This is a genomic window from Bradyrhizobium sp. UNPF46, assembly GCF_006658625.1.
Taxonomy (GTDB): domain Bacteria; phylum Pseudomonadota; class Alphaproteobacteria; order Rhizobiales; family Xanthobacteraceae; genus Bradyrhizobium; species Bradyrhizobium nitroreducens.
In genome coordinates, this window is sequence record NZ_LFJB01000023.1 from 1 (window position 1) to 85,082 (window position 85,082).

Consider the following 85,082-nt stretch of genomic DNA (forward strand, 5'->3'; position numbering starts at 1 on the left):
GGCGTCGCGCTCGGCCTTGGCCACCGCCTGAACCTTGAACTCCTCGACCGCGCCGGCCATCTCGCCGATCTCGTCCTTGCGCCCCAAGCCCGGCAGCACCACGTCGAAATTGCCCGAGGCCAGCTCGCGCATCGCCTTGCACATCGCGATCATCGGACGCGAAATGCCGGTGCCGAGCAGGAAGGCGAGAACCGCACCAAGCAAGGTACCGCCAATGGCCAGCATCAGAACCAACTGCTCGGTCTTGCCGATCGTCGCTTCCGATTCGGAATCCAGCCGCTGCTGCTCGGCGACGAGATCCGCCTTCATGGCGGTCGCTCCTTGCAGGATCGCACCCGCCGAACCGCTCATCTCGGTGACGAGCTCGTCGACCAGCTTGGCATTGGCGATCAGCTTCTCCAACGCTTCGCGATAGGCGCCGAGGATGGCCTTGGCGTCCTTCAGGCCGGCGACGATCTTGTCGTCCATGGAATAGACCGCGCCGAGCGAGTTCTCGACGAATTTCAGCCGTGCCAGCGCGCTGCTCGCGATCGCCTGATCGGACGTCAGCACGAAATTGGTGGCCGCGGCGCTCGCGGTTTGGAACTGGGCGTTGACCTGCTTGGTGCCGAATTCGATTGCCTGCGCCTCGGAATCGGAGGCGTTGTTGCCGATGTCGTCGAGCTTGTACTTGAGGAGATTGGCTTGGCGCTGCAGCTGGTTCTGCACCAGCAACGTGCTGTCACGCTTGGCCTGGAGAACCTTGGCGAAGGTCGCGGAGAAATTCGAGAATTCCTTGGCGAGCTTGTCGAGACTCTCCTTCCGCGCCGGCGACTTGGCGCTCTTGACGGCCTGGTCGATGGCATTCTTCAGGTTGGCCTCGGCATCAAGTGCCGCCTTGGCGTCATCTTCCTTGCCGGTAACGACGAAATATTTGGCGGCCGAACGATAGCCGAGCAGCTCGCGGTCGATATTGCGGGCGAGGTCGGCCTCCGACACGCTGCTGCGGTAGGACCCGACCCCGGCCGAGACCCGCTCGAAGCCGAAATAGGAGAACGCCATGCTGCCGGCGGAGATCGCCAGCACCGCGGCAAAGCCGAGGATGATCTTGGCGCGGAACCTGAGAGCGGGAAATATTGTGCGCTTAGACGGCGACGCGTTACGCCCGGACATTCCCAACCCCCGATGTCAATTCTTGCATGTGCGGCTCGGCCCGGGAGCAGCCCCTCCCGGACCGGCGATGAAAATTAGGGCAGAAAGGTCAAGGGGCGGTAAATTCGTGCAGCGCGCACCCTTTGGTGCGGACCACACGTTCCGCGGATTGTCCGCAATGTTGCGACCAGACGAAAAAGACCATATTCTCTGGACACTTGTCAGGCACTTGGCATCAGACCAAGCGGGTCCTAGAGGGAGAGACGGAGTGGGGCAAACCGACTTTCGGTTTGGCGGTGCGTCTGGCGTTGCCGTCGCGAAGTCGAAGGCCGCGGGGGCCGAGCAAGCCGTCGCCGACCTCGCCGCTCAGCTTCCGTCCGACGAGCTGGCGCTCGTTCTGCTCTTCGTCTCCCCGAGCTACGATCCGCACCAATTCATCGCCGAGATCAGCCGCCAATTCGACGGGATCCCGGTCTGCGGTTGCACCACCGCCGGCGAGCTGGCTCCCGACGGCTGGGACGAGAACAGCGTCGTCGCGCTCGCTTTCTGCAGCGCCGATTTCTCCGCCGTGGTCCGCCCGATTCTCAATCTCGACAGCTTTCACGTCGAGGACGGCCGCAGGATCAGCGCCGAGGCCCGGCAGGAATTGCTGCGGGTGTCCTCCCAGGTCGAGCGCGGAAATCCGTTCGGCCTGGTCCTGATCGACGGCCTGTGCCGCCGGGAAGAAGCGGTGATGTCCGCGCTCTATGCCTCGCTGGACGACATCCCCATCGTCGGCGGCTCCGCGGGCGACGGGATGCGGTTCGAGCGGACCTGGGTGTTCCTCGACGGCAAGGCGCACACCAACGCCGCTCTCCTTATCCTCCTGAGCACGTCGCTGCCGTTCCGGGTCTTCAAGTGTGACAATTTCGAACCGCGGGCCCAGAAGATGGTGGTCACCGAGGCCGACATCGAGAATCGAACCGTCAGGGAGCTGAACGCCGAGCCTGCCGCCCAGGAATATTCCCGCGTCGTCGGGATCATGGACGCCAAGCTCGATCCGTTCTCCTTCGCCTCGCATCCCGTTCTGGTCCGCGTCGGCGGCTCCTACTATGCCCGCTCGATCCAGCGCGTCGAGCCGGACGGGTCGCTGCACTTCTTTTGCGCGATCGACGAAGGCATGGTGCTGACGGCGGCGACATCGCGCAGCCTCGTCGGCACGACGCGCGCGGCCTTCGCGGAGACGCGCGAGCAGATCGGCGACGTCTCGCTCTATATCGGTTTCGAGTGCCTGCTGCGCCGGCTCGACGCCGAGCAGCACCAGCTCGCCCGCGACATGTCCGAGCTCTACCGGCAGAATCGCGTGGTCGGCTTTCATACCTACGGCGAGCAATTCGGCTCGATGCATGTGAACCAGACCTTCACGGGCGTCGCCATCGGCAGGCGTCCGTCGTGACCGAGCTGTGGCAGGACCCCGACACGGTCGAGCAGCTGCAGCGGGAAACCGTGAAGCTGAGGAAGATCAATGCCGCGCTGATGTCCCGGGTCGAGCGCTCGATGGACCAGCAGCTCAACGCCTTCTCGCTGTTCGAGACCGCCATCGCGCTCGACCGACAGGTCCGGGACCGGACCCACCAGCTGCGCGAAGCCCTGCATTCGATCGAACGCGCCAACGAGGGTCTATATCGCGCCAAGCAGCAGGCCGAGGCTGCAAGCTCGCTCAAATCGTCCGTTCTGATCTCCGTCACCCACGACCTGCTGCAACCGCTGAACGCCGCGCGGCTCACGCTCTCTGCGCTGGCGGAGATGATGGAAACGCAGGAGTCGGGCCTGCTGGTCGACCAGGTCGATCGCTCGCTGGTGACGCTGGAGGATCTGCTGCGGTCGCTCTTGGAGATCGCCAAGCTCGACGCCGGCGCGCTCAGGCCCGACGTGCGTCCGTTGGCGCTGGCGCCGCTGTTCGAGCAGCTTCGCGACGAATTCGCGCCGATCGCGGCGCGGCAAGGCCTGTCCTTGCGCATCCGCAACTCGCCGCTCGCGGTGGCGTCGGACGCGATGATGCTCCGGCGCATCCTGCAAAATCTGCTCGCCAATGCCATCCGCTACACCCGCAGCGGTGGCGTCGTGATGGGGTGCAGGCGCCGCAACGACCGCGTCTGCGTCCAGGTTTCCGATACCGGACCAGGAATTGCGCAGGCGCAGCAGGAAGCGATCTTTCGCGAGTTTCAGCGCGGCGAAGCCAGCGCGACCGACCAGGCCGGGTTCGGGCTCGGTCTCTCCATCGTTCGCCGCTTCGCGACGGTGCTCGGTCATGAGGTCCAACTGTCCTCGCAGGTCGGCAAGGGATCGACCTTCGTCCTGGAGCTCGAGCCGGCCGATCCCGCCGAGGTCAGCGACGAGGTGCACGAGACCAAGCTCAGCGAATGTCGATATGGCGGCCTCGAAGGCGCCAAGATCCTGCTGGTCGAGAACGACCCGTCCGGCTCCGAGGCCATGGCCGCCCTGCTGGAAGGCTGGGGCTGCGACGTCGCGACCACGCCATCGGCGGCCGACGCGCTGCTGCGCCTCAGCGAGCTGGGCGGCGCGCCCGATGCCGTCATCGCCGATCTTCATCTCGATCACGGCGAGAGCGGATTGTCGGCGATTGCCGACATCCGCCAGCATCTGAAGCTCGACGTGCCCGCGATGATCATCACCGCCGACTACTCCGAGAAGGCCGCCAAGCAGGCGAGCCTGTCCGGCCTCGAAGTGCTGAAGAAGCCGGTCAAGCCCGCCGAGATGCGCGCACTGCTGTCGTTCCTGCTGACGTGACGGACATCTATTCCGACTGTGCGCGATCGTGCTTCGCCCGGCTCTCGTCGCTTGCCAGCGTCGCAAAATCGATCTTCGACATCTCGACGATCGCCTTGGTGCGGCTCACCACGTTCAGCTTGCGCAGGATGTCCGAGACATGGACCTTCACGGTCGTCTCGGAAATCTTCAGCTCATAGGCGATCTGCTTGTTCTGGAGGCCGCGCTTGAGCATGTCGAGGACACGCAATTGCTGCGGCGTCAGATCATGCAGCCGCTTCAGCAAATCATGGGCGGGACTTGGGGCGCGCTGCGGCCGGAGTGCACGATAGGCATCGGGAAGACAGACGAGCCCCTGCAGCGCCTCGCCGATCGACTGGGCGAGCTCCTGCTTGGACGAGGATTTGAAGATGTAACCGGCCACACCGAGCGACAAGGCGCTCGAGATGATCCTGGAATCCTGATGTCCCGACACGATGACGACCGGAACCTTCGGAAAGGCCTTGCGGATGCGCACGATGCCCGAAAGGCCGGTCGTGCCCGGCATCGACAGATCGAGCAGGAGAAGATCGAGCTCGGCGCCCGCGGACAGCTGCTCGAGCGCACCGTCGACCGAAATCGCCTGCAGGATCTCGGCCCCGGGCGCCACCATTTGCAGCGCGCCTTCGAGTGCCTCGCGGAACAACGGATGGTCTTCGACAATCAGAAATCGCGTCACGCGTCAGCCATTTCCAAATCGTTGCCGGACTTCGAGCTTCAGATAAGCATGGATCAGCCGGCGCGCGCCGGCTTGATCGAGGTCAACAACGGCGAGGCCGATCATTGCGGCCTCCCGCGATCGACCCTCGCATAGGCGCGGTTCCTGGGATCGGGCAGGTCCATCTTGCCGATCTCGATGATCGCCTTGTTTCGGCTGAACAGCCCGAGCTTGCGCAGGATCTCGGTGATGTGCGCCTTGACCGTGGATTCGGCGAGCTGCAGCTCCTGCGCGATCTGCCGGTTCGGATAGCCGCGGCGCAGCAGGTCCAGAACCCTGAGCTGCTGCGGCGTGAGCTCGCGGAGCTTGACCTCGAGGGCCTTGCTGGTCTCGGCTTTCCGCCGCTGCGGCGTTGCCACGAAATCTCGCGGCACCGACACCGATCCGGACAGCACGCCCTCGATCGACTGAGCCAGCTCGCGCTTCGACGTCGATTTCGGCAGATAGCCGGCCGCACCGAGCGCCAGCGCCTCGCGGACCACGTGCTGGTCTTCCTCGCTCGAGACGATGGCGACCGGCAAGCGCGGATAGGTCTCGCGCAAGCGCAGGAAGCCGGAGAAGCCGGTCGCATCCGGCAGCGACAGATCGAGCAGCGCGAGGTCGATCCCCTGCTCGGCCGACAGGATGTCCAGCGCGTCCTCGATCGACATCGCCTCCAGGATACGAGCCTCCGGCAAAGCCAGCCGCACTGCATTGCCCAGCGCTTCGCGAAACAGCGGATGATCGTCGATGATCAGGAAGCTGGCCATGGCGCCTTCCAAAAGATCCACCGCACGCGCGGCAGCAGCGCATCGCTCCTGGGCCGGTTCGGCGTCGGAAGGATGCCGGATGGACCCTACCACATCTTCCCGATCCCGTCCGGTCAAGACCGTTCAGTCGTTCGATTCGACCTGGACGCTCAGCAGGAAGGAATAGATGCTGGCGAACTGGTCGTCGGTGAAGACCTCCTTCCAGGACGGCATGCCCTTGGCGGGACGCCCCTCATGCACGGTCTTCCAGAACGTATCGCGCATGTCGTCGCCATAACGGTGTCGCAGCAGCCGAAGGTCGATCTTCCGCTCGCTCTGAATGGCGTCGGGGCCGTGGCAATGCGCACAGGTTCCGTTGAAGATTTCCTTGCCCGCTCCGGCAACTTCCGCATTCGGCGCGGCCGCATCGCCCTTGGTCTCGGTCGCCACCACATTTGCGACCTGCGCCACACCCGGCCCAGGACCGGTCCCGGTCGTGGTTGCCGCCGGCACGGCTTCAATCGCGCCGAAGCGAACCGGCTGTCCGGCCGGCAAGCCGTATTTCACCGCAAGATCGGCGATCGTGCGCCGAAGCGTCGGCAGGATCGCATCGACCCGATCGCGCAGCTCGCTCGATCCCTTCGCGAAGCCGATCGCGGCATCCCATGACAGGCCCTCGCCTTCGGTCAGCCGGATCTGATAGCGATCGCCATAGGCTGTCATGTTCAGCCAGCCGGCGACAGGTCCCCAGATGAAGGCGACGTCCGCCCTGCCCTGGTCGAGCACCTGCATCGCCTCCTCGGGCGACAGCACCGTCACCTTCTGGATGTCGTCACGGGTCGCCAGAAGGTTTTGCGGCGTAGAGGCGTACTGGACGGCCACGCGCTTGCCCCGGAGATCGTCCACGCCGCCGATCGCCTGCCCCTTCGCCGCAACCAGGGCATAACCCTCCCTTGCAAACGCGCTGGAGAAGATCACGGCCGGCCCCATGAAGTCCTCCGAGCGCGGCAAGCCGATCATGGCATCGCATTGCTTGCCGAGCAGCGTGACCCGCACGGTCCGCTTGCCGAAATAGGATTTGTACCAGTCGTAGGTGATCGGCTGGCCGAGCGCCTGCGCCAGCGCCTGGCCGATCTCGACATAAAAGCCCGGCTGCGACGGATTATCGCTCGAGAAAGGCAGGTTGGTCGGATCGGCGCACAGGCGGAACGGCTTGGCCTCGTCGGCATGGACGGCGGCAACCGATGCAATCACCGCGGACGCGGCGAGCCATGCAAGTCGTCCCGCGATGTTGCGATGTCGGCGCTTGCCGTTACCTGGATTAATCGGACGCATCCTCATCTCCGGGATCTGGGAATGGTTGGACCAGGCGTTGCGGCCCAGGATCTGGCTGGTGCCGCCGCGCAATGTCGAGAAAGCACGCGCGTATCCCGTCTCCTTCGGGATACGCGCGCGAGTGGTCACTGGACGGAGAACACGAAGAGCGAACCGCCCTCGGGGGCTGCGGCCGTCATCTTCTTTCCAACCTCGCCCAGGAACGCGGGCAATGCTGCCGTGCGGCCGACGACGATGGCGACGTATTGCTTGCCGTCGACACTGTAGGTCACCGGGCCTGCGCCGATGCCGGAGCCGAGATTCTTGCTCCAGAGCACCTTGCCGGACTTCGCATCGATGGCGCGGAAGTCGCCGTGAATGTTGCCGGCAAACACGAGGCCACCACCGGTGGTCAGCGTGCCGCCGTTGAACGGCAGGTCTTCCTTGATCGACCAGACCTTCTTCTGCGCCACCGGATCCCAGGCCACGAGCTCGCCGAGAAAGCCGCCGGGACCTTCCTTGGTCGGGAACTCGGCGCCGAGATAGAATACGCCACGCTTGTAGGCGACGTCGGAGACCGACCAGTCCATGCAGACGTTATTCGAAGGGATGTAGACGAGGCCGGTCTGCGGGTTGAACGACATCGGCTGCCAGTTCTTGCCGCCGATCAGGTTCGGGCAGATGTCCTTGGCGGGATGGTTCGGCCCCGGACGCTTGTCCGGATCCTCTTCCGCACGCATCGTGTTGACGTCCCACTTCTTGGCCCAGTTCGAGAAGACGTATTTCTCCGCCGAGAGCACCTTGCCGGTCTCACGGTTGGCGACGAAGAAGTAGCCGTTGCGATCCGCCTTCATTAGCGTCGGCACGGTGCCGCCGCCGATCTTCAGGTCCGCGAGCACGGCCTCGTTGACGCCGTCATAGTCCCAGGCATCGGCCGGCGTGGTCTGGATGTGCCATTTGATCTTGCCGGTGTTGGGATCGAGCGCGAGGGTCGAAGCCGTGTAGAGATTGGTCAGCTTGCCGAAATTACCGTCGCCGGTCGAACGCACGCCGGTGTTCCACGGACCTGGATTGCTGGTGCCCCAATAGACCGTGTCGGTCTTGGCATCGTAGGAGCCGACCAGCCAGGCCGCACCGCCGCCATGCTGTGCGGAATCGCCCTTCCAGGTGTCGCCGCCGGGCTCGTCCGGGCTGGGAACGGTGAAGGTCTGCCACAACTGCTTGCCGGTATTGATGTCGAAGGCCTGGAGCGAGCCGCGCACGCCGTACTCGCCGCCGCCGAAACCGGTGATGACCTTGTCGCGCACGACCAGCGGAGGCGAGGTGATGACCGAGCCCTGCTTGTAGTCGACGACCTTCGTCGTCCAGAGCGACTTGCCGGTCGCGGCATCGAGCGCCGTCAGCTTGCCGTCGAGACGGCCGACGAAGATCTTTCCATCCGCGTAGGAGACGCCGCGGTTGTTCACGTCGCAGCAGGCAAATTGCAGCACGTCCTCGGGAATCTCGGGCTCCCAGGTCCACTTGCGGACACCGGTCGCGGCATCGAGCGCGTAGACATATTTCGGCCCCCAGGAGCTCGACACGTACAGCGTGTTGCCGATGACGATCGGCGATGATTCGTTCGAGCGCAACGAGGCCAGCGAGAACGAATAGGCGAGCGTCAGCTTGCCGGCGTTCTCGGTATTGATCTGCTTCAGCGGGCTGTAGCGCGTATTGCCGTAATCGTGGCCGGCGACGGCCCACTGATTCTGGTCGGATTGCGCCTTGATCAGCGAGTCGTTGGCGCGAACGCCCGACGTGACGGCGGCGAGCATCGCAATCATCGAGATGCCAGCCAAGAATCCCTTCGTTCCAAAGGTCATGTATTCCCTCCACGATGTTGTTGTGCACGCCACGTTGGGCGTCGAAGCGCGTTGCGCCGTGATGCGCAGTTCGTCTGCGAGCCATCGTTCGAAATTACAGCATCGCCGTTTCGCGCTTAGTATAGGCGGAAGGTAGTAGTGCAAATCATTGGCGGCTTTCGCCACTCATCTCGTTGTCGCGACTTGCGCCTTACCCCTATTTTTAAAGCTCGAAACGCGCCATCGGATTGAGGCGGCATCGCCGCATCGGTCACGATGATGGCGCTACCACCGCTGCAAGATTCTCGAAGAAGCTCGCGGCAAGTTTTCGCGATGTCGAGTCGATCAACCGCGCGCCGAGCTGTGCGAGCTTGCCGCCGATCTGCGCGTCGGCCTCGTAGTGCAGGATGGTGACGTCGGGCGATTCATCTTCCAGCCTGACCTTCGCGCCGCCCTTGGCGAAGCCCGCGACGCCGCCGGCGCCTTCGCCGATGATGCGATAGCCGTTGGGCGCATCGATATCGGCCAGCGTCACCTTGCCGCTGAAGGTCGCCTTCACCGGGCCGACCTTCAGCACCACCGTCGCCGTCATCTCCGTCGGCGAGGCCATCTCGAGCGATTGGCAGCCGGGAATGCAGCGCCTGAGAATCTCGGGATCGTTGAGCGCGGCCCATACCTTGGCTTTCGACGCCGGAATGCGCTGGCTGTCGTTCATCTGCATCGCTTCCACCCTCCGTTGTGTTTGTTCAGCGCGGATAGGGCGGCACGCGCCGTCGATCAATCGCCAGGAAGTAGGAGGCGGGCCGCTGCGGCCGCGAGCGCTGCGGCCGCAATGCCCGGCCCCGGGCACGCTCGCAGCGAAATCAATGACTTAGCGTTTCGCCGCATACTACCAAGATCGCGATTACAAAGCCGCGGACCCATGCTCCTATCCAGGCCAAGGAACAAGACATCCGAGGAGGACAACGTGCGACAGGGCTGAACTCGCGCTCGAGCGGCCGCACGCGGCGTCGACGATGCGACGTTCCGGACGCGATGCCTGAATTTTCAAGACCTGCGTTCCAGCCGCGCCATGCTTTGGCGACGGCCCGGAGCATCGTGATCGATTCGCGCGCCGAGACGGCCGCCCCGATGACCTTTCCATGACGCGAGGTCACCAAAATGCCAGTTGCAAAGTTCCGTTGCGCTGTCTCTAATTAGAAGCAATCAAAATCACTTGGGAGGACGTCACGTGTCTACAGTCAAACTGACGGTGAACGGCAAGGCCGTTGCTGTCGACGTCGAGGACCGCACGCTGCTGGTCCAGCTGCTGCGCGATCACCTCAATCTCACCGGCACCCATGTCGGCTGTGACACCAGCCAGTGCGGCGCCTGTGTCGTGCACATGGACGGCCGTGCGGTGAAATCCTGCACCATGCTGGCGGGCCAGGCCGACGGCGCCAGCATCACCACCATCGAGGGCATTGCGAAGGGCGACGAGCTGCACCCGATGCAGGCCGCCTTCCGCGACAATCACGGCCTTCAGTGCGGCTATTGCACGCCGGGCATGATCATGTCGGCGATCGACATCGTGCAACGCCACGGCGGCCAGCTCGACGAGGCCACCGTCCGCACCGAGCTCGAAGGCAATATCTGCCGCTGCACCGGCTACCACAACATCGTCAAAGCCGTGCTGGATGCGGCCGGCCGCATGAAGGTCTCGCAGGCGGCCGAGTAAACCGGCGCGCCTCGATAGAACAAATCACCGCTGCCGCTCTCGAAGGAAAGCGCAGCCACAAAATTTCCGGTCGGGAGGACCAGACATGGGTGTTGAAGGCATCGGCGCACGCGTCGTGCGCAAGGAAGACAAGCGTTTCATTACCGGCAAGGGCCGCTACGTCGACGACATCAAGCTGACGGGCATGACCCATGCCCATTTCATCCGCAGCCCCCACGCCCACGCCAAGGTCAAGGGGATCGACTCCTCCGCCGCGCTGAAGATGCCGGGTGTGGTCGCGGTGCTCACGGGCCAGCAGATCGTCGACGACAAGGTCGGCAACCTCATTTGCGGCTGGGCCATCACCTCCAAGGACGGCAGCCCGATGAAGATGGGCGCATGGCCCGCAATGGCGCCGGAGACGGTGCGCTTCGTCGGACAGGCCGTCGCGGTCGTGATCGCAGAGAGCAAGAATCTGGCGCGCGACGCCGCGGAAGCGGTCGTTGTCAATTACGAAGAGCTTCCCGCAGTCGCCGACGTTCACGCCGCGATCAAACCAGGCGCGCCGCAGCTGCATCCCGAAGCGCCCGGCAACCAGGTCTATGACTGGGTGATCGGCGACGAGGGCGCCACCGATGCCGCCTTCGCCAAGGCCGCCAACGTCGTCAAGCTCGACGTCACCAACAACCGCCTTGCTCCGAATGCGATGGAGCCGCGCGCGGCGATCGCCGATTACGACGCGGCGGAGGAGCATTTCACGCTCTACACGACCTCGCAGAACCCGCACGTCGCCCGTCTCGTGCTGTCGGCGTTCTACAACATCGCCCCCGAGCACAAGCTGCGCGTGATCGCCCCCGACGTCGGCGGCGGCTTCGGCTCCAAGATCTTCATCTATCCGGAGGAGATGGTGGCGCTATGGGCCTCCAAGAAGGTCGGCCGTCCCGTGAAATGGACCGGTGACCGCACCGAGGCGTTCCTCACCGACGCGCATGGCCGCGACCATGTGACCCATGCCGAGATGGCGTTCGACGCCAACAACAAGATCACCGGCCTCAAGGTGAAGACCTACGCCAATTTCGGCGCCTACATGTCGCTGTTCTCGTCGTCAGTGCCGACCTATCTCTACGCGACACTGCTGTCGGGCCAGTACAACATCCCGGCGATCCACGCCGAAGTGGTCGGCGTCTACACCAACACGACGCCGGTCGACGCCTATCGCGGCGCGGGCCGCCCCGAGGCGAGCTATCTCATCGAACGTCTGATGGAGACGGCGGCGCGGCAGCTCAAGGTCGATCCGGCTCAGCTGCGGCGGACCAACTTCATCACCACGTTCCCGCACCAGACGCCCGTGATCATGGCCTATGACACCGGCGACTTCAACGCCTCGCTCGATGCGGCGATGAAGGCGATCGACTATGCCGGCTTCCCCGCCCGCAAGGCCAAGGCGAAAGCCGACGGCAAGCTGCGCGGCATCGGCGTGTCCTGCTACATCGAGGCCTGCGGCATCGCGCCGTCCAAGGCGGTCGGCAGCCTGGGCGCCGGCGTCGGCCTGTGGGAATCGGCCGAGGTGCGCGTCAATCCGGTCGGCACCATCGAGATCCTCACGGGCTCGCACAGCCACGGCCAGGGTCACGAGACCACGTTCTGCCAGCTCGTCGCCGAACGTCTCGGCGTTCCCATCAGCCAGGTCTCGATCGTCCATGGCGACACCGACAAGGTGCAGTTCGGCATGGGCACCTACGGCTCGCGCTCGGCGGCCGTCGGCCTCACCGCGATCCTGAAGGCGATGGAGAAGATGGAAGCGAAGGCCAAGAAGATCGCGGCGCATGCGCTGGAAGCTTCCGAAGCCGACATCGTCATCGAGAACGGCGAGTTCAAGGTGACGGGCACCGACAAGGCGATCGCCCTGCCGATGGTCGCGCTCGCGGCCTATACCGCGCACAATCTGCCTGACGGGATGGAGCCGGGCCTGAAGGAGAGCGCCTTCTACGATCCGACCAACTTCACCTTCCCGGCCGGCACCTATATCTGCGAGCTCGAGGTCGATCCCGGCACCGGCAAGACAAGCTTCGTCAACTTCGTCGCGGCCGACGATTTCGGCCGGCTGATCAACCCGATGATCGTCGAGGGCCAGGTCCATGGCGGCCTGGTTCAAGGCATCGGGCAGGCGCTGCTCGAGCACGCCATCTACGATGCCAACGGCCAGCCGGTCACGGCCTCGTTCATGGACTACGCCATGCCGCGCGCCGACGATGTGCCCTCGTTCAACCTCTCCCACACCACGACGCTGTGCCCGGGCAATCCCCTGGGCATCAAGGGTTGCGGTGAGGCCGGCGCGATCGGCGCCTCGGCGGCCGTGATCAACGCGATCACGGATGCGATCGGCAAGAACAATCTGGAAATGCCCGCAACCCCCGATCGGGTGTGGCGCACGATCCACGCAGGCTAACACCTCATCACCGTCATTCCGGGGCGACGCGCAGCGTCGAACCCGGAATCTGGAGCCACGAATTCAACCTCGAGATTCCGGGTCTGCGCCAACAGGCGCATCCCGGAATGACAGAGAATAGATTTCAGGAGCAACCAAGATGTACCAGACCACCTATCATCGCGCCTCCTCGGTCGACGAGGCCGTCAGCCTGTTCGGCAAGAGCAGCGAGGCGAAGTTCCTGGCCGGCGGCCAGACGCTGCTGCCCGTGATGAAGCAGCGCCTCGCCAGCCCCTCCGACGTCATCGACCTCGGCAAGATCAAGGAGCTGCAGGGCGTCGAATTGTCGGGCGACACGCTGACCATCAAGGCCGCCACGACCTACTACGACATCATGACGAATGCCGATGTGAAGAAGGCGATTCCCGCGATCGCCCATCTCACCTCGGTGCTCGGCGACCCCGCGGTGCGCTATCGCGGCACGATCGGCGGCTCGATCGCCAACAACGATCCTGCAGCGGACTTCCCCGCCGCGTTGCTCGCACTTGGTGCCACCGTGAAGACCAACAAGCGGTCGATCTCCGCCGAGGACTTTTTCCAGGGCCTGTTCACCACGGCGCTCGAGGACGGCGAGATCATCACCGCCGTGTCGTTCCCGGTGCCGGCGAAAGCAGGCTACGAAAAGATGCGGCATCCGGCATCACGCTTTGCGCTGACCGGCGTGTTCGTCGCCCAGGCCAAGTCGGGCGAGGTGCGCGTCGCAGCCACCGGCGCCTCGCAATCCGGTGTGATGCGGGTTCCTGCGATCGAGGCCGCGCTGAAGGCGAACTGGTCGCCGGCGGCGGTCGATGGCGTCAGCATTTCCGCGAGTGGATTGCTGGCCGACATCCACGGCACTGCGGAATATCGCGCCAATCTCATCAAGGTAATGGCGCAGCGCGCGGTGGCCGCTGCAGGCTGATCTCGCCGCCAGCGTCTCGACACAAATTTTCTGCGGCGCGCACTTCAGTGCGCGCCGTTTTATTTTTGGCCATGCGGCATGAAAACCGCTTGCCTCGCAGGCGTGAAGGCGAGAAAAGTTAATCAGCCGATTAACTCGCTCCAAAGAAGAACGTCAGCAGCGATTGCGGAATCATCGGCATTCGCCCGCGACCCGAGGAAACAACAACGTGCTCGATAAATCAGCCCCCTCCACGTCCGTCCGCGCCTCCGGCCCGCTCTCGGGCTTCCGCATCGTCGAATTCGCCGGCATCGGGCCCGGCCCGTTCGCCTGCATGATGCTGGCGGATATGGGCGCAGACGTCGTCACGCTCGACCGTGTCGGCGCGAAGAAGAGCATGAAGTCGGTGGCGGGCCGCGGCCGCAAGGTGATCGAGCTCGATCTCAAGGACAAGGCGGCGATCGCGCAAGTGCTGGACCTGCTCGCCAGCGCCGATGCGCTGGTCGAAGGCTTTCGTCCCGGCGTGATGGAGCGGCTGGGCCTCGGGCCGGACGTCGTGCTCGCGCGCAGTCCCAAGCTGGTCTACGGCCGCATGACGGGCTGGGGCCAGGAAGGCCCGCTGGCGAATGCCGCCGGCCACGACATCAATTACATCTCCATCACCGGGGCGCTCGCTGCGATCGGCACGAAGGAAGCGCCGGTGCCGCCGCTCAACCTGGTCGGTGATTTCGGCGGCGGCGCGCTCTATCTCGTCGTCGGCGTGCTCGCAGCGCTGCTGGAAGCGCAAAGGTCCGGCAAGGGCCAGGTCGTCGACGCCGCGATGTGCGACGGCGCGGCGTCACTGATGTCGTTCTTCTTCGACATGACCACGCTGGGACGCTGGACCGAGGGGCGTAACCAGAACTTCCTCGACGGCGGCGCGCATTTCTACGGCGTCTATGAATGCGCCTGCGGGCACTTCGTCTCGATCGGCTCGATCGAACCGCAATTCTACGCGCTGCTGCGCGAGCATGCGGGCCTGACAGATGCCGATTTCGACGCGCAGATGAACCCCAAGGCCTGGCCGGCGCTGAAGGAGAAGCTGAAGGCGGTGTTCAAGAGCAAGACGCGCGAGGATTGGTGCAAGATCATGGAAGGCACCGACATCTGCTTCGCGCCGGTGCTGACCATGTCGGAAGCGACGAAGCATCCGCACATGGTCGCGCGCAACGTGTTCATCGAACGCCATGGCGTGAAGCAGCCCGCACCGGCGCCACGGTTCTCGCGCACGCCGTCAACGGTGCGCGAGCCGGAGGGCGCGGAGATCGGCGCGGTGATGCAGGCGTGGGCGGGGCGTTAGCCCCTCTGCTGTCGCCTAACTCTCCGCTGTCGTCCCGGACAAGCGAGCGTAGCGAGCGCAACAACCTATGCCGCATCCACCTTCAACACTCCGCGGCGGATCTGATCCTCCTCGATCGATTCGAACAGGGCCTTGAAATTGCCCTCGCCAAAACCGTCGTCGCCCTTGCGCTGGATGAACTCGAAGAAGATCGGACCGATCGCGTTGGCCGAGAAGATCTGCAGCAGCACCTTGGTCTGGCCGCCTTCGACGACGCCTTCGCCGTCGATCAGGATGCCGTTCTTTCGTAGCCTCGCCAGATCCTCCCCATGCTTGGGCAGCCGCGCGTCGACCTTCTCGAAATAGGTGTCGGGCGGCGACGGCATGAACGGCAGGCCGGCCTCGCGCAGGCCTTCGATGGTGCGGTAGATGTCGCGGCAGCCGCAGGCGATGTGCTGGATGCCCTCGCCGCGATAGGTCTTCAGATATTCCTCGATCTGGCCGGCATCGCCGGCGTCCTCGTTGATCGGAATCCGGATCTTGCCGTCGGGGCTGGTCAGCGCGCGCGAGAACAGGCCGGAGGCGCGGCCCTCGATGTCGAAGAAGCGGATCTGGCGGAAATTGAAGATCCTTTCGTAGAAGCCGGTCCAGACATCCATGCGGCCGCGATGGACGTTGTGGGTGAGATGGTCGAGATAGAACAGGCCGGCGCCGGCAGGCTTGGGATCGCGCGCGCCGAGCCATTCGTACTCCGCATCATAGGCCGAGCCTTTGGCCCCGTAGCGATCGACGAAATATAGCAGGCTGCCGCCGATGCCCTTGATCGCGGGCACATCGAGCGTCTTCTGCGCGGATGACGCTTCCGCAGGTTCCGCGCCGAGCGAAATCGCGCGGTCATAAGCCGCCTTGGCATCGACGACGCGGAATGCCATCGACGGCGCACAGGGGCCGTGCGCGGCGACGAACTCGTAACCGTGGGTGCCGGGCTCCTCGTTGACGAGGTAGTTGATGTCGCCCTGGCGATAGACCGTGATCTTCTTGGTCCTGTGGCGCGCGACCGGCGCATAACCCATCAGCTTGAACAGCGCGTGCAGCTCTTCCGGATGGGGATGCGCGTATTCCACGAACTCGAACCCGTCGGTGCCCATCGGATTGTCGGCGCTGACAGTGGCCGGCGGTGCATCGTGCGGAAACGGTCCCATGGTGTTCTCCCGAATGGTTGCTGGAAGGAATTGTCCTTCATGGGAAGCGCAAGAGGCGTGCAAAGAGGATGGCTTCCAGCTATCCTATGCACGATCCGTGCATGATATGGACAAATAACGCATGACTTCAGTCGACGCCTTCGACCTCAAGATCCTCGGCGCGCTCCAGGACGATGGCCGCCTCACCAACCAGGAGCTTGCCGAACTCGCAGGCCTGTCGGCCTCGCAATGCTCGCGCCGGAGGATGCGGCTGGAGGAAGAGAAGGTGATATCGGGCTATCACGCCGATCTCTCCAGCGAGGCGCTGGGCTTCGGCGTGATCGCCTTCATCCAGGTGGGGCTTGCGACCCATTCGCCTGACAATTCCAAACGCTTCCGCGCACTGGTGAACCGCATCGACGAGATTCAGGAGGCCTATTCGCTGACGGGCGATGCCGACTACGTGCTGAAGGCCGTGCTGCGTGATCTCAAGGGCCTCTCCAACCTCGTCAACGACGTCCTGATGCCGCACCAGAGCGTTGCGCATGTACGCTCCTCGATCGTGCTGGACAGGTTGAAGGAAAGCTCGCGATTGCCGCTGAAGGAGATCAAGCCCGGCTGAAATCGAGGGAACTAAGTCATTCGCGCTGGCTCCGCGATCTGCGATGATCGCAGCCCCATGTGCGGAGATTTAACATGGCCCTCCAGCTTCGACCGAACTGCGAATATTGCGATTGCGACCTGCTGCCGGATGCAACCAACGCGCGGATATGTTCCTACGAGTGCACGTTCTGTGCGGACTGCGTCGAGACAAAGCTCTTCAATGTCTGCCCGAACTGCGGCGGTGGCTTTGCGCCGCGCCCGATCAGGCCGACTCGGGAATGGCGGCCGGGCGTGTGCACCAGCAAGCAGACGCCGTCCGACCAGCGGGTGCATCTGAAATACAGCGTGGAGGATGTCGCCGCGCATTGCGCGCGGATCCGCGACGTGCCGCCGGAGATGCGGTGATTTAGCCGGTCATTCCGGGGCGATGCGCAGCATCGAACCCGGAATCTCGAGGTTCTCTGGTGCGCAAGCGCGCACCATAGTTCGCGCTACGCGCGCCCCGGAACGACTGGATCTCGCTCCGCCGCCAGAATGGTTCCCTCGACCTCGCCGAAGCCGACGCGATAGCCGTTGCCCTGGCACCAGCCGCGCATGACGAGACTGTCGCCGTCCTCCAGGAACGAGCGCCTGGCGCCGCCGGGCAATTCGACCGGCTCGGTACCGTTCCAGCTGATCTCGAGCAGGCTGCCGCGCTGGTTCTTCTCCGGCCCGGAGATGGTGCCGCTGCCGAGGAGATCGCCGACATTCATGGCGCAGCCGGAGGAGGCGTGGTGCATCAATTGCTGCACCGAAGACCAGTACATGTATTTGAAACTGGTGCGGCTGATGCTGGTCGGCGCGTTGGCCCCGGCCGCGCGCAAGGACACGTCCAGCTCGACATCGTAGTTCTGCGGCTTGGTCTGCTTGAGATAGTCCAGCGGCACCGGCTGCTGCTCCGGCCCCTTCAGGCGGAACGGCTCCAGCGCCTCGCGCGTCACCACCCACGGACTGATCGAGGTCGCAAACGCCTTGGCCAGGAACGGGCCGAGCGGCACATATTCCCATTGCTGGATGTCGCGCGCGCTCCAGTCGTTGAGGAGCACGAAGCCGAAGATCATCTCCTCGGCCTGACTCTCCGTGAGCATGCCGCCCATCGGGGAGGACTGGCCGATCACGACGCCCATCTCCAGCTCGAAATCGAGCCGCTTGCACGGGCCGAAGCTCGGCAGCTCGACATTCGGCGGCTTGAGCTGCCCGCGCGGGCGCTTCACCTTGGTGCCCGACACCACCACCGTGGAGGCGCGGCCGTTATAGGCGATCGGCATATGCAGCCAGTTCGGCTGCAGCGCATTGTCCTTGCCGCGGAACATGACGCCGACATTGGTGGCGTGCTCCTTCGACGAGTAGAAATCGGTATAGCCGGAGACGGCGAACGGCATATGCAGCCTTGCTTCACGCATCGGCACGAGCGCTCGGCTGCGCAGCTCTTCATTGTCGCGCAGCTCGGGATGATCCACACGCAGGATCTCGCTGATCCGCGCCCGCGTCTTCGTCCAGACCTTTGGCCCCAGCGCCATGAACGGATTGAGCGATGGCGTCGCGAACACACCAAGCGGTCCGACATCGAGCCGCGAGTCTTGCTCAAGCTCCCAGAGATCGAGCACGTAGTCGCCGATTGCCACGCCAACGCGAGGCGTCGGATTGGACGCAGTGGAGAACACGCCATAGGGCAGGTTCTGGATCGGGAAGTCGGAGGAAGGATCGACTTCGATGAAGGAGCGGAGGCTGGGGTCGTTGGGGTGAGCTGTCACTTTCGGCTCGATTCTTTCTTCCTTCTCCCCTTGTGGGAGAAGGTGGCGCGAAGCGCCGGATGAGGGGTATCTATCCGCGGGACCGGATGAGAGAGGGGTACTTGCGGAGACAGACCCCTCACCCGTCCCGCCGCTGCGCGGCGAGCCACCCTCTCCCACAAGGGGAGAGGGGAAGAATACTACGGCCGGTTCGGATCGAACCGCTTCTCGAGTCCCTTCCAGCAATCCGCGTAATCATCCTGCAATGTCGATGCGTTCGCCGCATGCGCCGTAACGCGCTGCGGGTAGCGGGTCTCGAACATGAAGGCCATGGTGCCGGTCAGCTTCACCGGCTTCAATTCGCCGTTGCTGGCATGCTCGAACGCGTCGCGATCGGGGCCGTGCGGCAGCATGCAATTGTGCAGGCTCATGCCGCCGGGGACGAACCCCTGCGGCTTGGCGTCGTAGACGCCATAGATCAGGCCCATGAACTCGCTCATGATGTTCATGTGGTACCAGGGCGGACGGAAAGTGTTGTCGGCCACCATCCAGCGCTCGGGGAAGATGACGAAATCGATGTTCGCGGTGCCCGCGGTCTCCGATGGCGAGGTCAGCACGGTGAAGATCGAGGGATCGGGATGGTCGAAGCCGATCGCGCCGACAGGCGAGAAGGTGCGCAGATCGTATTTGTACGGCGCGTAATTGCCGTGCCAGGCGACCACGTCGATCGGCGAATGCGGCAAGGTCGTCTTGAACAGCGACCCGCCCCATTTCACGAACAGCTCGGTCGGCGTGTCCTTGTCCTCGTAATGCGCGACGGGCGTGAGGAAGTCGCGCGCGTTGGCGAGGCAATTGGCGCCGATCGGACCGCGCTCCGGCAGCGTGAAGGCGCCGCCGTAATTCTCGCAGAGATAGCCACGCGCCGGCCCGTTCGGGATCTCGACGCGGAACTTGACGCCGCGCGGGATCACCACGATCTCGCCGGGCTCGGCATCGATGCGGCCGAACTCGGTGACGAGACGCAGATTGCCCTGCTGCAGCACGAACATCAGCTCGCCGTCGGCATTGTAGAAATGCTGGTCCACCATCGACTTGGTGATGAGATAGACATGCGCGGCCATGCCGGCTTGGGTGTTGACGTCACCCGCCGTCGTCATGGTCTGCACGCCCTGCACGAAGGTGACGTCATCCTTCGGCAGCGGCGTCGGATCCCAGCGCATCTGCGCGATCGGCAAATCATATTCGTGGCACGGCGCCGAGCGCCACAGGCCGGCATCGGCCTTCTCGAAGCGGCCGGAGTGCCTCACCGAGGGGCGGATGCGGTAGAGCCAGGAGCGCTCATTGGTGCCGCGCGGCGCGGTGAAGGGCGAGCCGGACAATTGCTCGGCATAGAGCCCGTAGGCGCAGCGCTGCGGAGAGTTGCGCCCGATCGGCAGCGCACCCGGCAGCGCCTCGGTCTCAAAGCTGTTGCCGAAGCCGGACATGTAGCCCGGCGTCACCTGGGCCGAGCTGCGGACGATCTGGTCGGGCGAGGTGTTGATGTTCATGACTATCCTCCTCCTTGCAAGTTCGCCCACATCTCCTGGTCGCGCTTGTCGGTCCAGATCACGGGGTCGTCGATCCCGGACGCTTCGTCATAGGCGCGCGACACGTTGAACGGCAGGCAGTGCTCGTAGATAGCGAAGCTGGAGAATTTCGGATCCATCACCTCGCGCGTCGCCGCCATCGTCTCCTTCAGCGTGCGCCCCTTGGCGACCGAAATCTCGGCGGCGCCATAGAGCGAGGTGACGAAGTCGCGCGTCATCGCAATGGCCTCGCGCACCGTGGCGGTACCCTTCAGCGCATCGCCGCGCCCCGGCGCGATCGCCTTGGGATTGAAGTTGCGGATCTCGGTCAGCGTCATCGGCCATTCGCGCAAATGCGCATCGCCGCAATAGCAGGCCGAGTGATATTCGATGAGGTCGCCGGAGAACATCACTTCCGCATCCGGCACCCAGGCGACGATGTCGCCGGAGGTGTGGCCCGCCCCGAGCTGCATCAGGCGCACCTCGCGCTTGCCGAGATAGATCGACATCTCGCCTTCGAAGGTCAGTGTCGGCCAGGTCAGGCCGGGAATGCTGGCTGCATCCTGGAACAGCCGGGGGAAGCGGCCATATTCGGAATCCCAATCCTGCTTGCCGCGCTCCTCGATCAGCCGATAGGTCTCCTGCGAGGCGACGATGCCTTGCGCCTTGTAGGCGGAGGCCCCGAGCACGCGCACCGCATGATAGTGCGACAGCACGACATATTTGATCGGCTTGTCGGTGACGGCGCGCACGCGCTCGATCACCTTGTTCGCCATCGCCGGCGTCGCCTGCGCGTCGAACACCAGGCAGCCGTCGTCGCCGACGATCACGGCCGTGTTCGGATCGCCCTCGGCGGTGAAGGCGTAGAGATCGGTGCCGATCTCGGAGAAGGTGATCTTCTTCTCGGCGAGATCGCCGGTGGATGCGAAGTTCTTCGCCATCAATTCGTCCTTTGAGCTGTGCTTCAGGTTGTTGGGCTATTGTTGTTGCTGTTGCTGCTGCTGGCCGTCGATCATGCGGCGCCTGGCGAGCCCGATCGCCTCACGCAGCACGTCGATATCGCCGATATGGTTGGCGAGGATCAGCACCAGCGCCGCGTCGAAATCCGCGCTCTGCTCCTCGGTGAGGCCGCGATGCGCTTCGACGATGGCACGAAAGGCGTCGTCAGGTCGCGCGAAATTGGAGCTGGTGGACAACGGCATGCAAATCCTCGGTTCAAGCCTTCTTTTGGTTCAGGCCTTCAGTTCAGGCCTTGTGCGCGCGACAGCGCCGCAGCGATGGCTTCGCGCGTCGGATGGCGGAAGCGCGCCGCGACATAGCCGTCGGGCCTCAGCAGATAGGCCGTGCCGGGCTCGGCATCATAACGTTGAGCGACAAGGCCCGAGGGATCGGCAAATCCGCTCCCGCCGATCCGAATATTCCTGACGCCATCCGGCGGATCGAGCGCGGCGCCATTGCTGAACGACAGCAGGGTGAAGTCCGTTCCATCCTTGCGGAAGGCATCCGTCAAGTAGCTCTGCTCGGCAATCGGGGCATCGAGCATGGAGCAGCCGGGAGGCGGACCGCCGCGCCAGGAATCTGCATCGCGCGATGACAGCTGCGAGTCATAGCTGCACGGCACCGACAGCCGGCCGCCATTGACCATGCGCTTGCCGAACTCGGTTTCCTTGGCGAGCGACAGCACCGCCTTGCGCAGCCGCGCTTCCTGATGCGAGTTCGGCGCCATGAAATCGGTCGAGCGGGTGGATTCGCGGATGTTCTCGTCGGCCGCCATGCTGCGCTCGGTGTGGTAGCTCTCCAGCAGGCTCGCGGGCGAAGTGCCGCGCAGCACGCGGTCGAGCTTCCAGGACAGGTTTTCGGCATCCTCGAGCCCGGAATTGGCACCGCGCGCCCCGAACGGCGAGACCTGATGCGCGGAATCGCCGGCAAAGATCACGCGGCCATGGATGAAGCGATCCATCCGCCGGCACTGGAATTTGTAGAGCGAGATCCACTCGAACTCGAACTCGTCGTGACCGAGCATGCGCGCGATCCGCGGCCGCACGTTTTCCGGCTTCTTCTCCACGACAGGATCAGCGTAACGGTTGAGCTGGAGGTCGATGCGCCAGACGTCGTCGGGCTGCCGGTGCAGCAGCGCCGAACGTCCCGCATGGAACGGCGGATCGAACCAGAACCAGCGCTCGGTCGGGAATTCCGCGGTCATCTTGACGTCGGCGATCAGGAACTGGTCCTCGAACACCTGGCCGGCAAACTCCGCCCCGACCATCTGCCGCAGCGAGGAGCGCGCGCCGTCGCAGGCGATCACATATTGCGCGTGCAGGCGATAGGCGCCGTCCGGCGTCTCGATCGTCAGCGCGACGCAATCGTTGCGCTGCTCCAGCGCCGTCACCTTGTTGCGCCAGCGCAGGTCGACCGCGGGCAGATCCTGGATGCGATCGACCAGATAGGCCTCGGCGTAATATTGCTGGAGGTTGATGAAGGCGGGCCGCTTGTGGCCGTCCTCGGGCAGCAGGTTGAACTGGTAGAGCAGGGACTCCCCGTGGAAGATCCGGCCGACGCTCCACACCACGCCCTTGGCGACCATGCGGTCGCCGACGCCGAGCCGGTCCCAATATTCCAGCGACCGCTTCGAGAAGCAGATCGCGCGGGAGCCCTCGCCAATGCGGTCGGCGTCATCCAGAAGGACGACGCGCTGGCCGCGCTGGGCGAGATCGATCGCGAGCGACAGCCCGACCGGGCCGGCGCCGACAATTACGACCGGATGCTCGGCCGGGCTTTGGCTGGCGCGGTCCTGATCGGGATGGCGGCGATAGCCGAACTGGGCTTTGGCCTGATGTGTCTTGACCGGAAGTGTCTTGGCCTGCGCCATACTCGAACCTCGGCTATGGTCAGGAGAGCACGGATCTGCTAGATAGTCTCACGTGCAACTATTTTGGACCGGAGCCGGCCGGCCGTCAACTGGAATTCGGAGCGCCCCTTGGCAAGGACATCCAGCGACACCGCACTGAAGACGCGCGAGGCCGATGAGGCCTCGGTGCGGATAAAGGCTCGGCTCGACCTGTTCAAGTTCGTGCCGTTCCGTCTCAACCGGCTCGCAGCAGAAGTCAGTTCCGCGCTCTCGGTCGAATATCAGGAACGGCATGGTCTCGATATTCCAGCCTGGCGCGTAATCGCAACGCTCGGGTTCCGCAACGATGCCTGCAGCGCGCAGTACATCGCGCAATGCACCCGCACGCACAAATCCACCATCAGCCGCGCGGTGACAATGTTGCTCCACGAGGATCTGATCGAGCGGGTCGAGAACGAAGCCGACCGCCGCGAATTCCGCCTGCAACTGACGACGAAGGGCCGCGCGCTCTACGAAGAGCTATTCCCGCAATTGCTGCGGCGGGAGGACGAGATCCTCGCCTGCCTCTCCGCGCAGGAGCGCAAGCAGCTCTCGGCGCTGCTCGGCAAGATCGAGGAGAGCCTCGATCTGATCCAGACCAGCAAGGAAGCGGACGCCAAGCAGGCGTATTAGGGCGCAGGCTGGTCGTCGATGGCTTGATCGGAGTCTCGCGCCTGGGCGCGACTGTCTTCCGGAGTCGTCGAGACATTCGTGGCGCCGGCTTCCTCCTCCGCTGATGGCGACGGTGATTGGGACTGATCTTCGGCTCGGTTACCCCTGAAACGGCGATGCAGTTTCTCACCCTGATCGAAAATGATGTTGAGCAGCCATCCTGCGATTGGTCGCGCGATGGCACGAAACGGCCTGGCGATGATGAAACCGCCTTTGACATTCTCGATCGGGAACGCCAATGCGTTGACCAGGGTATCGGCGGTAACATACCGATAATTTTCCGCCAGATGTTCGGTGTTCATCAGCATCTGGATGGCAGGCCTGTCGTTCTGACCTTCGACCAGGATCATCGCGGAAAATTTATCGTCCGAGCCGGTTAGCGCATTGGCCTCAGCCGTTGGGACAGGATGCAAGCGCACCACGCCGGCTTCGGTTTGCTGGCGGTAGTGCACGGCCAGCGTAAGCTCGCCCATCTGCACCGCGGCGAGCAGCGTATTGAGATAATCGGCGTTAAGCTCCGGCTTCTCGAAACTGACGCCCGGGACCATTTCGATGATATCGAGAATGCGGCCCAGATCAGCGGCGGCTGCAGCACGGTTGGCAAGACTCGCGGCCAGGTCGGCAATTGCCCCGGAAACTTTCGAGAAACGCTCGCTGACGCCCTTCATGGCGTCAGCGGCAAGGTCTTTGAGTTTTGAAAGCACGCCCAACACCTCAGTGAATGTCAGGCACAACCTAGGAATGACGTATGAATACGTCAATCAGCGTGCGCGCATCGCCCGCGCGTGACGACATCGTCACGTCGCAAACGACCGCGACGGCGGCAGATGCAGCGCCCAGGCGTCGACCTTGTCGCTGGCGCGCGGATAGATCTCCGTCACGATCGGATCGTGGCCGGGGATGAAGCGATCGGGATGGCCGGCGAGACGCTCGATCGTCTCCCAGCCCTGCGCCATGTCGCCGACATTGTAGACGATCGGGAACGGGCTCTTGCGCTGCAGATTGGCGTAGTAATGCGCGGCATCGGATGCCAGCACCACCGGTCCGCGCACGGTCTCGACCTTGACCACCTGCAGGCCGTCGGAATGGCCGCCGACACGGTGCACGGTGACGCCGGGCGCGACCTCGCCGTCGCCGGAATGGAAGGTGACGCGCTCGCCATAGACATGGCGCACCATCTGCGTGACGTGCTCGACCGTGAACGGATGACGCAACAGGCCGTTGCACATGCAGCGGCCGGTCGCATAGGCCATCTCGCGCTCCTGCAGATGGAAGCGCGCATTCGGGAAGCGATCGAGATTGCCGGCGTGGTCGTAATGCAGATGCGTCACGATGATATCGCGGATCTTCGACGCCGCGACGCCGAAGCGCTCCAGCGCATCGACCGGATTAAGCGTCAGCTTGCGCGCCCGCGCGCTCGCCTCCTCGGCATTGAAGCCGGTGTCGACCAGGATGTCGCGGCCGCCCCCGCGGATCAGCCAGACGAAATAGTCGAGATCCTGCGCCGCGCTGTCATGCGGATCGGGCGCCAGGAAGTTCATGCTGGGGGTGCGCGGCGACATCGTCGCATAGCGCAGGGCGTAGATCTCGTAGGCGTTTCCCATGTTTCTTGACTTTGCTTTTCTGAGTGGACGTTCCGGGACGAGCCTGCGCACCAAGCCATCATCGGCAGCAAAGGTCAAACGCCGCGCAGTGCGACGGAGACGGCCCTTCAATGTGAGACCCATCACATTTTGATCGCCGTGGTCGCCCTAACATGTTGCCGATAGGATCGAGCCGGATCGCGTCGAGCACAACCATGACCCCCCGTTTATTCCCCTTGCGGCGCGCCGAGGCGTTGCGGTCAATCGTCGCGATAACGCCGAATCTCCAAGCGGTTGACGCCCCCCGCCCTCGGTTTGATAATGAGGTAAGCGTAAGTTAAGGTCGCCGCGGCGCAAGCTGGAACGGCGCCTTTTTGGCTGGACCGCGCTGATTATGAAAATTCGCTTCTTTTTTCTTCTGCCCTTGCTCATCTCGCTCGTCCCGACAGCGCCATCGCTGGCGGCCGGTGACCGCTTTGCGCTGGTGATCGGCAATGCAAAATATCCCGATGCGGATGCCCCGCTGAAGGAACCGATCAATGACGCGCGCGACGTCGCCGACGAGCTGAAGCGCGACGGCTTTGCGGTCGAGATCGGCGAGAATCTGACCGGCGACGGCATGCGCCGCGCCTTCGACAAGCTCTACGGCAAGATCAAGCCCGGATCGGTGGCGCTGGTGTTCTTCAGCGGCTTCGGCATCCAGTCGGCGCGCCAGAGCTACATGCTGCCGATCGATGCGCAGATCTGGACGGAATCCGACGTCCGCCGCGACGGTTTCAGCCTCGAGACCGTGCTCGGCGAGCTCAACACCCGCGGCGCCGGCGTCAAGATCGCGCTGATCGATGCCAGCAGGCGCAATCCGTTCGAGCGCCGGTTCCGCAGCTTCTCGGCCGGCCTGACCCCGGTCATCGCGCCGAACGGCACGCTGGTGATGTATTCGGCGGCGCTGGCCTCGGTGGTCTCCGACGCCGGCGGCGACCACAGCCTGTTCGTCCAGGAGCTTCTGAAGGAAATCCGCGTCCCCGATCTGATGGCCGAGGAGACGCTGAACCGGACCAAGATGGGCGTCACCCGCGCCTCGCGCGGCGAGCAGGTGCCGTGGATATCCTCTTCACTGGCCGAAGATTTCTCGTTCAGCCCGGGCGCCGTCGGATCGCGTCCGGCACCAGCCACGCCGCCTGCGCCACCCGCACCGCCGCCGGTCGTTGCCAACAACCCGCCGCCCGCGCCGCCGACACCGCCTCCGCCGCCGAAGCCGGCCGACACTGCTGCGGCCCCGGCGCCAGCACCTGCTCCTCCGCCTGCACCCGCACCGGCTCCCTCGCCGAAACCGCAGGTCGAGGCAGCCCTGCCTCCGCCTCCGCCACCCCTGCCGGTAAAACCGATCGAGACCGCTCCGGGGCCGAGCCCGGACAGCGGGCCGAGTGCCGCGGCCCTGGCTGACGACCCGACGATCAAGAGCCTGACCTCCAAGATTGCGGCCAATCCGGACGACGTGAACGCGCTGTACCGGCGCGGCCAGGTCTATGCCAGCAAGGGCGCCTACAATCTCGCCATCAAGGATTTCGACGACACGCTCCGGATCAATTCGAAGGATGTCGAGGCGCTGAACAACCGCTGCTGGACCCGCACCGTGGTCGGCGACCTCCAGGGCGCGCTGAAGGATTGCAACGAGGCGCTGCGGCTGCGGCCGAACTTCGTCGATGCGCTGGACAGCCGCGGCCTCGTCAACCTCAAATCGGGCGCGGTCAAGAATGCCATCGCCGATTTCGACGCTGCCCTGAAGATCAACCCGCGCCTGACCTCCTCGCTCTACGGACGCGGCCTCGCCAAGCAGCGCAACGGCTCCGCCCAGGAAGGGGCGCTCGATATCGCCAATGCCAAGGCGATGGATCCGAACATCGTTCAGGAATTCGCAAGCTACGGAGTACGCTAGTATTTTTTTCGATTGAGGCAGGCGCCGCCTCGAACCTTGACGGCCCAGGAAAGACTAACAAACGGATGCCGCAGGCGGCCTTCTCCGGAAGGCCCATTGCAGGAATTTTCGAACCGCGCGAGCTGGCTGCGCAGGAGGGACTGGCTATGAAATCGGCTGCAAAGGGACTTACCGCGATCCTGTCCATCGTCACGCTGAGCGTTGCTCTTGGCGCCGCCCTGTCGCTGCCGACCTCGCCCGCATTCGCCGGCGATGACGGCAACAGCAAGAACGTCACCGAGGATGAGATCGTTCGAGCCCTGGCGCCGGCGCCGAAGAAGCCCCTGACCCGCGGCCTCTCGATCGCCCCGCAGGCCGATCCCGCGCCCAACGCGGCGGAGACCAAGCTGATCCAGTCGGTGCGCGGCCGCTCGACGCGTTCGCTGTCGTCGACCGAGCGCGAGGAAATCGCGTCAGTCGCCAAGGACAAGCCGAACATCGATCTCGAAATCACCTTCGACTACAACTCGGCCAACATCAGCGCCAAATCGATGCCCTCCGTGCAGGCGCTCGGCCGTGCGCTGACCAGTCCCGACCTCAAGGGCTCGACCTTCGTGGTCGCCGGCCACACCGACGCCGCCGGCGGCGAGGCCTACAATCAGGATCTGTCGGAGCGCCGCGCGGATTCGATCAAGCGTTACCTCGTCGAAAAGTACAGCATCGCGGCGACCGACCTCGTCACCGTCGGCTACGGCAAGAGCAAGCTGAAGGACCCGAGCCAGCCGATGGCGGAGGCCAACCGCCGCGTGCAGGTCGTCAATATGGAAAACAAGACCACCGCATCGAAGTAAGCACGACGCAATCCCTTGGAATGACCAGTCGTGATGTGGTGTAAAGTCTCGCTTGCAAAGCGCGTCCCGCAGCCTTGCGGGACGCCGCTTTGTTTCAGGGAAACGCTTTTCATGGGCCGCGCGCGGATGGCCGTGAGCCAGGCCAGGATGATCCGGCGATGAATCTCTCCGAATATCTCAAGCCTGCCGGAACCGTGGTGTTCGTCGTCGCGCTCGGCGTCGGCTATTACCTGTTCGAGCATCGCAAGCGCCCCGAGCCGAAGGAGACGCAAAGCGAGGCGCTCGTCATCGTGACGAAGTCGACCAACGCCTGCTTCTCCGACCTCGTGCGCGTCACCGGCTTCTTCGTGCCACGCCGCGAGGCCGTGGTCATCGCCGACCAGGAAGGCTCCAAGGTCACCGATCTCCTGGTCACCGAAGGCGCCGTCGTTGCCGACAATCAGGAGCTGGCGCGCCTGACCGCGCCGCCGCAGATCCCGGGCCAGCCGCAACGCCCCGGTCCGCAAGGCCCGATCTCGCTGAAGGCACCTGCGCCGGGCCTCGTCACTGAAGTCCGTACCATCGTCGGCGCGCCGGCATCCCCGCAGGCCGGCCCGATGTTCCGCATCGCCGTCAACAACGAGATCGAGCTCGATGCCCAGGTGCCGGCGGTGCACATGCCCAAGCTCAGCGCCGGCGCCACCGTGCGCATCAGCCGCGACGACGCGCCCGACCTGATCGGCCGTGTCAGGCTGGTTGCGCCCGAGATCGACCGCGCCACTCAGCTCGGCCGCGTCCGCATCAGCGTCACCAACAATCCGTCGCTCAAGGTCGGCGTGTTCGCCCGCGCCTCGATCGACGCCAAGCGAAGCTGCGGCGTCTCGATCCCCAAGACCGCGATCGACCATCTCACCATTCAGGTCGTCAAGGGCAACACGATCGAGACGCGCAAGGTGCGGGTCGGACTGTCGTCCGACAGCGCCACGGAAATCCTGGAAGGTCTCGACGTCGGCGAAATCGTCGTGGCCGACGCCGGCTCTTCACTCCATGACGGCGACCAGATCAAGACCATGTTCGCCGATGAACTCGATCGCACGCGGGTACGCTGATGGCTCTCAATATCTCGGCTTGGTCGATCCGCAATCCGCTGCCGTCGGTCGTCTTCTCGATCATCCTCCTGGTTCTCGGCTGGGTCTCCTTCACCAAGCTCGCGGTGACGCGGCTGCCGTCGGCCGACATTCCCGTAATCTCGGTCGTGGTCTCGCAATTCGGTGCGGCGCCCGCCGAACTCGAATCGCAGGTCACCAAGACGGTCGAAGACGCGGTTTCCGGCGTCGAGGGCGTGCGGCACATCACCTCGCAGATCACCGACGGCGTGTCGGTGACCACGATCCAGTTCGCGCTGGAGACCAACACCGACCGCGCCCTCAACGACGTCAAGGACGCGGTGACGCGCGTGCGCTCCAACCTGCCGCAGAACGTCACCGAGCCGCTGATCCAGCGCGTCGACGTGATCGGCCTGCCGATCGTCACCTATGCCGCGATCTCGCCCGGCAAGACGCCGGAGCAGCTCTCCTACTTCGTCGACGACGTGGTCAAGCGCGCCCTGCAAGGCGTGCGCGGCGTCGCCCAGGTCGAGCGCATCGGCGGTGTCGAGCGCGAGATCCTGGTCTCGCTCGATCCCGATCGACTGCAGGCGATGGGCCTGACTGCCGTCAATGTCAGCCAGAGCCTGCGCGGCACCAATGTCGACGTCGCTGGCGGCCGCGCCGAGATCGGCAAGAACGATCAGGCGATCCGCACGCTCGCCGGCGCCAAGACGCTGGGCGACCTCGCCGGCACCATGATCCCGCTGTTCGGCGGCGGTGAGGTCCGGCTCGACGATCTCGGCACCGTCACCGACACCATCGCCGACCGCCGCACCTTCGCCCGCTTCAACGGCGAGCCCATCGTCGCACTCGGCATCAAGCGCTCCAAGGGCGCCAGCGACGTGAAGGTGGCCGAGGCCGTGCAGAAGCGGGTCGACGCGCTCAAGGCCGCCTATCCCGACGTCGACCTCAAGGTGATCGACACCTCGGTCGAATACACCAACGGCAATTACCACGCGGCGATCTCGACCCTGTTCGAAGGCGCCATCCTCGCCGTCGTCATCGTGCTCTTGTTCCTGCGAGACCTGCGCGCCACCATCATCGCCGCGATCTCGCTGCCGCTGTCGATCTTCCCGGCGTTCTGGGCGATGGACCTGCTCGGCTTCTCGCTGAACCTCGTCAGCTTCCTCGCGATCACGCTGTCGACAGGCATCCTGGTCGACGACGCCATCGTCGAGATCGAGAACATCGTCCGGCACATGAACATGGGCAAATCGCCCTATCGTGCCGCGCTCGAGGCCGCCGACGAGATCGGCCTCGCGGTGATCGCGATCTCGCTGACCATCATCGCGATCTTCGCTCCCGCGAGCTTCATGTCGGGCATTGCCGGACAGTTCTTCAAGCAGTTCGGCATCACCGTCTCGGTGCAGGTGTTCTTCTCGCTGCTCGCGGCGCGCTTCGTCACGCCGGTGCTGGCCGCCTACTTCCTCAAGCACGGCAATCACGAGGAGCCGCCGCCCGGGCGCATCTTGCGGTCCTATCACCGCATCGTGGCCTGGTCGGTGAGACACTATTTCATCACGGTGCTGATCGGCTTCGGCGTGTTCGCGGCCTCGATCTGGAGCATCACGCTGCTGCCGCAGGGCTTCCTGCCGGCGCAGGACAGCGCACGGTCGCTGCTGGCGCTCGAGCTGCCGCCGGGCACGCAGCTCGCCTACACCGAAAAGGTCACCGAGGACATCGTCGCGCGCCTGCGCAAGCGATCCGAGGTGAAGAGCATCTTCGTCGACGGCGGGCGCGTCCCGCCCGGGACCCAGGAAGTCCGGCGCGCCTCGCTGATCATCAATTACACGCCCAAGGATGCCCGCGACATCACCCAGCGCGAGCTCGAATTCTCGATCAGCCAGGAATTGGAGAACATCCCCGACATCCGCTTCTGGTTCCTCGACGAGAACGGCCTGCGCGCCATCTCGCTGGTGGTGACCGGCGTCGACGCCAACATCGTCAACAATTTCGCGAGCGAGCTCGCGACGCAGATGAAGCGGATTCCCACGATCTCCAACGTGATCTCGGAGACCACGCTGGAACGGCCCGAGCTGCGCGTCGAACCGCGCGCGGATCTCGCCGCGCGGCTCGGCGTCTCGACCGAAAGCCTGTCGCAGACCATCCGCGTCGCCACCATCGGCGACGTCGGACCCGCGCTCGCCAAGTTCGACGTCGGCGACCGACTGGTGCCGATCCGCGTGCAGCTCGAGGATGCCGCGCGCGGCAATCTGAAGACGCTGGAGCAGCTGCGCGTGCCGCTCGGCGAGCACGGCGAAAAGGGCGGCGTGCCGCTCTCGGTCATCGCCGACGTCAAGCTCGACCAGGGTCCGACCAGCATCAACCGCTACGACCGCGAGCGGCAGGCGACCGTGGCCGCCGACCTCGTCGGCTCCGCCGCGCTCGGCGACGCCACCAAGAAGATCTACGACCTGCCGGTGATGAAGAGCCGGCCGAAGGGCGTGAAGGTCTCGCCCTCCGGCGACGCCGAAAGCCTGAACGAGCTGTCCGACGGCTTCGCCACCGCGATCACCGCTGGTCTGATGATGGTCTACGCGGTGCTGGTGCTGCTGTTCGGCACCTTCCTGCAGCCGATCACCATCCTGTTCTCGCTGCCGCTCTCGATCGGCGGCGCGATCGCGGCCCTGCTCCTCACCGGCAAGCAGCTCACCACGCCGGTGTGGATCGGCATCTTGATGCTGATGGGCATCGTCACCAAGAACGCGATCATGCTGGTGGAATTTGCGATCGAGGCCATCCACGCCGGCAAGCCGCGCGACGAAGCCATGATCGACGCCGGCATGAAGCGCGCCCGCCCGATCGTGATGACCACGATCGCCATGGCCGCGGGCATGATGCCGAGCGCGCTCGCGGTCGGCGCCGGCGGCGAATTCCGCTCGCCGATGGCGCTCGCGGTGATCGGCGGCCTGATCTTCTCGACCATCCTGTCGCTGGTGTTCGTGCCCGCGATGTTCATGGTGATGGACGATCTCGGCGCCCTGATCTGGCGCTTCGCCAAGCGGCTGATCGTGCACAGCGAGGATGCGGAGACGGGTGGTCATCACGACGCCGCACCGGCCGAAGCAGGGCCGGCGCCAAGGAATATCGTGCATCCTGCGGCGGAGTAGGACTGAGGCCTACTCGTTCCGCGCGATCGCCGTCAGCTTGGTCATGTTCCTGAGCAGGATGCGGCCGCGCTGCAGGTCGAGGATCGCTTCCTTGCGCCAGGCCTGGAGCTGGCGGTTGACGCTCTCGCGGGCGGCGCCGACGAAGATGCCGAGCTGTTCCTGCGAGATGTGGACCTCGGAGCCGAAATCGGCAGCGAGCGCGCAGAGCCGCCGCGCGAGGCGCACCGGCAGCGGCTGCAGCATGGATTCCTCCATGCGCTCGCTCTGCCAGCGGATGCGCTGGCACAGCAGGGCGATGATCTTGATCGCGACCTTCGGCTCGCGTTCGAGGAAGCTGAGAAAGTCTTCGCGCCGCAGCACGAACAATTCGCTGGCCTCGCCCGCGGTCGCATCCGCGGTGCGGTTCTGGCCGTCCAGTACCGCGACTTCGCCGAACAGGTCGCCCGGTCCCATGAAATTCAGCGTCAGCCGGCTGCCGTCGGACGCGCCGGTCTCGATGCGGACCTGGCCGCGGCGCACGCCGAACAGCGCGTCTCCGGGATCGCCCTTCTGGAACAGCACCTCGCCATTCCCCAGATGCTGGGTGTGGCAGAGATTGGACAGCCGCTGGAGCTCGTCCGTACCGAGATCCGCGAACATTGCGTTCATCTTCAGAATGACCGCAAATTCGGCCTGCTTGCTCATTTCAATGTCCTTGTGAACGTCCTGGTCAGTCTTGTTGGGAAATCGCTTGAAACCATCATCGTCACGATCGCGTAAAACCGCGCCGGGGAAGTGTGTCATAAGTCACATAACTTTGCAGCACCCCCTGACTATTTTTACGCGCTTGGAGCCCCTTCCCGTCCGGGGATAAACTCAAGGCGTGAGGGATGGTGCAAAGGACGGTATTCTGCGGGATTCGACGCCGATTGTCCGTCGTTGGAAAGTCGACATGAGAGCAGTGAAATTCGCCGGCGCGGCTTTGGCCGTTGTCATCATCTTGATCGCCGTCGTTCTGTCGGTCGGGATTCCATCGGGCTTCCTGAGCTCGACGATCGCCTCGCGCGTCGAGAGTGCGACCGGCTATCGCCTGGCGATCGACGGCACCACGAAGATCAGCCTGTGGCCGACGCTCAATGTCACCCTCAACGATCTCACGCTGTCGGACCCGAAGGACCGCAGCGGCATCACGCGCCTGACGATCGACAGCGTGCAGGCCGACATGTCGCTTTCCAGCGTGTGGTCGGGCCGCCCAAAGGTCAGTGAGCTCGTCGTCACCCATCCCGTGCTCTACCAGCCGCTGCTGCGTGAACGCCTGCCGAATGCGAGCACCTCGTCGAAGCCGCCCATCGCGCTGGACGCCGATGCCGCAACCATCGACCGCGTCAGGATCAACGACGGCGAAGTCGCATTCTCCCGCCTGCGCGATCGGGTCGAGGGCCGCATCAGCGCCATCAACGCCGACGCGGTCGTCGGCCGCGACCGCAAGGTCAATGTCACCGGCACCGCGCGTGTCGGCGACCACCCGACCAAGTTCGACATCAAGGCGGCCACGCCGGCTGCGCCAGGCGATCGGCCGACGATCCCGGTGGATTTCGCCATCGACATGCCCGATGTGCTGAAGTCGCAGCTCACCGGTCATGCCGAGATGCGGCTGAGCGGCGACGTCGTGATGATCAACGGCGTGAACGGCCGGCTCGGCGACGGCGCGTTCAACGGCTGGGCTTCGGTCGACATTGCGAGCAAGCCTCTGGTCAAGCTCGACCTCGACTTCCAGCGGCTGGCTGTACCGCTGGCGAAAACGCCGGCGGGCGTCGCCGGGCAACCCTGGAGCGATGCGGCGATCGACGTGTCCGGGCTCAATTACGTCGATGCGCAAATCAGGATCTCGGCGAACGAGGCCGTGATCGGCGACGCCCGCATCGCGCCGCTGGCGCTCGATGCCAAGCTCGCGGGCGGCGTGCTGAAGGCCGGCACGGCCAATCTCGGCGCCTATGGCGGCCAGGTCTCGGGCGAAGTGATCCTGGACGCGACCACGGGCGCGCCGAGCTTTGCCATGCATTCCGACCTCGTCGGCGTGCGCGCGCTGCCGCTGCTGCAGGGGCTCGCCGAATTCGACCGCATCGACGGCAAGCTGCAGGCCAAGCTCGCGCTGCGCAGCGCCGGCACCAGCCAGCGCGCGCTGATGGCGAACATGCAGGGCACCGCGTTCGTCAATTTCCAGGACGGTGCCATCCGCGGCATCAATGTCGCCCAGATGATCCGCTCGCTGACATCGGGCACGCTGTCCGGCTGGCAGGACAACCAGAGCCCCAGCCAGGAGCAAAGCACCGACCTGTCGCAGCTCTCGGCCTCGTTCCGCATCGACAAGGGGCAGGCGGTGACGACCGATCTCAATCTGATCGGGCCGCTGGTGCGCGTCACCGGCGCCGGCACCATCGCGCTCGACACCAAGATGATGGGTTTTCGCGTCGAGCCCAAGCTGGTGATGACCACCGAAGGCCAGGGCCGCACCAACGAGCCGGTCGGCTTCGGTATTCCCGTGATGATCCAGGGCTCCTGGTCGCAGCCGAAGATCTACCCCGATATGGCCGGCATGCTGGACAATCCGGATGCCGCCTATGCCAAGCTGCGCGAGATGGGCAAGGGCCTGTTCGGCCCCGACGGTGCCGGGCTCGGCAACATTCTGGGAAGTTTGGGTCTCGGCAGCACCGCCGCGCCGGGCGGCGGCAATGCGGCCGGCAACGCCAATCCGCAGGCCCAGCAGCCGGGGCAGAACAATCTGCTCGGCGGCCCCTTGGGCGAGGCGCTCGGCAATTTGATCCAGCAGGGCCTGTCCAATGGCGCCGCAAGCAGCACCGGCGCCGCGCCAGGCAGCGGCCGCAGCCGCAGCCTGCCGGCAACCCCCTCCACGCCGGCACCCCAGGCTTCGCCCGCGGCCCCGTCCCTGGACGACCCGCCGGTCGCGCAGCAGGACAGTCAGCCAATGAACGACGTGCTGCGGCAACTTTTCAACCGGTAATGGGCGGACGGGCGGACTGAACTCCACGGCAATCCCCTTACATCAGCTTCCCCGCCCGCGGCTTCCTCCGAACGGATGAGGCGGCGGCAATTCACGCCCCTTCCACCCGCCCAGGCGTCCAAGCGTCCAAGCATCCAAGCGTCCACAGGGGGTAAACCACACCGGCCGGTCCTTCGGCCGCGCGGCGGTCCCTTGGCCCAAATTGTGATAGAACAGCTCCGCGAGGGCCCACGGCCCGCAGCGCCGGCGTCGATGGCGGCGCGAGAGGATCGGGATGGCAGGAGCGAACGACAAGACACGGTTTCTGCGCGAGGGCCTGTTCGCCAAGTACGTCGTCTCCCTCGTCGGCCTCGTCGTGTTCGTCCTCGCCGTCAACGGCGCGATGGAGACCTGGATCTCCTACCGCGCCACAAGGACCCAGCTGACCGACGGCCTGGAAGACAAGGCGCAGGCCGCCGCCCGGCGGATCGAGCAGTCGATCTCCGAGCTCGACCGCCAGATCAGCTGGGTGACGCGGGCAAGCCAGGACACACTCGAAAAGCGCCGCGCCGACTATGCCTCGCTGCTGCACCAGGTCTCGGTCGTCAACCAGCTGTTCCAGCTCAACGGCGAGGGCCGCGAGGTGCTGCGCGTCTCGCGCCAGTCGACCACGACCGGCAGCAATGCCGACCTCTCCCGCGACGCACGTTTCACCGAGACCGTCGCCCGCGGCGTCAGCTACGCGCCGGCCTGGTTCGCCGACCGGACGCCGCTGATGTCGATCTCGGTGGCGCATTCCGGCTTCAATGCCGGCGTCACCGTGGCCGAGATCGATCTCAGCTTCCTCTCCGACTTCCTGTCCGACGCCCAGGTCGGCAAGGCCGCCTTCGCCTATGTGGTCGATCCGCGCGGCCGCGTGCTGGCGACCTCGTCGAAAGGGCCTGAGGTCGGCAAGGATCTGTCGAAGCTGCCGCAGGTCGCGGCCGCGATCGCGCCTGGCCGCGAGCCCGACACATCGGGCACCGACTTCAACGGCCAGTCGGTGATGAGCGCCGCGAGCACCGTGCCGAAGCTCGGCTGGAGCGTGCTGTTCGAGCAGCCGACCACGCAGGCCCTGATGCCGATCCGCGACCAGCTGGTGCGCATCGCGCTGCTGATCGGGATGGGCCTGATGGTCGCGATCCTCGCCGGCACGCTGCTCGCCCGCCGCATGATCATCCCGATCACCGCGCTGCGCGACGGCGCGCACAGGCTCGGCGAAGGCGATTTCAGCCATCGCATCGACGTGCACACGTCGGACGAGCTGGAAGACCTCGCCAGCCAGTTCAACCGCATGGCCGGCCAGATCCAGGAGACCTATTCCAACCTGGAGAGCAAGGTCGAGGAGCGCACGCGCGACCTGGCGCAGTCGATCAACGAGCTGAAGGTGCTGGAAGAGGTCGGCCGCGCCGTCGCCTCCTCGCTCGATCTCAACGCCGTGCTGCCGACCATCGCCGCGCGCGCGATCGAGATCACCCATGCCGATGCGGTGCTGATCTACGGCTTCGATGCCGAACGGCGCCGCTTCGACCTGGTCGAGGCCGGCGGCATCGACAGATCCGCCGACGGCGCCCATGTCACCATCGACGAGGGCGAGAACATCCTGAGCGATGCCGCCCGCAGCGGCGAGCCGATCGCGCTTGCCGATCTCGATCAGGCCGCCGAGCAGCCGCTGCGCGAGGTCGCCATCGCCGCCGGCTTCCATTCGGTGCTGGTGGTGCCGCTGATCGACCAGCAGGGCACGCTCGGCGCGCTGGTGGTGCTGCGCCGCGCCGGCGGCGAGTTCGCGCCCAGCATCATCGGCCTGATGCGCACCTTCGCCAACCAGGCCGTGCTGGCGATGCGCAATGCGCGCCTGTTCACCGAGGTCGACGCCAAGGGCCGCGAGCTGGAGGCGGCGAACGAGACCGTGCGCGCCCAGGCCGACAAGCTGCGGATGCAGACCGAGCAGCTCAAGGACTGGAACAAGTCGCTGGAGGAGCGGGTCAAGACCCAGCTCGGCGAGATCGAGCGCATCCGCAAGCTCGAGCGTTTCCTGGCGCCGCAGGTGGCGCAGCTGATCGCCTCCTCCGACAGCCCGGAAGGGCTGCTCACCAGCCAGCGCCGCGAGGTCACCGTGGTGTTCTGCGATCTGCGCGGCTTCACCGCGTTCACGGAAGCGACCGAGCCGGAAGAGGCGATGAACGTGCTGCGCGAATATCACGCAGCCCTCGGCGAGCTGATCTTCAAGTACGAGGGCACGCTCGACAAATATGCCGGCGACGGCGTGATGATCCTGTTCAACGCGCCGATCCAGTTCGAGGACCACACAAGACGCGCCGTGAAGATGGCGGTGGAGATGCGCGAGACCATCGGCCCGCTGACCGAGCGCTGGCGCAACCGCGGCCACAGCCTCGGCTTCGGCATCGGCATCGCGCTCGGCTATGCCACGCTCGGCCAGGTCGGCTTCGAGCAGCGGCTGGAATATGCCGCGATCGGCAGCGTCACCAATCTCGCCTCGCGCCTCTGCGGCGAGGCCAAGCCGAACCAGATCGTGGTGAGCCGCCGCGTCTACGGCATGGTCGAGCCCTGGGTCGAAGCCCGCGCCCTCGACGATCTCCAGCTCAAGGGTTTTAATCACCCCGTGCTGGCGATGGAGATTTTGAGCTGGCGCGAGGAGGTCGAGAACGTGGTGGATGCGTCGGTGGTGCGGCGAAGGGGCTAGCGTCCGCGACGATGCCGTAGCCCGGATGGAGCCGAACGAAATCCGGGTTCGTGCCACAAGCGATCGCGGCCCCGGATTGCGCTCCGCTCCATCCGGGCTACCGGCCCTTGTATCCCTTACAAACAGCCTGTCGCGATCCCGCGGCACATGGCGCCCGGGTTTTGCTTGGGTTTCGGCACCCTTCGAAGTGGAAGGGCGCAGGGAAGACCGGGCACCGGCTGGCACCCGCAAGACCCCTGTGCATGAGTGCGTGATAGTCGCTCACAGGGGAGAAACAGGTGCGACCGGATGCCCGGCCTTCCCTGCGCGATGGTTGAAACGGCTTATGTCGCGCTCTCGCCGGTGAGACGATTCTCTGTTGCCACCGTCGCCTTGCGGCTTTCATCGGATGCGATGTCCGGTCGGACACGCGCACCGCCGCAAGACTTGACGCCAGAAATTCGGGCGTCACGACCACACGATTTTGCCGTACGCAAGCCACGCCGTCGTACACGCGCCCGCTGATCGCTCACGGGGGACTACCCCGCCCTGCGACAGCATCTGGCGCCAACGCTGCTCGCGTCCACCGCCCCTCACCCCACGAACCCTGACGATCGCGATCCGTCCCTTACCATGGGATGAGTTGGAGCGGATCATAGGGTGTGTCGCGGTTCGGGTAAAGAGAATTTTTGATTATTCGAAGAGATGACAAGCGAACGGCAGGAGGAAACTTGCAAGAACCTCTTGTTTCCGGCCCAAGGGCGGACATTCTGCGCAAATGTAGAAAACAACCCCATGCGCAGTAGACCGGGCCAGCGAGATCAATGGGTTACGAGAGGCGCTTGGGAACCACAGGTCAACGTGGCAGGTTTTCGCGCGGACTGTCACCCTGGTCCTTGGTCTGCGCAGTGGTCGCACTTCCACCGGCAGCAACGATTTCGATTTCGTCACCCTCCTCGAGCGCGAGACGATCGATCAGGTCCTGGGGAAGAACCACAGCCAGGTCGTCATCCCATTTGGAAACCTTCATCGCAGCCTCCGCTGGGAGCAATCCTATGGTCGGGGTGTGTGCTGCTTCTCTGCGTCGAGGCGCTCGATGTCTTCCTTGAGGAGGGTGTTCACAAGGTGGCTCAGCGAGGTGCCTTGGGTCTCGGCGAGGTCCGAGAGATAGGTCAGAACCTCGGGCTCCAGGTGGACCGGCGGCACGAGGTGAGCGTCTTTGCGGAAAAACTTGCCGCGCGCTGCGGTCGAGAAATCGTATTCGTCCTTCATCGGATCACCGATCAACCTTCATAAGACCTGATCTCGCGGCGGCTCGGGTAGCGCGCCGAGATGATGCGGATCGCAGCCCGGTCCGCTGCGTAGGGGCCGCGAAGAGAAATCAATCATTGCTTCCTCGCAGAGGTTAGCAATAAGCCTTTCCGTAAGAAATTCCCAGCAGTCTCGTCAGATAGAGCGGTTGTGGCCCAGGCCGAACAACTCGTCTTTGCCAAGCTTCGCCCTGTGTTCTTACGTTCCGCCGTTCGCCGGAACGACAGGGGAGAGTGAGGGACGGCGTCGCCAACAATCTCCTTCTCCCCCGAACCCCATCCACGTTCCCCGCGACTAACCCTCGCCTCAACGGCGAGGCGGTTTCGTTGGGAGAGCCCCCGTGGCGTTTGCTTTGCCTTCGCGTGCTTATGATCTGCAGATGCTGGACCGTCCCGCCGACCGGGCGCGCGACCAGGGCTGGGTGTTCGGGCTGCCGCCGGGCATTAGAAGCGAGCAATGGCCGCTTGATCCCGTCACAGGTTATCCGCTGATGCACGGTTTTACGCTGCTGCTGCCGGAAGATTACCGCGTGCATGGCGAGGACATCGTCGCTTTGTCGTTCTTTGCCACCGCGCCCGATCACAATGACGGCGGTGCGCCCGATGATCCTGAAGTCCGCGAGGCCGTGCTGGCGATCCCAGCGCATCCGCGGCTGTCGCGCATGACCGACATTCTCGACTACGAATATGCCGCGCTGCTGCTGACGCGCGCCGAATATGACGGCCCGTTCGCGGCGCCGCCGGCGCCGCTTGCGCTGGCGAGCGCCGATCGGCCGCGCTGGCTCGATGTCGGCGGTGCCAGCGCCTTTTTCGAGGCCGCCGCGCCTTACGCCAGGAAGATGTTTGCCGCTCCGCCGCGCGCCGATCTCGGCGAGACCCGCGCGATTGGCATGACGGCGCGCGCTGATGATCCCAATGCCGGCAAGGGTCCGCAGGACGAGCACGGCCGCGAAAATCCGCCGACCGGCTATCAGCCGTATTACTATTATGTCGGCGGCAAACCGGGCCGCGACAATTTCCGCCTGCACGACTGGGCCAAGGACCACGCCCACAACCATCTCGGCGGCACCATGCGGCCGTGCCAGGCGGTGCCCGAGATGAGCCCGTTCTACGTCGAGTTCGAGGAATATTTCGGCGGCTACAATTTCGGCGGCGGCAACGCGCAGCTCGACTTCAAGGACATGACGTTCGACTGGGCGTGCGGGTGAGGCGATCGCGGCGAGCGTGCGACATCCGCCGACGCTCAACCTGAAAATAGCAAAAAAATCGATTTTCGATTTTCTGTTGACCACACCGCGCCGCCTTGCGATCATCGGCCGATGGGTCCGCTTCAGTTCGACATGTCCGGGAGCCCCGGCGACGGTCCGCGCAGCCTGACGTCGGCGCTGCATGAGCGGCTGCGCGCCGATATCCTGGCGACGCGGCTGCTGCCGGGCCAGAAGCTGCATATCGCGGGCCTCGCCAAGCAGTTCTCGGTCAGCCTTGCCGCCGTGCGCGAGGCGCTGTCGCGCCTGGTCGCCGACGGCCTGGTGCAGGCCTCGGACCAGCGCGGTTTTCGCGTCAGCCCGGTGTCGCTCGCCGACCTCGCCGACGTCACCCAGACCCGGATCGACATCGAGGGGCTGGCGCTGCGCCGCTCGATCGAGCGGGGCGATGACACCTGGCTCGCCGCGGTGAAGGCGAGCTGGACCGATCTGAAAGCCGTCCCCTATCGCTACCCCGACGATCCCACCGTGCATTACGAGGAATGGGTGATCCGTCACCGCATCTTCCACCGTGCGCTGGTCAACGCCTGCGGCTCGCCCTGGCTGCTCGGCTTCCGCGACGTGCTGCACGAGCAGAGCGAGAGATATCGGCGCCTGTCGATCCGCCGCGAGGTCGGCGGCAAGCCGCGCGACGTCGAGGCCGAGCATGCGGCGATCGTCGCGGCCGTGACGAAGCGCGACGCCGATGCGGCAGTTCGCGCATTGTCAAAGCACTTCGGCACCACCAAGGCGTTCGTCGAGCTCGCCGCCTCGCGCATTGCGGAGGTGAGCCGCACGACCTGACGATCCCCAATTCGGCCTACAAAAAAAGACAAACCGGGAGGAAACAATGAAGATCAATCGCCGTCACGCGTGCCTGTCGCTCGTCGCCGCCGCAATCCTGGCCGGCCCCGCGAGCGCCGCCGAGACCATCCGCGTCGGCCTGCCCACCAAGACATACTGGCCGACGACGATCGCCGAGACGGCCGTGCGGCAGAAACTGTTCGAGAAGGAAGGCATTCAGGCCGAGCTGACGATCTATCGCAGCGGTGCCGAGACCTTCGAGGGCATGGCCGCGGGCGCGGCCGACATCATCCTCGATCCGCCGTCGCTGGTCTCGGCCGGACGCAAGAAGGGCATGATGTCGCGCATCGTCGCCAACGCGGCGATGGGCAATTTCGGCTGGCAGCTGATGGTGCCGGCCAAATCGACCCTCGACGTCAAGGACCTCAACGGCAAGAAGGTGGCGATCACCGCGGCGGGCTCAGGCTCGGACCTGCTGGCGCTGTGGACCATCCAGGACAAGAAGATCGATTTCACGCGCGTGCCCGTCGGCGGCGGCGGCCTGGTGCCCAATCTCCTGGCGGGTAACGTCGAGGCCGCCGTGGTCTATTCGCCGCTGAGCTTCCAGATCTCCAAATCCGGCGAAGCCAAGACCATCCTCGACTATTCGACCGCGGTGCCGCCGAACCTCACCGCGGGCTGGATCGTGCTCGACAAGCTCGCGGAGGCGAAGCCCCAGCTGGTGCAGAAGGCCGTGAACGCGCTTTATGGCGCGGTCGCGTTCATGCGCGCCAACCGCGACGTCACCGTCAAGCTGATCGCCGAGCTCTACGAAATGCCGCCGGAGATCGCCGGCCTCGAATACGACAACACCATCATGAAGCTCGAGACCAGCGGCGACATGGGCGCGGCGAACGTGAATGCCGCCGTACAGCTCTCGCTCGATCTCGCCAAGCTCGGCGGGCTCAAGGACATCGTGCCGGCCGAGGACGTGATCTCGACCAAGTTCAAGCCGGTCCCGACCAAGTAGCCGGCGATGCCAAGTTCGCTTGCCATCAACCTGGCGCGGATCGCGATCATCGTCGCGATCCTGGCGCTGTGGGAGGTGCTGTCACGCACCGGCATCGTCAATCCGCGCCTGTTGCCGTCGGCATCCGACACGTTCGCGACGCTCGGTGACCTCCTGCGGCGCGCGGCGGTGCAGAAGGACCTGATGGTCACCGCGACCGAGGTGCTGACGGCGTTCGCGCTGGCGGTACCCTTCGGCGCGCTGATCGGCTTCCTGGTCGCGGAGAACCGCTACTTCGCCGACGTCGCCAAGCCGCTGCTGTTCTTCGCCTTCAGCATCCCGAAATCGATCTTCCTGCCGATGTTCATCCTGGTGTTCGGCGTCGGCTTCGCCCAGAAGGTCGGCTTCGGCTTCTTCTCCACCATCTTCATCGTGATCATGTCGACCACGACGGCGGTGGAATCGGTCAAGGTCGAGCATCTCACGGTGGCGCGCTCCTATGGCGCCACGCCATGGCAGACCGCGTTCCGGGTCTATCTGCCGAGCATGCTGCCGGTGCTGCTGGAGGCGCTCAGAATCTCCATGATCTTCAACCTCACCGGCGTGATCCTCGCCGAGATGTACGCCTCGCGCGACGGCATCGGCCACCAGATCGCGACCTGGGGCGAGAATTTCCAGATGAAGCAGCTTCTCGCCGGCGTCGTGATGGTCGCCGCGATCGCCATGACCTTCAACGAACTTGTCAGATGGGTGGAAACGCGATGCAGCCATTGGCGAACGTGACCCCGTTGAAACCCGCCGCGCGCGCCGGCGCGATCGAGGTGAAGAATGTCGGCCAGGTGTTCAAGACCCGGTCGCAGGACGTCGTCGCGCTGGAGGACGTCTCGCTCGAGGTCAAGCCGGGCCGCTTCGTCGTGCTGGTCGGCCCCAGCGGCTGCGGCAAGTCGACGCTCCTGATGATGATGGCGGGCCTGCGCCAGCAGACCGCGGGCACCATCACCATCAGCGGTGCGCCGATCCTGCAGCCCGATCCTGACAGAGTCGGCGTGGTGTTCCAGGAGGCGAGCCTGTTTCCCTGGCTGACCGCCGAGGACAATGTGGAGTTTCCGCTGGCGCTGCGCGGCGTGCCGAAGGCCGAGCGCCGCGCCAAGGCGCAGGATGCGCTGAAGCTGGTCGGGCTCGACGGCTTTGGCAGGCGCCACCCGCACGAGCTCTCCGGCGGCATGAAGCAGCGCGTCTCGATCGCGCGCGGCCTTGTTCAGGACCCGCCGGTGCTGCTGATGGACGAGCCGTTCGCGGCGCTCGACGAGCAGACGCGCATGACCATGGGCGACGAGCTGCTGCGGATCTGGGCGGCGACCGGCAAGACCGTCGTCTTCGTCACGCACAGCCTCACGGAAGCGGTCTATCTCGCCGACGAGGTGATCGTGATGTCGGCGCGGCCCGGCCGCATCGTCGACCACCTTCAGGTCCAGCTGCCGCGGCCCCGCACTTACGAGATGCTCAGCGGCGATGCGTTCGGCAGCCTGCGCGACCGCATCTGGCGGCACATCCGCAAATCGGCGTGAGACGATCATGAGCGCGAGGATGAGTGCCAGGATCAGCGCAAAGACGCTGCGATATCTGATCGTGATCGGCCTGATCGCGTTGTGGGAAGGGCTGCCGCGTGCCGGGCTCATTCCCGAGCTGTTCCTGCCTTCGCTGTCGTCCACGCTGGTCGCCGGATGGACCGATGCGGCTGAATACGGTCATGCGCTCGCGGTCACGCTCTACGAGGTCGTGGTCTCCATGGCATTCGCCTGCGGCGGCGGCATCCTGCTCGGCGCGATCGTCGGCAGCCTGCCGCGGCCGCGAATCCTGATCATGCCGATGGTGTCGAGCCTCTATGCGGTGCCGCTCGTGATCCTCTATCCCGTCTTCACCGTGTGGCTCGGCATCGGCTCGGAGTCCAAGATCGCGTTCGCCTCGATCTACGGTTTCCTGCCGACGATGCTCGCGACCGCGGCCGGCATCCAGACCATCGATCCGCAGCTGCTGCTCGCCGCCCGCAGCATGGGCGCGACGCTGAGCCAGCGGCTGGTCCGCGTCATCATCCCCGCCGCGATCCCGACGGTGCTGTCGGGCCTGCGCGTCGGCGGCGCGCTTGTCATCGTCGGCGTGGTGGTCTCGGAGATGCTGATCTCCTCGGCCGGCATCGGCTATCTGATCTCGCGCTACCGCACCATCCTCGACAGCCCGCACGTGTTCGCGGGCGTGCTGCTGGTGCTGTTCCTCGCCATCGGCTTCAACGCCGTGATCCGCTGGATCGAGCGCAGGGCCGCGATCTGGCAGACCGGCACCCGCGCCGGCCAGGCCAATGACGAGATCGCGACGGGCGCGATACAGCCGGCGACCTGAGGTAGCTGCGTGTACGACCTGACCCTGACATTCGACAACGGCCCCGACCCTGAGGTGACGCCGCGCGTGCTCGACATCCTGGCCGCGCGCGGAATCAAGACCACCTTCTTCGTCATCGGCGAGAAGCTTGCCGATCCCGCGCGGCGCGTGCTTGCGGAGCGCGCGCATGGCGAGGGGCACTGGATCGGCAATCACACCTTTACGCACAGCATCCCGCTTGGCGAGCAGTCCGGGCGCGACACCGCAGAGAATGAGATCGGCCGCACCCAGCATGCGATCGGCGATCTCGCCCATCCGCAGCGCTGGTTCCGGCCGTTCGGTGGCGGCGGCAATCTCGACAAGCGGCTGCTCAAGCCGTCCGTGGTCGATCATCTCACGCGCGAAAGGCACAGCTGCGTGCTGTGGAATTCCATTCCGCGCGACTGGGACGACCCCGACGGCTGGACCGAGCGCGCGCTTCATCAGTGCAGCCGGCAGCCCTGGACGCTGATGGTGCTGCACGATCTGCCGACCGGCGCGATGGCGCATCTGGAGCGCTTCCTCGACCGCGCAGAAGCGGCCGGCGCCCGCTTCCGCCAGGACTTCCCGCCCCAATGCGTTCCGATCCGGGGCGGCGAGATCACGCTTCCCATCGACGACTATGTTTCCTCCATCGAAGAGAGTGTTTGACCCATGAAAGTCGCAAGCTTCACCATTTCGGGCACCGCGAGCTATGGCATCGTCACCGACAAGGGTGTCATCGATGCCGGCAAGCGCCTGAAGGCCATTCCGACGCTGAAAGCGCTGCTTGCGAAAGGCTCGCTCGACGAGTTGAAGAAGCTCGCCGGCGAGAAGCCCGACTATGCGCTTCAGGACGTCGCGCTGCTGCCGACCATTCCCGATCCCGACAAGATCTTCTGCATCGGCGTCAACTACGCCACGCATCTCGCCGAAAGCGGCCATCCGACGCCCGCGCATCCCATGATCTTCACCCGCTTCGCCAACAGCCAGGTCGGCCATGGCCAGCCGATGATCCGGCCGCTGGAATCCGAGCGCTTCGACTATGAGGGCGAGATGGCCGTCATCATCGGCAAGGCCGGCCGCCGCATCTCGCGCGAGGCCGCGCTCGGCCATGTCGCCGGCTACGCCTGCTACAATGACGGCAGCATCCGCGACTGGCAGCGCCACACCTCGCAATTCGCGCCGGGCAAGAATTTTGCCGGCACCGGCGGTTTCGGGCCGTGGATGGTCACCACCGACGAACTGACCGACGTCGCCGCGCAGACGCTGATCACCCGGCTCAACGGCGTCGAGGTGCAGAAGGCACCGATCTCCGACCTCGTCTTCGACGTGCCCGCCCTGATCGCCTATTGCTCGACCTTCACCGAATTGGTGCCCGGCGACGTGATCGTGACCGGGACGACCGGCGGCGTCGGCGCCTATCGCACGCCGCCGCTGTGGATGAAGGGCGGCGACACCGTCGAGATCGAGATCTCCGGCATCGGCATCCTCAGCAATCCCGTCAAGGACGAGGGTTCAGTCGCGGCAACGCGCGCCGCCTGAACCGTCGCACTGAACAAGAACAAGAAGGACACCCCCATGCCCATGCCAACGCACCTGCTGCCGACCACCGTGGTCGGCAGCTATCCGCAGCCGGAATGGCTGGTGAACCGCGCCATGCTGTCGAAGGTGGTGCCGCGCACCCGCCTGCACGACATGTGGCGCCTGCCCGCGGAGCACCTGGAGGAAGCCCAGGACGATGCCACGATCGTGGCCATCCGCGACATGGAGCGCGCCGGCATCGACATCGTGACCGACGGCGAGATCCGCCGCGAGAGCTATTCCAATCGCTTTGCCACCGCGCTCGACGGCATCGACGGCGACAATCCCGCGATGATCGTGGCACGCACCGGCAACACGCAAACGCCGGTGCCGCGCGTCGTCGGCCCCGTGAAGCGCAAGGGTCCGGTCGAGCTGCATGACATGCAGTTCCTGCGCAAGAACACCGACCGCGCGGCAAAGATCACCCTGCCCGGCCCGTTCACGATGAGCCAGCAGGCCAAGAACGAGTATTACAGGGACGAGGAAGAGCTGGCGATGGCGCTGGCCGAGGCCGTCAATGCCGAGGCGCTCGACCTGCAGAAGGCCGGAGCGGACGTGATCCAGCTCGACGAGCCCTGGGTGCGCAACAATCCCGAGCTCGCCAAGCGCTATGCCGTCAAGGCGATCAACCGCGCGCTGCAGGGCATCACGGTGCCGACCGTGGTGCATCTCTGCTTCGGCTATGCCGCTGTCGTGCCCGGCTCGAACAAGCCGGCCGGCTATTCCTTCCTGGCCGAGCTCGACGACACCATCGCCGACCAGATCTCGATCGAGGCGGCGCAGCCGAAGCTCGACCTTGGCGTGCTCAAGGATCTGTCGTCGAAGAAGATCATGCTCGGCGTGCTCGACCTTGCGGACCCCGCGATCGAGAGCGTCGATACCGTCGCCGACCGCATTCGCAACGGCCTCAAGCACGTGGCGCCCGATCGTCTGATTCCCGCGCCCGATTGCGGCATGAAATACATGCCGCGCACGACGGCGTTCGGGAAGCTGAAGGCGATGTGCGACGCCGCGGCGAAGGTCAGGCGGGAGATCGGCTAACGGCTCTCACGCAAACCGGCCTCACGCCCCGCGCTTCGGCCCGATCGCCTCGAAGCCGGCCTTCTGCTCGTCGCTCAGATCCGCCTCGAAATCATCGAGCGCGTCGGTGACGCCGTTCACGGCAGCAAGCATCGTCTCCAGCCGTGCCTTTGCGGCGGTGAGGCGCGCTTGCGGTGTCGCGGCAGGCTGTGACGGGCAGGCGCTGAGCGTTTGCATGGTGCGTAGCGTGGTGTCCTGAAGCACCTCGAAGCGGGCGCGGGCGACCTCGTCGAGGCGGAGCGTCGTGGCGATGTCGCCTGCGGGCCATTGCTGCTGCACGAGCTGCTCGTATTGACGCTGCAGCTTCTCGTCATAGCGGGGATCGCTGTCGGCATCGCAGACGCTCGACGCCGGCGCGTCCTTGCTCGCATCCTTGCTCGTGTCCTTGCGCTGCATCGACGCAAGCACGGCGCGGCGGTCCTTGCCGAGCGCCTCGAGCCTTGCCTTCTGGTCGTCGTCGAGCAGATCGGTGAACTTCGCCAGCGGCGCCGCGACCGCGTCGATGGCCTTGATCATGGCGTCTAACCGCTCGCGCATCAGGCCGAGGCGCTCCGCGGCCGTGGCGGGCACCTGCGCCGGGCAGGCCGCGCGAATGATTTCGCGCGCCCCGCTCCAGGCGGATGCAAGCTCGTCCAGCGCAGTACGCTGCAATTCGTTCGGCGCGACGGCAGCAGCGATGCGTTCGACCGGCAGGCCGCCGGTGTCGCTGGCATCGCAAAGAGTCTCGGCCGCCGGAATCCGCCGCGCGCGCCGGCCCGCCGGCACGGCGTAGGCCGCGAGCTCGGTCACCGCATAGGGCGCGAAGATCGCCGCATAGATATCGCCATAACCGTAGAGCGAGAGGCTGGTCGCATCGCCGAGGATCACGGCCGCGGTGAGATCGTCATGCGCGAACGGCCAGAACACCGGACCGACCCAGCCATAGCTGCCGTCGGGATGGCGCCACCAGCCTTGCGGGCGGCGGCCGCCGCGCCAGCCCACGAGCGCAGCTTGCGCCGTCAGTGCCGCGCGCAGGACGTAGGGGTTGGCAAATTGGGGGCGCTCGGCCCCGCGCGGGTCCTGTGATCGCAATGCGGCGGAGCGGTAGCGGCCGCCCCGCACCGCCATGCGGGAATGGCGCAGGCGCGACAGGCCGATCATGTGGCCGACGGCGAAACGTGCGACGCCGAGGGGACCGCCGCGGAAGCCAAACTGCGCCTCGGCCTTCACCGGCAGCAGCACCGCTGCAATCATGATCGTCGCGCCGGCCAGCGCCAGTTTCATGCGTCCCGACATGACCGCTGACCTGACCAAATCGGCCTCCTCCCGGCTGCCCACGCGCGCACTGCGTCGCATCGGGATGACTCGCGGGGGAACCAATTGTTCCCGGGGAATACAGGGCAAAGCGTCGCGGGTGACGGCCGAGTTCATCCCGCTCCCGGGAGAAGGAGAGGAAAAAAGACCGTCCTCACTCCGTCTTCTGCGGCATCACGAACGTCTGGCCGGGATAGATCAGGTTGGGGTTGTGGATCTTGTCGCGGTTGGCGTTGAAGATCACGGCGTAGCGGGCGCCGTCGCCATAGGCGAGGCGGCTGAGTGCCCACAGGCTGTCGCCGCGGGAGATCACCCGGCTACCGCCAGCTTCCGCCGGTGCGGTGGGGAGCAATTCGGCCGGCGAGGCCGATGCAACCGTCGTGGCGGCAGGCGCCCGCGCCATGACCCTGGGTTTCGGCGTGCCGACGAATTTCGGCCGGGCAGCCAGCCTCTCGGGCACCGACGCCAGACGCGGCGACGGCAGGGCGGCCACGACATCCGCTTTATCGTCGACCTTCTCGGCCTGCTTCGGCTGTTGCCCGGTCTCTTGCTTGGTCTCTTGCTTGGTCTCTTGCTTGGTCTCTTGCCTCGCGACCGGTGCCGGACGCGCGGGCGGCGGCGCCGCTTCGGCGATGGTCACCGGCATGGTCCGGCTGGACTGCGTGACCGTGCCGTCCGGCGCCTTGGCCCGCAGCGTCAGTTCATAGGACCCGGCGGGAAGCTGCGGCGGGGTCATCACGAACTGCCCCGCGGCGTCGGCAACCACGGTATCCAGCGGCTTGCCGTCGCGCAGCAGCTCGACCTTGGAGCCCGGCGCAGCCTGACCCGCAATCACCGCGGCCTCGCCGTGATCGTCGACACGGGCAACATCGAAACGCGGACCGGCAACCGCAGCCGGCGGCTTGGCCGGCGCGAGATCGGGCAGCGCCGCGGCCTGCTTCTCAGTCTCGGCCAACGCGCTCACCTTCGGCTCGGCGGCCGGCGCAGGTGCCGGCGGCGCGCGGAGCGCGAGCTGCGGCTGGTCCGGTTTGGACTCTGCCGGTTTCGGCTCGGCCTTGAGCTCGGCCTTGGCCTCCCCCTTGGCCTCGACCTTGGCTTCAGCCTTGGCCTCGCCTTTGGGTTCGGCCTTGGTCTCGGGCCCGGCGGCGACGGTCTTGGTCCCGTCCGGCAGCAGGCGGCGCAGCTCGGTCGGGCCGATCACCAGCACCGTGCCGACCAGTGCGAGCAGGCAAAGAGCAATGAAGGCCTTGGATGCGGTCATCATCGGAAAAGAACCTTGGGTGGCAAATCAACCGAGGCCGGCAAAGTGCGCCGATTTGGCTGCGGCAGCAAGACGGCCGATGGGATGATGGCGCCGTTCCCGCACCATCGGAGATGAACCGGCGCCACCCCACGGGCGTCAAATCACGCGAGGCCGCACCGCCGCATTTTTTAAGGAATTTCCCATGACCCCATTTCGCCGTCCCGCCCCAAGTCTGACCCTTGGGAGTCTGACCCTTAAGCGTCTGACTCTTGGGCTGGCGCTTGCCCTGACGCTCGCCGCTTCCCCCGCGCTCGCCGCCTCCGGCCCGCCGCCGGGCTTCGTCCTCACCGACAATGCCGAGCTCGCATTCACCTCGCCTGATGGTGCCACCAAGCTCGAACAATACATGAAGGACAGCGAAGACCTTTTCGAAGTCAAATGGCAGGTCTGGGCGCGCCGTGGCGACCAGATGACGGAGCTGAAGCCGGAGCAGGGCTATGGCGCCGGCTTCCGCTTCACCAGCGATTCGCAATGGCTGGTGCGGATGCAGAAGACCGGTTCGGGCTCGCAGGACCTGTTTCTCTATCACTTCGAGAACGGCGCCTTCGTCAACGCGACGCAGAAGTCGCTCAGCGACCTCGCCTGGGCCTATTTCCACAGCCGGCCCGACACTGGGAACATGAAGCTCGACTACCACATCTCCGCCAATCTGATGAAGGGCACCGAGGATGCCTATCGCTGGCTCGGCGTCGACTGGCCGAACAACCGCTACCTCGTGATCTCGCTGTCGGGCGCGATGGACAAGCATCCGAAGAACGTCGCCGTGAAGGGGCTGGGCGACTGGAAATGCCGCTATGACCTCAAGACCGGCAAGTTCGACGTCCCCGCGATGTTCGCCAAGGGCAATGCGGAGGCGTTGAAATGGGAGATCAAGCGGTGAGGACGGCTTCGTAGTTGGTCTCAAGGGTGGGCAAAGCGTAGCGCGCCCACCACCTCTATCCATCGAGACAGAGGGTGGGCACGGCCGCTGGGACGGAACCAACCCTCTGATTTTGTTTCGGTTCATCTTTCCCTAACCTTCAATGGTAACGGGGTCTTGTCGGTTTTGCCGCATCTTGCATCCCACGGGAGGGCTGGATGGGCACATCGATCCGATGGACCGCGCGCATGCGCGCGTTGCTCCGTCGCTGGCGGGGAGCGCCACTGACATGGCTGATCGTCGGCGGCTTCGTGCTGATGGCCGCAACCGCCGTCGGCACCGCGCTCACCGTCGACCGCTTCCGGCAGAATGCGATCGAGAGCGGCCGCGACAGCCTTGAAAATTCGGTGCGCCTGCTGGCCCGGCATTTCGACCGCGAGTTCGAGGATTTCGCGGTGCTCCAGAAGAGCATCATCACCGAGCTCGAGAGCCATGACTTCGAAGGACATGGCATCGAATCCGCCGAAATCTTCCGCAGCGAGATGGGCACGCTGGCGATGCACGAGGTGCTGCGTGCGAAAGCCAGCGGCTGGTCCGACGTTGCCGGCGCCAATCTGTTCGATTCCAGGGGCATGCTGATCAACTCGTCGCGGCGTTGGCCGGTCGCCGACATCTCGGTCGCCGACCGCGGCTATTTCAACCGCCTCAAGGACGATCCTGTCGCGCAGGAAGAGGTGGAGGTCGTGCCGGGGCGGTTCGGCAGCGGACCGGCGATCGTATTCGCCCGCCGCGTGTCAGGTCCGCACGGCGAATTCCTCGGGCTGGTCTCACGCGCGATCACGCCCGAGCAGCTCGAATCCTTCTTTGCCTCGACCGGGCTCGGCGAGGATTCCTCGGTCGCGATGTATCATCAGAACGGCCAGTTGCTGGCGCGCATCCCGCATGTCGACGCGATGATCGGGCAGAATTTTCGCAAGGGCACGCCGGGGCAGATGGAGGTGTTTCAGCGCACCGTCGTCTCCACGCAGCTCGTGAGCCCGGTCGACGGCAAGGACCGCATCGTCGCCTCGCGCCTGCTGACGGGCGAACCGCTGGTCGTGATCGCGACCAAGTCGCTGGACGCGGCGCTCGCGACCTGGCGCACCCAGACGAAATTCTTCGTCACCGTCGCCGTGCTGTCGATCGGCCTTCTGGTGCTCACGCTGTTCCTGATCTTCCGCCAGGTGACGCGCCGGCTCTCGTTCGAGAAGCAGCGGCTCGACACCGCGATGAACACGATGACGCAAGGGCTCCTGATGTTCGATCAGGACGAGCGGCTGATCGTCTGCAGCCGGCGTTACATCGAGATGTATGGCCTGTCCGCCGAATTGGTGAAGCCCGGCGTCCATTTCCGCGACGTGATCCGGCATCGTCACGACACCGGCTCCTTCCACGGCGACGTCGAATCCTATTGCGACGACATCCTCAGCAATGTCGGGCGCTTCCAGAACACCATCGTGGAGACCGCCGACGGCCGCCTGATCGAGATCAAGAACCAGCCCGGCGCCGCCGGCGGCTGGCTCGCCACCCACGAGGACGTCACCGCGCGCATCCGCGCCGACGAGCGCATCGCGCATATGGCGCATTACGACGCGCTGACCGACCTGCCCAACCGCGTGCTGATGCGCGGGCATCTGGAGCGGCGCGTTGCCGATCTCGGCGAGGGCAAGCCGTTCGCCATCCTCTATATCGACGTCGACGAGTTCAAGGGCGTCAACGATTCGCTCGGACACGAGGTCGGCGACGAGCTGCTGCGCCAGGTGGCGAACCGCCTGCGCGCCTGCGTGTCCGGCAACGACCTCGTCGCGCGGCTCGGAGGCGACGAGTTCGCCATCGTCAAGGCCGGCACGCGCGATCCGGCCGAGCTGACGGCGCTGGCGGAGAACATTCTCAAGGCGTTGCGCATGCCGGTGGATTGCAAGGGCCAGGACATCCCGACCGATGTCAGCATCGGCATCGCGATCGCGCCCGACCATGGCGACAATCCCGACGACCTGCTCAAGCGCGCCGATCTGGCGATGTACGCGGCGAAGTCGGAAGGGCGCCGCACCTGCCGGGTCTTCGCGCCCGAATACGACGCCAAGGCGAAGGAGCGCCGCCAGCTCGAGCTCGATCTGCGGCAGGCGCTGGCTCGCGGCGAGTTCGAGGTGCACTACCAGCCGCTGGTCGATCTCAAGGCCAATGTCGTCACCGGCTGCGAGGCGCTGCTGCGCTGGCGTCACCCCGAGCGCGGCATGGTTTCGCCCGCCGACTTCATTCCGGTCGCGGAAGACACCGGCCTGATCGGCGAGATCGGCGAATGGGTGCTGAAGCAGGCCTGCAGCGAGGCCGCATCATGGCCCGGCCAGATTCACATCGCCGTCAACGTCTCGCCGGTGCAGTTCCGCTCGCGGACGCTGGCGCTCAAGGTCGCGGCTGCCCTCGCGGAATCGGGGCTGGCGCCGGGACGGCTGGAGCTCGAGATCACCGAGACCGTCTTGATCCGCGACGACGAGGAGGCGCTGACGATCCTGCAGCAGCTGCGCGAGCTCGGCGTACGCATCGCGCTCGACGATTTCGGCACCGGCTATTCGTCGCTGAGCTATCTGCACCGCTTCCCGTTCGACAAGATCAAGATCGACCGCAGCTTCATCAGCGATATCGGCGAGCCCGAGGATTCCTCGCCGATCGTGCAGGCCGTGGTGCACATGGCCGCGGCCCGCCACATGGCGACGACCGCCGAAGGCGTCGAGACTGAGGCCCAGCGCGGGGTGCTGCGCCAGCTCGGCTGCAGCCAGATGCAGGGCTGGCTGTTCAGCCCGGCGGTGCCGGCGGCGAAACTGAAGCAATTGCTGGCGGCGCAGGCGGCGGCCTGAGGCGCGTCCTTCAGCCCGTGGCCTTGATCATGCGGAAGGCCTCGTCGAGCAGATGCGGCGTGTGCTTTCCGGGCGAGAGCCTGCAGGCGCGATCGAAATAATCCTGAAGCGCCGGTCTGAACGAGGGATGCGCCGCATTGCCGATGATGCTTGCGGCGCGCTGCTTGGGCGAGAGGCCGCGCAGATCGGCGAGGCCCTGCTCCGTCACGATGATCTGCACGTCATGCTCGGTGTGATCGACATGCGTGACCATCGGCACGATGGCCGAGATCGATCCGCCCTTCGCGGTCGATGGTGTCATGAAGATCGAGAGATAGGCGTTGCGGGAAAAATCGCCGGAGCCGCCGATGCCGTTCATGATGGCGGTGCCGCGAATGTGGGTCGAGTTGACGTTGCCGTAGATGTCGGCCTCGATCAGGCCGTTCATGGCGATGACGCCGAGCCGCCGGATGACCTCCGGATGGTTCGAGATCTCCTGCGTGCGCAGCACGATCTTGTGCTTCAGCCTGTCGATCTCGCTGTTGAACTGCCTGGTCGCGGCTGCGCTGAGCGACAGCGCGGTGGCGGACGCGAGCATCATGCGGTCCGAGCGCAGCAGGTTCAGCATGCCGTCCTGCAGCACCTCGGTGTAGGCGGTCAGCCGGCCGAAGGGGCCGTCCTCGAGGCCCGCCATCACGGCATTGGCGACGTTGCCGACCCCGGACTGGATCGGCAGCAGTTCCGGCGGCAGCCGGCCGCGGCGAACCTCATGGCTGAAAAAATCGAGAACATGGCCGGCGATGGCCTTTGACGTCGCGTCGGGTTGGGTGAAGGTCGTGTCGCGATCGGGAGCATTGGTCTCGACCACGGCAATCACCTTGTTCGGATCGCAGCGAAACGCGGTGTCGCCGATCCTGTCGCCGGGCGAGACGATGGGGATGGGCTTGCGGTGCGGCGGCAGCCTCGTGCCGTAGTAGATGTCGTGCATGCCGTGCAGGGCCGTGCTCACGCCGGAATTGACCTCGAGGATGATGCGGTCGGCCTGATCCAGCCAGGTCTTGTTGTTGCCGACGGAGGCCGAGGGCACCAGAGTGCCGTCCGGCAGGATGGCGGTGACCTCGATCAGCGCGACGTCGAGATGTCCGAGAAAGCCGAACCAGGCGAACTGCGCGACATGGCTGAGATGAATGTCGATGTAGTCCATCGCGCCGGCATTGATGCGCTCACGCGTGACGGGATCGGATTGATAGGGCAGGCGCAACTCGATGCCGTTGACCTTGGCGAGCGCGCCATCCAGCTCGGGCGCGGTCGAAGCGCCGGTCCACACGCCGATCCGAAGCTGGTCGCCGCGTGCATGCGCCTGCTCGATCCGGCGCGCCAGGGCCATCGGAACGGCCTTCGGATGTCCCGACCCGGTGAAGCCGCTCATGCCGACATTCGCACCGTGTGGCACCAGCGTCGCGGCCTCGTCAGCTGACATGATTTTCGAACGGAACGCCGGCGACGAGATTCGCGAATGATCGATGGACACTTCAACCTCACAGATTGCGCGAATTCTCCATGAAACGGGCTGTCCCTGCATGATCTAGGTCAAGCGCGCGGCGGCGCATTGGACGCTGGCGGCGATGCAGCGATCCGGCACGGGCGGGGAGGACGAGGTCCGGAAACGGAGGCGAATCCAGACCGGACCTCGGACCGCGAACCTCACGGTGAGGCGAAGCCGCGATCGGGCAACCAACGTCTCAACGGAGACGATGGTTCACATCGGCCGTCTGGCAGCCTGCACTTCGACAAATTCGGAGTCGGGGTGGCTGACGATGGTGGCGACCCAGATGCCGCTGACGATCAGCGACCAGGCGGTGTCCCAATAGATCCAAAACACGAGCCAGCCTCCGTTTTCATCTCGCGCCCGCAGGACCGGGGTAACGGCACAGCGATCTGGCCGTTCCCGACGCGAGGCGCGGCACGACCGCGCGGCGAAGCGCTATTTTGGTTTGGTCGGCGGCGAGGCGTGATCGGTTTGGCCGGTGTGGCGCTTTGCCACGACGTCCTCGTCGCGCTCGCCCTGCTGCGGGCGCGGCGGCGACTTCGGCAGGCCGGCCTGGCCGCCATGCTTGCCACCCATGTCGGGCTTGCCTTCGAGATCGTTTTCGCGGGGCATGCGGGTTCAATGCGCTGGCGCGGCTTTGGTTCGCATGATGCCCGCCAAATTCGGGCCGGCCCGCATCGGCCCTCCCGCACCGCGGCGGTGCGGAAGCCTTCAGCGGCAACCGATGCAATTTCGGCATCGATCGATCCCAATTGGAATTTGGTGCGGCGGAGCACCGCCCGCTATCCTTGCCCGCAAAACGACAATGCCGCGACGCGGCCTTCAGGAGGAGCCCATGTCGAGACCGAGCCGACGCATCGCATCCAGCGCGCCACGCGCTGCGATCGCCACCACCCTGTTCGCTGTCCTCACTCTCATTTCTGGAGTCCGTGCCGGCATGGCCGAGACCTACGCCTATGTCGGCAACGCCGACAGCAACGACATCAGCGTGTTCAAGATGACCGAGAGCGGCGAGATGACGCCCGTGCAGACGGCCGCCTTCAAGGGCGTCGAGAAGCCCGGCTCCTCGACGCCGCTCGCGATCACGCCCGACCACCGCGTGCTGATTGCCGGTGTCCGCTCGCAGCCATACCTCGCGGTGAGCTTCGCGATCGATCCCAAGACCGGCCAGCTCAGCCCTATCGGCAACGGACCGCTGGCCGACAGCATGGCCAATATCGCCGTCGACCGCAGCGGCAGGTTCCTGTTCAGCGCCTCCTATGGCGGCAACAAGGTCGCGCTGAATCCGCTTGGCGCAAACGGCGTCGCCGGCGAGCCGAAGCAGGTGGTTCCGACCGGGCTGAATGCCCACGCCTTCCTGCCCTCGCCCGACAACCGCTTCGTGTTCGCGACCAATCTCGGCTCCGATCAGGTGCTGGCCTTCGCGTTCGATGCCGCGGCCGGCACGCTGACGCCGAGCGATCCGCCGGCCCACAAGGTGCCGGAGAAATCGGGACCGCGGCACTTCGTGTTCCACCCCAATGGCAAGTTCGTCTATCTCGTCCACGAGCTGAACGGCGACGTCGCGGCGTTCACCTACGAGGCCAGGAGCGGCGCCTGGGACGAGATCCAGCGCACCACCGCGCTGCCGGAAGGCTTCTCAGGAAAGGACCCTGATAAGAAACCCTGGGCCGCCGACATCCATATCACCCCGGACGGCCGCTTCCTCTACGCCTCCGAGCGGACCACCAACACGCTCACCGCCTACAAGGTGGACGGATCAAGCGGCAGGCTGACCACGATCGGCAGCGTGCCGACCGAGAAGCAGCCGCGCGGCTTCCACATCGACCCCTCCGGCCGCTACCTCGCCGCGGTCGGCGAGCTCTCCGACAGCATGACGGTCTACGCGATCGACCAGGGCAGCGGCGCGCTGTCCAAGCTGAAATCCTACCCCACCGGCAAGAAGCCGAACTGGGTGGAGTTTCTGAACCTGCCGTGAGGGGGCCGACCTACGTAAACATCCGTAATTCCCGAAAGCGCGCCGTGCCGTCATATGAGGGTCATGGACCGTCAGATCGTCTTCAAATGTCCCCAGACGGGAATGAACGTGCAGCATCGGCTTGGCGAGGAGCCGGCCGGGCACACGCACATTTCCGTATCCTGTCCCGCCTGCACGCGCCTGCATTTGATTGATCGGGCCACCGGCAAGCTGCTGGGCGAACGCCGCGGCTGACGGACAGATTACGGCCGCGCCGCAACCTGCGCAGTGACGTCCTCGACGTGGTGCAGCAGGTAAGCCAGATGGCCCGTCGTGTCGTGGATCGGCGAATTGATCGGCTGCCAATGGCGCTCGACGAAGGTACCGTCGGGATTCCGGATGTCGTAGCGCTGGATTGCCATGGCATGCGCCCGCCCGGTTTCGCCGACGATCCTCAGGCTGCTGTAGAGATTGCTGACGCCATCGGCGAGCGGATCGTCAGGATTGTCAGGGAATATCTCGAACAGCGACCGGCCGACGATTTCGGCCCGGTCGGTCAAGGTTGCGGTTGCGTAGGCATCGTTGATGTCGATGATCACCAGGCCCGGCCCCGGGTCCAGCAGCATATAGGGATGCGGTGAGGCATCGAACTCGGGCTGGAATTGCCGCCGGATCGTGTCGGCGTCGCCGTGCTGCCGCCTGCGCTGTTCGAGCGGCGTCGCGTCGGCCCCTGACGCCACCGAATTCAGCAGCGCCAGCTGCCGCTTCGCTGATGCCAGCAGGGGGCGCACGGTGTTCTGCACCGTCGGATCGGCCGTTTCATGCAGCAGCCGCTCGAAATGAACGATATTCTGCTCGCAGACGAACCGTTGCATCCCGCTTCAACCCGGAGCTGTGCGGTCGCGATACCGCGTCTTCCTGACCTTACTCCCATACAGGGGGATCTGGGTGATGAGAAGACCGTGAGAGTCCGCACTTTGGGAGTAGAGCTGGCTGCGGCACCCCACCAATGAGAAGCGAACCTGTCGCTCAATCCCGCGACTAATCAAAGACTTGTCATCAAGGACTTGTCGTCAAGGACTTGCCGCGACGGCCCGCGGCCGCGTGGCCTGCTTTTTTGGGGGCGACGCCGCCGTAGTCCGCGCCCCCGCCATCTGCTATCGATTGGAAGCATAGCCCCCGTGGAATTTCCGATGCGTCATTTGCCCCGTGCCGTCGTTCGTAGCCTGTATCCCGCGGCCGTAGCCGGCCTGCTGGTCCTTGGTCAGTCTCCGGCCAGAGCCGCCGATGACGAGGCGCCCAAGGGGCCGGCGGTCACGGTGCTGAAAGTCGCAAAGTCCTGCTTCTCCGACATCGTCGAGGCCACCGGCACGATCATCGCGCGCGAGGAGACCTCGGTACGGCCCGAACGTCCCGGCCTCAAGGTCACGGACGTGCTGGCGGAAGCCGGCGACACCACCACCGCCGGCCAGGTGCTGGCGCGACTGGCGCTCCCCGAGGGCGGTACGCTGCAGGTCACCGCGCCCGTGGCGGGCGTGATCGCGACGTCGACGGCGCAGATCGGCAATTTCGCCTCGGCCAAGGGCGAGGCGCTGTTCACGATCGTGGCGCGCAGCGAATACGATCTCGTCGGCCTCGTGGCCACCACCGATGTGCGCAAGCTCGCCGTCAACCAGCCCGCGACGGTGCGGATCGCAGGTAGCGGCGACGTCGAGGGCAAGGTCCGCCGCATCGGCCCGACCATCGAGCCCAACATCCAGCAAGGCATGGTCTATATCGGCATCTCCTCGCAAAAGCGGCTACTGCTGAAGGCGAGCGGGCGTGCGCTGATCAAGACCGGACAGAGCTGCAACGTCGCGGTGCCGCTGACGGCGGTGCAATATTCCTCGGCCGGCACCGTGGTCCAGGTGATCCGCCGCAACCGCGTCGAGACCAAGCGTGTCGAGGTCGGCTTGATGTCGGGCGGCAATATCGAGGTCCGCGAGGGCCTCAACGACGGCGATGTCGTCGTCGCCCGCGCCGGTGCGCTCTTGCGTGAAGGCGATCCGGTGCGTCCGGTGATGGCCGCGGAAGCGGCGAAGTAAAAAGTGGAGAAGCGGGATGCTTCACCCTCCCCTGGAGGGGGAGGGTCGCTTCGCATGCAGCGTAGCGAAATGCGAAGCGGGGTGGGGTGACAGTCCATCCATTGAAGCGGTGCCCGAGTGAAGAGATCACCCCGCTCGCGCTTCGCGCGATCAACCTCCCCTCCAGGGGAGGGTAAGAAGACCTAGCCGCCGGCTTCGCCGAAATGGACGTCTTCGAGCAGCGAGGAGGAGACGGTCGGGACCTGATCGCCTTCGCTGGCACGGGAGATGGCGACGCGGGTCTTGTTGAAGACGCTTTCGGCGCTGCCCTTTGCATTGAGGTTGTTCAGGAACTCGCTGACCAGCACGCTGTGCTCGCCCTTGCCGTCGTCGACGACCTTGCCGGGCGAGGCGGAGGAGAGGATCAGCGCATTTTCGGACGCGCTGATCGGCGCGAGGCCATGGCTGTAGGAGCGGAAGCGGCGCTCGTAGGGGTTGCGGCGCGAGGCGTCGACGACGACGAGCTTGGCCTTGGCGCCCTGCTCCTTCATCATGTCGAGCACGCCGTCGATCGAGACGCCCTGGCGGCGGACGTCGCTTTCCTTCCAGATCACGGCATCGACCGGCAGCATGTAGCTCTCGCGACCGGCCTGCACGCCGTAGCCGCCGAAGAACAGCATGACGACGGTGTCGCGCTTGATCCGGGACTTCAGGCGGGCCACGGCGCGGACCATGTCGTCCTTGGTCGCGTCTTCCACCATATCGACGTCAAAACCGTTCTTGCGCAGGGACGAGGACAGCGCGCGGGCGTCGTTGATCGACTGCGTCAGCGGCGCGCTGGCGTCGGGATAATGTCCATTGCCGATGACCAGCGCCAGGCGCGAGCTCTGGCCGATCGAACCGGTGATCTGGTCGGTCGAGACGGCCTTGGCGGCATCGATCGCCCGCATGTTGAGAGCAGCATGGGCGCCGATCACCAGCGAGACCGTGCCGATCATGGCCGCGGCCAACGCGATGGTGCGTCGGGAAAGGTCGAGCTGCTTTAGATTCATCTCGGTTCGTTTCCTGTGCCAAAGACCAGCCAAGCACGCGCACACTGTTTGAGTAGCGCGATAGCGTCTTTAGGTTTGAGGGATTGGCCGGGGATGTGCCCCCGAATTGCGCGCAATTTGCGGCGCCGCACCAAACAAACCTTTAACCGGATATAGGGCGCCCGGCAATAGATTGCCCAAAATTTGAGCTAAGATATTGAATATGTTTGCTAATTCTCCCGATCAGATTTCTGGATTTGGCCACGTGTCCGTAGCCTTGCGGGGCTGATTATGCAGCTCTCGTGCCGGCTTTTTCCGTGACCTCCATCACATTTGTATTTCCTGCGAATCCGGGTAGCCTTTTCAACGACTTGCAGGGGGTGGCGCGGGGCTGGGAGCGCGCTGGCCGGCCCCCGGCCAGAACCCGCCAAAGTCCCGCGACCAGGTATTTCATGAGCTTTCAATATTTTGCCGGCGCCGCCTGCCGGGCGCTGCTGGCGCCGAAGGACGGCCCTTCGCTTTACGATGTCTGCGATCCCGTATTGTCTGCCACCACCAGCGGCGATCCGCATCTGGCCAAGTTCTACAAGACCGCGCTCGGCAATCCCGCACTGCGGGTGCTGTTGCGGCGGGCTGGACTGCCCGAGCTGCGTGACGAGGCCCGGCTGACGGCGCTGCGCGCGGCGCTGGTTCGCGCCCGCGACGAGGCCGAGCCCGATTGGGGGACGGTCGGCCAGCCGGTCGCCGATCTCGTCGACGGCATCGCGCTCGACCATCCCAAGCCGCCGCCGGCGATATTCATCAGCTCGGCGCCGCCGCAGGCGCAGATCGACGGCGTGATCCGCGACTGCGCGCAGCATCTGCTCGGCTCGTACCGCCGAAACGGCTTTCTGCCGACCTATGCCGCCTTCAACCTGATCGGCGATCCGGATTTCCGCGGCCGCGAGCTGATCATGGCGCTCACGGGCCTCAACGCCCGGGGCTACAAGAACTCCTCGCTGCTGTTCAACCTCGCCCGCGTCTTCATCGCGCGCTCGAAGGCCGCCGCCGTCGTCAATCCGCCGTGGCGCGGGATTGCCGAGCCGATGTGGGAGCCGGTGCAGATCCGTCACCGCTCGGCCTATTACGACGCGTTCTTCATCGAAGCGCTGCTGAGCTATGGCGAGACCGGGCTCGCCTCACCGGCCGACAAGGTTGCAGCGGAGCGCGCCATCGCCGACATGGTGGATTTCTGCGTCAACATCAGCCGCGAGGAGGTCGAGGGCATCGACGGCGCGCGCTTCAACGTCGTCACTGCGCTGGCGCCCGCGCCGCATCCGCGCTTCTCGCGCTTCTTCGCGCAGATCAAGCAGGACCTCGGCTTCGGCATCTACGTGCCGGATTGCGACACCACGGCCTGCTCGATCTCCGCGGCGACGCAGGCCGGCTGCCTTGATGCGATCATCGACCAGCCGCTGCTGGATTTCTACGCCGGCTACCAGGTGCGCGCCGGCGTCAACGAGCCGCGCGTGACCGTCCCGCTCAACGACAACATCGACTACGAGGGCGGCGTCGCGACCTGGATCGACAACCTCAGGGGCGAGCGTCCCTACGGCAACGATCTCGATCCGACGCTCAATCTCGACATTCTCGAGGTCAGCTTCCGCAACCTTTCGCGCTGGAAAGTTCTGGAGACGCCGTCGCGGCTCGCCACGGTGCATCGCATCATCGGTTTCCAGAAGCGGCTGGCCGCGAGCGGCGCCTTCGCCAATCCGCGCTCGCACATCTATTACCTGCCGGAACTCTACAGCGCCTATTTCGGCCGCTGCTATGCCGCCTTCCTGGCGCTGCCGCTGGCGGCGCAGGCCGCGGTCGACCCTGGCGGCGATTTCGACTTCATCCGCCATCGCGTGCTGTCCTACGTCAAAGGCGAGCTGATGGCCGCGGAGATGAACGTATTCGACGCGGCGCTGGCGCTGATCGCGCTCGGCCATCTCGGGGCCGACCCGCGCGCCTTCGCGCCGGCGCTGAACGTGATCGTCGCCAGCCTCGGCGAGGGCGGCCGCCGCGGTCCGTTCCGCGCCTATGAGTGGAACAAGATGAAGACGCCGACGCGGATCCTGGTGGGCGGGCCGGAGGTGACCTCGGCCTTCGTGCTGATGGGATTGGCGATCGCGAAGCGGGCGATGGCGCGGGGGTGATGTGTCCTCTTACCCTCCCCTGGAGGGGGAGGGTCGATCGCGCGTAGCGCGAGCGGGGTGGGGTGACGGTCTCTCCACGACGAACTGTGCCCGTGTTGAGAGATCACCCCACCCCGTCACGCAATCTCGCTTCGCTCGATCGCATGCCGACCCTCCCCCTCCAGGGGAGGGTGAGAGAGAGCCGCAATGACGGGAAGTTGAAAGCCCATCTGTCGGACATAAGCTGGCCCGGCGGCCAAAAGCCGACCACAATTGCGCGGCTTATCGATCGTTTCATCACACGCGGACCGGCATGTTGCGAAAATTCCTGATTGCGCTGTCTCTCCTCGCTCTCCCCTCGCTCGCCCACGCGGCCGACATCACCGGCACGGCTAAGGTTCGCTCCGGCGATGCCGTCGTGATCGGCAATACACGGGTCCGGCTCGGTGGCATCGACGCGCCCGCGGTCGATCAGCTCTGCCTCAACAACAAGACCGAGCGCTGGACCTGCGGTATCGCGGCGCGCGACGAGCTCGCCAAATACGCCGACGGCAAGAACTGGGTCTGCCACGCCCGCTCGATCGACCGGCGCGGCCGCACCGTGGCGCGTTGCGAGGTCGGCGGCGAGGACATCCAGAAATGGCTGGTGCGCAGCGGCTGGGCGCTGGCCTACACCCGGGTGTCCCACGATTACGAAGCAGACGAAAAGGCCGCGCGTGAGGCGAAAGCCGGGATGTGGCAGGGCGCCTTCATCGCGCCCTGGGACTGGCGCGTCCGCAACAAGAAGACGCAGATCCTGGGCGCGACCAGGCCGCCTGACGGCGCGCATGCGGTGCTGCTCGCCTCGGCCTCGGGGCCGGTCGCGCCCTCCCCGGACTGCACCATCAAGGGCAACGTCAACAGCGCCGGCGAATGCATCTATCACCAGCCGACCAGCCGCTGGTACACCCAGATCAAGATGAAGATCAGCAAGGGCACCCGCTGGTTCTGCTCGGTGGAAGAGGCGGAGGCCGCCGGCTGCCGCGAGACCAAGCGATAACCAGACCTGCGTTTTGGACGCTTTTCCAAGGCCCCCGCCCCGCGTAAAACCATTGTCACAGCCACCCACCGATTTGTTCTCTGGCAATAAGGACCGACAGCAATGACCGTTCGCGCGGGCCGGGAGTTTCTGGCCATCCCCGGGCCCACCACGATGCCCGACGAGGTGCTGCGGGCGATGCATCGTCCGGCGATCGACATCTACTCCAAGGAGATGCTCGACCTCACCGAAAGCCTGCTCGGCGACATCTCGAAACTGTTCGCGACCAAGGGCAAGTCCTACATCTACATCGCCAACGGCCACGGCGCCTGGGAAGCGGCGCTCAGCAACGTGCTGTCGCGCGGCGACAAGGTGCTGGTGCTGGAGAGCGGGCGCTTCGCGATCGGCTGGGGCAATGCGGCGGCGCTGATGGGCGCCGAGGTCGAGGTGCTCAAGGGCGACTGGCGCCGCGCGGTGCGGCCGCACGAGGTCGAGGAGCGCCTGCGCCGCGACAAGGAGCACACCATCAAGGCCGTCGTCGTGGTCCAGGTCGACACCGCTTCGGGCGTGCAGAACGACATCGAGGCGATCGGCAAGGCGATCAAGGCGAGCGGCCATCCCGCGCTGTACATGGTCGACACAGTGGCCTCGCTCGGCTGCATGAAGTTCGAGATGGACAAATGGGGCATCGACGTCGCGATGTCCGGCTCGCAGAAGGGCCTGATGACGCCGCCCGGCCTCGGCTTCGTCGCCGCCAATGCGCGCGCACTCGAGGTGCACAAGAAGGCCAACATGTCGACGCCCTATTGGAGCTGGAGCGAGCGCGAGGGCACCGAGAATTACCGCAAATATGCCGGCACCGCGCCGGTGCATCTGTTGTTCGCGCTGCGCAAGGCGATCGACATGCTGCACGAGGAAGGCCTCGAGAACGCCTTCCGCCGCCACAGCCTGCTGGGCGAAGCCGCGCGCCGCGCGGTTTCCGTCTGGGCCGAGGGCCAGGTGCTCGGCTTCAACGTCGCCGAGGCCAACGAGCGCTCCAACACCGTGACCACGGTGACCATGAGCAACGGCCACGACCCCGCCGTGCTGCAGCGCTACTGCAAGGACAAATGCGGCGTCGTGCTCGGCACCGGCATCGGCGACCTCTCGGGCCAGGCTTTCCGCATCGCCCATATGGGCCACGTGAACGCCCCGATGCTGCTCGGCACGCTCGGGGTGATCGAGGTCGGCCTGAACGCGCTGAAGATCCCGCACGGCAAGGGCGGGCTGGAAGCGGCGGTGTCGTATCTCGGGGACGAGGTGGCGGCGTAGGAGTCACAAACTCCGCCATCGCTCTTCCTTCTCCCCTTGTGGGAGAAGGTGGCGCGAAGCACCGGATGAGGGGTTCTCTCCACAATCCATACTACAAGATGGACTCGCGGAGAGAACCCCTCACCCGTCTCGCCGCTTCGCGGCGAGCCACCCTCTCCCACAAGGGGAGAGGGGAAGATCAGTGCTCGACGCGATACGCCTCGACCTGCGCCTTCAGCTCATCCAGCGACGCAGTCGGCTTGCCGGGATCAACCCGATACTCCCCGCTCGCCAGCCATCTCAGCACCATCGCGTCCACCACCGGCGAATGGTGGATGACGTCGCCGTAATTGTTCAGATCGTGCGTCACCTGCTTGATCGCGCGGAAATCGTGCAGGCGGACGTTGGGAAGCTGCGTCAGGCGCTGGGCAATCACCGCCGTGAGATCGGTGACGATCTTCAACGTCTCCGGCGAGGCATCGCGCATCGCGACGAATTGCAGGATCGAATAGGGCGGGAAATAGACGTCGAAGGTCACGCCGGGATGGCGTGCGATCAGGCCGACGGCATCCTGCTCGAAATGCCGGATCATGGCATCATAGCCGTAGCCTTCGCCGAGGAAGCGGCTGCGCACGGGACTGGTGATGTAGGCGAAGGCGGCCAGCGTCTTCTTCGCATTGTAGTCGCGCGCGAGATCGAAATTCCGCGGCAGCGCGTAGATGTCGTCCACATCCGACAGCGCGAACTTCACCGGGAGATAAGGCGCCGCCCGGGTCAGCGGCTGACGCAATGGCGGAACCGAGCGCAGCAGCGCGAACAGGGATTCCTTGGCCATCGCCGCGCTGAACAGATAGGAGGCGATGCCCTTCGCCGTCCTGCGATAGAGATCGACGGACAGATAGGGATCCGTCTCGATGTCGGCGGCATCGACGAAGATGAAATCGTCCATCGCCCAGATCACGCGCCGCGCGCCGCGCTCGATCGCCTGCTCCAGCACGAAACCTTGCTGGCGCGAATTGGAGCCGGTCATCGCCAGCTTGAGCGAATGCACGCCGAGCGCGCGGTCGATGTCGCTCTGGCGGAAATGAATCGCGAGCGAGGTGCCCATGAAGGCGGTGTCGAACGACTGGCTGCGGATCAGTCCGGCATTCTGCACGCGCGTGTCATCGGAATAGAACGCCGGAAGCCGCGAGGCGCGGAACAGCTGCAAGGGATCGACGGCATAGATGAGCAAAGCCGCGCCCAGCACGCACGCGATGCTGGCGAGCAGAAGGCGCCTCAGTTGTGTGAACGCCCCGCGCATCAGAACCTGAAATAGATGAATTCGCTGTGGCTCTGGATACCGAGCAGCCCGAATGCGAGCACCAGGGACGCGCCATAGAAGAACAGCGGCCGCATGTACCCGGCGCGCAGGGCTTCGCCGACCCTGCGGTTGTCGTGGTCATATCCCATGATCGCTTGCGTATTCGGCGCCAGCCACACCAGCGCGGCATACACCGCGATGAGGACGAGGGCCGCGATCTCCTCGCGGCCGAAGACGATGTTCGAAGGGTCGGCCATGGCGTGGAGCACCCGCAGCGCCCATTCCACACTCGCGGCACGGAAAAACACCCAGGCGACGACGACGGCGAGGAAGGTCAGCACGGCGCCGGCAATACGGGCCGGGCGTGCCAACAACGGCGGAACATCAGGCGCGAGCGCATTGAAGGCGTGATTGGCGCAGAGATAGGCGCCGTGCAGCGCGCCCCAGATGACAAAAGTCCAGGCCGCGCCGTGCCAGAGCCCGCCGAGCAGCATCGTGATCATCAGATTGACGTAGCGGAGCGCGCGGCCGCGCCTGTTGCCGCCGAGCGGGATGTAGAGATAGTCGCGCAGGAATTGCGACAGGGTCATGTGCCAGCGCCGCCAGAAATCGACGATGCTGGTGGCCTTGTAAGGTGAGTTGAAGTTGACCGGCAGGAAGATGCCGAACATCAGCGAGATCCCGATCGCCATGTCGGAATAGCCGGAGAAGTCGAAATAGAGCTGGAACGTGTAGGCGAGCGCACCACACCAGGCTTGATCGAAGCTCGGCGAGCGCGCCTCGAAGGCGAGCGCGACCAGCGGCTGGATGCCGTCGGCAAGGCAGGTCTTCTTGAACAGGCCGACCGCGAAGATGATCACGCCGCACAACATCAGATGCCCGTCCGGCCGCTTGCTCTCCTCCCGTTCGAATTGCGGGATCATGTCCTTGTGGTGAAGGATGGGTCCGGCAATCAGATGCGGGAAATAGATCACGAACAGCGCGTAATGCGGCAGCGCATAGGCCGCGACCTGGCCGCGATACGCGTCGACCAGGAACGCGATCTGCGTGAAGGTGTAGAAGGAGATGCCGACCGGCAGCAGGATGTGGACCGCGGCATGCGTGCCGAACAGCGCGTTGAGATTTTCGGTGACGAAGCCGGCATATTTGAAGATGCCGAGCACGACGAGATCGCCGGCGACGCCGAGCGCGAGCACCGCCTTTCGTTGTGAGGGCCTGAGCTTCGCCACGATCAGGAGACGGCCGACGCCGTAGTTGAAGGCGATCGAGAGCAGCAGCAGGGCCACGAACTGCCAGCTGCCGATGGCGTAGAAGGCGAGCGAAGCCAGCGCCAGCCAGATCACCGGTGTCAGGTTGCTGCGCCGCCCGAGCCAGAAATAGCCCGCCAGCACGAGGGGCAGGAACAGCAGGATGAACGGGTAGGAATTGAACAGCATCAGGCTGGACCGGCGGCGGGGATATGGAGCCTAAAGCACACAAGGGGCTGATCAACAACCCGGCGACTTGGCGCAGCGGCGCTGGCAATTCGCGGAAACAGGACGATATAAGGCAGTGCATCTGCTCCCTCGCCCCGCTTGCGGGGAGAGGGTCGGGGTGAGGGGGAGCCTCCCCAAGGACGGCGATAGTTGGATTCGCGGAGAGTCCCCCTCACCCGGATTGCATCTTCGATGCAATCCGGCCTCTCCCCGCAAGCGGGGAGAGGCGAAGAGCCGCGACGCACGGACATGAACGAGGACCGAGTGACCCAAGCCAAAAACCCTTCCCAGCCCCCCGTCGCCCCGCGCCGGCCGCATTCCTTCACGCGGCACGGCATCACCGTGACCGACGATTATGCCTGGCTGAAGGACGAGAAGTGGCAGGAGGTGCTGCGGGATCCCGGTGTGCTCGACCCCGACATCCGCAAATATCTGGATGAGGAGAACGTCTACACCGAGAGCCTGCTCGGCCATACCGCGGCCTTGCAGAAGACACTGGTGCGCGAGATGCGCGGACGGATCAAGGAGGACGATTCCAGCGTGCCGTCGCCCGACGGGCCCTTCGCCTATTTCCGCAGATTCCGCGAGGGCGGCCAGCACGAGCTGTTCGGCCGCATGCCGCGCGGTGGCGGCGACGGTGAGATCGTGCTCGACGGCGACGCGCTCGCCAAGGACCACAAATATTTCAAGTTCGGCGGCAGCCGGCATTCGAACGATCACAGGCTGCACGCCTGGAGTGCCGACACCAAGGGCTCCGAATATTTCTCGATCCGCGTGCGTGACTGGGCGACGGGGATGGATCTCGACGATCTCGTCGAGGAGACCGACGGCGGCGTGGTCTGGGCTGCGGATGCGAAGTCCTTCTTCTATGTGCGCCTCGACGACAACCACCGGCCGATGCAGGTGTGGCGGCACAGGCTCGGCACCAGCCAGGCCGACGACACGCTGGTCTATGAAGAGCAGGATTCCGGCTGGTTCACCCATCTGCACGAGAGCACCAGCGGCCGCTTCTGCGTGATCGCGGGCGGCGATCACGAGACGAGCGAGCAGCGGCTGATCGATCTCGCCAACCCGGACGCGCCGCCACGCCTGGTCGCCGCGCGCGAGGAAGGCGTGCAATATTCGCTGGCCGACCGCGGCGATCAGCTCTTCATCCTCACCAATGCCGATGATGCCATCGACTTCAAGATCGTCACCGCGCCGCTGGCCTCGCCCGAGCGCAAGAACTGGCGCGACCTGATCCCGTATCGTCCCGGCATCTACATCATCGACCTCGATCTCTATGCGGGACACCTGGTGCGGCTGGAGCGCGCCAATGCGCTGCCGTCGATCGTGATCCGCGATCTCGTCTCGAACGAGGAGCACGCCATCGCCTTCGACGAGGCCGCCTATTCGCTGGATACGATGGGCTCCTACGAGTTCGAGACGACGACGCTGCGCTTTGCCTATTCGTCGATGACGACGCCGTCGGAAGTCTACGATTACGATATGGTCAAGCGCACGCGCACCCTGCGCAAGCGCCAGGAAATTCCGTCGGGCCACAACGCAGCCGACTACGTCACCACGCGCATCATGGCGAAGGCGCAGGACGGCGCCGAGGTGCCGGTCTCGATCCTCTACCGCCGTGGCCTGACGCTCGACGGCACCGCGCCGCTGCTGCTCTACGGCTATGGCTCCTACGGCATGGCGATGCCGGCCTCGTTCAACGCCAACCGCCTGTCGCTGGTCGATCGCGGCTTCGTCTACGCCATCGCCCATATCCGTGGCGGCGCCGACAAGGGCTGGGGCTGGTATCTCGACGGCAAGCGCGAGAAGAAGACCAACTCGTTCGACGACTTTGCGGCCAGCGCCCGCGCGCTGATCGCGGCGAAATACACCAGCGCCAAGCGCATCGTCGGCCATGGCGGCTCGGCCGGCGGCATGCTGATGGGCGCGGTTGCCAACCGCGCCGGCGAATTGTTCGCAGGCATCGTTGCCGAGGTGCCGTTCGTCGACGTGCTCAACACCATGCTCGACGACACCCTGCCGCTGACGCCGCCGGAATGGCCGGAATGGGGCAACCCGATCGAAAGCGAGAAGGATTTTCGCACCATCCTGTCCTACTCGCCCTACGACAATGTCGCGGCGAAGGAGTATCCGGCGATCCTCGCCATGGGCGGCCTGACCGATCCGCGCGTCACTTACTGGGAGCCCGCCAAATGGATCGCGCGCCTGCGCGCCACCATGACCGGCGGCGGCCCGGTTCTCCTGCGTACCAACATGGGCGCCGGCCATGGCGGCGCGTCGGGGCGATTTGATCGGCTCGACGAAGTCGCGATCGTCTACGCGTTCGCGCTGTGGGCGGCGGGGATGGCGGAGGCCGGGGTTTAACCCCAGCCAAGATGGAGCGAGCATGCGACGTTACATCAAGCGGGATTTTCCGACTTCGAACGTCCGCCGCTTGCTCGAGCCTGGCCCCGTCGTCCTTGTGAGTTCGGCCCACAAGGACGAGACCAACATCATGGCGATGGGCTGGCACATGATGATGGAGTTCTCGCCGGCGCTGGTGGCCTGCATCATCTCGAGCGCGAACCACAGTTTCGACCTGATCCGCGGCAGCCGTCAATGCGTGATCAACATCCCGACCGTCGACCTCGCGACGACGGTCGTGAAGATTGGCAACAGCTCCGGACGCGACATCGACAAGTTCGGCGAATTCGGCCTGACTCGCAAGCCTGGCACGCATGTGCGCGCGCCACTGATCGACGAGTGCTACGCCAATTTCGAATGTCAGCTCGTCGATGCCAGTCAGCTGAACAAGTACAACATGTTCGTCTTCGAAGTGGTCAAGGCGCACGTGGCAACGACGCCCAAATTTCCGAAGACCATTCACTATCGCGGCGACGGCGAGTTCATGATCTCCGGCGCAGAGACGCGCAAGTACCGGAAGCTGTTCCGGCCCGAAATGCTGTGATCTCGGCGCGTCTTACCGGCCGTTCTTCTTCCGCCATTCCGCGAAATCGGTCAGCGTCTGCGGATCGGTGGCGGGATAGAGGCCGAAGATGCCGCGGCCCTTGCCGACTTCCTCGGTGACGAAGTCCTCGAAGGCAGTCATCTCGAAGGTTTCGCTCGCGATCTCGTCGGCGAGATGGGCGGGGATCACGATGACGCCATCGGCATCACCCAGGATGACGTCGCCGGGAAACACCGGCGCATCGCCGCAGCCGATGGGGACGTTGATCTCGATCGCCTGGTGCAGCGTGAGGTTGGTCGGTGCGCTCGGGCGATGATGGTAGGCGGGGATGCCGAGCCTGGCGATCTCGGCGGAATCGCGAAAGCCGCCGTCGGTGACGACGCCGGCAACGCCGCGCTTCATCAGCCGCGTCACCAGGATCGCGCCGGCCGAGGCCGCGCGCGCGTCCTTGCGGCTGTCCATCACCAGCACGGCACCCACCGGGCAATCCTCCACCGCCTTGCGCTGCGGATGCGAGCGATCCTTGAACACGTCGATGGTGTTGAGGTCCTCGCGCGCCGGCATGTAGCGCAGCGTGAAGGCCTCGCCGACCATGGTCGGCTGGTCAGGACCGACGGGATGCACGTCCTGGATCATCTGGATGCGCAGGCCGCGCTTGAACAGCGCGGTGGCGACCGTGGCGGTGGAGACGGATTTGAGCTTGTTGCGGGTGGCGTCGCTGAGTTTGGGCATGGTCTATCCTCTTGTCATTCCGGGGCGCCGCGCAGCGGCGAGCTATGGTGCGCAATTGCGCACCAGAGAATCCATCGGCCGCATACACCGCGGTGAAATGGGTTCCGGGTTCGCGCTTCGCGCACCCCGGAACGACGGTCAGTAAATCGACGGCTCGCCGATCGGCGCGCCGAAATCGGTCTCGAGGAAGTCGAAATCGCAGCCGTCATTGGCCTGCTTGATGTGTTTCGTGAACATCCAGCCATAGCCGCGCTCGAAGCGGCGCTCGGGCTGCTTCCAGGCGGCGCGGCGCTTTGCGAGCTCGGCTTCGGGGACGTCGAGATTGATGGTGCGGGCGGCGACGTCGAGCGTGATGCGGTCGCCGTTCTGCACCAGCGCCAGCGGGCCGCCGATGTAGGATTCCGGCGAAACGTGCAGGATGCAGGCGCCGTAGCTGGTGCCGCTCATGCGCGCGTCCGAGATGCGCACCATGTCGCGCACGCCCTGCTTCACGAGCTTGGTCGGGATCGGCAGCATGCCCCATTCCGGCATGCCCGGGCCGCCCTGCGGCCCCGCATTGCGCAGGATGAGGATGTGGTCCTCGGTGACGTCGAGATTGGGATCGTCGACCGCCTTCTTCATCGCGGGATAATCGTCGAACACCAGCGCAGGTCCGGTGTGCTTGAGGAAGCGCGGCGCACAGGCCGAGGGCTTTATGACGCAGCCGTCGGGCGCGAGATTGCCCTTGAGCACGGCGAGCGCGCCCTCCTTGTAGATGGGATCGTCCATGCCGCGGATCACGTCGGCATTGTAGACCTCGGCGCCCTCGATGTTCTCGCCCAGCGTCTTGCCGGTGACGGTGACGCAATCGAGATGCAGATGCGGCTTGATCTGCCCCATCAGCGCCGGCAGGCCGCCGGCGTAGAAGAAGTCCTCCATCAGATAGGCATCGCCGCTCGGACGGACGTTGGCGATCACTGGCACCTTGCGGCTCGCGATCTCGAAATCGTCGAGGCCGATGTCCTGGCCGGCGCGGCGAGCCTGTGCAATCAGATGGATAATGGCGTTGGTTGAGCAGCCCATTGCCATCGCGACCGCGATCGCATTCTCGAAGGCTTTCCGGGTCTGGATCGCCTTCGGCGTCAGATCTTCCCACACCATCTCGACGATGCGGCGGCCGCATTCACTGGACATGCGGATGTGGTTGGCGTCGGCGGCGGGAATCGAGGAGGCGCCCGGCAGCGTCATCCCGATGGCTTCCGCGATCGCCGTCATGGTCGAGGCCGTGCCCATGGTCATGCAGGTGCCGTAGCTGCGGGCGATGCCGGCTTCGATGTCGAGCCAGTCCTTCTCCGAGATCTTCCCGGCGCGGCGCTCGTCCCAATATTTCCAGCCGTCGGAGCCGGAGCCGAGCGTCCTGCCCTTCCAGTTGCCGCGCAGCATCGGGCCCGCCGGCAGATAGATCGCAGGAATGTTCATCGAGGTCGCACCCAGCAGCAGCGCCGGCGTGGTCTTGTCGCAGCCGCCCATCAGCACCACCCCGTCGACGGGATGGCTGCGCAGCAATTCCTCGGCGTCCATCGCCAGCAGATTGCGATAGAGCATGGTGGTCGGCTTCAAGAGCGATTCCGACAGCGACAGCGCCGGCAGCTCCAGCGGCAAGCCGCCGGCCATCAGGATGCCGCGCTTGACGTCGTCGACGCGCGACTTGAAGTGCATATGGCAGGGTTGCGCGTCCGACCAGGTGTTGAGGATCGCGATGATCGGGCGGTCCTTCCACTCCTCCGGCGCGTAGCCCATCTGCATGGTGCGGGAGCGGTGGCCGAACGAGCGGAGATCGTCGGGCGCGAACCAGCGCGCGCTGCGGAGCTGGTCGGGTGTTTTCTTCTTGGTCACGATTGAGTGCCCCATTTTTGGACGGTATTCCGCTCGATGGCGCGGAAGATCAGGTTCTCGACAAAGAGCCCGATGATAATCACCGTCAAGAGGCCTGCGAAGACCGCAGGTATGTCGAGGAGGTTGCGGTTCTCGAAGATGAACCAGCCGAGCCCGCCCTGCCCCGAGGACACGCCGAACACCAGCTCGGCCGCGATCAGCGTGCGCCAGGCAAAGGCCCAGCCGATCTTGAGACCGGTGAGGATCGAGCCGAAGGCGGCCGGGATGAGGATTTTGGCGACGTAAGGCAAGCCGCTCAGACCGTAATTGCGGCCGACCATGCGCAGCGTGTTCGACACGCTCTTGAAGCCGGAATGGGTGTTGAGCGCGACCGGCCACAGCACGGAGTGAATCAGCACGAAGACGAGGCTGCCGTTGCCGAGGCCGAACCAGATCAGCGCCAGCGGCAGCAGCGCGATCGCCGGCAGCGGATTGAACATCGCCGTCACGGTCTCCAGGAAATCGGTGCCGATCCGGGTGGAGATGGCGAGAATGGTGAAGATCGCAGCGAGCGCGATGCCGGCGGAATAGCCCATGAACAGGACCTTCAGCGAGGTCCAGGCCCGCATCGGAATGGTACCGTCCTTGACGCGGTCGAACAGCGTCACCGCGGTATCGTGCAGCGTCGGGAACAGCAGCGGATTGTCGAGAGTGACGCCGTAAGCTTCCCAGACCGCTGCCAGGAACAGGATGATGACCGACTTGCGGACGAAGCCGTCGTTCCACAGCATTTCAGGCACGCTGAGCTTGCGCTCGACCTCGCCTGCACCGATGGCGGCGGCCGACTCGGTCCGCAGCAATATCCTGGCTTCGCCCATGGCAGGCTCCTCAATGCGCGGTGGCTTCGGCGGCGAACAGGAGATCGTGGATCTCCTTCTCCAGCCGGCCGGCGCTGCCGTCTTCGCTTCCGACCTTGTCGACGTCGATGACCTCGGCCTTGACCCGACCGGGATGCGGCGACAGCAGCAGGATGCGATTGCCGATGCGGATCGCCTCGGCAATCGAATGGGTCACGAACAGCACGGTGAACTTGGTCTCGCTCCAGAGCTGGAGCAATTCGTCCTGGCAGGTCCGGCGCGTCAGCGCGTCCAGCGCGGCGAACGGCTCGTCCATCAAGAGGATGTCCGGCTCCATCGCCATGCCGCGCGCGATCGCGACGCGTTGCTTCATGCCGCCGGAGAGCGTGTGCGGATAGGCATCGACCACGCGGGTGAGGCCGACCTTCTCGATATAGGCGCGCGCGCGTGCCTCGGCGTCCTTGCGCGGCAGTTTTCGCGCAGTCAGCAGCGGAAACATGACGTTGGCGAGCACGCTCTTCCAGGGCAGCAGCTGGTCGAACTCCTGGAAGATCATCATGCGGTCCGCGCCGGGGCCGCGGATCTCGCGATCACCGATCGTCATGCGGCCTTCGCTCGGGCTCATATAGCCGCCCACGGCCTTGAGGAGCGTCGACTTGCCGCAGCCGGAGGGGCCGAGCAGCACGAAGCGGTCGGACTTGTCGACCGTAAAACTCACCCTCTCCGTGGCGGTGACGACGGCGCTGGAGGTCTTGTAGCGCAGCGTCACCCCATTGACGTCGAGCAGCGCCATCAGTTGCCCTTCAGATCGTGCGCGACGGGGAGATAATAGTCCGTCCAGGCCTTGGGCTGGTTCTTCAATGTGCCGGTCTTGAACAGATGCGCGGCGAATTTCATCGTGCCCTGCGGCTCGAGATTCCACTCCATCATGCCGGGCTCCTTGAGGAGAGCGAGCAGATCCTCCACCGAGGTCTTGTCGCCGGTGATCTCCTTGTAGATCTCGACCGCCTGCCTGGTGTCGCTGCGGATCAGGTCCTGCGCTTCCTTGGTGGCGTCGCGCACCGCCTGGATGATCTTGGGATTGGCGTCCGCGAACTTGGTCGTGGTGAAGAACTGGGCCTGGCTCAACGGCCCGCCCATCACGTCAGGCGACGACAGCACGATGTGCGCGCCCGGCACGTTCTTCAGCTCGAGGAAGGTGAAGGGCGGGATCGAGAAGTGGTTGTGCACCTCGTGCTTGGGATTGGACAGCGCCGCATAGGCGTCGGGATGACCGAGCTGCACGGTGTTGGCATCGAGCTTCGACCATTGGTCGGCGCCGAAGGCTTCGGCAGCCGCGATCTGCAGCACGATCGCCTGGGTCGAGACTTTCACGGTCGGCACCGCGATCTTGTCGCTCGGCCCGAAATCCTTGATCGACTTGATGTTGGCGTCGCGGCTGATCAGCGTCATCGGCTGCGCCGAGGTCGCGACGATGCCCTTCACGCCGCCGCGGGTGCGGTCCCACAGCAGCAGCAAATTGCCGGTGCCGGTGTTGAGGATGTCGACGCCGCCCGCGAGCAGCGCGTCGGTCTGCGCGCCGCCGCCGGAGAAGGTGATCCATTTGGTGGTGACACCGGAGACGCCGAGGGAAGCTGCGTGCTTCTCGATCAGCTTCAGTTTCTCCATGATGTGGCTCGGCATGTAGAAAATGCCGGGCTGGCGCGACAGCGCGATCTCGGACTTCTGCTGCGCACGCGCCGGCGAGGCCGCCAGCACGGTTGCGACGATCAGGGCGATGGCGGCAGCGCCACGCTGAAATGGCTTGATCATAATTGTTCGTTTCCTCCGGCCGCCATTGACGAGCGATCCCAGTGATGCACTAATGCATTAGTGCATCAAAGGCAAGCCGGCCGGAGCTCCCGCATGGAAACCGCCCATTCCGCGTCCCGCGCGGCCGCCCGCCGGGGACCGCCGCTCGACCGGGCCCGGCAGGCCGCGCCGCAGGTGTTCGAGCGGCTACGCAACGCCATTCTCGCGCTCGAGCTGCCCCCGGGCGCGCCGCTGTCCCGCACCGAGCTTGCCACGCAGTTCGGCGTCAGCTCGACGCCGATCCGCGATGCCCTGATGCGACTGGAGGAAGAGGGGCTGGTCGACGTGTTTCCGCAGCACGCGACCGTGGTCAGCCGGGTCGACGTCGGCCGCGCCGAGCAGGCGCATTTCCTGCGCCAGGCGCTCGAGCTCGAGATCGTCCGGCTGCTCGCCGAGCAACACGACCAGGCCCTGGTCCTCCGCCTCGACCACATCATCGCGCTTCAGCAGCAGTTCGCCAGGGGCGGAGATTTCGAAAGCTTCATCGCCGCCGACAACGATTTTCACGCCCAGCTCTATGCCGCGGCCGGCAAGCAGGAGCTGTGGACGCTGGTGCGCAGCCGCAGCGGACATATCGACCGGCTGCGCCGGCTGCATCTGCCCTCACCCGGCAAGGCGCAGAACATCCTGCGTCATCACAAGCTGATCACCCGCGCGATCGAGGCCGGCGATCCCGACGCCGCGCAACAGCATCTGCGCAAGCATCTGTCGGGCACGCTGAGCGAGCTCGACAAGATCCGAAGCCATTATCCGGAATATCTGACTGACTAGAGCGTTTTCGAGCGAAGTGGACACCGGTTCGCGTGAAGAAAACGCGTCAAAACAAGAATCTGGAGCTTCGGTTCTGATTCAGTCAGAACCGAATACGCTCTACGCGGCGTTCCGGCGATTGCGCCGCCCCGGCCCGCGATAGTCGGAATCGCGGCTCTTGCGGCGATCCATCGGGCCGCTGCGCAGCTTGACGAAGAAGGCCTGGACCTCGGCCGCAAGGCGCTCGGATGCCCCCGAGACCTCGTTCGCCGCCCCCATCACGTCGTCCGCCGAGCGGCTGGTTTCCGTGATCGCGCCGGAGACGGTGCCGATGCTGGTGGCGAGCGTCTGCGTCCCCGAGGACGCCATCTGGACGTTCTGCGAGATATCCCGCGTCGCCGCGCCCTGCTGCTCCACCGCACTGGCGATCGCCGCAGGGATTTCGTCGATCCGGCGCATGGCGGCGGTCAGCTCCTTGACGGAGGCGACCGCGCTGCCGGTCGAGTTCTGGATCGCGGCGATGTGGTGGGCGATGTCCTGACCTCGGAGGCCACCACCGCAAAGCCGCGGCCGGCCTCGCCGGCGCGCGCAGCCTCGATGGTGGCGTTGAGCGCCAGGAGATTGGTCTCGGCCGCGATCGCCTGGCGCCGATGCCATGTGCACGGAACCATGCATAATGCCGGCAGCCCCGCCGAGGCCGGTCCAAACCGAGTCGCGCCGTTCGCGAAGTGCTTGCAGGCAGGGCGGAATCCGCGCAACAATTTCATCTTTGATGGTTGATTTGCGGCCGGTGAGAATGTCCTGTCCGGCCGGGAGGAATTCAGACGTGGCCAACATCCTGATCGTGGATGACGACCCGGCCGTTCAAATCACGATCCGGCTGCTCCTGGAGAGGGCCGGTCATTACGTCACCGTCGCCGGCGACGGCCGCAAGGGACTTGCGCAGTTCGAGGCGGGCCGGTTCGACTTGCTGTTTCTCGACATCTTCATGCCGGGCATGGATGGGCTGGAGACGATGCGTCACATCCGGGCGCTGGCCCCGGCCATTCCGATCATCGTCATTTCCGGCCGATCGATCACGCCGGATGCCTATGCGGAACCGGACTTCCTGAAGATGGCGACCAAGCTCGGCGCCGTGGCAAGCCTGCAAAAGCCCTTCCGGTCCAGCGCGCTGCTCGCCGCGGTCGAAGGCTGCCTGAAGGCGGGCGAGCCGGAGGGGTCCGATGTCAACTCCGGCCGCCGATAACGAGGGCTCCTCTGCTTCAGGCCAGTTCGACCGCGATCATCGGGGAGGTCCTGCGAGCATCCCCATGACGCTCGCCACGCGGCTCGCCGTCGCAATGATCCTGCTGGTGGCGGTCACCGTGGCTGCCGTCGGCTGGCTGGGCTATCGCAACACCACGCAGGCCGTCATTCCGCGCGTGCTGGAGCGGGTCGAGGCGCAGTCACGCCTGCTCGCGATCAACCTCGAATCCTACGTGTCCGGAGTGCGCGGCGATCTGATCGGCTATCGCGCCGCCGCAGCCATCCAGGGCCTCATCCGCGCTCACGTTGCCGGCGGAGTTGATCCTGCCGACGGCGTCTCGGAGCAAACCTGGCGCGAGCGTATCGCGGCCAGACTCGAGGCCGAGATCGAGGCCAAACCCATCTATGGACAGTTTCGGATCATCGGCGTCGATAACGACCAGCGCGAGCTCGTCCGCGTCGACCGCTCCGGGCCAAACGGCGCAGCCCGGATCGCCTCGGACAGCGAACTTGAGACCAAGAGCGATCGACCCTACTTCCGGGAAACGATCCGGCTCGCGCCCGGCGAGATCTATGTGTCACCCGTCGTTCTCGCCACCCGCCACGGGGGCACGACGGACCCACACGTTCCGACGCTGCGCGCCGCGATGCCGCTGTTCGCGGCAGACGGCAAACCGTTCGGCATCATCGTCGCGAATGTCGACATGCGCCCGGCGCTCGCCCACGTCCGTTCGGCGACCAGCTCGGAAGGAGATATCTACGTCGTGAACGCGCGCGGCGACTATCTCGTTCATCCCGATCGCGCGCGCGAATTCGGCACCTTGCGTAATGGTCCCAACGACTGGCGCAAGGACTTCCCCTATTTCGCGAATCTGGCTGGCACGCAGGAAGGAACCACGCGGCTCCTGAACGATGGGTGGGGTCGGCCGAGCGGCGCGGTGATCGCCCCTGCGCTGCTGGCTGGCAAGGAATGGGTCGCGATCATCGAAACGATTCCTCCACCTGTGTTCGGCCTGGTCCCCGCGGCGATCCAACAGACGACGCTGCTGGTCGGCATCCTCGCCGTGCTGGCCGCGGCTTCACTCGCTATCCTCTTGTCGCGCTCGCTGACCCGCCCGATAGGCCGTCTGACCGCCGCGGTGGAGGCGATCGGCCGCGGGCATCACGCCGACATTCCCGTCGATGCCAGCGGCGAGACCGGCGTGCTGGCGCGGGCCTTCGCCCGGATGGTTGAGGAGACCCGGGTGAAGACGGCCGCGCTCGAACGCGAAATCGCGGAGCATCGCCGCACGGAGGCGGCACGCAGCCATCATGCGGCGCGCGAGCGCCTGTTCAGCGCCGCCGTCCAATCATCCGACGACGCGATCGTGATGCAGACGCTCGACGCCATCATCACGGGCTGGAATCCGGCCGCCGAGCGTCTGTATGGCTATTCGGCGGATGAGGCGATCGGCCAGCCCACATCGATCATCGTCCCGCCCGACCGACGCGCGCACGGCAAGGACTATCTGGCGCGGATCGCCCGGGGCGAGCCGGTCGAACGGTTCGAGACGGTGCGCCTGCGCAAGGACGGCACGCCGGTCGAAATCTCACTCAGCCTGTCGCCGATCCGGGGGCTCTCGGGCGAGATCATCGGCGTCTCCGGGACCGCGCACAGCCTCACCGAGGCGCGGCGGGCCGAGCGGCAGCTCCAGCAGCAGCTCGAGGAGCGCCGGCAGATCTTCGACACCTCGCAGGATCTGATCATGATCATGGATGCGCGGGGCCATATCGCGCAGGTCAGTCCGAGCAGCGAGACCATTCTCGGGTACCGACCGGACGAGATGATCGGCCGCAGCGGCGCCGACTTCATTCATCCCGATCATCTGGAACTTTCCCGCGCCGAGATGCGCGCGATGCGTCAGGGCGAGCGCATCAAGCCTGCCGACACCCGCTGCTTCCACAAGAACGGGCACGAGGTCTGGCTATCCTGGCTCGGCAGCTGGTCCGAGCAGGCGCACCGCTTCTACTTTGTCGGACGCGACATGACGGAGGCGCGGCTCGCGCAGGAATCGCTGCGCGAGAGCGAGCGGCTCGCCCGCAACATCGTCGAGACCTCGCTCGACGCCTTCATCCAGACCGACGAGACCGGCAGCATCCTGAACTGGAACTCGCAGGCCGAGCAGCTGTTCGGCTGGCGCCGCGAGGAGGTGCTCGGCAAGAGCACGATCGACCTCATCGTCGCCGAAAGCGAACGCGAGAGAGCGAGGGCGGGTCTGAAGCAGTTCCTGGAGAACGAGGACGGCAGGACGCTGAACCGCCGCCGCGAACTGATCTGCCGCCGCCGTGACGGCAAGGAGTTCAAGGCCGAGCTGAGCGTCACCGCGCTGAAGCGCCGCGAAGGACTGCTGTTCAACGTGTTCTACCGCGACCTCACCGACAAGATCGCGGCTGATGAGCGCATTCGGCACGCCGAGAAGATGGAGGCGATCGGCCAGCTCACCGGCGGTGTGGCACATGATTTCAATAACATCCTCACCGTCATCACCGGCACGATCGAGATCCTCGCGGAGGCCGTCGAGAAGGAGCCGCAGCTTGCGGCCATCACGAAGATGATCGACGAGGCGGCCGCGCGCGGCGCCGACCTGACCCAGCACCTGCTCGCCTTCGCGCGCAAGCAGCCGCTGCAGCCGCGCGAGATCGACATCAACGCGCTGGTCGTCGACACCGCGAAGCTGTTGCGTCCGACGCTGGGCGAGCAGATCCAGATCGAATCGGTGTTCGAGGAGGAGAATTGCGTCGCGGTCGTCGATCCCAACCAGCTCACCACCGCGATCCTCAACCTCGCGCTCAACGCCCGCGACGCCATGCCCGGCGGCGGCAAGCTGATCGTGGAGACCGGCGCCGCCTATCTCGACGAGGTCTATGCCAGCGTCAACGACGTGCGCCCCGGCCATTACGTGCTGATCGCCGTCAGCGACACCGGCACCGGGATTCCGGCGAACATACTGACCAGGGTGTTCGATCCCTTCTTCACCTCGAAGGGACCCGGCAAGGGCACCGGCCTCGGGCTTTCGATGGTCTACGGCTTCATCAAGCAGTCCGCGGGCCACATCAAGATCTACAGCGAGGAAGGCCACGGCACCACGATCAAGATGTACCTGCCGCCCGGCAAGACGCCGGCAGTGGTCGGCGAGGGCGTTACGCCGGCGGCGATCGAGGGCGGACACGAGACCATCCTGGTGGTCGAGGACGACAAGCTGGTGCGCGACTACGTGCTGGCACAGCTGCATTCGCTGGGTTACGTCACCTTGCAGGCCGCGAATGCCGCAGAGGCGCTCGCGATCGTCGCCGCCGGCGAGCCGTTCGACCTCCTGTTCACCGACGTCATCATGCCGGGCAAGATGAACGGACGGCAGCTCGCCGACGAGCTGATGAAGACGCGGCCCGATCTCAAGGTGGTCTACACCTCGGGCTATACCGAGAACGCAATCATCCATCACGGCCGGCTGGATTCCGGCGTGATGCTGCTGGCCAAGCCCTATCGGAAATCGGATCTGGCGCGGATCATCCGTAAGGCGCTGAGCGGTTGAGCTTCCGTAGCCCGGATGGAGCGCAGCGCAATCCGGGAAACAGTCGTGCGGCGCGCGCAAATCCCGGATTACGCTGCGCTCCATCCGGGCCACGAAACCGTCGGTGAGGGAGATGGCCCCCGGCTCGGCAGCGCATCATTGCATGATGCGCTGCGTCCGGGGCACGAGACCACTTTACGACGCGCGCTGGGCCGCGGTCATCACGATGCGGATCAGGTCGGCGGCGTTGCGCGCGCCGAGCTTCTTCATGATGTTGGCGCGGTGGTCCTCGATGGTGCGCGGGCTGATGCCGAGCGTGCGGCCGGCTTCCTTGTTGGACGCGCCGGAGGCGAACTGCTCGAGCACCTCCCGCTCCCTGCGCGTCAGCGGCTCGCGCCCGGGGAAATGCAGCGAGCCGAACTTCGGCGAAGCGTTCTCCGCCTGCCTGCGCGCATAGGCGCCGATCGCCTCGTCGAGCCGGCCGACGATCTCGCTGCCGCGGAACGGCTTCTCGATGAAGTCGAGCGCGCCGCTCTTGATCGCGCCCACCGCCATCGCGATGTCGCCCTGTCCGGAGATCATGAAGATCGGGGCCGGATAGTCCTCGCCGTGCAGCTCCTTCAGAATGTCGAGGCCCGACTTTCCGGGAATGTGCACGTCGAGCAGGATCGCAGCCGGCGTGCGGTTTCGCGCGACGGAGAGCAGTGCCGCGCCGTCCGCAAAACAGATCACCTCATAGCCCGCCGCCTTCAACACCATCGACAGGGTGTCGCGAACGGCAGGGTCGTCATCGACCACGAAGATTTCACCGCGAGAGCTATGTTCGGCCATGTGCCACATCCGGTTGGCATGAAGGACTCGCGTCCGCGCCTCCTGTTATGGCGTTCGGCGCGGATTCGGCCCACCCGTATTTGTACGGGACATGGACTTAACGCACAAGTAGCGGCAAGGTGCCTAATTGCGGGGTACGGAGAATATCCATGCTAAATTTGGCCGGCACACCCCCGCTCGCCGCGATGGCTGAAACTGACAGCCGTCGGTTGATCGCCGCCGATCTTCGCGCCCTGATCACTCGGATCGAGAGCAGCATGCGCCTGATCGACGCAGCCATGATGGAAGCCGACACGTTGGAAACGGGTTTCGCGTGCGGCGATCCGGCCGGTTCCGCCGATATTATCGTGCTCGACGACGTCACGCCGCGCTATGCCACGGCGAGCGCCGCCCTCAGCGCATGTCGGGCGGGCCTCGGCCACGCCCTGCAATGTCTGTCGGAATCCGGCAACCCGGCGTAGATCGCGACCAGCGCGGCGCAGCCGCCGCGCCCCGTCGCATGGCCGCCCCGCATTCAGGCGCGGTGCCGCTCCACGATCGCATCGGTGGCGACACCACCCCAGGTGTGGATCGCCGGAAGGCCCATCGCGGTCTTGCCGAGATTGGCGAGGCTGATGCGCAGGGCCGCCAGATCAAGCGGCTTCGGCAGGCTCTGGAGCTCGATCCCGACGGACCGGGCGAAGCTGCGCGCTGCGCTGCGGCGCTTGCCGTCCATGCCGCTGATGACGATCACGGCGCCGCCGAACTTCGCCGCCGCCATCTCGCGCAGCACCTCGATGCCGTCGCCGTCCTCCAGCACGAGATCGAGCGTCACGCAATCGAAGCGGGCGGAGCGAAGCTTCTCGATGGCGTCCGCCACGGACGGCGCCACGGTGACTTCGTGGCCGGCCTGCTTGGCGGCGACCGTGATCAGGCTGCGCTGCGTGGCGTCGTCATCGACCACCAGAAGCTGAAGCGCACGCCGTTCGGTGCCGTCGGGCAGGTTTGAAGAGATGGGCGAGAGAGAGCTTCTGGGCATTTCCGTATCCTGAGAGTGAGACCGTCAACGGATACACGGTTCGCGCTTAGGCCACGTAAAGCTGCTGCGGCGAATTCGTTCGGATCTCTTCAGAAAGTGTGAAGCAAGCGATCGGAAAAATGGGCCGTGCCCGCGCGGCGGATCACGCCGCGGCGTCATGGCCGCCGGCCGCACCACGCTTCTTCCGGTTCTTGCCACGCAGGAACTGGATGTCCATTTCGGCGCCGTTGACGCGGACCAGCTCGCAGCGGCGATAGGCGAGTCCCGTGGACGACAGCAGCAGGAAGAACTCCTTCAGGTTCAACCCCTGGATCGAGCCTTCCACCGTGAGAATGGCGTCGGTGTCGGAGATCGCGTTGAGCTTGCAGTCGCGCCGCCAGGTGCCGTCGATGGCCATGATGCAGACGTCATAGCCGCGACTGAAAGTCACGCGTTCCGTACCCTTGCCATCCTCGGCCATGTCTATCGTCCCGCCATGGCCGCGAGGCGCGGCGCCGCGCCGCCGAGAGCCGGCTTGGCGGCTGCGGCCCGCGGATCGTTCGGCTTGTACAGGCCGCGCCGCTCCGGAATCGGGCGGAACGTGTCGGTCAGACCGACGACGGTTTCGGCCGCGCCCAGCACCAGGAAGCCGTCCGGCTCGATCTGGCGCGCCAGGCGGTTGAAGATGTTGATCTTGGTGTCCTGGTCGAAATAGATCAGCACGTTGCGGCAGAAGATGACGTCGAAGGTGCCGAGCTGGGCGAAATCGTGCAGCAGGTTGAGCTGCCGGTGCTGGATCATCGCCCGCAATTCGGGATTGATCTGCCAGGTCTCGCCGGTCTGCTTGAAGTACTTCACCAGCATCTGGATCGGCAGGCCGCGCTGCACCTCGAACTGGCTGTAGATGCCGGCCTTGGCCTTCTCCAGCACCTCCTGCGACAGATCGGTCGCGATGATCTCGACGCGCCAGCCGGTGAGGGCCGCGCCCATCTCCTTCAGGCACATCGCCAGCGAATAGGGCTCCTGACCGGTCGAGCCCGCGGCGCACCAGATGCGCACGCTGCGCTTGGCCGCGCGTGCCTTGATGATCTCGGGCATGATGTGTTCGCGAAAATGGTCGAACGGGACCTTGTCGCGGAAGAAGAAGGTCTCGTTGGTGGTCATCGCTTCGACCACGTCGGTGATCAGCTGGCGCGCGCCGCCCTGCAGCTTCTGCACGAGTTCGGCGATGCCGGAGAGCCCGGCCTTGCGCGCGAGCGGCAGCAGGCGGCTCTCGATCAGATATTGCTTGTCTGCGGACAGGTCGAGCCCTGAATTGTCCTTCAGGAACTTGCGCAGGTACTCATACTCGGTCGGGGTCACGGGTAGCCTCTTCGAAGCTGTACTGGAACACTCTGGCCAAAACGCGCGGACCAGATTCGCTCAGACCATGGCTTGTCCGACCGGGAGCAAGCCGACTTCAGCAAACTTGTCGGCGATAATGTCTTTGTCGAAAGGCTTCATGATGTACTCGTTGGCGCCGCCGCTGAGCGCCTGAGCGATATGCGCCACGTTGTTCTCGGTGGTGCAGAACACCACCTTGGGCTGGTCGCCGCCGGGCAGGCGGCGCATGTGGCCCATGAACTCGAAGCCGTCCATGACGGGCATGTTCCAGTCGAGCAGCACCGCGTCGGGCAGCTGCCGCTGGCAGATCTCGAGCGCCTTCGAGCCGTCCTCGGCCTCAGTGACTTCGAACTCCAGACCCTCCAGAATCCGGCGCGCGATCTTGCGCACGACGCTGGAATCGTCGACCACCAAGCAGGTTTTCATTTTGGTTCTCCGGCTCCGATGTTTTCGTTAGCTCACGCGGCCATTTGCACTTTGGTTTCGAGCTCGAGGACGCGATCGACGTCGAGGACGACCATGAGTTGACCGTCGAGGCGGTGGACGCCGCCGGCGAGCTTGGCCATGCGGGGGTCGAGGTTGACGGGGTTTTCTTCCATGCCGGCTTCGGG

The 85,082-nt window shown here is 65.2% G+C and carries 74 protein-coding genes and 2 pseudogenes; 38 read left to right on the plus strand and 38 right to left on the minus strand.

Annotated features, from left to right (window positions below; all coding sequences use genetic code 11):
- Window positions 1-1,152, minus strand: a 1,152-nt coding sequence (locus UNPF46_RS10765) for a HAMP domain-containing protein (RefSeq protein ID WP_142250001.1), incomplete at its 3' end; no start/stop codon positions are given.
- Window positions 1,153-1,399: 247 nt separating this feature from the next.
- On the opposite strand from UNPF46_RS10765, the gene UNPF46_RS10770 reads away from it, so the two are divergent.
- Both UNPF46_RS10770 and UNPF46_RS10775 read left to right on the plus strand, forming a co-directional pair.
- Window positions 1,400-2,566 (plus strand): FIST N-terminal domain-containing protein, encoded by a 1,167-nt coding sequence (locus tag UNPF46_RS10770; RefSeq protein WP_100180732.1) that lies wholly within the window; start codon window positions 1,400-1,402, stop codon window positions 2,564-2,566.
- On the plus strand, window positions 2,563-3,921 hold the full coding sequence (locus UNPF46_RS10775) for a hybrid sensor histidine kinase/response regulator (protein WP_142250002.1): 1,359 nt from the start codon (window positions 2,563-2,565) through the stop codon (window positions 3,919-3,921). The genes UNPF46_RS10770 and UNPF46_RS10775 overlap by 4 nt, the downstream gene beginning before the upstream one ends.
- A 7-nt stretch (window positions 3,922-3,928) precedes the next feature.
- Here UNPF46_RS10775 and UNPF46_RS10780 read toward each other — a convergent pair whose 3' ends face one another.
- From UNPF46_RS10780 to UNPF46_RS10800, 5 genes are all read right to left on the minus strand, one after another.
- A complete protein-coding gene (locus UNPF46_RS10780; RefSeq protein WP_100180730.1) occupies window positions 3,929-4,618 on the minus strand; it encodes a response regulator in 690 nt (229 codons plus the stop codon).
- 101 nt (window positions 4,619-4,719) lie between these two features.
- Window positions 4,720-5,406, minus strand: a complete 687-nt coding sequence (locus tag UNPF46_RS10785; RefSeq protein WP_100180729.1) for a response regulator — start codon at window positions 5,404-5,406, stop codon at window positions 4,720-4,722.
- Window positions 5,407-5,529: 123 nt separating this feature from the next.
- Complete coding sequence (locus UNPF46_RS10790; protein WP_502705486.1) at window positions 5,530-6,720, minus strand: c-type cytochrome; 1,191 nt, start codon at window positions 6,718-6,720, stop codon at window positions 5,530-5,532.
- A gap of 125 nt (window positions 6,721-6,845) precedes the next feature.
- Window positions 6,846-8,561, minus strand: a complete 1,716-nt coding sequence (locus UNPF46_RS10795) for a PQQ-dependent dehydrogenase, methanol/ethanol family (RefSeq protein WP_246668631.1) — start codon at window positions 8,559-8,561, stop codon at window positions 6,846-6,848.
- Window positions 8,562-8,811: 250 nt separating this feature from the next.
- Entirely contained in the window at window positions 8,812-9,261 is a 450-nt protein-coding gene (locus UNPF46_RS10800; RefSeq protein ID WP_142250005.1) for an SRPBCC family protein, read from the minus strand.
- 510 nt (window positions 9,262-9,771) lie between these two features.
- On the opposite strand from UNPF46_RS10800, the gene UNPF46_RS10805 reads away from it, so the two are divergent.
- The 4 genes from UNPF46_RS10805 (at window position 9,772) to UNPF46_RS10820 (ending at window position 14,943) form a co-directional block, all read left to right on the plus strand.
- Window positions 9,772-10,257 carry a (2Fe-2S)-binding protein gene (locus UNPF46_RS10805; RefSeq protein ID WP_100180726.1) on the plus strand — a complete coding sequence of 162 codons (486 nt, stop codon included), beginning with the start codon at window positions 9,772-9,774 and terminating at the stop codon, window positions 10,255-10,257.
- Between the two features lie 85 nt (window positions 10,258-10,342).
- Window positions 10,343-12,685, plus strand: a complete 2,343-nt coding sequence (locus UNPF46_RS10810; RefSeq protein WP_100180725.1) for a xanthine dehydrogenase family protein molybdopterin-binding subunit — start codon at window positions 10,343-10,345, stop codon at window positions 12,683-12,685.
- Between the two features lie 139 nt (window positions 12,686-12,824).
- Window positions 12,825-13,625: an FAD binding domain-containing protein gene (locus UNPF46_RS10815; protein ID WP_142250006.1), complete on the plus strand. Its 801-nt coding sequence runs from the start codon at window positions 12,825-12,827 to the stop codon at window positions 13,623-13,625.
- Between the two features lie 208 nt (window positions 13,626-13,833).
- The gene (locus UNPF46_RS10820) at window positions 13,834-14,943 is read left to right on the plus strand and encodes a CaiB/BaiF CoA transferase family protein (protein ID WP_142250007.1); all 1,110 of its coding nucleotides are present in this window, start codon (window positions 13,834-13,836) and stop codon (window positions 14,941-14,943) included.
- A gap of 65 nt (window positions 14,944-15,008) precedes the next feature.
- Here the strand turns inward: UNPF46_RS10820 and hppD are convergent, their stop codons facing one another.
- On the minus strand, window positions 15,009-16,124 hold the full coding sequence (hppD, locus tag UNPF46_RS10825; protein WP_142250008.1) for a 4-hydroxyphenylpyruvate dioxygenase: 1,116 nt from the start codon (window positions 16,122-16,124) through the stop codon (window positions 15,009-15,011).
- A gap of 121 nt (window positions 16,125-16,245) precedes the next feature.
- On the opposite strand from hppD, the gene UNPF46_RS10830 reads away from it, so the two are divergent.
- Both UNPF46_RS10830 and UNPF46_RS10835 read left to right on the plus strand, forming a co-directional pair.
- Complete coding sequence (locus tag UNPF46_RS10830) at window positions 16,246-16,725, plus strand: Lrp/AsnC family transcriptional regulator (protein ID WP_142250009.1); 480 nt, start codon at window positions 16,246-16,248, stop codon at window positions 16,723-16,725.
- A gap of 74 nt (window positions 16,726-16,799) precedes the next feature.
- On the plus strand, window positions 16,800-17,111 hold the full coding sequence (locus UNPF46_RS10835; protein ID WP_100180720.1) for a DUF1272 domain-containing protein: 312 nt from the start codon (window positions 16,800-16,802) through the stop codon (window positions 17,109-17,111).
- An 86-nt stretch (window positions 17,112-17,197) separates the two neighbouring features.
- On the opposite strand, the gene fahA is transcribed toward UNPF46_RS10835, so the two are convergent.
- The 5 genes from fahA to UNPF46_RS10865 form a co-directional block, all read right to left on the minus strand.
- Complete coding sequence (gene fahA / locus UNPF46_RS10845) at window positions 17,198-18,499, minus strand: fumarylacetoacetase (RefSeq protein WP_142250010.1); 1,302 nt, start codon at window positions 18,497-18,499, stop codon at window positions 17,198-17,200.
- 179 nt (window positions 18,500-18,678) lie between these two features.
- A complete protein-coding gene (gene hmgA / locus UNPF46_RS10850; RefSeq protein ID WP_181769882.1) occupies window positions 18,679-20,025 on the minus strand; it encodes a homogentisate 1,2-dioxygenase in 1,347 nt (448 codons plus the stop codon).
- Window positions 20,026-20,027: 2 nt separating this feature from the next.
- The gene (locus tag UNPF46_RS10855) at window positions 20,028-20,984 is read right to left on the minus strand and encodes an MBL fold metallo-hydrolase (RefSeq protein WP_100180717.1); all 957 of its coding nucleotides are present in this window, start codon (window positions 20,982-20,984) and stop codon (window positions 20,028-20,030) included.
- A gap of 36 nt (window positions 20,985-21,020) precedes the next feature.
- On the minus strand, window positions 21,021-21,245 hold the full coding sequence (locus UNPF46_RS10860) for a DUF2783 domain-containing protein (protein WP_018646238.1): 225 nt from the start codon (window positions 21,243-21,245) through the stop codon (window positions 21,021-21,023).
- Between the two features lie 38 nt (window positions 21,246-21,283).
- Entirely contained in the window at window positions 21,284-22,912 is a 1,629-nt protein-coding gene (locus tag UNPF46_RS10865) for an FAD-dependent oxidoreductase (RefSeq protein WP_100180716.1), read from the minus strand.
- A 108-nt stretch (window positions 22,913-23,020) separates the two neighbouring features.
- Here UNPF46_RS10865 and UNPF46_RS10870 point away from each other — a divergent pair, with 108 nt between their 5' ends.
- Entirely contained in the window at window positions 23,021-23,563 is a 543-nt protein-coding gene (locus UNPF46_RS10870; RefSeq protein ID WP_142250012.1) for a MarR family winged helix-turn-helix transcriptional regulator, read from the plus strand.
- On the opposite strand, the gene UNPF46_RS10875 is transcribed toward UNPF46_RS10870, so the two are convergent.
- Together UNPF46_RS10875 and UNPF46_RS10880 are read right to left on the minus strand one after the other, a co-directional pair.
- Window positions 23,560-24,306 (minus strand): hypothetical protein, encoded by a 747-nt coding sequence (locus tag UNPF46_RS10875; protein WP_142250013.1) that lies wholly within the window; start codon window positions 24,304-24,306, stop codon window positions 23,560-23,562. The genes UNPF46_RS10870 and UNPF46_RS10875 overlap by 4 nt on opposite strands.
- 93 nt (window positions 24,307-24,399) lie before the next feature.
- Window positions 24,400-25,206: an N-acyl homoserine lactonase family protein gene (locus UNPF46_RS10880; protein ID WP_142250014.1), complete on the minus strand. Its 807-nt coding sequence runs from the start codon at window positions 25,204-25,206 to the stop codon at window positions 24,400-24,402.
- 373 nt (window positions 25,207-25,579) lie between these two features.
- On the opposite strand from UNPF46_RS10880, the gene UNPF46_RS10885 reads away from it, so the two are divergent.
- The 4 genes from UNPF46_RS10885 to UNPF46_RS10900 all read left to right on the plus strand — a co-directional run bounded on the left by UNPF46_RS10885 (window position 25,580) and on the right by UNPF46_RS10900 (window position 32,188).
- Entirely contained in the window at window positions 25,580-27,121 is a 1,542-nt protein-coding gene (locus UNPF46_RS10885) for a caspase family protein (protein ID WP_142250015.1), read from the plus strand.
- 146 nt (window positions 27,122-27,267) lie between these two features.
- On the plus strand, window positions 27,268-27,951 hold the full coding sequence (locus tag UNPF46_RS10890; RefSeq protein ID WP_174719252.1) for an OmpA family protein: 684 nt from the start codon (window positions 27,268-27,270) through the stop codon (window positions 27,949-27,951).
- 158 nt (window positions 27,952-28,109) lie between these two features.
- Window positions 28,110-29,039: an efflux RND transporter periplasmic adaptor subunit gene (locus UNPF46_RS10895; RefSeq protein WP_100180710.1), complete on the plus strand. Its 930-nt coding sequence runs from the start codon at window positions 28,110-28,112 to the stop codon at window positions 29,037-29,039.
- Entirely contained in the window at window positions 29,039-32,188 is a 3,150-nt protein-coding gene (locus tag UNPF46_RS10900; RefSeq protein WP_100180709.1) for an efflux RND transporter permease subunit, read from the plus strand. The genes UNPF46_RS10895 and UNPF46_RS10900 overlap by 1 nt, the downstream gene beginning before the upstream one ends.
- A 9-nt stretch (window positions 32,189-32,197) precedes the next feature.
- Here UNPF46_RS10900 and UNPF46_RS10905 read toward each other — a convergent pair whose 3' ends face one another.
- A complete protein-coding gene (locus UNPF46_RS10905; RefSeq protein ID WP_100180708.1) occupies window positions 32,198-32,872 on the minus strand; it encodes a Crp/Fnr family transcriptional regulator in 675 nt (224 codons plus the stop codon).
- A 247-nt stretch (window positions 32,873-33,119) separates the two neighbouring features.
- Between UNPF46_RS10905 and UNPF46_RS10910 the strand changes: the two genes are divergently transcribed.
- Both UNPF46_RS10910 and UNPF46_RS10915 read left to right on the plus strand, forming a co-directional pair.
- Window positions 33,120-35,189 (plus strand): AsmA family protein, encoded by a 2,070-nt coding sequence (locus tag UNPF46_RS10910; protein WP_142250016.1) that lies wholly within the window; start codon window positions 33,120-33,122, stop codon window positions 35,187-35,189.
- 274 nt (window positions 35,190-35,463) lie between these two features.
- Window positions 35,464-37,911, plus strand: coding sequence for an adenylate/guanylate cyclase domain-containing protein (locus UNPF46_RS10915; RefSeq protein WP_100180706.1), 2,448 nt, complete (start codon window positions 35,464-35,466; stop codon window positions 37,909-37,911).
- 835 nt (window positions 37,912-38,746) lie between these two features.
- Here the strand turns inward: UNPF46_RS10915 and UNPF46_RS10920 are convergent.
- Complete coding sequence (locus tag UNPF46_RS10920; protein WP_142250017.1) at window positions 38,747-38,920, minus strand: AbrB/MazE/SpoVT family DNA-binding domain-containing protein; 174 nt, start codon at window positions 38,918-38,920, stop codon at window positions 38,747-38,749.
- Between the two features lie 23 nt (window positions 38,921-38,943).
- Window positions 38,944-39,162, minus strand: coding sequence for a hypothetical protein (locus tag UNPF46_RS10925; RefSeq protein ID WP_142250018.1), 219 nt, complete (start codon window positions 39,160-39,162; stop codon window positions 38,944-38,946).
- Window positions 39,163-39,580: 418 nt separating this feature from the next.
- Between UNPF46_RS10925 and UNPF46_RS10930 the strand changes: the two genes are divergently transcribed.
- The 9 genes from UNPF46_RS10930 to UNPF46_RS10970 all read left to right on the plus strand — a co-directional run bounded on the left by UNPF46_RS10930 (window position 39,581) and on the right by UNPF46_RS10970 (window position 47,255).
- Window positions 39,581-40,408 (plus strand): hypothetical protein, encoded by an 828-nt coding sequence (locus UNPF46_RS10930; RefSeq protein ID WP_246668632.1) that lies wholly within the window; start codon window positions 39,581-39,583, stop codon window positions 40,406-40,408.
- 132 nt (window positions 40,409-40,540) lie between these two features.
- Window positions 40,541-41,248 (plus strand): GntR family transcriptional regulator, encoded by a 708-nt coding sequence (locus UNPF46_RS10935; protein ID WP_245448508.1) that lies wholly within the window; start codon window positions 40,541-40,543, stop codon window positions 41,246-41,248.
- A gap of 46 nt (window positions 41,249-41,294) precedes the next feature.
- On the plus strand, window positions 41,295-42,257 hold the full coding sequence (locus tag UNPF46_RS10940; RefSeq protein ID WP_142250020.1) for an ABC transporter substrate-binding protein: 963 nt from the start codon (window positions 41,295-41,297) through the stop codon (window positions 42,255-42,257).
- A gap of 6 nt (window positions 42,258-42,263) precedes the next feature.
- Window positions 42,264-43,019, plus strand: a complete 756-nt coding sequence (locus UNPF46_RS10945; protein WP_142250021.1) for an ABC transporter permease — start codon at window positions 42,264-42,266, stop codon at window positions 43,017-43,019.
- Window positions 42,998-43,804 (plus strand): ABC transporter ATP-binding protein, encoded by an 807-nt coding sequence (locus UNPF46_RS10950; RefSeq protein ID WP_245448507.1) that lies wholly within the window; start codon window positions 42,998-43,000, stop codon window positions 43,802-43,804. The genes UNPF46_RS10945 and UNPF46_RS10950 overlap by 22 nt, the downstream gene beginning before the upstream one ends.
- A gap of 7 nt (window positions 43,805-43,811) precedes the next feature.
- A complete protein-coding gene (locus UNPF46_RS10955) occupies window positions 43,812-44,633 on the plus strand; it encodes an ABC transporter permease (protein WP_142250022.1) in 822 nt (273 codons plus the stop codon).
- 9 nt (window positions 44,634-44,642) lie between these two features.
- Entirely contained in the window at window positions 44,643-45,302 is a 660-nt protein-coding gene (locus UNPF46_RS10960; protein ID WP_142250023.1) for a polysaccharide deacetylase family protein, read from the plus strand.
- Window positions 45,303-45,305: 3 nt separating this feature from the next.
- Entirely contained in the window at window positions 45,306-46,175 is an 870-nt protein-coding gene (locus UNPF46_RS10965) for a fumarylacetoacetate hydrolase family protein (protein ID WP_142250024.1), read from the plus strand.
- A gap of 36 nt (window positions 46,176-46,211) precedes the next feature.
- The gene (locus tag UNPF46_RS10970; protein ID WP_210248332.1) at window positions 46,212-47,255 is read left to right on the plus strand and encodes a uroporphyrinogen decarboxylase family protein; all 1,044 of its coding nucleotides are present in this window, start codon (window positions 46,212-46,214) and stop codon (window positions 47,253-47,255) included.
- Window positions 47,256-47,276: 21 nt separating this feature from the next.
- On the opposite strand, the gene UNPF46_RS10975 is transcribed toward UNPF46_RS10970, so the two are convergent.
- Complete coding sequence (locus UNPF46_RS10975; protein ID WP_181769883.1) at window positions 47,277-48,569, minus strand: Spy/CpxP family protein refolding chaperone; 1,293 nt, start codon at window positions 48,567-48,569, stop codon at window positions 47,277-47,279.
- Between the two features lie 172 nt (window positions 48,570-48,741).
- Window positions 48,742-49,851, minus strand: coding sequence for a LysM peptidoglycan-binding domain-containing protein (locus UNPF46_RS10980; protein WP_142250026.1), 1,110 nt, complete (start codon window positions 49,849-49,851; stop codon window positions 48,742-48,744).
- A gap of 181 nt (window positions 49,852-50,032) precedes the next feature.
- Between UNPF46_RS10980 and UNPF46_RS10985 the strand changes: the two genes are divergently transcribed.
- Window positions 50,033-50,770: a hypothetical protein gene (locus UNPF46_RS10985; RefSeq protein WP_246668633.1), complete on the plus strand. Its 738-nt coding sequence runs from the start codon at window positions 50,033-50,035 to the stop codon at window positions 50,768-50,770.
- Between the two features lie 197 nt (window positions 50,771-50,967).
- On the plus strand, window positions 50,968-53,643 hold the full coding sequence (locus tag UNPF46_RS10990) for a bifunctional diguanylate cyclase/phosphodiesterase (RefSeq protein WP_142250027.1): 2,676 nt from the start codon (window positions 50,968-50,970) through the stop codon (window positions 53,641-53,643).
- Between the two features lie 10 nt (window positions 53,644-53,653).
- Here UNPF46_RS10990 and scpC read toward each other — a convergent pair whose 3' ends face one another.
- From scpC to UNPF46_RS37405, 3 genes are all read right to left on the minus strand, one after another.
- Window positions 53,654-55,204: a succinyl-CoA:acetate CoA-transferase ScpC gene (scpC, locus tag UNPF46_RS10995; protein ID WP_502705487.1), complete on the minus strand. Its 1,551-nt coding sequence runs from the start codon at window positions 55,202-55,204 to the stop codon at window positions 53,654-53,656.
- 177 nt (window positions 55,205-55,381) lie between these two features.
- Window positions 55,382-55,504 (minus strand): hypothetical protein, encoded by a 123-nt coding sequence (locus UNPF46_RS38525; protein WP_283811661.1) that lies wholly within the window; start codon window positions 55,502-55,504, stop codon window positions 55,382-55,384.
- 102 nt (window positions 55,505-55,606) lie between these two features.
- Entirely contained in the window at window positions 55,607-55,783 is a 177-nt protein-coding gene (locus UNPF46_RS37405) for a hypothetical protein (RefSeq protein ID WP_161497306.1), read from the minus strand.
- Window positions 55,784-56,006: 223 nt separating this feature from the next.
- On the opposite strand from UNPF46_RS37405, the gene UNPF46_RS11000 reads away from it, so the two are divergent.
- Both UNPF46_RS11000 and UNPF46_RS37410 read left to right on the plus strand, forming a co-directional pair.
- Window positions 56,007-57,149 (plus strand): lactonase family protein, encoded by a 1,143-nt coding sequence (locus UNPF46_RS11000; RefSeq protein ID WP_100180692.1) that lies wholly within the window; start codon window positions 56,007-56,009, stop codon window positions 57,147-57,149.
- Window positions 57,150-57,212: 63 nt separating this feature from the next.
- A complete protein-coding gene (locus tag UNPF46_RS37410; protein WP_174719250.1) occupies window positions 57,213-57,383 on the plus strand; it encodes a hypothetical protein in 171 nt (56 codons plus the stop codon).
- Between the two features lie 8 nt (window positions 57,384-57,391).
- On the opposite strand, the gene UNPF46_RS11005 is transcribed toward UNPF46_RS37410, so the two are convergent.
- Window positions 57,392-58,003 carry a PAS domain-containing protein gene (locus UNPF46_RS11005; protein ID WP_142250028.1) on the minus strand — a complete coding sequence of 204 codons (612 nt, stop codon included), beginning with the start codon at window positions 58,001-58,003 and terminating at the stop codon, window positions 57,392-57,394.
- Window positions 58,004-58,321: 318 nt separating this feature from the next.
- On the opposite strand from UNPF46_RS11005, the gene UNPF46_RS11010 reads away from it, so the two are divergent.
- On the plus strand, window positions 58,322-59,212 hold the full coding sequence (locus tag UNPF46_RS11010) for an efflux RND transporter periplasmic adaptor subunit (RefSeq protein ID WP_181769884.1): 891 nt from the start codon (window positions 58,322-58,324) through the stop codon (window positions 59,210-59,212).
- Window positions 59,213-59,394: 182 nt separating this feature from the next.
- Here the strand turns inward: UNPF46_RS11010 and UNPF46_RS11015 are convergent, their stop codons facing one another.
- Window positions 59,395-60,243: a caspase family protein gene (locus UNPF46_RS11015; RefSeq protein WP_142250030.1), complete on the minus strand. Its 849-nt coding sequence runs from the start codon at window positions 60,241-60,243 to the stop codon at window positions 59,395-59,397.
- Between the two features lie 431 nt (window positions 60,244-60,674).
- On the opposite strand from UNPF46_RS11015, the gene UNPF46_RS11020 reads away from it, so the two are divergent.
- The 3 genes from UNPF46_RS11020 (at window position 60,675) to UNPF46_RS11035 (ending at window position 64,710) form a co-directional block, all read left to right on the plus strand.
- Complete coding sequence (locus UNPF46_RS11020; RefSeq protein ID WP_181769885.1) at window positions 60,675-62,402, plus strand: hypothetical protein; 1,728 nt, start codon at window positions 60,675-60,677, stop codon at window positions 62,400-62,402.
- A 292-nt stretch (window positions 62,403-62,694) separates the two neighbouring features.
- On the plus strand, window positions 62,695-63,420 hold the full coding sequence (locus UNPF46_RS11030) for a thermonuclease family protein (RefSeq protein WP_142250033.1): 726 nt from the start codon (window positions 62,695-62,697) through the stop codon (window positions 63,418-63,420).
- Between the two features lie 102 nt (window positions 63,421-63,522).
- A complete protein-coding gene (locus UNPF46_RS11035) occupies window positions 63,523-64,710 on the plus strand; it encodes a pyridoxal-phosphate-dependent aminotransferase family protein (protein WP_142250034.1) in 1,188 nt (395 codons plus the stop codon).
- A gap of 178 nt (window positions 64,711-64,888) precedes the next feature.
- Here the strand turns inward: UNPF46_RS11035 and UNPF46_RS11040 are convergent, their stop codons facing one another.
- Together UNPF46_RS11040 and UNPF46_RS11045 are read right to left on the minus strand one after the other, a co-directional pair.
- Window positions 64,889-65,992 carry a hypothetical protein gene (locus tag UNPF46_RS11040; RefSeq protein WP_142250035.1) on the minus strand — a complete coding sequence of 368 codons (1,104 nt, stop codon included), beginning with the start codon at window positions 65,990-65,992 and terminating at the stop codon, window positions 64,889-64,891.
- Window positions 65,992-67,428 (minus strand): MBOAT family O-acyltransferase, encoded by a 1,437-nt coding sequence (locus UNPF46_RS11045; protein WP_100180684.1) that lies wholly within the window; start codon window positions 67,426-67,428, stop codon window positions 65,992-65,994. Before UNPF46_RS11045 ends, UNPF46_RS11040 begins: the two co-directional genes overlap by 1 nt.
- 303 nt (window positions 67,429-67,731) lie before the next feature.
- Between UNPF46_RS11045 and UNPF46_RS11055 the strand changes: the two genes are divergently transcribed.
- Together UNPF46_RS11055 and UNPF46_RS11060 are read left to right on the plus strand one after the other, a co-directional pair.
- Window positions 67,732-69,837 (plus strand): S9 family peptidase, encoded by a 2,106-nt coding sequence (locus tag UNPF46_RS11055; RefSeq protein ID WP_100181559.1) that lies wholly within the window; start codon window positions 67,732-67,734, stop codon window positions 69,835-69,837.
- A 22-nt stretch (window positions 69,838-69,859) separates the two neighbouring features.
- Complete coding sequence (locus UNPF46_RS11060) at window positions 69,860-70,420, plus strand: flavin reductase family protein (protein WP_100180683.1); 561 nt, start codon at window positions 69,860-69,862, stop codon at window positions 70,418-70,420.
- 12 nt (window positions 70,421-70,432) lie between these two features.
- Here UNPF46_RS11060 and UNPF46_RS11065 read toward each other — a convergent pair whose 3' ends face one another.
- From UNPF46_RS11065 to UNPF46_RS11085, 5 genes are all read right to left on the minus strand, one after another.
- Entirely contained in the window at window positions 70,433-71,152 is a 720-nt protein-coding gene (locus tag UNPF46_RS11065; RefSeq protein WP_100180682.1) for a ribonuclease activity regulator RraA, read from the minus strand.
- A gap of 138 nt (window positions 71,153-71,290) precedes the next feature.
- Window positions 71,291-73,030, minus strand: coding sequence for an L-arabinonate dehydratase (araD, locus tag UNPF46_RS11070; protein WP_142250046.1), 1,740 nt, complete (start codon window positions 73,028-73,030; stop codon window positions 71,291-71,293).
- Window positions 73,024-73,884: an ABC transporter permease gene (locus UNPF46_RS11075; RefSeq protein ID WP_142250037.1), complete on the minus strand. Its 861-nt coding sequence runs from the start codon at window positions 73,882-73,884 to the stop codon at window positions 73,024-73,026. Before UNPF46_RS11075 ends, araD begins: the two co-directional genes overlap by 7 nt.
- Window positions 73,885-73,894: 10 nt before the next feature.
- The gene (locus tag UNPF46_RS11080; RefSeq protein ID WP_142250038.1) at window positions 73,895-74,656 is read right to left on the minus strand and encodes an ABC transporter ATP-binding protein; all 762 of its coding nucleotides are present in this window, start codon (window positions 74,654-74,656) and stop codon (window positions 73,895-73,897) included.
- Window positions 74,656-75,675 carry an ABC transporter substrate-binding protein gene (locus tag UNPF46_RS11085; protein ID WP_142250039.1) on the minus strand — a complete coding sequence of 340 codons (1,020 nt, stop codon included), beginning with the start codon at window positions 75,673-75,675 and terminating at the stop codon, window positions 74,656-74,658. Before UNPF46_RS11085 ends, UNPF46_RS11080 begins: the two co-directional genes overlap by 1 nt.
- A gap of 93 nt (window positions 75,676-75,768) precedes the next feature.
- On the opposite strand from UNPF46_RS11085, the gene UNPF46_RS11090 reads away from it, so the two are divergent.
- Window positions 75,769-76,485: a GntR family transcriptional regulator gene (locus UNPF46_RS11090; protein WP_142250040.1), complete on the plus strand. Its 717-nt coding sequence runs from the start codon at window positions 75,769-75,771 to the stop codon at window positions 76,483-76,485.
- Window positions 76,486-76,584: 99 nt separating this feature from the next.
- Here the strand turns inward: UNPF46_RS11090 and UNPF46_RS38110 are convergent.
- Window positions 76,585-77,108 (minus strand): annotated as a pseudogene (locus UNPF46_RS38110) (methyl-accepting chemotaxis protein); the annotation flags it as partial.
- A 182-nt stretch (window positions 77,109-77,290) separates the two neighbouring features.
- Here UNPF46_RS38110 and UNPF46_RS11100 point away from each other — a divergent pair.
- Together UNPF46_RS11100 and UNPF46_RS11105 are read left to right on the plus strand one after the other, a co-directional pair.
- On the plus strand, window positions 77,291-77,710 hold the full coding sequence (locus UNPF46_RS11100) for a response regulator (RefSeq protein ID WP_100180870.1): 420 nt from the start codon (window positions 77,291-77,293) through the stop codon (window positions 77,708-77,710).
- On the plus strand, window positions 77,688-81,281 hold the full coding sequence (locus UNPF46_RS11105; RefSeq protein WP_142250041.1) for a PAS domain S-box protein: 3,594 nt from the start codon (window positions 77,688-77,690) through the stop codon (window positions 81,279-81,281). The genes UNPF46_RS11100 and UNPF46_RS11105 overlap by 23 nt, the downstream gene beginning before the upstream one ends.
- A gap of 174 nt (window positions 81,282-81,455) precedes the next feature.
- Here the strand turns inward: UNPF46_RS11105 and UNPF46_RS11110 are convergent, their stop codons facing one another.
- Window positions 81,456-82,091, minus strand: a complete 636-nt coding sequence (locus UNPF46_RS11110) for a response regulator transcription factor (protein WP_100180868.1) — start codon at window positions 82,089-82,091, stop codon at window positions 81,456-81,458.
- Between the two features lie 149 nt (window positions 82,092-82,240).
- On the opposite strand from UNPF46_RS11110, the gene UNPF46_RS11115 reads away from it, so the two are divergent.
- Entirely contained in the window at window positions 82,241-82,552 is a 312-nt protein-coding gene (locus tag UNPF46_RS11115) for a hypothetical protein (RefSeq protein ID WP_100180867.1), read from the plus strand.
- A gap of 53 nt (window positions 82,553-82,605) precedes the next feature.
- Here the strand turns inward: UNPF46_RS11115 and UNPF46_RS11120 are convergent, their stop codons facing one another.
- The 5 genes and pseudogenes from UNPF46_RS11120 to UNPF46_RS38225 form a co-directional block, all read right to left on the minus strand.
- Window positions 82,606-83,109, minus strand: a complete 504-nt coding sequence (locus UNPF46_RS11120; protein WP_100180866.1) for a response regulator — start codon at window positions 83,107-83,109, stop codon at window positions 82,606-82,608.
- A 142-nt stretch (window positions 83,110-83,251) separates the two neighbouring features.
- Window positions 83,252-83,569 carry a hypothetical protein gene (locus tag UNPF46_RS11125; RefSeq protein ID WP_027563592.1) on the minus strand — a complete coding sequence of 106 codons (318 nt, stop codon included), beginning with the start codon at window positions 83,567-83,569 and terminating at the stop codon, window positions 83,252-83,254.
- A 2-nt stretch (window positions 83,570-83,571) separates the two neighbouring features.
- Entirely contained in the window at window positions 83,572-84,450 is an 879-nt protein-coding gene (locus tag UNPF46_RS11130) for a CheR family methyltransferase (RefSeq protein ID WP_142250042.1), read from the minus strand.
- 60 nt (window positions 84,451-84,510) lie between these two features.
- Complete coding sequence (locus UNPF46_RS11135) at window positions 84,511-84,897, minus strand: response regulator (protein WP_008137245.1); 387 nt, start codon at window positions 84,895-84,897, stop codon at window positions 84,511-84,513.
- 32 nt (window positions 84,898-84,929) lie between these two features.
- Window positions 84,930-85,082: pseudogene (locus tag UNPF46_RS38225) on the minus strand (chemotaxis protein CheW); the annotation flags it as partial.

What these genes read in the sequence shown, in the direction of transcription:
- UNPF46_RS10930 (WP_246668632.1), top strand. Translation starts at nt 39,581, where the DNA reads ATGCTGGACCGTCCCGCCGACCGGGCGCGCGACCAGGGCTGGGTGTTC.
- UNPF46_RS37405 (WP_161497306.1), bottom strand. Translation starts at nt 55,783, where the DNA reads ATGCCCCGCGAAAACGATCTCGAAGGCAAGCCCGACATGGGTGGCAAG.
- UNPF46_RS10865 (WP_100180716.1), bottom strand. Translation starts at nt 22,912, where the DNA reads ATGGCGCAGGCCAAGACACTTCCGGTCAAGACACATCAGGCCAAAGCC.
- UNPF46_RS11090 (WP_142250040.1), top strand. Translation starts at nt 75,769, where the DNA reads ATGGAAACCGCCCATTCCGCGTCCCGCGCGGCCGCCCGCCGGGGACCG.
- UNPF46_RS11030 (WP_142250033.1), top strand. Translation starts at nt 62,695, where the DNA reads ATGTTGCGAAAATTCCTGATTGCGCTGTCTCTCCTCGCTCTCCCCTCG.
- UNPF46_RS11135 (WP_008137245.1), bottom strand. Translation starts at nt 84,897, where the DNA reads ATGAAAACCTGCTTGGTGGTCGACGATTCCAGCGTCGTGCGCAAGATC.
- UNPF46_RS10925 (WP_142250018.1), bottom strand. Translation starts at nt 39,162, where the DNA reads ATGAAGGACGAATACGATTTCTCGACCGCAGCGCGCGGCAAGTTTTTC.
- UNPF46_RS10885 (WP_142250015.1), top strand. Translation starts at nt 25,580, where the DNA reads ATGAAAATTCGCTTCTTTTTTCTTCTGCCCTTGCTCATCTCGCTCGTC.
- UNPF46_RS11120 (WP_100180866.1), bottom strand. Translation starts at nt 83,109, where the DNA reads ATGCCCAGAAGCTCTCTCTCGCCCATCTCTTCAAACCTGCCCGACGGC.
- hmgA (WP_181769882.1), bottom strand. Translation starts at nt 20,025, where the DNA reads ATGAACATCAACACCTCGCCCGACCAGATCGTCCGCAGCTCGGCCCAG.
- UNPF46_RS10880 (WP_142250014.1), bottom strand. Translation starts at nt 25,206, where the DNA reads ATGGGAAACGCCTACGAGATCTACGCCCTGCGCTATGCGACGATGTCG.
- UNPF46_RS11040 (WP_142250035.1), bottom strand. Translation starts at nt 65,992, where the DNA reads ATGCGCGGGGCGTTCACACAACTGAGGCGCCTTCTGCTCGCCAGCATC.
- UNPF46_RS11110 (WP_100180868.1), bottom strand. Translation starts at nt 82,091, where the DNA reads ATGGCCGAACATAGCTCTCGCGGTGAAATCTTCGTGGTCGATGACGAC.
- UNPF46_RS11075 (WP_142250037.1), bottom strand. Translation starts at nt 73,884, where the DNA reads ATGGGCGAAGCCAGGATATTGCTGCGGACCGAGTCGGCCGCCGCCATC.
- UNPF46_RS10855 (WP_100180717.1), bottom strand. Translation starts at nt 20,984, where the DNA reads ATGGCGAAGAACTTCGCATCCACCGGCGATCTCGCCGAGAAGAAGATC.
- UNPF46_RS10970 (WP_210248332.1), top strand. Translation starts at nt 46,212, where the DNA reads ATGCCCATGCCAACGCACCTGCTGCCGACCACCGTGGTCGGCAGCTAT.
- UNPF46_RS10975 (WP_181769883.1), bottom strand. Translation starts at nt 48,569, where the DNA reads ATGTCGGGACGCATGAAACTGGCGCTGGCCGGCGCGACGATCATGATT.
- UNPF46_RS10990 (WP_142250027.1), top strand. Translation starts at nt 50,968, where the DNA reads ATGGGCACATCGATCCGATGGACCGCGCGCATGCGCGCGTTGCTCCGT.
- UNPF46_RS11115 (WP_100180867.1), top strand. Translation starts at nt 82,241, where the DNA reads ATGCTAAATTTGGCCGGCACACCCCCGCTCGCCGCGATGGCTGAAACT.
- UNPF46_RS10790 (WP_502705486.1), bottom strand. Translation starts at nt 6,720, where the DNA reads ATGCGTCCGATTAATCCAGGTAACGGCAAGCGCCGACATCGCAACATC.
- UNPF46_RS11000 (WP_100180692.1), top strand. Translation starts at nt 56,007, where the DNA reads ATGTCGAGACCGAGCCGACGCATCGCATCCAGCGCGCCACGCGCTGCG.
- UNPF46_RS10815 (WP_142250006.1), top strand. Translation starts at nt 12,825, where the DNA reads ATGTACCAGACCACCTATCATCGCGCCTCCTCGGTCGACGAGGCCGTC.
- UNPF46_RS10895 (WP_100180710.1), top strand. Translation starts at nt 28,110, where the DNA reads ATGAATCTCTCCGAATATCTCAAGCCTGCCGGAACCGTGGTGTTCGTC.
- UNPF46_RS10980 (WP_142250026.1), bottom strand. Translation starts at nt 49,851, where the DNA reads ATGATGACCGCATCCAAGGCCTTCATTGCTCTTTGCCTGCTCGCACTG.
- UNPF46_RS10940 (WP_142250020.1), top strand. Translation starts at nt 41,295, where the DNA reads ATGAAGATCAATCGCCGTCACGCGTGCCTGTCGCTCGTCGCCGCCGCA.
- UNPF46_RS11065 (WP_100180682.1), bottom strand. Translation starts at nt 71,152, where the DNA reads ATGCCCAAACTCAGCGACGCCACCCGCAACAAGCTCAAATCCGTCTCC.
- UNPF46_RS37410 (WP_174719250.1), top strand. Translation starts at nt 57,213, where the DNA reads ATGGACCGTCAGATCGTCTTCAAATGTCCCCAGACGGGAATGAACGTG.
- UNPF46_RS10835 (WP_100180720.1), top strand. Translation starts at nt 16,800, where the DNA reads ATGGCCCTCCAGCTTCGACCGAACTGCGAATATTGCGATTGCGACCTG.
- UNPF46_RS10830 (WP_142250009.1), top strand. Translation starts at nt 16,246, where the DNA reads ATGACTTCAGTCGACGCCTTCGACCTCAAGATCCTCGGCGCGCTCCAG.
- UNPF46_RS10955 (WP_142250022.1), top strand. Translation starts at nt 43,812, where the DNA reads ATGAGCGCGAGGATGAGTGCCAGGATCAGCGCAAAGACGCTGCGATAT.
- UNPF46_RS10795 (WP_246668631.1), bottom strand. Translation starts at nt 8,561, where the DNA reads ATGACCTTTGGAACGAAGGGATTCTTGGCTGGCATCTCGATGATTGCG.
- UNPF46_RS10905 (WP_100180708.1), bottom strand. Translation starts at nt 32,872, where the DNA reads ATGAGCAAGCAGGCCGAATTTGCGGTCATTCTGAAGATGAACGCAATG.
- UNPF46_RS10810 (WP_100180725.1), top strand. Translation starts at nt 10,343, where the DNA reads ATGGGTGTTGAAGGCATCGGCGCACGCGTCGTGCGCAAGGAAGACAAG.
- UNPF46_RS11020 (WP_181769885.1), top strand. Translation starts at nt 60,675, where the DNA reads ATGAGCTTTCAATATTTTGCCGGCGCCGCCTGCCGGGCGCTGCTGGCG.
- UNPF46_RS10890 (WP_174719252.1), top strand. Translation starts at nt 27,268, where the DNA reads ATGAAATCGGCTGCAAAGGGACTTACCGCGATCCTGTCCATCGTCACG.
- UNPF46_RS10910 (WP_142250016.1), top strand. Translation starts at nt 33,120, where the DNA reads ATGAGAGCAGTGAAATTCGCCGGCGCGGCTTTGGCCGTTGTCATCATC.
- UNPF46_RS10945 (WP_142250021.1), top strand. Translation starts at nt 42,264, where the DNA reads ATGCCAAGTTCGCTTGCCATCAACCTGGCGCGGATCGCGATCATCGTC.
- UNPF46_RS10920 (WP_142250017.1), bottom strand. Translation starts at nt 38,920, where the DNA reads ATGAAGGTTTCCAAATGGGATGACGACCTGGCTGTGGTTCTTCCCCAG.
- UNPF46_RS10965 (WP_142250024.1), top strand. Translation starts at nt 45,306, where the DNA reads ATGAAAGTCGCAAGCTTCACCATTTCGGGCACCGCGAGCTATGGCATC.
- UNPF46_RS11085 (WP_142250039.1), bottom strand. Translation starts at nt 75,675, where the DNA reads ATGATCAAGCCATTTCAGCGTGGCGCTGCCGCCATCGCCCTGATCGTC.
- UNPF46_RS10800 (WP_142250005.1), bottom strand. Translation starts at nt 9,261, where the DNA reads ATGCAGATGAACGACAGCCAGCGCATTCCGGCGTCGAAAGCCAAGGTA.
- UNPF46_RS11125 (WP_027563592.1), bottom strand. Translation starts at nt 83,569, where the DNA reads ATGGCCGAGGATGGCAAGGGTACGGAACGCGTGACTTTCAGTCGCGGC.
- UNPF46_RS11045 (WP_100180684.1), bottom strand. Translation starts at nt 67,428, where the DNA reads ATGCTGTTCAATTCCTACCCGTTCATCCTGCTGTTCCTGCCCCTCGTG.
- UNPF46_RS11060 (WP_100180683.1), top strand. Translation starts at nt 69,860, where the DNA reads ATGCGACGTTACATCAAGCGGGATTTTCCGACTTCGAACGTCCGCCGC.
- UNPF46_RS11035 (WP_142250034.1), top strand. Translation starts at nt 63,523, where the DNA reads ATGACCGTTCGCGCGGGCCGGGAGTTTCTGGCCATCCCCGGGCCCACC.
- hppD (WP_142250008.1), bottom strand. Translation starts at nt 16,124, where the DNA reads ATGGGACCGTTTCCGCACGATGCACCGCCGGCCACTGTCAGCGCCGAC.
- UNPF46_RS11010 (WP_181769884.1), top strand. Translation starts at nt 58,322, where the DNA reads ATGCGTCATTTGCCCCGTGCCGTCGTTCGTAGCCTGTATCCCGCGGCC.
- UNPF46_RS10900 (WP_100180709.1), top strand. Translation starts at nt 29,039, where the DNA reads ATGGCTCTCAATATCTCGGCTTGGTCGATCCGCAATCCGCTGCCGTCG.
- scpC (WP_502705487.1), bottom strand. Translation starts at nt 55,204, where the DNA reads ATGCAGGGACAGCCCGTTTCATGGAGAATTCGCGCAATCTGTGAGGTT.
- UNPF46_RS10860 (WP_018646238.1), bottom strand. Translation starts at nt 21,245, where the DNA reads ATGCCGTTGTCCACCAGCTCCAATTTCGCGCGACCTGACGACGCCTTT.
- UNPF46_RS10935 (WP_245448508.1), top strand. Translation starts at nt 40,541, where the DNA reads ATGTCCGGGAGCCCCGGCGACGGTCCGCGCAGCCTGACGTCGGCGCTG.
- UNPF46_RS11015 (WP_142250030.1), bottom strand. Translation starts at nt 60,243, where the DNA reads ATGAATCTAAAGCAGCTCGACCTTTCCCGACGCACCATCGCGTTGGCC.
- UNPF46_RS10985 (WP_246668633.1), top strand. Translation starts at nt 50,033, where the DNA reads ATGACCCCATTTCGCCGTCCCGCCCCAAGTCTGACCCTTGGGAGTCTG.
- UNPF46_RS10950 (WP_245448507.1), top strand. Translation starts at nt 42,998, where the DNA reads ATGCAGCCATTGGCGAACGTGACCCCGTTGAAACCCGCCGCGCGCGCC.
- UNPF46_RS11005 (WP_142250028.1), bottom strand. Translation starts at nt 58,003, where the DNA reads ATGCAACGGTTCGTCTGCGAGCAGAATATCGTTCATTTCGAGCGGCTG.
- UNPF46_RS11080 (WP_142250038.1), bottom strand. Translation starts at nt 74,656, where the DNA reads ATGGCGCTGCTCGACGTCAATGGGGTGACGCTGCGCTACAAGACCTCC.
- UNPF46_RS11105 (WP_142250041.1), top strand. Translation starts at nt 77,688, where the DNA reads ATGTCAACTCCGGCCGCCGATAACGAGGGCTCCTCTGCTTCAGGCCAG.
- UNPF46_RS10915 (WP_100180706.1), top strand. Translation starts at nt 35,464, where the DNA reads ATGGCAGGAGCGAACGACAAGACACGGTTTCTGCGCGAGGGCCTGTTC.
- UNPF46_RS10785 (WP_100180729.1), bottom strand. Translation starts at nt 5,406, where the DNA reads ATGGCCAGCTTCCTGATCATCGACGATCATCCGCTGTTTCGCGAAGCG.